The organism is Variovorax gracilis, from assembly GCF_030317115.1.
GTDB classification, from domain to species: Bacteria; Pseudomonadota; Gammaproteobacteria; order Burkholderiales; family Burkholderiaceae_C; genus Variovorax; species Variovorax gracilis.
The window spans coordinates 337,002-451,013 of record NZ_JASZYF010000001.1; the positions used below are offsets into that span (position 1 = coordinate 337,002).

General features: G+C 64.5%; 105 protein-coding genes and 2 tRNA genes (2 of these 107 running past the window's edge). 35 read left to right on the plus strand and 72 right to left on the minus strand.

The features are described 5' to 3' along the window. The 5 genes from QTH97_RS01605 to guaB form a co-directional block, all read right to left on the minus strand. Positions 1 to 1,134, minus strand: the 5' portion of a protein-coding gene (locus QTH97_RS01605; RefSeq protein WP_286566236.1) for an NAD(P)/FAD-dependent oxidoreductase. 192 nt of this gene lie to the left of the window's left edge; the window shows 1,134 of its 1,326 coding nt (coding positions 1-1,134); it begins with the start codon at positions 1,132 to 1,134; the stop codon falls past the left edge of the window. Continuing rightward, positions 1,131 to 2,126, minus strand: coding sequence for a lysylphosphatidylglycerol synthase transmembrane domain-containing protein (locus QTH97_RS01610; RefSeq protein WP_286566237.1), 996 nt, complete (start codon positions 2,124 to 2,126; stop codon positions 1,131 to 1,133). The genes QTH97_RS01605 and QTH97_RS01610 overlap by 4 nt, the downstream gene beginning before the upstream one ends. Then, complete coding sequence (locus QTH97_RS01615) at positions 2,123 to 3,130, minus strand: glycosyltransferase family 2 protein (RefSeq protein ID WP_286566239.1); 1,008 nt, start codon at positions 3,128 to 3,130, stop codon at positions 2,123 to 2,125. The genes QTH97_RS01610 and QTH97_RS01615 overlap by 4 nt, the downstream gene beginning before the upstream one ends. Before the next feature lie 403 nt (positions 3,131 to 3,533). After that, complete coding sequence (gene guaA, locus QTH97_RS01620) at positions 3,534 to 5,144, minus strand: glutamine-hydrolyzing GMP synthase (protein WP_286566241.1); 1,611 nt, start codon at positions 5,142 to 5,144, stop codon at positions 3,534 to 3,536. A gap of 141 nt (positions 5,145 to 5,285) precedes the next feature. After that, positions 5,286 to 6,755: an IMP dehydrogenase gene (guaB, locus tag QTH97_RS01625; protein ID WP_286566242.1), complete on the minus strand. Its 1,470-nt coding sequence runs from the start codon at positions 6,753 to 6,755 to the stop codon at positions 5,286 to 5,288. 171 nt (positions 6,756 to 6,926) lie between these two features. Between guaB and QTH97_RS01630 the strand changes: the two genes are divergently transcribed. Further along, positions 6,927 to 7,436, plus strand: coding sequence for a DUF4124 domain-containing protein (locus tag QTH97_RS01630; protein WP_286566243.1), 510 nt, complete (start codon positions 6,927 to 6,929; stop codon positions 7,434 to 7,436). A gap of 6 nt (positions 7,437 to 7,442) precedes the next feature. On the opposite strand, the gene QTH97_RS01635 is transcribed toward QTH97_RS01630, so the two are convergent. Beyond that, entirely contained in the window at positions 7,443 to 7,775 is a 333-nt protein-coding gene (locus tag QTH97_RS01635) for an RnfH family protein (protein ID WP_286566244.1), read from the minus strand. Continuing rightward, on the minus strand, positions 7,775 to 8,221 hold the full coding sequence (locus tag QTH97_RS01640; RefSeq protein WP_286566245.1) for a type II toxin-antitoxin system RatA family toxin: 447 nt from the start codon (positions 8,219 to 8,221) through the stop codon (positions 7,775 to 7,777). The genes QTH97_RS01635 and QTH97_RS01640 overlap by 1 nt, the downstream gene beginning before the upstream one ends. 62 nt (positions 8,222 to 8,283) lie before the next feature. Here QTH97_RS01640 and smpB point away from each other — a divergent pair, with 62 nt between their 5' ends. The 5 genes from smpB (at position 8,284) to QTH97_RS01665 (ending at position 11,128) form a co-directional block, all read left to right on the plus strand. Beyond that, positions 8,284 to 8,760, plus strand: a complete 477-nt coding sequence (gene smpB, locus QTH97_RS01645) for an SsrA-binding protein SmpB (protein WP_286566246.1) — start codon at positions 8,284 to 8,286, stop codon at positions 8,758 to 8,760. 10 nt (positions 8,761 to 8,770) lie between these two features. Further along, the gene (locus QTH97_RS01650) at positions 8,771 to 9,358 is read left to right on the plus strand and encodes an LbetaH domain-containing protein (RefSeq protein ID WP_286566247.1); all 588 of its coding nucleotides are present in this window, start codon (positions 8,771 to 8,773) and stop codon (positions 9,356 to 9,358) included. Positions 9,359 to 9,442: 84 nt separating this feature from the next. Next, positions 9,443 to 9,958: an RNA polymerase sigma factor gene (locus tag QTH97_RS01655; protein ID WP_286566248.1), complete on the plus strand. Its 516-nt coding sequence runs from the start codon at positions 9,443 to 9,445 to the stop codon at positions 9,956 to 9,958. Positions 9,959 to 9,971: 13 nt separating this feature from the next. After that, the gene (locus tag QTH97_RS01660) at positions 9,972 to 10,703 is read left to right on the plus strand and encodes an anti-sigma factor family protein (RefSeq protein WP_286566249.1); all 732 of its coding nucleotides are present in this window, start codon (positions 9,972 to 9,974) and stop codon (positions 10,701 to 10,703) included. Positions 10,704 to 10,747: 44 nt separating this feature from the next. After that, on the plus strand, positions 10,748 to 11,128 hold the full coding sequence (locus QTH97_RS01665) for a COG4315 family predicted lipoprotein (RefSeq protein ID WP_286566250.1): 381 nt from the start codon (positions 10,748 to 10,750) through the stop codon (positions 11,126 to 11,128). 81 nt (positions 11,129 to 11,209) lie between these two features. On the opposite strand, the gene QTH97_RS01670 is transcribed toward QTH97_RS01665, so the two are convergent. From QTH97_RS01670 to QTH97_RS01730, 13 genes are all read right to left on the minus strand, one after another. Next, on the minus strand, positions 11,210 to 11,635 hold the full coding sequence (locus QTH97_RS01670; RefSeq protein WP_286566251.1) for a YXWGXW repeat-containing protein: 426 nt from the start codon (positions 11,633 to 11,635) through the stop codon (positions 11,210 to 11,212). 78 nt (positions 11,636 to 11,713) lie between these two features. Then, the gene (locus tag QTH97_RS01675) at positions 11,714 to 12,634 is read right to left on the minus strand and encodes a DMT family transporter (RefSeq protein WP_286566252.1); all 921 of its coding nucleotides are present in this window, start codon (positions 12,632 to 12,634) and stop codon (positions 11,714 to 11,716) included. Continuing rightward, positions 12,634 to 14,469 (minus strand): translational GTPase TypA, encoded by a 1,836-nt coding sequence (gene typA, locus QTH97_RS01680; protein ID WP_286567064.1) that lies wholly within the window; start codon positions 14,467 to 14,469, stop codon positions 12,634 to 12,636. Before typA ends, QTH97_RS01675 begins: the two co-directional genes overlap by 1 nt. Beyond that, positions 14,466 to 15,410, minus strand: a complete 945-nt coding sequence (truB, locus tag QTH97_RS01685; protein ID WP_286566253.1) for a tRNA pseudouridine(55) synthase TruB — start codon at positions 15,408 to 15,410, stop codon at positions 14,466 to 14,468. Before truB ends, typA begins: the two co-directional genes overlap by 4 nt. A 2-nt stretch (positions 15,411 to 15,412) precedes the next feature. Then, positions 15,413 to 15,784 carry a 30S ribosome-binding factor RbfA gene (gene rbfA / locus QTH97_RS01690; RefSeq protein WP_093107543.1) on the minus strand — a complete coding sequence of 124 codons (372 nt, stop codon included), beginning with the start codon at positions 15,782 to 15,784 and terminating at the stop codon, positions 15,413 to 15,415. Between the two features lie 21 nt (positions 15,785 to 15,805). Next, complete coding sequence (gene infB / locus QTH97_RS01695; RefSeq protein ID WP_286566254.1) at positions 15,806 to 18,715, minus strand: translation initiation factor IF-2; 2,910 nt, start codon at positions 18,713 to 18,715, stop codon at positions 15,806 to 15,808. Between the two features lie 24 nt (positions 18,716 to 18,739). Next, complete coding sequence (gene nusA, locus QTH97_RS01700) at positions 18,740 to 20,224, minus strand: transcription termination factor NusA (protein WP_286566255.1); 1,485 nt, start codon at positions 20,222 to 20,224, stop codon at positions 18,740 to 18,742. Between the two features lie 17 nt (positions 20,225 to 20,241). Further along, positions 20,242 to 20,850, minus strand: a complete 609-nt coding sequence (gene rimP, locus QTH97_RS01705; RefSeq protein ID WP_286567065.1) for a ribosome maturation factor RimP — start codon at positions 20,848 to 20,850, stop codon at positions 20,242 to 20,244. 149 nt (positions 20,851 to 20,999) lie between these two features. Beyond that, positions 21,000 to 22,205, minus strand: a complete 1,206-nt coding sequence (locus tag QTH97_RS01710; RefSeq protein ID WP_286566256.1) for a YbfB/YjiJ family MFS transporter — start codon at positions 22,203 to 22,205, stop codon at positions 21,000 to 21,002. Between the two features lie 22 nt (positions 22,206 to 22,227). Continuing rightward, entirely contained in the window at positions 22,228 to 23,844 is a 1,617-nt protein-coding gene (locus QTH97_RS01715) for an ABC transporter ATP-binding protein (protein ID WP_286566257.1), read from the minus strand. Between the two features lie 16 nt (positions 23,845 to 23,860). Beyond that, positions 23,861 to 24,913 carry an ABC transporter permease gene (locus tag QTH97_RS01720; protein WP_286566258.1) on the minus strand — a complete coding sequence of 351 codons (1,053 nt, stop codon included), beginning with the start codon at positions 24,911 to 24,913 and terminating at the stop codon, positions 23,861 to 23,863. Continuing rightward, positions 24,906 to 25,934, minus strand: coding sequence for a microcin C ABC transporter permease YejB (locus tag QTH97_RS01725; protein ID WP_286566259.1), 1,029 nt, complete (start codon positions 25,932 to 25,934; stop codon positions 24,906 to 24,908). Before QTH97_RS01725 ends, QTH97_RS01720 begins: the two co-directional genes overlap by 8 nt. An 18-nt stretch (positions 25,935 to 25,952) precedes the next feature. After that, positions 25,953 to 27,752, minus strand: a complete 1,800-nt coding sequence (locus QTH97_RS01730; protein WP_286566260.1) for an extracellular solute-binding protein — start codon at positions 27,750 to 27,752, stop codon at positions 25,953 to 25,955. A gap of 37 nt (positions 27,753 to 27,789) precedes the next feature. On the opposite strand from QTH97_RS01730, the gene fabI reads away from it, so the two are divergent. Both fabI and QTH97_RS01740 read left to right on the plus strand, forming a co-directional pair. Next, positions 27,790 to 28,581, plus strand: coding sequence for an enoyl-ACP reductase FabI (fabI, locus tag QTH97_RS01735; protein WP_286566261.1), 792 nt, complete (start codon positions 27,790 to 27,792; stop codon positions 28,579 to 28,581). A 64-nt stretch (positions 28,582 to 28,645) separates the two neighbouring features. After that, the gene (locus QTH97_RS01740; protein ID WP_444813356.1) at positions 28,646 to 29,554 is read left to right on the plus strand and encodes a DNA ligase; all 909 of its coding nucleotides are present in this window, start codon (positions 28,646 to 28,648) and stop codon (positions 29,552 to 29,554) included. 15 nt (positions 29,555 to 29,569) lie between these two features. Here QTH97_RS01740 and QTH97_RS01745 read toward each other — a convergent pair whose 3' ends face one another. Continuing rightward, on the minus strand, positions 29,570 to 30,127 hold the full coding sequence (locus QTH97_RS01745; RefSeq protein WP_286566262.1) for a fasciclin domain-containing protein: 558 nt from the start codon (positions 30,125 to 30,127) through the stop codon (positions 29,570 to 29,572). A 314-nt stretch (positions 30,128 to 30,441) separates the two neighbouring features. Here QTH97_RS01745 and QTH97_RS01750 point away from each other — a divergent pair, with 314 nt between their 5' ends. After that, on the plus strand, positions 30,442 to 31,290 hold the full coding sequence (locus tag QTH97_RS01750) for an EamA family transporter (protein ID WP_286566263.1): 849 nt from the start codon (positions 30,442 to 30,444) through the stop codon (positions 31,288 to 31,290). Here QTH97_RS01750 and QTH97_RS01755 read toward each other — a convergent pair whose 3' ends face one another. Then, on the minus strand, positions 31,291 to 33,561 hold the full coding sequence (locus tag QTH97_RS01755) for an arginine/lysine/ornithine decarboxylase (protein ID WP_286566264.1): 2,271 nt from the start codon (positions 33,559 to 33,561) through the stop codon (positions 31,291 to 31,293). It lies immediately after the preceding gene. Between the two features lie 109 nt (positions 33,562 to 33,670). On the opposite strand from QTH97_RS01755, the gene QTH97_RS01760 reads away from it, so the two are divergent. The 3 genes from QTH97_RS01760 to QTH97_RS01770 all read left to right on the plus strand — a co-directional run bounded on the left by QTH97_RS01760 (position 33,671) and on the right by QTH97_RS01770 (position 35,218). Then, complete coding sequence (locus QTH97_RS01760) at positions 33,671 to 34,102, plus strand: NfeD family protein (RefSeq protein ID WP_286566265.1); 432 nt, start codon at positions 33,671 to 33,673, stop codon at positions 34,100 to 34,102. Between the two features lie 33 nt (positions 34,103 to 34,135). Then, positions 34,136 to 35,068 (plus strand): SPFH domain-containing protein, encoded by a 933-nt coding sequence (locus tag QTH97_RS01765; protein WP_286566266.1) that lies wholly within the window; start codon positions 34,136 to 34,138, stop codon positions 35,066 to 35,068. Positions 35,069 to 35,127: 59 nt separating this feature from the next. After that, positions 35,128 to 35,218, plus strand: a tRNA-Ser gene (locus QTH97_RS01770). A gap of 29 nt (positions 35,219 to 35,247) precedes the next feature. Here the strand turns inward: QTH97_RS01770 and QTH97_RS01775 are convergent. The 3 genes from QTH97_RS01775 to QTH97_RS01785 form a co-directional block, all read right to left on the minus strand. Next, positions 35,248 to 35,493 (minus strand): hypothetical protein, encoded by a 246-nt coding sequence (locus tag QTH97_RS01775; RefSeq protein ID WP_286566267.1) that lies wholly within the window; start codon positions 35,491 to 35,493, stop codon positions 35,248 to 35,250. Further along, positions 35,471 to 36,295 carry a hypothetical protein gene (locus tag QTH97_RS01780; protein WP_286566268.1) on the minus strand — a complete coding sequence of 275 codons (825 nt, stop codon included), beginning with the start codon at positions 36,293 to 36,295 and terminating at the stop codon, positions 35,471 to 35,473. Before QTH97_RS01780 ends, QTH97_RS01775 begins: the two co-directional genes overlap by 23 nt. A gap of 98 nt (positions 36,296 to 36,393) precedes the next feature. Further along, positions 36,394 to 36,723 (minus strand): XRE family transcriptional regulator, encoded by a 330-nt coding sequence (locus tag QTH97_RS01785; protein ID WP_286566269.1) that lies wholly within the window; start codon positions 36,721 to 36,723, stop codon positions 36,394 to 36,396. A 462-nt stretch (positions 36,724 to 37,185) separates the two neighbouring features. On the opposite strand from QTH97_RS01785, the gene QTH97_RS01790 reads away from it, so the two are divergent. Beyond that, positions 37,186 to 37,575 (plus strand): response regulator, encoded by a 390-nt coding sequence (locus QTH97_RS01790; RefSeq protein WP_286566270.1) that lies wholly within the window; start codon positions 37,186 to 37,188, stop codon positions 37,573 to 37,575. 61 nt (positions 37,576 to 37,636) lie between these two features. Here the strand turns inward: QTH97_RS01790 and QTH97_RS01795 are convergent, their stop codons facing one another. The 4 genes from QTH97_RS01795 to QTH97_RS01810 form a co-directional block, all read right to left on the minus strand. Then, positions 37,637 to 38,842 carry a branched-chain amino acid ABC transporter substrate-binding protein gene (locus QTH97_RS01795; RefSeq protein ID WP_286567067.1) on the minus strand — a complete coding sequence of 402 codons (1,206 nt, stop codon included), beginning with the start codon at positions 38,840 to 38,842 and terminating at the stop codon, positions 37,637 to 37,639. 125 nt (positions 38,843 to 38,967) lie between these two features. Beyond that, positions 38,968 to 39,384: a hypothetical protein gene (locus tag QTH97_RS01800; RefSeq protein WP_286566271.1), complete on the minus strand. Its 417-nt coding sequence runs from the start codon at positions 39,382 to 39,384 to the stop codon at positions 38,968 to 38,970. After that, positions 39,384 to 39,821 (minus strand): DNA polymerase III subunit chi, encoded by a 438-nt coding sequence (locus QTH97_RS01805; RefSeq protein WP_286566272.1) that lies wholly within the window; start codon positions 39,819 to 39,821, stop codon positions 39,384 to 39,386. The genes QTH97_RS01800 and QTH97_RS01805 overlap by 1 nt, the downstream gene beginning before the upstream one ends. Beyond that, positions 39,818 to 41,311 (minus strand): leucyl aminopeptidase, encoded by a 1,494-nt coding sequence (locus QTH97_RS01810; RefSeq protein ID WP_286566273.1) that lies wholly within the window; start codon positions 41,309 to 41,311, stop codon positions 39,818 to 39,820. The genes QTH97_RS01805 and QTH97_RS01810 overlap by 4 nt, the downstream gene beginning before the upstream one ends. A 21-nt stretch (positions 41,312 to 41,332) precedes the next feature. Between QTH97_RS01810 and lptF the strand changes: the two genes are divergently transcribed. The 6 genes from lptF to QTH97_RS01840 all read left to right on the plus strand — a co-directional run bounded on the left by lptF (position 41,333) and on the right by QTH97_RS01840 (position 46,353). Then, positions 41,333 to 42,442 carry an LPS export ABC transporter permease LptF gene (lptF, locus tag QTH97_RS01815; protein WP_286566274.1) on the plus strand — a complete coding sequence of 370 codons (1,110 nt, stop codon included), beginning with the start codon at positions 41,333 to 41,335 and terminating at the stop codon, positions 42,440 to 42,442. After that, entirely contained in the window at positions 42,439 to 43,545 is a 1,107-nt protein-coding gene (gene lptG, locus QTH97_RS01820; RefSeq protein WP_286566275.1) for an LPS export ABC transporter permease LptG, read from the plus strand. The genes lptF and lptG overlap by 4 nt, the downstream gene beginning before the upstream one ends. Positions 43,546 to 43,547: 2 nt before the next feature. Next, positions 43,548 to 43,913 carry a sirohydrochlorin chelatase gene (locus tag QTH97_RS01825; protein ID WP_286566276.1) on the plus strand — a complete coding sequence of 122 codons (366 nt, stop codon included), beginning with the start codon at positions 43,548 to 43,550 and terminating at the stop codon, positions 43,911 to 43,913. Positions 43,914 to 43,976: 63 nt separating this feature from the next. Then, on the plus strand, positions 43,977 to 44,918 hold the full coding sequence (locus QTH97_RS01830) for a CysB family HTH-type transcriptional regulator (protein ID WP_286566277.1): 942 nt from the start codon (positions 43,977 to 43,979) through the stop codon (positions 44,916 to 44,918). After that, positions 44,915 to 46,084: a pyridoxal phosphate-dependent aminotransferase gene (locus QTH97_RS01835; protein ID WP_286566278.1), complete on the plus strand. Its 1,170-nt coding sequence runs from the start codon at positions 44,915 to 44,917 to the stop codon at positions 46,082 to 46,084. Before QTH97_RS01830 ends, QTH97_RS01835 begins: the two co-directional genes overlap by 4 nt. Positions 46,085 to 46,194: 110 nt before the next feature. Further along, complete coding sequence (locus QTH97_RS01840; RefSeq protein ID WP_286367752.1) at positions 46,195 to 46,353, plus strand: DUF3309 family protein; 159 nt, start codon at positions 46,195 to 46,197, stop codon at positions 46,351 to 46,353. Positions 46,354 to 46,424: 71 nt separating this feature from the next. Here the strand turns inward: QTH97_RS01840 and hrpA are convergent, their stop codons facing one another. After that, on the minus strand, positions 46,425 to 50,216 hold the full coding sequence (gene hrpA, locus QTH97_RS01845) for an ATP-dependent RNA helicase HrpA (protein ID WP_444813379.1): 3,792 nt from the start codon (positions 50,214 to 50,216) through the stop codon (positions 46,425 to 46,427). A gap of 136 nt (positions 50,217 to 50,352) precedes the next feature. Between hrpA and argA the strand changes: the two genes are divergently transcribed. The 11 genes from argA to QTH97_RS01900 all read left to right on the plus strand — a co-directional run bounded on the left by argA (position 50,353) and on the right by QTH97_RS01900 (position 62,431). After that, positions 50,353 to 51,699: an amino-acid N-acetyltransferase gene (gene argA / locus QTH97_RS01850; RefSeq protein ID WP_286566280.1), complete on the plus strand. Its 1,347-nt coding sequence runs from the start codon at positions 50,353 to 50,355 to the stop codon at positions 51,697 to 51,699. A 30-nt stretch (positions 51,700 to 51,729) separates the two neighbouring features. Next, positions 51,730 to 52,131 carry a hypothetical protein gene (locus QTH97_RS01855; protein ID WP_286566281.1) on the plus strand — a complete coding sequence of 134 codons (402 nt, stop codon included), beginning with the start codon at positions 51,730 to 51,732 and terminating at the stop codon, positions 52,129 to 52,131. Positions 52,132 to 52,143: 12 nt separating this feature from the next. Then, positions 52,144 to 53,343: a succinyldiaminopimelate transaminase gene (gene dapC / locus QTH97_RS01860; protein ID WP_286566282.1), complete on the plus strand. Its 1,200-nt coding sequence runs from the start codon at positions 52,144 to 52,146 to the stop codon at positions 53,341 to 53,343. 8 nt (positions 53,344 to 53,351) lie between these two features. Beyond that, positions 53,352 to 54,176 carry a 2,3,4,5-tetrahydropyridine-2,6-dicarboxylate N-succinyltransferase gene (dapD, locus tag QTH97_RS01865; protein ID WP_286566283.1) on the plus strand — a complete coding sequence of 275 codons (825 nt, stop codon included), beginning with the start codon at positions 53,352 to 53,354 and terminating at the stop codon, positions 54,174 to 54,176. 80 nt (positions 54,177 to 54,256) lie between these two features. Then, the gene (locus QTH97_RS01870) at positions 54,257 to 55,405 is read left to right on the plus strand and encodes a PilT/PilU family type 4a pilus ATPase (RefSeq protein ID WP_286566285.1); all 1,149 of its coding nucleotides are present in this window, start codon (positions 54,257 to 54,259) and stop codon (positions 55,403 to 55,405) included. A gap of 16 nt (positions 55,406 to 55,421) precedes the next feature. Continuing rightward, positions 55,422 to 56,600, plus strand: coding sequence for a succinyl-diaminopimelate desuccinylase (dapE, locus tag QTH97_RS01875; RefSeq protein WP_286566286.1), 1,179 nt, complete (start codon positions 55,422 to 55,424; stop codon positions 56,598 to 56,600). Then, positions 56,597 to 57,457, plus strand: a complete 861-nt coding sequence (prmB, locus tag QTH97_RS01880; protein ID WP_286566287.1) for a 50S ribosomal protein L3 N(5)-glutamine methyltransferase — start codon at positions 56,597 to 56,599, stop codon at positions 57,455 to 57,457. Before dapE ends, prmB begins: the two co-directional genes overlap by 4 nt. Before the next feature lie 30 nt (positions 57,458 to 57,487). Next, positions 57,488 to 59,503: an ABC-F family ATP-binding cassette domain-containing protein gene (locus tag QTH97_RS01885; protein ID WP_286566288.1), complete on the plus strand. Its 2,016-nt coding sequence runs from the start codon at positions 57,488 to 57,490 to the stop codon at positions 59,501 to 59,503. 12 nt (positions 59,504 to 59,515) lie between these two features. Further along, complete coding sequence (locus QTH97_RS01890) at positions 59,516 to 60,088, plus strand: hypothetical protein (RefSeq protein WP_286566289.1); 573 nt, start codon at positions 59,516 to 59,518, stop codon at positions 60,086 to 60,088. A 197-nt stretch (positions 60,089 to 60,285) separates the two neighbouring features. After that, entirely contained in the window at positions 60,286 to 60,531 is a 246-nt protein-coding gene (locus tag QTH97_RS01895; RefSeq protein ID WP_286566290.1) for a hypothetical protein, read from the plus strand. A gap of 169 nt (positions 60,532 to 60,700) precedes the next feature. Continuing rightward, positions 60,701 to 62,431, plus strand: coding sequence for a tannase/feruloyl esterase family alpha/beta hydrolase (locus QTH97_RS01900; protein WP_286566291.1), 1,731 nt, complete (start codon positions 60,701 to 60,703; stop codon positions 62,429 to 62,431). Between the two features lie 37 nt (positions 62,432 to 62,468). Here the strand turns inward: QTH97_RS01900 and QTH97_RS01905 are convergent, their stop codons facing one another. The 7 genes from QTH97_RS01905 to tolB form a co-directional block, all read right to left on the minus strand. After that, positions 62,469 to 62,777, minus strand: coding sequence for a hypothetical protein (locus QTH97_RS01905; RefSeq protein WP_286566292.1), 309 nt, complete (start codon positions 62,775 to 62,777; stop codon positions 62,469 to 62,471). Positions 62,778 to 62,871: 94 nt separating this feature from the next. Then, complete coding sequence (locus QTH97_RS01910; RefSeq protein WP_286567068.1) at positions 62,872 to 64,809, minus strand: polysaccharide biosynthesis protein; 1,938 nt, start codon at positions 64,807 to 64,809, stop codon at positions 62,872 to 62,874. A gap of 1,057 nt (positions 64,810 to 65,866) precedes the next feature. Beyond that, positions 65,867 to 65,942: transfer RNA gene (locus QTH97_RS01915), tRNA-Lys, on the minus strand. 56 nt (positions 65,943 to 65,998) lie between these two features. Continuing rightward, the gene (locus QTH97_RS01920) at positions 65,999 to 66,814 is read right to left on the minus strand and encodes a tRNA threonylcarbamoyladenosine dehydratase (RefSeq protein WP_444813380.1); all 816 of its coding nucleotides are present in this window, start codon (positions 66,812 to 66,814) and stop codon (positions 65,999 to 66,001) included. Between the two features lie 10 nt (positions 66,815 to 66,824). Continuing rightward, on the minus strand, positions 66,825 to 67,574 hold the full coding sequence (gene ybgF, locus QTH97_RS01925; RefSeq protein ID WP_286566295.1) for a tol-pal system protein YbgF: 750 nt from the start codon (positions 67,572 to 67,574) through the stop codon (positions 66,825 to 66,827). A gap of 2 nt (positions 67,575 to 67,576) precedes the next feature. Beyond that, on the minus strand, positions 67,577 to 68,089 hold the full coding sequence (pal, locus tag QTH97_RS01930; RefSeq protein ID WP_286566296.1) for a peptidoglycan-associated lipoprotein Pal: 513 nt from the start codon (positions 68,087 to 68,089) through the stop codon (positions 67,577 to 67,579). Positions 68,090 to 68,109: 20 nt separating this feature from the next. Continuing rightward, on the minus strand, positions 68,110 to 69,414 hold the full coding sequence (tolB, locus tag QTH97_RS01935) for a Tol-Pal system beta propeller repeat protein TolB (protein WP_506555382.1): 1,305 nt from the start codon (positions 69,412 to 69,414) through the stop codon (positions 68,110 to 68,112). A gap of 159 nt (positions 69,415 to 69,573) precedes the next feature. Between tolB and msbA the strand changes: the two genes are divergently transcribed. Beyond that, positions 69,574 to 71,358, plus strand: a complete 1,785-nt coding sequence (msbA, locus tag QTH97_RS01940; protein ID WP_286566297.1) for a lipid A export permease/ATP-binding protein MsbA — start codon at positions 69,574 to 69,576, stop codon at positions 71,356 to 71,358. Positions 71,359 to 71,450: 92 nt separating this feature from the next. On the opposite strand, the gene rng is transcribed toward msbA, so the two are convergent. Genes rng through QTH97_RS01980 form a run of 8 tightly spaced genes read right to left on the minus strand, consistent with a single transcriptional unit; the run spans position 71,451 to position 78,286 of the window. Further along, complete coding sequence (gene rng / locus QTH97_RS01945) at positions 71,451 to 72,977, minus strand: ribonuclease G (RefSeq protein ID WP_286566298.1); 1,527 nt, start codon at positions 72,975 to 72,977, stop codon at positions 71,451 to 71,453. Positions 72,978 to 72,983: 6 nt separating this feature from the next. Beyond that, complete coding sequence (locus QTH97_RS01950; RefSeq protein ID WP_286566299.1) at positions 72,984 to 73,592, minus strand: Maf family protein; 609 nt, start codon at positions 73,590 to 73,592, stop codon at positions 72,984 to 72,986. Beyond that, the gene (rlmH, locus tag QTH97_RS01955) at positions 73,589 to 74,056 is read right to left on the minus strand and encodes a 23S rRNA (pseudouridine(1915)-N(3))-methyltransferase RlmH (RefSeq protein WP_286566300.1); all 468 of its coding nucleotides are present in this window, start codon (positions 74,054 to 74,056) and stop codon (positions 73,589 to 73,591) included. The genes QTH97_RS01950 and rlmH overlap by 4 nt, the downstream gene beginning before the upstream one ends. After that, positions 74,053 to 74,703, minus strand: coding sequence for a ribosome silencing factor (gene rsfS, locus QTH97_RS01960; RefSeq protein WP_286566301.1), 651 nt, complete (start codon positions 74,701 to 74,703; stop codon positions 74,053 to 74,055). The genes rlmH and rsfS overlap by 4 nt, the downstream gene beginning before the upstream one ends. Continuing rightward, positions 74,703 to 75,323, minus strand: coding sequence for a nicotinate (nicotinamide) nucleotide adenylyltransferase (gene nadD / locus QTH97_RS01965; RefSeq protein WP_286566302.1), 621 nt, complete (start codon positions 75,321 to 75,323; stop codon positions 74,703 to 74,705). Before nadD ends, rsfS begins: the two co-directional genes overlap by 1 nt. Next, the gene (hemF, locus tag QTH97_RS01970; protein WP_286566303.1) at positions 75,314 to 76,240 is read right to left on the minus strand and encodes an oxygen-dependent coproporphyrinogen oxidase; all 927 of its coding nucleotides are present in this window, start codon (positions 76,238 to 76,240) and stop codon (positions 75,314 to 75,316) included. The genes nadD and hemF overlap by 10 nt, the downstream gene beginning before the upstream one ends. Next, positions 76,240 to 77,535 (minus strand): phosphoribosylamine--glycine ligase, encoded by a 1,296-nt coding sequence (gene purD, locus QTH97_RS01975; protein ID WP_286566304.1) that lies wholly within the window; start codon positions 77,533 to 77,535, stop codon positions 76,240 to 76,242. Before purD ends, hemF begins: the two co-directional genes overlap by 1 nt. Positions 77,536 to 77,560: 25 nt before the next feature. Next, entirely contained in the window at positions 77,561 to 78,286 is a 726-nt protein-coding gene (locus tag QTH97_RS01980; protein WP_286566305.1) for a YebC/PmpR family DNA-binding transcriptional regulator, read from the minus strand. 290 nt (positions 78,287 to 78,576) lie between these two features. Here QTH97_RS01980 and QTH97_RS01985 point away from each other — a divergent pair, with 290 nt between their 5' ends. The 3 genes from QTH97_RS01985 to QTH97_RS01995 are packed head-to-tail and all read left to right on the plus strand — an operon-like array spanning position 78,577 to position 81,167. After that, on the plus strand, positions 78,577 to 79,608 hold the full coding sequence (locus QTH97_RS01985; protein WP_286566306.1) for a chorismate transformation FkbO/Hyg5 family protein: 1,032 nt from the start codon (positions 78,577 to 78,579) through the stop codon (positions 79,606 to 79,608). A gap of 15 nt (positions 79,609 to 79,623) precedes the next feature. After that, positions 79,624 to 80,424 (plus strand): lysophospholipid acyltransferase family protein, encoded by an 801-nt coding sequence (locus QTH97_RS01990; protein ID WP_286566307.1) that lies wholly within the window; start codon positions 79,624 to 79,626, stop codon positions 80,422 to 80,424. Then, complete coding sequence (locus QTH97_RS01995; RefSeq protein ID WP_286566308.1) at positions 80,391 to 81,167, plus strand: glycosyltransferase family 2 protein; 777 nt, start codon at positions 80,391 to 80,393, stop codon at positions 81,165 to 81,167. Before QTH97_RS01990 ends, QTH97_RS01995 begins: the two co-directional genes overlap by 34 nt. Positions 81,168 to 81,193: 26 nt before the next feature. Here the strand turns inward: QTH97_RS01995 and QTH97_RS02000 are convergent, their stop codons facing one another. The 26 genes from QTH97_RS02000 to QTH97_RS02125 all read right to left on the minus strand — a co-directional run bounded on the left by QTH97_RS02000 (position 81,194) and on the right by QTH97_RS02125 (position 111,354). Next, entirely contained in the window at positions 81,194 to 83,488 is a 2,295-nt protein-coding gene (locus tag QTH97_RS02000; protein ID WP_286566309.1) for a VanZ family protein, read from the minus strand. 192 nt (positions 83,489 to 83,680) lie between these two features. Next, entirely contained in the window at positions 83,681 to 84,865 is a 1,185-nt protein-coding gene (locus QTH97_RS02005; protein WP_286566310.1) for a DegT/DnrJ/EryC1/StrS family aminotransferase, read from the minus strand. 6 nt (positions 84,866 to 84,871) lie between these two features. Further along, positions 84,872 to 85,531 (minus strand): acetyltransferase, encoded by a 660-nt coding sequence (locus QTH97_RS02010; RefSeq protein ID WP_286566311.1) that lies wholly within the window; start codon positions 85,529 to 85,531, stop codon positions 84,872 to 84,874. Continuing rightward, positions 85,528 to 86,133, minus strand: a complete 606-nt coding sequence (locus QTH97_RS02015) for a sugar transferase (protein ID WP_286566313.1) — start codon at positions 86,131 to 86,133, stop codon at positions 85,528 to 85,530. The genes QTH97_RS02010 and QTH97_RS02015 overlap by 4 nt, the downstream gene beginning before the upstream one ends. Further along, on the minus strand, positions 86,130 to 87,236 hold the full coding sequence (locus QTH97_RS02020) for a glycosyltransferase family 4 protein (protein ID WP_286566314.1): 1,107 nt from the start codon (positions 87,234 to 87,236) through the stop codon (positions 86,130 to 86,132). The genes QTH97_RS02015 and QTH97_RS02020 overlap by 4 nt, the downstream gene beginning before the upstream one ends. A gap of 11 nt (positions 87,237 to 87,247) precedes the next feature. After that, positions 87,248 to 88,336, minus strand: coding sequence for a glycosyltransferase family 4 protein (locus QTH97_RS02025; protein WP_286567070.1), 1,089 nt, complete (start codon positions 88,334 to 88,336; stop codon positions 87,248 to 87,250). Positions 88,337 to 88,341: 5 nt separating this feature from the next. Beyond that, a complete protein-coding gene (locus QTH97_RS02030; RefSeq protein WP_286566315.1) occupies positions 88,342 to 89,265 on the minus strand; it encodes a glycosyltransferase family 2 protein in 924 nt (307 codons plus the stop codon). After that, the gene (locus QTH97_RS02035; protein WP_286566316.1) at positions 89,262 to 90,503 is read right to left on the minus strand and encodes an O-antigen ligase family protein; all 1,242 of its coding nucleotides are present in this window, start codon (positions 90,501 to 90,503) and stop codon (positions 89,262 to 89,264) included. The genes QTH97_RS02030 and QTH97_RS02035 overlap by 4 nt, the downstream gene beginning before the upstream one ends. Next, on the minus strand, positions 90,503 to 91,771 hold the full coding sequence (locus tag QTH97_RS02040; RefSeq protein WP_286566317.1) for an oligosaccharide flippase family protein: 1,269 nt from the start codon (positions 91,769 to 91,771) through the stop codon (positions 90,503 to 90,505). Before QTH97_RS02040 ends, QTH97_RS02035 begins: the two co-directional genes overlap by 1 nt. 43 nt (positions 91,772 to 91,814) lie before the next feature. Beyond that, a complete protein-coding gene (locus QTH97_RS02045; protein WP_286566318.1) occupies positions 91,815 to 92,894 on the minus strand; it encodes an NAD-dependent epimerase/dehydratase family protein in 1,080 nt (359 codons plus the stop codon). After that, a complete protein-coding gene (locus tag QTH97_RS02050; RefSeq protein ID WP_286566319.1) occupies positions 92,891 to 94,168 on the minus strand; it encodes a nucleotide sugar dehydrogenase in 1,278 nt (425 codons plus the stop codon). The genes QTH97_RS02045 and QTH97_RS02050 overlap by 4 nt, the downstream gene beginning before the upstream one ends. An 8-nt stretch (positions 94,169 to 94,176) precedes the next feature. Then, positions 94,177 to 96,408: a polysaccharide biosynthesis tyrosine autokinase gene (locus tag QTH97_RS02055; RefSeq protein WP_286566320.1), complete on the minus strand. Its 2,232-nt coding sequence runs from the start codon at positions 96,406 to 96,408 to the stop codon at positions 94,177 to 94,179. Between the two features lie 44 nt (positions 96,409 to 96,452). Then, positions 96,453 to 96,890: a low molecular weight protein-tyrosine-phosphatase gene (locus tag QTH97_RS02060; protein ID WP_286566321.1), complete on the minus strand. Its 438-nt coding sequence runs from the start codon at positions 96,888 to 96,890 to the stop codon at positions 96,453 to 96,455. Next, on the minus strand, positions 96,887 to 97,987 hold the full coding sequence (locus QTH97_RS02065) for a polysaccharide biosynthesis/export family protein (protein WP_286566322.1): 1,101 nt from the start codon (positions 97,985 to 97,987) through the stop codon (positions 96,887 to 96,889). The genes QTH97_RS02060 and QTH97_RS02065 overlap by 4 nt, the downstream gene beginning before the upstream one ends. A 101-nt stretch (positions 97,988 to 98,088) precedes the next feature. Beyond that, positions 98,089 to 100,263 (minus strand): YjbH domain-containing protein, encoded by a 2,175-nt coding sequence (locus QTH97_RS02070; protein ID WP_286566323.1) that lies wholly within the window; start codon positions 100,261 to 100,263, stop codon positions 98,089 to 98,091. A gap of 182 nt (positions 100,264 to 100,445) precedes the next feature. Then, positions 100,446 to 101,327, minus strand: coding sequence for a hypothetical protein (locus tag QTH97_RS02075; RefSeq protein ID WP_286566324.1), 882 nt, complete (start codon positions 101,325 to 101,327; stop codon positions 100,446 to 100,448). 578 nt (positions 101,328 to 101,905) lie between these two features. Continuing rightward, positions 101,906 to 102,637 carry a 3-oxoacyl-ACP reductase FabG gene (gene fabG / locus QTH97_RS02080; protein WP_286566325.1) on the minus strand — a complete coding sequence of 244 codons (732 nt, stop codon included), beginning with the start codon at positions 102,635 to 102,637 and terminating at the stop codon, positions 101,906 to 101,908. Next, on the minus strand, positions 102,634 to 103,101 hold the full coding sequence (locus QTH97_RS02085; RefSeq protein WP_286566326.1) for a hotdog family protein: 468 nt from the start codon (positions 103,099 to 103,101) through the stop codon (positions 102,634 to 102,636). The genes fabG and QTH97_RS02085 overlap by 4 nt, the downstream gene beginning before the upstream one ends. Next, on the minus strand, positions 103,098 to 103,847 hold the full coding sequence (locus tag QTH97_RS02090) for a class I SAM-dependent methyltransferase (RefSeq protein WP_286566327.1): 750 nt from the start codon (positions 103,845 to 103,847) through the stop codon (positions 103,098 to 103,100). Before QTH97_RS02090 ends, QTH97_RS02085 begins: the two co-directional genes overlap by 4 nt. Continuing rightward, positions 103,844 to 104,671, minus strand: a complete 828-nt coding sequence (locus QTH97_RS02095) for a polysaccharide deacetylase family protein (RefSeq protein ID WP_286567071.1) — start codon at positions 104,669 to 104,671, stop codon at positions 103,844 to 103,846. The genes QTH97_RS02090 and QTH97_RS02095 overlap by 4 nt, the downstream gene beginning before the upstream one ends. Positions 104,672 to 104,712: 41 nt before the next feature. Beyond that, positions 104,713 to 107,103, minus strand: coding sequence for an MMPL family transporter (locus QTH97_RS02100; protein WP_286566328.1), 2,391 nt, complete (start codon positions 107,101 to 107,103; stop codon positions 104,713 to 104,715). After that, positions 107,100 to 107,729, minus strand: coding sequence for a LolA-related protein (locus QTH97_RS02105; RefSeq protein ID WP_286566329.1), 630 nt, complete (start codon positions 107,727 to 107,729; stop codon positions 107,100 to 107,102). Before QTH97_RS02105 ends, QTH97_RS02100 begins: the two co-directional genes overlap by 4 nt. Then, entirely contained in the window at positions 107,701 to 108,687 is a 987-nt protein-coding gene (locus QTH97_RS02110; RefSeq protein ID WP_286566330.1) for a lysophospholipid acyltransferase family protein, read from the minus strand. Before QTH97_RS02110 ends, QTH97_RS02105 begins: the two co-directional genes overlap by 29 nt. Further along, positions 108,684 to 110,387 (minus strand): AMP-binding protein, encoded by a 1,704-nt coding sequence (locus tag QTH97_RS02115; RefSeq protein WP_286566331.1) that lies wholly within the window; start codon positions 110,385 to 110,387, stop codon positions 108,684 to 108,686. Before QTH97_RS02115 ends, QTH97_RS02110 begins: the two co-directional genes overlap by 4 nt. 13 nt (positions 110,388 to 110,400) lie before the next feature. Further along, positions 110,401 to 111,039 carry a COG4648 family protein gene (locus QTH97_RS02120; RefSeq protein WP_286566333.1) on the minus strand — a complete coding sequence of 213 codons (639 nt, stop codon included), beginning with the start codon at positions 111,037 to 111,039 and terminating at the stop codon, positions 110,401 to 110,403. 3 nt (positions 111,040 to 111,042) lie between these two features. After that, entirely contained in the window at positions 111,043 to 111,354 is a 312-nt protein-coding gene (locus QTH97_RS02125) for a phosphopantetheine-binding protein (RefSeq protein ID WP_286566334.1), read from the minus strand. A gap of 101 nt (positions 111,355 to 111,455) precedes the next feature. On the opposite strand from QTH97_RS02125, the gene QTH97_RS02130 reads away from it, so the two are divergent. After that, complete coding sequence (locus QTH97_RS02130) at positions 111,456 to 112,976, plus strand: helicase HerA-like domain-containing protein (RefSeq protein WP_286566335.1); 1,521 nt, start codon at positions 111,456 to 111,458, stop codon at positions 112,974 to 112,976. Between the two features lie 13 nt (positions 112,977 to 112,989). Here QTH97_RS02130 and QTH97_RS02135 read toward each other — a convergent pair whose 3' ends face one another. Further along, positions 112,990 to 114,012, minus strand: the 3' portion of a protein-coding gene (locus tag QTH97_RS02135; RefSeq protein ID WP_286566336.1) for a Glu/Leu/Phe/Val dehydrogenase dimerization domain-containing protein. 204 nt of this gene lie beyond the right edge of the window; the window shows 1,023 of its 1,227 coding nt (coding positions 205-1,227); its start codon lies off the right edge, out of view; it ends in the stop codon at positions 112,990 to 112,992.

The following is a 114,012-nucleotide window of genomic DNA, read 5'->3' on the forward strand; positions in this document are numbered from 1 at the left end:
CCAGAGGTGATGCGCCTGGATCCACTTGCGCTCCATGGCGGGGAACATGGTCTTGAGGAAGGGAAGCGCGAATTCCAGGAAGTCGTCGGCACCCATCGCGTACAGGGGCTCCGTGTGCGGCAGGTACTTCGAGAGGTAGACGATATGCTTGCCGCCGTAGGTTTCGGCCCGCTCGAAATTGGTGTGCTCGATCACGCCCACGAAGGGGAAGCTGGGGTCGTTGACGTTCAGCCAATAGGTCTTCGACAGCGGCCTGTCGAGTTCGAGCACCAGGCACACGTTGCCGATGTACTGGATGCGTTCAAGGCTCTTGATGTAGTCACCGGACGCCCAGCCGCGCACCATGTCCGCGACCAACGGCAAGGCAGGCGTGGCAATGACGCGATCAGAGGTGACTTCGCCGCGCGGCGTGGTCGCGACCCAGCGCTCGCCGAGCGGTTCGATCTTCGAGACCGGCGTATTGAGTTCGATGCGGCCGCCCAGTTCCCTCACCCGGTTGGCCAGGGCCTCGGCCAGCGCCACGAAGCCTCCCTTGAAATACGCCAGGCGTTCTTCACCGCCCTTGCCGCGGCTGCCGCCGCGCAGCTTGAGCTTGTTCCAGAACCAGACGGCCGACACCTGCTCGGCGTAAGGGCCGAATTTCCCCTTGAGCAACGGCTGCCAGACGACGCGGTAGACATTCTCTCCACCGAGCTCGCGCAGCCAGTCCTGCGCGGTCTTGTTCTCCAGCGCCTTCCAGTCCTTCACCTGGCGGGCGCGCAATGCCAGCAGGCCGAGGCGGATCCGGTCGACAAAGCTCAAGGGCTTGAAGTTCAGCAGATCCCAGGGCGTGGACAGCTTGAAGAAATTGTTCGCGTAGTAGACGCCCGTGTTGGTCGGGTTGACCTCGACGCGCTCGTTCAGGCCGAGTTCATCGATCAGCCCCATCACTTCCAGGTCGTTGGTGAACCAGTGGTGATAGAAGCGGTCCAGGTTTTCGCCGCCGACTTCGAAGGCCGCGGCCAACCCTCCCACCTCGGCTTCGGCCTCGAGAATCGTGACATCGAATCCCTTCTTGACCAGCTCATAGGCGGCCGTCAGCCCGGTAAAGCCGGCGCCGACGATCGTCACCTGCGTCGTGTGAGACAAACTCATGAGGAAACTGCTTTCAATTTCTCTTGCTGCTGATGGACTGGAAACACCAGCAAGTAAAGGCCACCCACGAGGGTCGGCGGAAGCCAGAGCAACGCATGGACGAGCAGCGCATAGGCGGTCGCAACCGCCGGGTCGTTGCCGAGCGTCGTCATCGCATGCACGGTGAAGAAATCGAAGGTGCCGATGTAGCCCGGGGTGCTGGGAATCAGCGTCGCCAGTGTCCCCACGGGCAATGCAAGCCAACCGCCCAGTGGCGCTGAAAGCGCGGGCAATGCCAGGGCGGCGAACCAGAAGACGCAACCCTCGGCCAGCCAGGCCAGCATGGACCAGAGGACCAGCTTGAGCATGGTGCCTCCCTGCGCCAGATGGTTCAGCGTGTTCAAGCTCTTGTTGATCTCGTCGAACAGCTTTTGCCCGAAACCGGGCGCGATGCGAACCACCAGGCGTCCCATGGCCAGCACGAGAGGCGTGAAGAAGCGCGGGAACAGAAGCACGAACAGGATGGCGAGTGCAGCGGCGATCAAGGCCGCGCTGCCGATTCCCGCAAAGTGCTTCGTGTCCAGGCCGAACAGCGCGACGGCCACGCCCAGGAGCACCAGCACCATCAGCAAGTCCAGCAGGCGCTCGACGAACAGCGTTGCCACGACGACACCGGAAGTCGTGCCCAGCTTGCCGTTGAATGCAAACGCGCGAATCGCATCTCCCGCCCTGAAAGGCAGCACGTTGTTGGCCGCGAAGCTCGCCAGCAACGGGCCGGCGCAACGCCGCCATGTCAAACCCGGGCTGTCGCGCTCCAGCATCGAGCGCCAGCGCTCGATCCTGCATGAATAGCCGACGGCAAAAGCCGCGACCGCAGCAGTCACCCAGGCGAAGTTGGCGCCGTCGAACGCCCGCCTGATTTCTTCAAGGCTGATCTGGCGAAGAATCAGCCAAAGAAACAGTGCCGCGAGACCGATGCCCAGCAGCAATCGCAATGACTTCTTGGCCGTCATCGATTGACAACAACAGGGCTTCGAGACATGGCCGGACCGGCCTTCTCGAACCCGAAGTATTCCTGGACCACGTACAGCGGCCTGTTCTTGATTTCGTTGTAGATGCGGCCGACGTATTCGCCAAGGACACCGACGCATATTAACTGGACGCCGCCCATGAAGAGCACCGCGATCATCAAGGCAGTCCAACCCTCCACCCACACGCTGGTGAACAGGCGCAGGACCAGCGCATAGATGATGCCGAGCAGCGAGATGGAGGCGCAGAGCATGCCGAGGGCCACCGACATCTGCAGAGGCTTCGTCGAGAAGGACAGGATGCCGTCCGTCGCAAAGCGCAGCATCTTGGTCAGGGGGTATTTGCTCTCCCCCGCGAACCGCTCGGCGCGCCGGTAGGGCAGCGCGATCTGCTTGAAGCCGACCCAGCTCACCATGCCGCGCACGAAGCGGTCGCGCTCGGGCATGGCGCGAAGCGTATCCACGACGTCGCGGCTCATCAGGCGAAAGTCGCCCGTGTCCAGCGGGATCGCCACATCGGAAAGCTGGTTGAGCAGGCGGTAGAAGCCCCGAGCCGTCGCCAGCTTGAAGGCGGACTCGCCGGGACGCTCCGTGCGGGTGCCGTAGACCACGTCGTAGCCCTCACGCCACTTGGCGATCATCTGGTGGACGACTTCGGGCGGGTCCTGGAGGTCGGCGTCGATGAGCACGACCGCGTCGCCGTTGGCGGCGTCGATGCCGGCCGTGACCGCGATCTGGTGACCGAAATTGCGCGCAAAGCCGATGAGCTTGATCCGGGGATCTTCGGCGGCAAATTCCTTCAGGCGCTCGCGTGTCCTGTCGCGGCTGCCGTCATCGACGAAGATCAGTTCGACTTCCAGATCCTGCAACTGGGCGCAGAAGGCCTTGATGCGCTTCATCGTCTCGCCGATGACCTCTTCCTCGTTGTAGCAAGGGATGACGACGGACAGCAACTGCGAGTCCCTCGGCGATTCGGAAGCTGGATCCATCGATGAGCCCTCAACACGAAACGAAGCGGAAGACCGGTGGCCGAGCTGACGGCTTCTCCTCGTCCGGTCAACAGTTTCCCGGGCGATCGTAGTCGCCCCCGGGGTCATTCGCGTGGCGTCGAAGCTGACTTTTTCCATGGCATCCGCCCCTGAGGGGTTCGTTGGAGAACGTCGTAGACCTGTTACCAGACCCTACGAATGCCAAACTCTAACACTATGTTCTTACATGTAAACACATTTCGTCAGGGTCAACCCGAACGGGATATGCCCAAGCTCTTCTTGCAAGAGCCGGGCCTGGCCGCGCGCCCCGAGATTGGCTTGGCCATCGAACGGTGCGCATCCGACGAGATAGGCCGAAGGGACAGCACGGCGCCGTTGCAAAGGCGACACGCGGCGCCCCCGCTCACTCCCACTCGATGGTCGCCGGCGGCTTGCTGCTCACGTCGTAGGTGACGCGATTGATGCCCCGCACCTCGTTGATGATGCGCCCCGAAACCTTCTTGAGCAGTGCATAGGGCAGCTCGGCCCAGTCAGCCGTCATGAAGTCGCTGGTCTGCACGGCACGCAGCGCCACGACGTAGTCGTAGGTGCGGCCATCGCCCATCACGCCGACGCTCTTGACCGGCAGGAACACTGTGAAAGCCTGGCTCGTGAGGTCGTACCAGCTCTTGCCCGTGGCCGGGTCGATGAAATTGCGCAGTTCCTCGATGAAGATGGCATCGGCGCGGCGCAGCAGGTCGGCGTAGTCCTTCTTCACCTCGCCGAGGATCCGGACGCCCAGGCCGGGGCCGGGGAACGGATGGCGATACACCATCTCGGGCGGCAGGCCGAGCGCGACACCGAGTTCGCGCACTTCGTCCTTGAACAGGTCGCGCAATGGCTCCAGCAGCTTCAGGCCCAATTGCTCGGGCAGGCCGCCGACGTTGTGGTGACTCTTGATCGTGACGGCCTTCTTGCTCTTGGCCCCCCCGGACTCGATCACGTCCGGATAGATGGTTCCCTGTGCCAGCCACTTGGCGCCCTTGGCGCCCGCGCTCGTGAGCTTGGCCGCTTCCTGCTTGAACACGGTGACGAACTCGCCGCCGATGATCTTGCGCTTGGCCTCGGGGTCGCTCACCCCGGCCAGCTTGCCGAGGAAAAGCTCGCTCGCATCGACGCGGATCACCTTGGCGTGCAGCTTGCCGACGAACATGTCCATGACCATGTCGCCTTCGTTCAAGCGCAACAGGCCGTGGTCGACGAAGACGCATGTGAGCTGGTCACCGATGGCGCGATGGATCAGCGCGGCCGCCACAGACGAATCCACTCCGCCCGAGAGGCCAAGGATCACTTCCTCGTCGCCCACTTGCTTCCGAATCGCCTCGACAGCTTCGGCGATGTGGTCGCGCATGACCCAATCAGGCCGGGCGCCGCAGATACCCAGCACGAAGCGATCGAGGATCGCCTTGCCCTGCTGCGTGTGCGTGACTTCGGGGTGGAACTGCACGGCGTAGAAATGCCGGTCCTCGTCGGCCATGCCGGCGATCGGACAGCTCTCGGTCGACGCCATGAGCTTGAAACCGGGCGGGAGCTCGGTGACCTTGTCGCCGTGGCTCATCCAGACGTTGAGCATGCCGTGCCCGTCGTCGGTGGTGAAGTCGGCAATGTCCTTGAGCAGTTCGGTGTGGCCGCGCGCACGGACGGCCGCAGAGCCGAACTCGCGCTTGTGGCCGCCTTCGACCTTGCCGCCCAATTGGTGCGCCATGGTCTGCATGCCATAGCAGATGCCCAGGACCGGCACGCCGAGTTCGAACACCGCCTGCGGCGCCTTGTCCGTCGTGTCTTCGTAGACGCTGGCGTGGCTGCCGGAAAGGATGACGCCCTTCAGGCTGCCGTCCTTCGCGTAGTCGCGAATCCAATCGTCCGTGACGTCGCAGGGATGCACCTCGCTGAGCACGTGCGCCTCGCGCACGCGTCGCGCGATGAGCTGGGTGACTTGCGAGCCGAAATCGAGAATCAGGATCTTCTGGTGCATATGAAAAAGGCGAAATGAGTGCCAAGTCCCCTGCGCGCTCCTTCGGGAAACACCGCGGACCGGCTTCGCCGGCCCGCCGGTGTTGCCCCCTGCAAGGGGGTTGGCGAAGCGACACGAAGTGCGCGCAGCCTGGGGGTGTGCTTATTCAGCGCGGTAGTTGGGCGCTTCCTTGGTGATCTGCACGTCGTGCACGTGGCTCTCGCGAATGCCGGCGGTGGTGATCTCGACGAACTCGGCCTTGTTCTTCATGTCCTCGATCGTGGCGCAGCCGCAGTAGCCCATGCTGGCACGCAAGCCGCCGGACATCTGGTAGACGATCGACACCATCGAGCCCTTGTAGGGCACGCGACCTTCGATGCCCTCAGGCACGAGCTTGTCGGCGTTGGGATTGCCGGTGCTGGATTCCTGGAAGTAGCGGTCCGCGCTGCCCTGCTGCATGGCGCCGATGGAGCCCATGCCACGGTAGCTCTTGTAGCTGCGCCCCTGGAACAGCACGATCTCGCCCGGCGCCTCTTCGGTGCCGGCGAACATGCCGCCCATCATCACGGTGCTCGCGCCCGCGGCGATGGCCTTCGCGATGTCGCCCGAGTAGCGGATGCCGCCGTCGGCGATGAGCGGAATGCCCGTGCCCTGGAGCGCCGTCGCGACGTTGTCCACCGCCATGATCTGGGGCACGCCCACGCCGGCCACGATGCGGGTGGTGCAGATGGAGCCGGGGCCGATGCCGACCTTGACCGCGTCGGCCCCCGCGTCGGCGAGTGCCCGGGCGGCGTCGCCGGTGGCGATGTTGCCGCCGATCACGTCGACCTGCGGGTAGTTCTTCTTGACCCAGCGAACGCGTTCGATCACCCCGGCGCTGTGGCCGTGGGCGGTGTCGACGACGATGGCGTCGACGCCGGCCTTCACGAGTGCTTCCACGCGCTCTTCAGTGCCCTCGCCCACACCGACGGCTGCGCCGCAACGCAGGCGGCCGCTGGCATCTCGCGCGGCATTCGGGAAGCTGGTCTGCTTGGTAATGTCCTTGACGGTGATCAGGCCCTTGAGCTCCCAGGCCTCGTTGATCACGAGCAGGCGTTCGAGCTTGTGCTTGTTGAGCAATGCCTTCGCGTCCGCCAGCGTGGTGCCGTCCGGCACGGTGATGAGCTTGTCGCGCCGCGTCATGATCTCGCTCACCGGCACGTCGTAGCGGCTTTCGAAGCGCAGGTCGCGGCCCGTGACGATGCCGACCACCTTGCCGGCGTCGCACACCGGAAATCCCGATATGCCGAGCTGATCGGACAGTGCCATCACCTGGCGCACCGTGTGCGTCGGGGTGATCACCACCGGGTCGCGCAGCACGCCGGACTCGTAGCGCTTCACCTTGGCGACTTGAGCGGCCTGTTCGGCGGCAGTGAAGTTCTTGTGCACGATGCCGATGCCGCCTTCCTGCGCGATGGCGATCGCGAGGCGCGCTTCGGTCACGGTGTCCATCGCCGCAGAGACGAGCGGCAGGTTCAGCGTGATGTTTCGGGAGAGCCGGGTGGCGAGGGAGGTGTCCTTGGGGAGGACCTGGGAGAACGCTGGCACCAGCAACACGTCGTCGAAGGTGAGCGCTTTGCCGAGAAGGCGCATGGGTGAAGCTCCAAAAGACGGATTGTAACGATGGCTCGACATCCAATCTGGCGAAGGGATTTGAGCTTTCCCGCACGCATTCGGGCTCGAACGCCCCGGAATCCCGGCAGAACGTTGCAAAAATGCCAGAGACAAAGTTGCAAAACGTAAGGCAGCGCTAAACTGCCGGCCATGAAATTCGCGCATCTGCTCGTCATCGGGTCGGTCTTCATGCTGCCGTTGGGCGCGCACGCCCAGTGGCAATGGATCGACAAGGACAACAAGAAAGTGTTCAGCGACCAGGCGCCGCCGCCCGACATCCCGGAGAAGAACATTCTTCGGAAGCCCGGGACGCCCGGCAAGCGACTGAATTTCAGCACGCCTCCCGCGCCGGCGGAAGCGGCGCCGGCACCGGAGCCCGCCGTCGGCGGCGCCAAGCCCTCAGGCGTCGACAAGGATCTCACCGAAAAAGCGAAGAAGGTCGAGGACGCCGAAAAGGCCAAGCAGGCCGCCGAGGCACAGAAGATGGCACAGGCGAAGGCCGAGAACTGCAATCGGGCGCGCCAGGGCAAGGCGACCATGGACAGCGGCATCCGGGTGGCCCGCGTCAATGGCCAGGGCGAGCGCGAGATCATGGACGACAACGCGCGTGCCGCGGAGCAACGGCGCCTGCAATCGGTGATCGACTCCGACTGCAGGTAAGGCGCTCTAGTACCCCGCCTTGCCGCCCTTGCGCCGGCGCGCAAACAATCCCGTCCCGCGCGCGCCCTGCTGCCGGAATCGCTCGCGCCTCGCGACCTTGGGATCGACGGTGAGCGCTCGGCACAACTCGACCCTGTCGAGGTCGGCAAGCACCCGATCCCATTCGACCGCGCGGCCCCACACACCCGGCACGAGAGACTGCCAGTCGAGTTGCGGAAAGCTGGCGCCGAGTCTGCTGGACATCACCGCATCTCGCGCCGTCGCACCTTCCGGCACCGACACGACCTGCTCGAACACCTCACGTTGCGCCGGCGAATACGCCACTGTGACTTGCAGCATCAGGAGGTGCCGTAGATGTGCTCGGCGCGCTTCACGAAAGCCTCGACCAGATTGGAGGCAACCTTGTCGAACACGGGCCCCACCAGCGCCTGCAGCGCGAAGTTGCTGAAGCCGTAGCTGAGGTTCAACTCGACGCGGCACGCGCGCTCGCCCTCCTCTCCCACGGGCGTGAACTTCCAGACGCCGTCAAGATTGGAGAAGGGCCCGTCCACCAGCTTCAGATGCACCTCACGGCCAGGCACGTGGGTGTTGCGGGTGGTGAAGCTCTGGTGAAAACCGCTGAAGGCGAGACCGACTTCGGCGGTCATGCCGAGTCCGTCCTGCTCGATGACTTTCGAGCGGTCACACCACGGCAGAAACTCGGGATACTTCGCTACGTCGGTGACGAGGGCGTACATCTCTTCGGCGCTGTACCAGATCAGAACGGACTTGTGGACTGTTTTCATAGAATCGGCACCGCGTGCGCGACGGATTGTATTGAAGCCATGCAGCCCTCACCTGACACACCATGGCCACAAAAAAACAAGACACCTCCTCCCGGATCGCGGACAACAAGAAAGCCGCGTACAACTACTTCTTCGAGGAGCGCTTCGAGGCGGGCATGGTGCTCGAAGGCTGGGAGGTCAAGTCGCTGCGCGAAGGCAAGGTCCAGCTGACCGACGGCTACGTCGTGATCCGCGACGGCGAGCTTTACGTGATCGGTTGCCAGATCAACCCCTTGCGCTCTGCATCGACGCATGTCAATCCCGACTCCGTGCGCACCAAGAAGCTGCTGCTGCACAAGGAGCAGATCCGCCGCCTGATCGGCAAGGTCGAGCAAAAAGGCTATACGCTCATACCGCTCAACCTCCACTGGAAGGCGGGCAAGGTCAAATGCGAGATCGCACTGGCCAAGGGCAAGGCCGAGCACGACAAGCGCGACACCATCAAGGATCGCGAAGGCAAGCGTGAAGTCGAGCGGGCCATGAAGAGTCGCAGCCGCTAAAGGACCATCGATGGCGCTCCAACCCCTCGACGCCGCGCGCGTCAATCCGCTGCAGGGCGGTCCGAGCTTTTCTCTGGGCAATCGGCTATTGCGCGCCGCGTGGAACCTGAGTTGGGCGCTGCTTGCGTCATGGACACCGCCGCAGATGCGCTTCTGGCGCCGCTTTCTCCTGAAGCTGTTCGGCGCGCAACTGGGCGAATCCAGCGACGTGCGCGGCAGTGCGCGGGTCTGGTATCCACCCCACCTGCATCTGGCCGATCGCGCGCTGCTGGCCGAACGAGTCACTTGCTACAACATGGCGCCGATTTCCCTCGGCCGTGCGGCGCTGGTGTCGCAAGGCGCGCATCTGTGCGCCGGCAGCCACGATATCTCGTCGGCTACCTTCCAACTGACCGCCGAGCCGATCGTGATCGGCGCCCAGGCGTGGATCGCGGCCGAGGCCTTCGTCGGGCCGGGCGTCGAGGTCGGCGAAGGTGCGGTGCTGGGCGCGCGCAGCGTCGCGTTCCGCTCGCTCGATCCCTGGACCGTGTATGGCGGGAATCCGGCCAAGCCGCTCAAGCGGCGAGTGCTTCGCGATGGTACGGCCGGCGGCGGTTGAAAATTTCTCGGCGTTCATGGAATAAACGCCGGTGCGCCGGCGTTGGTGCAGCAGACAACCGACATCGATGATCTGCTCCCACCCATGGACTCGCGCCTCCTCGTCGACCAAATCCCCAGCCTGCGGCGCTATGCCCGCGCGCTGACGGGCGATCGCTGGGCGGCCGACGATCTGGTGCAGGACACGCTGGAGCGCGCCTGCGGCAAGTGGCGGCTCTGGATCGCCGGGAGCGACCTCCGGGCGTGGCTTTTCACACTCATGCACAACGTGTTCGTGAGTCAGGTCCGACGCGCTCCGTCTCCGCGTCCGGTGGCCGTCGACATCGACGAGGTCGTGCTTGAACTGCGCAGTGTCGATTCGCACCGCGACCAGGCGATCGACCTGCAGCGCTGCCTGTTGCTTCTGCCCGAGGACCAGCGCGCCGTGTTGCTGCTGGTGGCACTGGAGGACCTCACCTACGCGCAAGTGGCCAAGGTGCTGGGCATTCCGGCGGGCACCGTGATGTCGCGCCTGTCACGGGCTCGTGCCCGCTTGCAGGAGCTGATGGACGGCACGCCTTCGCCCGTGACGGCTCGCACCGGCCTGCGTCGCCTCAAGTGAATCGGCCATCGCCATGAACACCCCCACACTTCCCCCCGACGATGACTCTGCCGCCTGGGAGGCCCAGCGCGACGCATTGCGGCGACTGCACCGCGAGGTGCTCGACGAACCCGTCCCGCCGGCCTTGCTGGCCGCCGCGGGCCTTGCCGACGAACAGCATGCACGACGGATCCGATGGACACGTTGGGGCGGCATGGCGGCGAGCGTCGCGCTCGCCTTTGGCGCGGGATGGCAGGCGAACACCCAATGGGCCGCATCGGGCGGCACGGCCTTGGCGCGCGCACCGGCCACGCGGGAATTCGTGCATGCAGCATCCGTGGCCCATGCAATCTATGCACCCGAAAAGCGGCATCCGGTCGAGGTCGTCGCGGCGGAGCGGCAGCATCTCGCGCAATGGCTCTCGAAGCGGCTCGACAAGCCGCTCCAGGTGCCGGACCTGTCGGCAGAAGGCTATGAACTGGTCGGCGGCCGTCTGCTGCCCGGCAGTGAAGGCGCGCGGGCACAGTTCATGTTCGAGCGCGCGGGCGGCGAGCGCATCACGCTGTACATCGGCAGCCTCGGTCCGGCAGTTGATGCGGCGCGGTCCGCAGAGACGGCCTTCCGTTTCTCGACCGATGGACCGGTGCCGAGCTTCTACTGGGTCGATCGCGGCTTTGGCTACGCGCTGACCGGAGCGCTCTCGCGCGACGCGTTGCTCGACCTCGCGACGGACGTGCACCGTCAGCTTGAAAAAAGCGCGGGATAGACTGTCCCATCCGCATTCGTTTTTCAATCAAAGGAGAATCCTTCATGAAAATCCTCAGCGCCTCGATCCTTGCCGCCGCCCTGCTCGCAGGATGCGGAAGCATGTCAACCGCGCCGGACACGCCGACGCGCACATCCGACGGCGTACTGATCGGCCCATCCGGCATGACGCTCTACACTTTCGACCGCGACGCGGCCGGTAGCGGAAAGTCGGCCTGCAACGGGCCGTGCGCGACCAACTGGCCGCCGCTGAGCGTGGCCGACAGCGCCAAGGCGATGGGCGCCTACACGATCATCGTGCGCGATGACGGCAAGAAGCAATGGGCCTACAAGGGCTGGCCGCTCTACTACTGGTCGAAGGACACCAAGGCCGGCGACAAGACGGGCGACGGCTTCAATGGCGTGTGGAAGGTGGCGCGCCCCTGAATCAGGAGGCCCGCCGGAAGGCGGGTTGAATGAGAAAGGCCGGCTTGGACGCCGGCCTTTTCGCTGGTACGCCGCAGCCGCTCAGCAACGTCCCTTCTTTGCCTGGCCCGGAGGGCAGTGATAGCCGCCGTGGTCATGGTCGTCGTCCCGGTCGTGGTGATCGCCGTGGCCGTGGTGCTTGTCCTTCTTGCGCTTGGAGGCCTTCCAGTTCGGCTCGACCCAGCGCCAGCCGCCATCGGCACGCACCCAGCGACCCGGGGCATAGATGTAGTCGGGGCGCGCAGGCTCCCAGTACCCTTGCCGCCAGTCGTAGGCGTTGTGTTGCCATTGCCAGTTCCCCGGCACCCAGACGTAGCCTGGACGCTGCGGCGGCATGACCTCGTAGCGCGGCGGCGGCGGCGCCGCCATGACAACGCCGGGGACGTTGATGTTGATCGATACCTGGGCCGTCGAGCAAAGGGGCGCGGCAAGGAAGGCGCAGGCGGCCAGTGCAATGGAAAGTCGCATCAATACATCCTCAAAAAACAAACAACGTCATGCAGGTCGGACAGGCATCAGTGAATGCCCTCACTGCTACTCAGTGACTCAGTGGGGGCTGGTCAGGGCGGCCGCCGGAGCGCGCCTTTCGCGAAGGCCCAGTAGTTCGTTGAACACCAGCGCACCGATGACGACCGCGCCGCCGATCAAGACGCTCGACTCCGGTTCCTCGCCTGCCCCGATCCAGGCCAGCGCAATGCCGAAGATCACTTCGAGCAGCGCAAGAAGCGATACCTCAGGCGCCTTCAGCACGCGCGCGCACATCACCGACAGCGCGCAGGGAATCGCCAACTGAAACAGGCCGAGGAATGCCAGCAGGCCCAGGTCGTGCGCATTCGCCTGGAAGGGCCATGCCAGTGGCAGCGTGACGAGCGTGGAGATCGCAGCGCCGATCAGAACCGCGGGAACGAGGTCGACGTCGTGACCCTTGGCATGAGCGTGCTGCACCACGGTCCAGTTGCAAGCGCCGGCCAGCGGCACGCACAGCGCGACCAGCGTGCCGAGCAGTTGCCCCTCGCCGAGTTCGGTGCCATACATCCAGCCGATGCCCAGCCCGGCCGCGACGATGGCTGCCCAGGTGCGCGGCGGCAGCTTGTGGCCGATGAAGATTCGCGCGGCCAATGCCGTCAGCAACGGACCTGCCGACATCGTGACCAGGACGTTCGCGACGCTGGTGAGTGTGAGCGCGACCATGAAGGCGGTGAACATCACGCCCCAACAGATGCCAGAAACCCACAGCTCGCGGCCGCCCTGGCGGATCTTCGCGAACACTGCCCGGCCCTGCCACAAGGGCAGGATCACCAGCAGCGACACCAGCGTGAAAAAGCTGCGCCAGAAGGTCACCTCGAAGCTGCGTGCGTGCTCCAGGTGACGCGTGACCACACCCGCCGTGGCCCACATGAGGGTCACGACGACCATCAGCCAGACCGCGCGGCCGTGAGTGAGCCCACGGCCACCCACGTGCCGCATCAGACTGCCGTCTCGCGCGATGCGCGCTTGCGCTCGTGCTCCTTCAGGAAGCGCTTGCGCAGACGCACGCTCTTGGGCGTGATCTCGACCAGTTCGTCGTCCTCGATGAACTCCACGCCGTATTCGAGCGTGAGTTCGATCGGCGGGGTGATCTTGATCGCGTCTTCCTTGCCGGACACGCGGAAATTGGTCAGCTGCTTGGTGCGAGTGGCGTTGACTACCAGGTCGTTGTCGCGGCTGTGGATGCCGACGATCATGCCTTCATACACCGGATCGTTCGCACGCACGAACATGCGGCCGCGATCGTCCAGCTTGCCCAGCGCGTAGGTGAAGATTTCACCGTCGTCCATGGAAATCAGCACGCCGTTCTTGCGGCTGCCGATCTCGCCCTTGTGCGGCTCGTAGCTGTCGAAGATGTTCGAGATCAGGCCCGAGCCGCGCGTCAAGTTCAGGAATTCGTTGGTGAAGCCGATCAGGCCCCGCGCCGGGATGCGGTACTCGAGGCGCACACGGCCACGGCCGTCCGGTTCCATGTTGACCAGTTCGCCCTTGCGCTCGCCCAAGGCCTGCATCACACCGCCCTGGTGCGCGTCCTCGATGTCGGCCGTCACCAGCTCAATGGGCTCGTGCTTCACGCCGTCGACGTCGCGGAACACCACGCGGGGCTTCGACACGGCCATCTCGTAGCCTTCGCGACGCATGTTCTCCAGCAGGATGGTCAGGTGCAGTTCGCCGCGGCCCATGACTTCGAAGATGCCTTCCTCGTCCGTTTCCTTGACGCGCAGAGCCACGTTGTGCTGGAGCTCTTTTTGCAGTCGGTCCCAGATCTGACGGCTGGTGACGAACTTGCCTTCACGGCCGGCCAGCGGGCTGGTGTTGACGCAGAAGTTCATCGTCAGGGTCGGCTCGTCGACCCTGAGCATGGGCAGCGCAACCGGGTTCACCGGATCGGTGATCGTCACACCGATGCCGACGTCGGCAATGCCGTTGATCAGCACGATCTCGCCCGGGCCGGCTTCGGTTGCCTGCACGCGTTCAAGGCCCTGGAAGGTCAGAACCTGGTTGACGCGGCCTCTGACCGCCTTGCCGTCTGGACCTTCCATCACGACGACGTCCATCATCGGCTTGATGGTGCCGGCATGGATGCGGCCGACGCCGATCCGGCCCACGAAGGTCGAGAAGTCGATGGCGGAAATCTGCAGTTGCAGCGGCGCATCAGGATCGCCTGCATGCGCCGGCACGTGCTTCAGGATGGTGTCGAACAGTGCCGACATGTCCGGGCCCCATTGCTCGCCGTGTTCGCCCTCTTCCAGCGAAGACCAGCCGTTGATGCCCGAAGCGTAGACGACCGGGAAATCCAGTTGTTCGTCCGTGGCGCCCAGCTTGTCGAACAGGTCGAAGGCGGCGTTGACCACATAGTCCGGGCGCGCGCCCGGCTTGTCGACCTTGTTCACCACCAGGATCGGCTTCAGGCCGAGGGCCAGCGCCTTCTTCGTCACGAAGCGGGTCTGCGGCATCGGGCCTTCCTGGGCGTCGATCAGCAGCACCACCCCGTCCACCATGCTGAGCGCGCGTTCCACTTCGCCACCGAAGTCCGCGTGGCCGGGAGTGTCCACGATGTTGATGTGCATGCCCTTCCACGTCACGGCGCAGTTCTTGGCCAGGATCGTGATGCCGCGCTCTTTTTCGATGGCGTTGTTGTCCATCACGGTGTCGACCACTTTCTCGTGCTCGGCGAAGGTGCCGGACTGGCGCAGCAATTGGTCGACCATCGTGGTCTTGCCATGGTCCACGTGGGCGATGATGGCGATATTGCGGATCTGGTTGGTGCTCATGGTGTCGCTTCGGTCAATAGTATTTGCTGGATTTCGATGGGGCTCAACAAGCGCCCCGGAATCAGTTCGCCGGCCTTCACGTGGGCCGTGCCGAGGAATGCGGGCGGGTCGTGGCCGAAGACGGCCACCGCAGGCGCGTCCGGCCATTTGCCGCGTCGGCGCAAGCCGGACAGGAAACGCCCGGCATCTTCGGTGTCGAGCGTGACGGGCGTGTGATCGGCCACCAACGCCTCCGTCGGCAGAAGCCGAGCGAGGCGCTCTTCCTCGTCGAGCGCCTCGAGCGCCTCCAGCGCCACGCACTGCGAAGCGTCGAAGCCGCCAGTCTCGATCCGGCGCAGCGCGGTGAGATGGGCGCCGCAACCCAGGGCTTCGCCGATGTCTTCGCCCAGCGTGCGGATGTAGGTGCCCTTGCTCACGGTCGCGCGGATTCGAATCTCGTTGCCGGAGGCGGCATCGATGGCGAGCTTGTAGATCACGACATCGCGTGGCGCGCGTTCGACTTCGACCCCTTCTCGGGCGTACTCGTACAACGCCTTGCCGTCTTTCTTCAATGCGCTGTGCATCGGGGGGATCTGGCGGATCGGACCGGTGAACTGCGCTTCCACACGCTTCAGATCAGCAGCAGTCACGGCAACGGGCCGCTCGGCGATGACTTCGCCCTCGGCGTCGCCGGTGGACGTCTTTACCCCGAGACGCGCAGTGGCCTCATAGGTCTTGTCCGCATCCAGGTGCAGTTGGCTGAATTTGGTCGCCGCCCCGAAGCACAAGGGCAACACGCCGCTCGCGAGCGGATCGAGCGTGCCGGTATGTCCGGCCTTTTCGGCGCGCAGCAACCACTTGGCCTTTTGCAGGGCCTGGTTGCTGGAGAGACCCAGCGGCTTGTCGAGCAGCAACACCCCATGCACAGGGCGCCGCTGCACCCGTGTGCGTGGCGCGTTCATCTTCAGTCGTCTTTGGAACGGGAAGCGACGGCCTGCGCGATCAGCGCATTCATGTCGGCGGCACGCTCGGTCGTGCGATCGAACTGGAAATGCAGCGTCGGGACCGTATGGATATGCAGGCGCTTGAACAGGCCGTTGCGCAGGAAGCCCGCGGCCTGATTCAGCGCTTCGGTGGTCTCGACCGGATCGCCCACGAGCAGGCTGAAGAAGACCTTCGCATGCGCGTAGTCGGGCGTGACCTCGACCGCCTGGATCGTGACCATGCCCACCCGCGGGTCCTTCAACTCGCGCGCGATCAACTCCGTCAGATCGCGCTGGATCTGATCGGCCACCTTGAAGGCGCGGTTGGGGGCTGCGGCTTTTCTCTTGGGCATGGCCAGGGTCGCTCGGTACGCTTACAGCGTCCGGGCGATCTCCTTGATCTCGAAGAACTCCAGCTGATCACCTTCCTTGATGTCGTTGTAGTTCTTGAGCTTGATACCGCACTCGAAGCCTTCGCGCACTTCGCGGACATCGTCCTTCATGCGCTTGACCGAGTCGATTTCGCCCGTGTAGATCACCACGTTGTCGCGCAGCAGGCGGAAATGCGCGCTGCGGTTGACCGAACCCGAGGTGACCATACAACCCGCGACCGTACCGATCTTGGAGGCCACGAACACGGTGCGGATCTCGGCCGAGCCGATGATCTCTTCGCGCCGCTCGGGAGCCAGCATGCCCGACATGGCGACCTTGATGTCGTCCACCGCGTCGTAAATGATGCTGTAGTAGTGCAGTTGCACGCCGTTGCTCTCGGCCAACTTGCGAGCGCCGGCATCGGCGCGCACATTGAAGCCGATCACGATGGCCTTCGATGCGATCGCGAGGTTGATGTCGCTCTCGCTGATGCCGCCGACGCCGGCGTACACCATCTGCACCTTGACCTCGTCGGTCGCCAGCTTGAGCAGGGACTGCGCCAGTGCCTCTTGCGAGCCCTGGACATCGGCCTTGATGATGATCCGCAGCGTCTGCACCTCGCCCGCCGACAAGTCGGTGAACATGTTCTGCAGATTCGCAGCCTGGGCCTTCGCCAGCTTGGTGTTGCGGAACTTGCCGGCGCGGTAGGTGGCGATCTCGCGCGCACGGCGCTCGTCGCTCATCACCATGAATTCGTCGCCGGCCTGCGGCACTTCTGTCAGACCCTGGATCTCGACCGGGATCGACGGACCCGCTGACTTGATGGTCTTGCCGTCTTCGTCGATCATGGCGCGCACACGGCCATAGGTCGAACCTGCCAGCACCACGTCGCCGGTCTTGAGCGTGCCGGACTGAACCAGCACGGTCGCGACCGGGCCGCGGCCCTTGTCGAGCTGGGCTTCGATGACCAGGCCCTTGGCGGCGGCATCCACCGGCGCCTTGAGTTCGAGCACTTCGGCCTGCAGCAGCACCTGCTCGAGCAGATCGTCGACGCCCTGGCCCGTCTTGGCCGAGACCGGCACGAACGGCACATCGCCGCCGTACTCTTCGGGCACGACTTCCTCGGCGACCAGCTCCTGCTTCACGCGATCGAGGTTGGCATCCGGCTTGTCGACCTTGTTGATGGCGACCACGATCGGCACACCCGCAGCCTTCGCGTGCTTGATGGCTTCCTTGGTCTGCGGCATGACGCCGTCGTCGGCCGCAACCACCAGGATCACGATGTCGGTGGCCTGCGCACCGCGGGCACGCATGGCGGTGAACGCCTCGTGGCCCGGGGTATCCAGGAAGGACACCATGCCGCGCTCGGTCTGGACGTGATACGCCCCGATGTGCTGCGTGATGCCGCCGGCTTCGCCCGCGGCCACCTTGGCGCGACGGATGTAGTCCAGCAGCGAGGTCTTGCCGTGGTCGACGTGACCCATGACGGTCACGACCGGTGCGCGCGGCAGGGCTTCGGCCTGTTGCGCCGACACGTCCTCGTCGGTGAACGCTTCCGGATCGTCCAGCGCTGCAACCACAGCGTTGTGGCCCATTTCCTCCACGATGATCATCGCGGTGTCCTGGTCCAGCGACTGGTTGATGGTCGCCATCTGGCCGAGCTTCATCAGTTGCTTGATGACTTCCGACGCCTTGACAGCCATCTTGTGGGCGAGTTCCGAGACCGTGATGGTTTCGGGCACGTGCACTTCGAGCACGCGAGCCTCGACCGGTGCGGCCTGCACTCGTTCTTCCTGGCCATTGCGGTCATTGCCGCGGCGGCCGCGCGGGCCTCCGCGCCAGTTGCCGCGACCGACACCGCCGCTGGCATCGCCGCGGGTCTTGATTTCCTTTTTCTTGGCCGTGTCGCCAGCCCAGCTCGACGAGAGCTTGGCCGACTTGACTTCCTTGCCCGTGCCCGGTGCTGCCGCGGCGGCACCAGGAGCGGCCGGCGCACCCGGTCGAGCGGCCGGAGCCGTCGGCTTGTGCAGCGTGCCCTTGACCCCGGCCTTGGCTTCCGGCGCGGGCTTCTCGGGCGCCTTGTGCGGCACCAGCACACGAGCCGGCGCATTCATCATGGCGCGGATGGCTTCGGCCTCGGCCAGCGCCTTGCGGCGGCGTTCGTCGAGGTCCTTCGCGCGGGCGGCTTCCTCGTCGGCGCGAGCCTTCGATTCGGCGGCGGCCTTGGCCTTGGCGTCGTCCTTGGCCTGCACAGCGGCAGCTTCCGCGGCGGCCTTGCGGTCGGTCACGGCGGGGGCTTCCTCGGCGGGTTCGGGCGCGCCTTCGGTCACGGTCGCGGCAGCAGCGGCCTCGGCAGCCTTCTTCTTGGCGGCCCTGGCTTCCTGCTCGGCCTGCTCGGCGCGTTCGGCCTTCTCGCGCTCACGCGCCTCGGCTTCTTCGCGCAGGCGACGCTTTTCGACCAGCTCTTCTTCCTGGCGGCGGATCAGTTCGGCCTGACGGCGCGCTTCTTCCTCGCGGCGGGTCAGTTCGGCTTCGTCGATCTGCGGCGCAGCCGGAGCGGCTGCAGCAGGTGCTTCTTGCGGTGCCGGCTCGGCGGCGGCCGGATGACCTTCGTCACGCTGGATGAAGGTGCGCTTCTTGCGGACCTCGACCTGGATCGTGCGCGCACGGCCAGTGGCGTCGGCCTGCTTGATCTCGCTGGTCGACTTCTTCGTCAGGGTGATCTTCTTGCGCTCGGGCTCGACCGTGCCATGGCTGGCCTTCAGGAAGCCGAGCAGACGCTGCTTGTCGGCCTCCGTGAGCGCGTCGGTCGGTGCCTGCTTGGGCACGCCGGCGCTCTTGAGCTGGTCAAGCAGGGTTTCGGGAGTCTTCTTGAGCTCGTTCGCGAACTCGGCGACAGTGGTACTGGACATATTGGTTTCGTGCCTCCATGACCATCACTCTTGGCCGGCGAACCAGTGTTCGCGGGCTTTCAAGATGAGGTTCTTGGCGTCATCGGCGCTCTGGCCGGTGATCTCGGTGAGTTCATCGACCGCAAGGTCGGCCAGGTCGTCACGGGTGTGGACACCCGCCTCGGCCAATTTGGGGATGAGGGCCGGGTCGAGCCCGCCGAGGTCGCGCAGATCCTGCGAGACGCTCTCGACGTTTTCTTCCCGGGCGATTTCCATGGTCAGCAGCGCATCCTTGGCGCGCGACCGCAGCTCGTTGATCGTGTCTTCGTCGAAGCTCTCGATCTCGAGCAGTTCGGAAATCGGCACATAGGCCACTTCTTCCAGGCTGGTGAAGCCCTCGGAAATCAGGATGTCGGCGATTTCCTCGTCGACGTCGAGCTTTTCCATGAAGAGCTTGCGGCTGGCGTCCGTCTCGGTCGCCTGCTTCTGAGCCGATTCATTGGCGTCCATGATGTTGATCTTCCAGCCGGTCAGGTCGGAGGCGAGCCTCACGTTCTGGCCGCCTCGACCGATCGCGATCGCGAGGTTCTCCTCGTCGACCACCACGTCCATGGCGTGCTTTTCCTCATCGACCACGATCGACGAGACATTGGCCGGTGCCAGCGCACCGATCACGAACTGTGCGGGGTCTTCGCTCCACAGCACGATGTCCACGCGCTCGCCGGCGAGCTCGTTGGTGACGGCATTGACGCGCGTACCGCGCACGCCGACGCAGGTGCCGATCGGGTCGACGCGCTTGTCGTGCGAGAGCACGGCGATCTTGGCGCGCGAGCCGGGGTCGCGGGCGCAACTCTTGATCTCGAGCAGGCCTTGTTCGATTTCGGGCACTTCCTGGCGGAACAGCTCGATCATGAACTCGGGTGCTGCGCGCGACAGGATGATCGGAGCGCCGCGCAGCGTCAGGTCGACTTCCATGATCATGGCCCGCACACGGTCGCCGTTGCGCAGGTTTTCCTTGGCGATCATCTCGCTGCGGCGCAGGCGTCCTTCGACACGACCGGCCTCGACGATGATGTCGCCCTTGTCCAGGCGCTTGACCGTGCCCGTAAAGATCTTCTCGCCGCGCGACATGAAGTCGTTGAGCAGCATCTCGCGCTCCGCGTCACGAATCTTCTGCAGGATGACCTGTTTGGCCGCCATCGCGCCGATACGGCCGATCGGAACCGAATCCACCGCTTCCTCGATGTATTCGTCGACCTCGATGTCGGGCATTTCTTCCTTGGCTTCGAACAGGAGGATTTCCTGGTCGGGCAGCTGCAAGCCAGCCTCATCGGGCACCACATGCCAGCGGCGGAAGGTCTCGTAGTCGCCGCTGTCACGGTCGACGGCGACGCGAATGTCCACGTCGCCCTGATAGAGCTTCTTGGTGGCTTGCGCCAGGGCAGACTCGACCGCACCGAAGACGACGTCACGTTCAACGTTCTTCTCGCGCGAGATCGCATCCACCAACATCAACATTTCGCGATTCATGCCACCACTCTCCTCGTTCAGTCCGACACCACCGTGCCAGGTTTGGGCCTGCGCCCCTTGAAATCCACTATCGGGGCGAGCCGCGCTTCGCGGAGCTCGTCCAAAGCAAAACCCAACGCCTGCAGAGGTGCAGGCGCGCGCTTCTTGCTGATCTTCTGGCCGGGCTTCGGCGCCGGCTCGTCGCTCCAGACGATCTGCCAGCCGTGCGAGCCGTCGGCCGCTGCAACACGCTCCAGCGTGCCGCGAAATTTCTTGCGATTGGCCGCCACCTGGCCGCCCGCCGCCGCGCCCATCGGGGCCTTGAGCGTGATGTCGATCACCTCGCCGGCAAAACGTTCGAAATCCTGCTCATTGCGCAACGGCCGGTCAATACCCGGGGACGACACTTCGAGCCGCTTGTAGTCGGCGCCATCCACTTCCAGCGCGAATTGCAGCTGGCGGGTCACCTTTTCGCAATCTTCGACCGTCACGAAAGGCTCCGGCGTGCCCGGCGCCACATCCAAATTGGGGCCTTTCCAGGGCAAATCAATCGTGACGCGCAGCAATCCCCCGGCCGAGCGCTCGATCTCGACCAGGTCGTAGCCCAGCCCGGCCACGGTTTGTTCCACTGTCTGCTGCAATGCCACGTGTATGTTTATGCCCTTGGTGTGCCGGATGCCGCCGCCCGCCTGCGGCATCAAGAATGCTTCGACCAATAAAAAACGGGCGGTTGGTACCCGCCCGTTTGGTCGTGAGACTCGAATTATATGCCAAATGCGTTACGAAAGTGGGGTTTCTACGCGTTTGAGATACCTTTGGTGACGCATGAACGGCGCCAGACAGCGATAAAAAGTGCCGCCCCCATTCCGAGCGCGCCGGCCGCCACCAGCAAGGGCACCGCAAACGACCCGGTGCGCTGCGCCAGCGGCGCGGCGAACAGCGGACCGAGGATCTGCCCGACCCCATAGGAGGCTGTTGCATAGCCAATGAGCCCCGCCGCCGCATTGCCGCGGAGCCGTCGTGCATCCCGCATGGCGAAAAGAGTGATGGCCGTGAACGGCATGCCCAGCAGAAGGCTGCCCAGCGCAAATCCGATGGCCGTCGGCCACGCCACCGACAACACGACGCCCAGTGCCTGCAAGGCGTACGCCGCGCCGAGCAGGAGTCGATTGTCCCAATGGAGGGGTGCCCTGGCTCCGATCAGGGCGCCCGGAACCACTGCCAAGCCGAACAAGGGCCAGAAAAGGTCCGGCCAGTTCGTGCCCGGCAACGCCTGGCGCGCAATCACAGGCAGGAAAGTCGCCGTGATGATGTAGCCAAAGCCGGCCAGGCCATAGAGCGCCACCAGCCAACGTGCATCGCTGCGCGCGGCGGCGGATTCGGCGGCCGTCGGAGCAGCGGCAGGAGCTGCCTGCGGCGCCGCGTGGGCGGCTTCCCCGTCGCTGAAGATGCGCCAGACCAGCGCGATCAGGACCAGCGACAACAACCCGAATCCGATCCACCCCGCATTCGATCCCCATCGGCCAACCGCTCCGCCCAGAAGTCCGGTGGCCGCGATGCCGATGCCCGGCCCCGTATAGATCACGCCCGCCAAGGCCGGCGCGCCGGTCTCGGCCAGGCGACGCAGACCCCAGCCGGACGCGAACACGAAAGTCCAGGCGCTCATGACCCCCGCCGCAGTGCGGAGTGCGCCCCACACGGTGAAACCGTGCAAGAGCCCCATTCCCAGCAACAGCGCGGCGGTGGCGATCAGCCCGCCGCGCACCATGCTGACCGCTTTCAGCCGGATCGACGCGCAACTCATCGCGCCGAGAAAGTAACCGAGGTAGTTGAGCGAAGCCAGGACGCCGCCCGCCTGCAGATCGAGCTTGCCCTCGTGCAGCATGATCGGGAGCATCGGCGTGAAGGCGAAGCGTCCGAGGCCCATGGCCACCGCCAGCGCAGCCATGCAGGCCAGCGCCGCGCGCCAGGCGCCGCGCCTGTCGTAACCGATCAGCGACATTCCGCTCTCTCTCCGAGTTCTTCTAATCTGCCAGCGCCGCGGCTACCAGTTTCTGGGTGTAGGGATGTTCGGGCGCGTCGAGCACCCGGTCGACGGGGCCCGATTCGAGGATGGCGCCATCTTTCATGACGATGACCTTGTGCGCCATGGCGCGAATCACCTCGACGTCGTGCGTGATCAGCAGGTAGCTCAGGCCACGTTCGCGCTGGAGGCGCTGCAGCAAGCCGAGCACCTGCTTCTGGATGGTCACATCGAGCGCGCTGGTAGGTTCGTCGAGCACCAGCAGGCCGGGATCGACGATCAGCGCACGGGCAATCGCCAGGCGCTGCCGCTGCCCGCCCGAAAACTCGTGCGGATAGCGGTCGAGCAGCGAAGGGAACTGCGCCTCGGTCAGGCCGACGTCTGCCAGCGCTTCGAGAGCCCGCGTCCAGCGGGCGGCCGGGTCCAACCCTGGCGCATGCACCGTCAAGCCTTCGCCGACGATCTGCTCGACCGTCATGCGCGGCGACAGCGAGGAGAACGGGTCCTGGAACACCACCTGCATCACCCGCCGCAGCGCACGGTCGCTGGCACCACCCGCAGCCCACTTTCGGCCACCGACCGCCAGCTCGCCCTCATGTTTCAGCAGTCCCAGTGCCGCAAGGGCCAAGGTGGATTTGCCCGAACCGGACTCGCCGACCACGCCCAGCGTTTCACCCGGCGCAATGCTGAAATCGGCGCCCTGTACCGCCACGAACTCGCCCTTGCGAAACCATCCCGTGAAGCCCGGCCGCGACACCGGATAGCTCACCCTCAGCCCTGTGGCGGCAAGCACCGGTGGCGCGTTGGCGTCGACCGCGACCGGCGCCACGTCTCGCGTCGGGCGGCTGTCGATCAGCTTTCGCGTGTAAGGGTGTTGCGGCGCATCGAACACGGTCGACACGGCCCCTTGTTCCACGATATGGCCGTTCTCCATCACCGCCACACGGTCCGCGAAGCGGCGCACGAGGTTCAGGTCATGCGTGATGAGCAGCACGGCCATGCCGTATTTGCGCTGCAGGTCGGCCAACAACTCCAGGATTTGCGCACGCACGGTGACGTCGAGCGCGGTGGTCGGCTCGTCGGCCAGCAGAAGGCGCGGTTTGCAGGCCAATGCCATCGCGATCATGGCGCGCTGTCGCTGGCCGCCGGACAGCTGGTGCGGAAACGCCCTCGCCCTGCGCGCCGGCTCCGGAATGCCGGTGTCCGCCAGCAATTGCACTGCTGCTTCGTGAGCGGCGCGCGCCGACAGGGCCTGGTGCAGTTCGAGCACCTCGGCGATCTGGTCGCCCACGGGGTAGAGCGCATTGAGCGCCGTCATCGGCTCCTGGAAGATCATCGCGATCTCCTTGCCCCGGATGTCGCGCAGCCGGGCCTCGGGCAGCGACAGCAGGTCACGCACGCCGCCGCCCTCCCCTCCGGCAAAGTTCGCGACGCCCGAGATCTCCGCGTTCTGCACCAGCCGAAGCAGGCTCAACGCCGTGACGGTCTTGCCCGAACCCGATTCGCCGACCAGCGCCAGTTTCTCGCCCTGCGCGATCTCGAAGCCGATGTCGTGCACCACCTCCTTCTCGGCGAAAGCGACGCGCAGGCCTTCGACCTTCAACAAGGTCGTGCTCATCGAGGCCTCCCATGGATCATCGGTCGGCCTTTCGAGGATCGAGCGCATCGCGCAAGGCGTCGCCCATGAAGGTCAGCAGCATCAGCGTCAGCACGAGGACGCCGAAGGTGGACAGCGAAATCCACCAGGCATCGATGTTGGCCTTGCCCTGGCTCAGCAGTTCGCCGAGCGACGGGGTTCCGGGCGGCACGCCCAGGCCCAGGAAGTCGAGCGAAGTCAGCGCGAGGATCGACGCACTCATGCGAAACGGCAGGAAGGTCACCACCGGCGTCATGCTGTTGGGGAGGATGTGCTTCCACATGATCTGCAGGTTGCCAACGCCGAGCGCCCGCGCGGCACGCACGTAGTCCATCTGGCGGTTGCGAAGGAATTCGGCGCGCACGTAGTCGGACAGCCCCATCCAGCCGAACAGGCTCAGCAGTATCAGGAGCAGCGCAACGCTCGGAGCGAACACGGCGCTGAAGATGATGAGCAGGTACAGCTCGGGCATCGAACCCCAGATTTCGATGAAACGCTGGAAGGCGAGATCGACCTTGCCCGCGAAATACCCCTGCACGGCGCCGGCCGCCACACCGAGCACGGTCCCGATGGCCGTGAGCGCAAGGCCGAACAGCACGCTCACCCGGAAGCCATAGATCAATTGCGCCAGCAGGTCGCGGCCCCGATCGTCGGTGCCGAGCCAGTTGTCCCGCGTCGGGGCCGCCGGACTCGGCGACTTGGCGAAATAGTTGAGCGTCTTCGGGCCGTACGGGTTGATCGCGTAGACGGCCCAGTTGTCGCCCTGCGTGATTCGCTCGCGGATGAAGGGATCGAGGTAGTCGGTCGGCGTCTCGAAATCGCCGCCGAAGGTCTTCTCCGAATAGTCGCGAAGAACCGGGAAATAGATCTTTCCCTCGTAGCGCATCACCAGCGGCCGGTCGGTCGAGATCACCTCGGCGAAGAGGCTCAGGACGACCATCGCGACGAACAGCACCAGGCTCCAAAAACCCAGCCGGTTGCGCTTGAAGCGCAGCCAGGCGCGGCGCCCCGGGCTGACCGATGCGGTCCGGACGGTCGGCGCCCTAGTCAAACTTCACCCTCGGGTCGACCCATACGTAGCAGAGATCGGAAATGAGCTTGGTCAGCAAGCCGATCAGCGTGAAGAGATACAACGTGCCGAGCACCACAGGGTAGTCGCGACGAATCACGCTCTCGTAACCCAGCAGGCCAAGCCCGTCCAGCGAGAACAGCGTCTCGATGAGGAGCGAGCCGGTGAAGAAGGCGCCGATGAAAGCCGCCGGCAGACCGGTGACGATCGGAATCAGCGCATTGCGGAACACATGCTTCCACAGCACCTGACGCTCGCCCAGGCCCTTGGCCCGCGCCGTCAGGACGTATTGCTTGCGGATCTCCTCCAGGAAGGCATTCTTGGTCAGCATCGACGTCACCGCGAAGCTGCCCAGCACCATGGCCGTCACCGGCAGCGTGATGTGCCACAGATAGTCGACGATCCGGGCGCCCCAGCTCAGGTCGTCCCAATTGGCCGAGGTGAGGCCGCGCAGCGGAAACCACTGCAACTGGCCGCCGAAGACGACCAGCAGCGCCACCCCCAACACGAAACCCGGAATCGCATAGCCCACGAGGATCAGCAAGGTGGTGACGAGGTCGAAGCGCGTGCCCGCCCTCACCGCCTTTGCAACCCCCAGGGGCACGGCGACCCCATAGCTGATGAAGAAGGTCCAGAGCCCGAGGCTGATCGACACGGGCAGCTTTTCGAGGATCAGCGTCCATACGTCCTTGTTCTGGAAGAAACTGCGGCCCAGGTCGAAGCGGGCGAACTGGCCCAGCATTTGCCACAGCCGCTCGTGCGCCGGCTTGTCGAAGCCATACAGCGCCTTGATTTCCGCCAGCCGCTTGGGGTCGACCCCCTGATCGCCGCGGTAGTTCGAGCCGCCCGACTCCACCCCGCCGCGTACGCCGGCCTTGGCCTCGGCCAGGTACTGCTCGACCGGTCCGCCCGGCACGAACTGGATCACCAGGAACGTCACCAGCAGCACGCCGATCAGGGTCGGGATGAAGAGCAGCAAGCGCTTGAGGATGTAGGACAGCATGGCGTCGCTTGTTGTCGGCTATCGAGCCCACCAGGTGGTCATGACCCAGTCTTCGCCCGACGCATAGGGTGGCATCGGCGCCTTGTAGGCCAGTCGCCAGGCGTTGTAGGCGATGCGGTGCACCATCAGCGTCCACTGAGGAATCAGGTAGTGGCTGTGCATGATCACCCGGTCAAGCGCCCGGCAGGCCGGCAGAAGCTCCGCCTTGGTCTCCGCGCGCACGATGTCGACGACCAATGCGTCGACGACCGGGCTGCTCACGCCCATGTAGTTGCCGGAACTCTCCGTCGTTGCCGCCTTGCTGCCGAAGATATCGGCCAGTTGCTGGCCGGGATTGTGCGTGCCGGGGAAGTTGATGGTGGTGAGGTCGAATTCGAACTTGTCCAGGCGCTGCTGGTACAGGGCGAAATCGACCGAGGCGAATTTCAGCGTGATGCCCAATTTTTCGAGATTGCGCATCCACGGCGACACGGTCCGCACGCCGCCTTCCTTGCTGTCCAGGTATTCGAGTTCCATCGGCCTGCCCTGCGCATTGCGCAGCGCGCCGTCGCGATATTCCCAACCGGCTTGCTTGAGCAGATCCTGGGCCCGGCGCAAGTTGTTGCGCAGGGAGTGCCCGGCCCCTTCGGTGGTAGGCGGCTCGTACATCGGTCCGAAAACCGCGTCAGGAACCTTCCCGCGCCAAGGCTCCAGCAGCTTGACTTCTTCCGGTGAAGGCGTGCCTTCGGCCGCGCAATCGGTGTTGCCGAACAGATCCCTCACGCGCGGATACCCGCCGTAGAACATCTGGCGGCTCATCCAGTCGAAGTCGAATGCCAGCCCCAACGCCTCCCGGACCCGCCGGTCCTGCAGTTGCGGACGCCGGCTGTTGAGCACGTAGCTCTGGAAGCCCGAGGGTAGCCGGTGCGCGAATTCGCGCTTGACCAGTTCGCCGGTATCGAAGCGCTTGCCCGTCACGCGACGTGCCCAGTCGCCAGCCGAATAGAAGCTCATCATGTCGAACTCGCCGGCCTTGAAGGCCTCGAGGCGCGCCGTGTTGTCCTTGTAGATCTTGATGGTGATGCGATCGAAGTTGTTCGTGCCACGCCGCACCGCGAGGTCGCGCGCCCAGTAGTCGGGATCACGCACGTAGGTGATGTCCTTGCCGAATCGCACCGGGCCGATCTTGTAGGGGCCACTGCCGATCGGGATGTCCATGACCACCTGGTCGAAGGGCTTGGCCTTGCCGTTCTCCATGCCCCACCGGCGGCTGAAGACCGGCAGGCCACCGACGATCAGGGGCAATTCGCGGTTCGGCTTCCGGAACTTGTAGCGAATGGTGCGCGCGTCGACCACTTCGGCGCTCTCGACCTCTTCGAGCATGGTCTTGTAGGCCGGAGACACATAGGGCCCGATGAGGGTGTCGTAGCTGTGCTTGACGTCGGCCGCCTCGACCTGCGTTCCGTCGTGGAAGCGGGCTTCGGGCCGCAACCTGAAGGTGGCGCTGAGCCGATCGGGCGACACGACCACGTCTTCGGCCAGCAGGCCGTAGCCGGAGGCCGTTTCGTCCATCGAGCCAGCCAGCAGCGAATCGAACATCAGGCTGCCCAGGTAGGCCGGCGGGGCGCCCTTGATGGTGAAGGGGTTGTACTTGTCGAAGGTGGAATAGCGCTGGTTGCTGACCAGCCGAAGCTCCCCGCCCTTCGGCGCATCGACGTTGACGTAGTCGAAGGCCTTGAAGCCCGGCGGGTACTTGAGGTCGTCCCACATCGCATAGCCATGCGCCGCCCATGCGGGAACCGCGCACACCATCAGCCAGCAGAACGAGAGAACCCGCATGCGAGAATTCTGCCCAAGATTTTCACGAGGTCGACCCATGGGCTTTCTTTCCGGCAAAAAACTTCTGATCACCGGCGTGCTGAGCAACCGCTCCATCGCCTACGGCATCGCCAAGGCGTGCCATGAACAGGGCGCCGAACTGGCGTTCAGCTATGTGGGCGAGCGCTTCAAGGACCGCATCACCGAATTCGCGGCCGACTTCGGTTCGAAGCTGGTCTTCGATTGCGACGTGGGCGACGATGCGCAGATCGACAGGCTCTTTGCCGACCTGGCTCAAACCTGGCCGAAGTTCGACGGCTTCGTCCACAGCATCGGCTTCGCCCCGCGCGAAGCGATCGCCGGCGACTTCCTCGAAGGCCTGTCGCGCGATGCGTTCAAGGTGGCGCACGACATCAGCGCCTACAGCTTCCCCGCGATGGCCAAGGCCGCCCTGCCCTACCTCAACGACAAGTCGGCACTGCTGACCCTGACCTACCTCGGCGCGATGCGGGCCCTGCCCAACTACAACACGATGGGCCTGGCCAAGGCTTCGCTCGAAGCGTCCGTGCGTTATCTGGCCGAGTCGCTCGGCCCCAAGGGCATGCGGGTCAACGGCATCAGTGCCGGGCCGATCAAGACGCTGGCGGCCAGCGGCATCAAGGGTTTCGGAAAGATCCTTTCTGCAGTTGCCGAAGTGGCGCCGATCCGCCGCAACATCACCATCGAAGAAGTGGGCAACGTCGCAGCCTTCCTCCTGAGTGACCTCGCCAGCGGCGTGACTGCCGAAATCACCTACGTCGACGGTGGCTTCAGCCATGTCGTCGGGGGCATCGCGGAGCCCGCCGCCTGACGAGGCACACATCGAATCAGCACTCCATAATTCCGGCATACCTAGAAATGCCGGGGAGTTGATCGTGAGTTTCTCTGTTCGTGCGCGCCGTGCCGCGCCCGTTGACCTGTCTCGCCGCGCGCTCGTGCTGGCCGCGCTCGGCGCTGTGTCTGCCCTGTCCGGACCTGTCGATGCATGGGCTCGAAGCAGTTCAAAGGCATCGCCACTGCTGCTGGCCGCGGTCTACCACCGCGGCATGCCGCTCGACGACCATTGGGTCAGCGAGAAATACGACGGTGTGCGCGGATACTGGGACGGCAGGCAACTCCGCACGCGCGGCGGCGAGCCCATCGTTGCGCCGACCTGGTTCACCGCCCCGCTGCCGCCCATCCCCATGGACGGCGAACTGTGGGCGGGCCGCGGTCGCTTCGCGCACACGGTGTCGACGGTGCGCAGCCAGACGCCGGTCGATGCGGCCTGGCGCGAGATCCGTTTCATGGTCTTCGACCTGCCCGCCGCGCCCGGCGACTTCACGGCGCGCCTCGCCACACTGCGCAAACTCCTGCCGGTCACGAATGCAACCTGGCTGGTCGCCGTGCCGCAGCAGCGCGCCACGACTCACGAAGCCCTGCAGGCCTTGCTCGACAAGACGGTGCGGATGGGCGGCGAAGGCCTGATGCTCCATCGCGGCGCGTCGCTCTATCGGTCCGAACGCAGTTCCGACCTGCTCAAGGTCAAGCCTTTCGAAGATGCCGATGCGCGCGTGGTCGCGCACATCGGGGGACGCGGCAAGCACGCCGGCCGCCTCGGCGCGCTGATGGTCGAGATGCCCGATGGCAAGCGCTTCAAGCTCGGCACCGGCTTCAGCGACGCCGAACGCGAGAAGCCGCCCGCGATCGGCACCTGGGTCAGCTACCGATACAACGGGACGAACCCCTCGGGCCTGCCGAGGTTCGCCCGCTTCCTGCGGGTGCGCGACGACATCGAGCCCTGAGGCGCTCGGGCCGCCTCACTTCGGCAGCAGCACCTTGTCGACCACGTGGATCACGCCGTTGGACTGGATCACGTCGGCGGTCGTCACGTGCGCGGTGTTGCCGTTCTCGTCCGTGACCATCACCTTGCCACCGCTGGCCTTGGCCGTGAGCGTGCCGCCGGCCACGGTCTTCAGCGAGGCCATGCCCTTGCCGACCATGATCTCCTTCGTCAGCGCAGCCGCATCGAGTTTGCCCGGGACCACGTGGTAGGTCAGGATGGTCGTCAGCTTCGCCTTGTTTTCCGGCTTGAGCAGCATGTCCACCGTGCCATCGGGCAAGGCCGCGAAGGCGTCATTGGTGGGCGCGAAGACCGTGAATGGACCCGGGCCCTTGAGGGTCTCGACCAGCCCGGCCGCCTTCACTGCCGCGACCAGCGTGGTGTGGTCCTTCGAATTGACTGCGTTGTCGATGATGTCCTTGGTCGGGTACATCGGCGCGCCGCCGACCATGACCTGCGCCATGGCCGAGGCCGCGCCGGCCGCCATGACGATGGCCAGCGTGACGGATGCGATGCGATGGGTGCTGCTCTTCATGAATGGCTCCTGAGGTTGGAACCGCCGCAAAAGTCGCGACGGCTGCAACCTATACGGAGCCGCGAGCGTTTTGGATTCAACGCCGGGCAATTCGCAGCGTGTACTTGTCGGCCGTGCACAATCCGCAAGGGTCACCCTCCCCATCGCCGCCACCCACCGCAAGCTGATCCATCAGCTTCGCTGGTCCGGCGGCCGAACCTCACACCCGAATCGATGACCGTCTTTCCCGCGAAACCCCGACGACCACCAAGCCAGCCGTCAACGCTGCGCTGCAGTTCTGAGTGGCCGGCCCTGTGGCATTGACCGGACCGATCGTGTTCGCAGTCCTGTGCGGCGCGCTGCTGCATGCGGGCTGGAACGCGTTGATCAAGTCCGGGCGCGACAAGGCGCTCGACACCGCGCTGATCCACAGCTTGGGCATCTTCGTGGCGGTGCCCCTGATCTTCGTTACCGGTCTGCCGGCGCCTGTCGCGTGGCCTTACATGATCGCCTCGATGGTGATCCACCTCGGCTACTACATCGCGCTGGCCGGCGCCTACAAGCACGGCGACCTGGGGCTCACCTACCCCGTCATGCGAGGCTGCGCGCCGCTGCTGGTGGCCATGGGCAGCATGGCCTTCATCGGCGAAGGCATCTCGGCGGCCGCCTGGGCAGGTGTCGCGATCATCTGCGTGGGCGTGGTCACCCTTGGCCTCTCCCGCTCGGCCTTGCACGGCGGCGATGAAGCGCGGCGGCGCAAGGCGCTCGGCTTCGCGCTGGTCAACGCCGCCATCATTGCGCTCTACACCGTGATCGACGGCCTTGGCGTTCGCGCGTCGGGGGACGCGTTCGCCTACGTGGCGGCGCTGTTCCTGTTCGACGGAATACCCTACCTCCTGCTGGTACTGTGGCGGCGGCCGGGCCAGCGCCGTGCAGCCATCACGTACATGGCGAGCCGGTGGAGGATCGCCGCGATCGGCACCTTCGCCTCGCTGGGCAGCTACGGCATCGCGCTGTGGGCGATGACCCACGCGCCCGTCGCTGTCGTCGCGGCCCTGCGCGAAACTTCGGTGCTCTTCGCCGCGCTGATCGGCACCCTCTTCCTGCGCGAGGCCTTCGGCTGGCAGCGAGCCGCCGGCACGGCGATCATCGTGGCCGGCGTGATGATCCTGCGCCTGGCCTGATCAGGCTGCGCGAACGCAATCGGCGTAGTAGCGCTTGCGGCCCGTCTCGTCGATGCGCCCCACGAGTCCGTGAATGTCGGTCTCGAATCCCGGGCACTCGGTATTGAACTCGCGCGCGAACTTCAGGTAGTCGACGATCTTCTTGTTGAAGACCTCGCCCGGAATCAGCAGCGGGATGCCCGGCGGGTACGGCGTGATGAGGCTGGTCGTAATGCGCCCTTCCAGGTGGTCGATCTCGACGCGCTCCGTCTTGCGGTGCGCGATGTGCGCGAAGGCGTCGCTCGGCTTCATTGCCGGAGTGAGATCGCTCAGGTACATCTCGGTGGTCAGCCGCGCAACATCGAAGCGCGCGTACAACTCATGGATGTGGTGGCACAGGTCGCGCAGCCCGAGGCGCTCGTACTTCGGATGCGCCTGGCAGAACTCCGGCATGATCCGCCACATCGGCTGGTTGCGCGCGTAGTCGTCCTTGAACTGCTGCAGCGCCGTCAACAGCGTGTTCCACCGGCCTTTGGTGATGCCGATCGTGAACATGATGAAGAAGCTGTAGAGCCCCGTCTTCTCGACGATCACGCCATGCTCGGCCAGGAACTTGGTGACGATGCTGGCCGGGATGCCGGTCTTCGCGAACTTGCCGTTCAGGTCCAGGCCCGGCGTCACGATGGTCGACTTGATCGGATCGAGCATGTTGAAGCCGTCGGCCAGCTTGCCGAAGCCGTGCCACTTCGCGGTGCGTGATTCGCCCTTGATGATCCAGTCGTCGGCGCGGCCGATGCCCTCGTCGACCAGCTTCTCGGGGCCCCAGACCTTGAACCACCATTCGTCCTTGCCGAACTCGTCCTCGACCTTGCGCATCGCGCGGCGGAAGTCCAGCGCTTCGAGGATGCTCTCCTCCACCAGCGCGGTGCCGCCGGGCGGCTCCATCATCGCGGCCGCGACGTCGCAGCTCGCGATGATCGCGTACTGCGGGCTCGTCGACGAGTGCATCAGGTAGGCCTCGTTGAACAGGTCGCGGTCCAGCGCCCGGTTCTGCGAGTCCTGCACCAGCACGTGGCTCGCCTGGCTGATGCCGGCCAGGAGCTTGTGGGTCGACTGCGTGGCGAACACGAGCGATTCCTTCGGCCGCACACGGCGCTTGCCCATTGCATGGTAGGCGCCATAGAACGGGTGGAAGGCGGCGTGCGGCAGCCACGCTTCGTCGAAGTGCAGCGTGTCGACGTAGCCGTCGAGCATGTTCTTGATGGTCTCGGTGTTGTAGATCACGCCGTCGTAGGTTGACTGCGTGAGCGTCATCACGCGCGGCTTGACCTTGTTCGCGTCGACATGCGAGAGCAGCGGGTTGGCGGCGATCTTGGCCTTGATCGCCGCCGGCTCGAACTCGCTCTTCGGGATCGGGCCGATGATGCCGAAGTGGTTGCGCGTCGGTTTCATGAACACCGGAATCGCGCCTGTCATGATGATCGCGTGCAGGATCGACTTGTGGCAGTTGCGGTCAACCACCACCACGTCGTCCGGCGCCACCGTGTGATGCCACACCATCTTGTTGCTGGTGCTGGTGCCGTTGGTTACGAAGAAGCAGTGGTCGGCGTTGAAGATGCGCGCCGCATTGCGTTCGCTCGCCGCGACCGGCCCGGTGTGGTCCAGCAGCTGGCCCAGTTCCTCCACCGCATTGCAGACGTCGGCGCGCAGCATGTTCTCGCCGAAGAACTGGTGAAACATCTGGCCGACGGGGCTCTTCAGGAAGGCCACGCCCCCGGAGTGCCCCGGGCAGTGCCATGAATACGAACCGTCTTCCGCATAGTCGATCAGCGCCTTGAAGAACGGCGGCTGCACGCCTTCGAGGTAGCTCTTGGCCTCGCGGATGATGTGGCGCGCCACGAACTCCGGCGTGTCCTCGAACATGTGGATGAAGCCGTGCAGCTCGCGCAGGATGTCGTTCGGGATGTGGCGCGACGTCTTGGTTTCGCCGTAGATGTAGATCGGCACATCGGCGTTCTTGCGGCGAACTTCTCCGATGAAATTGCGCAGGCTCAGCACAGCCGGGTCGAGGTCAGGGCCGACCGAGAACTCCTCGTCGTCGATCGACAGGATGAAGGCGCTGGCGCGGCTCTGCTGCTGCGCGAACTGGCTCAGGTCGCCATAGCTGGTGACGCCCAGCACCTCGAAGCCTTCGCTCTCGAAAGCCTGCGCGAGCGCGCGGATACCGAGCCCCGACGTGTTCTCGGAACGAAAGTCCTCGTCGATGATGACGATGGGAAAGCGAAATTTCATGTGCGGGGCTCCCGACTGGCAAATAGGCGCGAAGTGTACGGAATTCAGATGAAGGCGCTGGTCAGCTTTGACACAATCCCTTCAACCTACAACAAAGAGAGGAATCGACATGGCGAGTTCCACCATCTGGTGGTTGATAGCAGGGGCCGCCGTCGTGGCCGAACTGCTGTCCGGAACGGGCACGGTCTACCTGCTGCTGATGAGCGCCGGCTTCGCTGCGGCGGCATTGTCGGCGCACGCAGGCGCCGCGCTCGGCACCCAGTTGATCGTGGCGGCGGTCGTGAGCCTCGGGGCGGTGATCGGCTGGCATGCAATCCGCCGCAAGCGCCCGCCCGAACCGCCGACGGGCGCCAATCGCGACGTCAACCTCGATATCGGCGAAAGAGTCCACGTCGACGCCTGGAACGCCGATGGCACCGCCACCGTCCGCTACCGTGGCGCGCAATGGACTGTCGTGGCTCGCGACGGGAGCATGTTGACAACGGGCGAGCACAAGGTCGCCGAGGTGATCGGCAGCCGCCTCGTCGTCGAAAAGATCTGAATCAGAAACCACAAGAAGGCAGGAAAGCAACCCATGGAATTCGCAGTCGTCCCCCTCGTCATCCTGGTGATCGCCGTGATCGTCATTACCCAGTCGATCAAGTTCGTGCCGCAGCAGAACGCCTGGGTGCGCGAACGCCTCGGCAAGTACCACGGCACCATGACACCCGGGCCCAACTTCCTGATCCCCTTCATCGACCGCGTGGCGTACAAGCACAGCCTGAAGGAAATCCCGCTGGACGTGCCGAGCCAGGTCTGCATCACCCGCGACAACACGCAGCTGCAGGTGGACGGCATCCTCTACTTCCAGGTCACCGACCCGATGCGGGCGAGCTACGGCTCGTCGAACTACATCGTGGCCGTGACCCAGCTGGCCCAGACGTCGCTTCGCAGCGTGATCGGCAAGCTCGAACTGGACAAGACCTTCGAGGAGCGCGACATCATCAATTCCCAGATCGTCTCCGCAATCGACGAGGCGGCGCTCAACTGGGGCGTGAAGGTGCTGCGCTACGAGATCAAGGACCTGACGCCGCCGAACGAAATCCTCCACGCGATGCAGCGGCAGATCACGGCCGAACGCGAAAAGCGCGCACTAATCGCCGCATCAGAAGGCCGTCGCCAGGAACAGATCAACATCGCCACTGGTGAGCGCGAGGCCTTCATCGCACGCTCAGAAGGCGAAAAGCAGGCGCAGATCAACAATGCGCAGGGCGAGGCGGCCGCCATCACCGCCGTGGCCGAAGCGACCGCGGGCGCCATCGAACGCATCGCCGCCGCGATCCGGCAGCCGGGCGGCGAGCAGGCCGTGCAACTCAAGGTGGCCGAGCGCGCGGTCGATGCCTACGGCAAGGTCGCGGCAGACGCAACGACCACGCTGATCGTGCCGAGCAACATGAACGAAACCGCCGCCCTGATCGCTTCAGCCATGCGGATGGTGCAGGCCGGCAAGACGTCCGTCTCAGCTTGATCGCTTTCGACGCAGACGCCCGGGGAAACGGTTTCCGCCACTGCTACAATCGTGGGCTCGGAGCGGTGGATGAGCGGTTTAAGTCGCACGCCTGGAAAGCGTGTGAGGGTTAATAGCCCTCCGCGGGTTCGAATCCCGCCTGCTCCGCCAGATGGCCCTTACGGGCCATTTTTTTTCGTTCAAGCTGACCCAAACCGCCCTGCCCAGTAGGTCATCTCGCCGGCGTACAGCTTGGACAGCATGGCTCGGCTGCTGGCATGAATGTCGTCGATGATCGCCATCATCACGGCCAGCGCATAACCTCTTGCCGTACACGTCCCCCAGTGCGAAGCAGCGATCACGCTGTCCAGTGCGAACAGAGCCTGGCAGACCGACAGGAATTCACGGTCTAGCCACTGGCGATCAGCTTTGGGCCATTGCCACAAGACTCCTGCCTGAACCAACAGGCTGCGATGCCGCAGGTGCCGAAACCGGTTGTGTGGTGCCAGATCGCTTGAGAATCGAAAGCTGGCCGCCATTGGACAGAGTGATGTAGTTCTCTCTCGACTTGACGACAAGAGGCATGGCGGTTTTTCCGGGCCCGAGCGGATAGAGCCTGTTCGTGGACTTGGCGTACGTAAACATTACGGCGGCACCATCGGCCACGACTTCAAACTTGTTCTCAACAAAGTTGTAGCAGGTACCGTCATCGGGAGCGGAGGTTCCTGCCGCCAAAAAGGCACCGTTGAGAACCGAGAACGTACCGTCTGCGTTGATCTGCACTTTCCCCGTTGGTTGCATCGCACAAGTACCGGAGGCAGAGCCATCCGACGTGTTGCCGGGCAGATTCACGATGTCCCAAACCCCTACGAGGGTCTTGGAGAGGTTGACGGCAATCTCCTTGTCGAGCGCGTCTTGCAGGTTGCTTGCGGACAGGCCGTTGGAGGCGTTTTCGAGCGATACGTTGGATGCAAGCACTTTCACGTTGTCCGGCAACTGGCTGGCCTGCACACGGATAAAACCGTCCTTGCCGGCGGCGACTTGCGTGCCGGACTTCAACACGATGTTGGATGCCTTGACGGTGCCGTTTGAGTTGCCGCTGGCCGTCCCGCTCGATGAGCCGCCTGCCACTGCTTGTTCGCCCGAGCCACCGCCACCTCCGCATCCGACGAGAAGCATGGAGACCGCAAACGCGACGGAAACGGACGACCCCAGTGCGGCGGTGAACGTGCGATGGACCTTGGACATTTGGGGTTTCCTTGAAAGCGGGCGACATCACCCACGCATACACTCAGCTGCGGTGCATGCGTCGACGTCTGTCGTGGTGCCCCAGTGGGGCTCAAGCCTCAGGAGGCTTCGTTGCGCTGGCGATAGCGCGATTCGGGCCGGGGCGGTGGCTCGGCGTCCATGTTCCAGCGCGCACCGAAGCTCGCCATGTACGCCACGATGCGCTCGACCTCTTCATCGCTGAGCACCTGGAATGCCGCCATGAAGAACGCTCGCGTCACGCTGATCTCGCGCGGGGTCTGTCCGCCCGTGTGCTTTCGCCACTGCTCCGGCTGCACTGCGAACAGACGCGCCATCTCATAGGCCGTGAGGCCAAACTGCTCCTTGAGCACTTGGAGGTCTTTCGGCGTTGGCGCGCGGTACTCGGTGACCGGAGGCGTGATTCGCATGGTTTTCGCCCGGCTGTCGCTGGAGCCCGTCACTTGGCCCTTGCAGCGGGGAATGCCTGATTCATCGGTTACGTCCTTGAAGGGTTGAGGGCGCTGCGCTACGCTGCACCACAGCATGAATCTTACCGACCTTTTAGGTCGCCAACTGAATAGTTGAGCGGAAAGGTCCGTGAACCAATGCGCGGTTCGAGCAGATTCAAGTCGCGGGGCGACAGGGCCACTGACAATGCTGCGCCTTGCCCGGTGCGAAGATGGGTTTCGCCGCAATTCACGAGAGACTCGGCAGTGTCCACCTGCATCAGGAACGTCTTGAAAGCCCCGCTCGTCGGGGCTTTCTTGTTGACATCCTTTTCGACCGCGCGGAACTTCGTCTGCTTTCTCCTACGTGACGGCGCGGCCGAAGCGCATGGATTTCCGCGCGTAAGGCGCTAGCCTTGCGGACTTGCACTGGCAGGAATTCGCATGGCCCTCTTCACATTCCTTGTCGAAGACAACAGGACCATCCGAGACAATTTGATCCCCGCACTGGAGGACTTGGCCGACGCCACGGTCGTGGGCCTCGCCGAAACCGAGTCTGAAGCGGTCGCCTGGCTCAACTCCCGTCCCGACGATTGGCAACTCCTCGTCGTGGACCTGTTTCTCAAGGAAGGCTCGGGACTGGGTGTGCTTCGCAACTGCATGAACCGCCCGGCTTCGAAGCGCGCCGTCGTACTCAGCAACTACATCAATGCCGACATCCGGGCACGGTGCATGGCGCTGGGTGCGGACGCGGTGTTCGACAAATCGAGGGAGCTCGAAGCCTTCTTCGACTATTGCAACGACGGCAAGCGCGCGCATCCACGAACACGGTAGCGGTTTCAGCGCGACCATGAAAAAAGGGCCCGAAGGCCCTTTTCCGTTTTCAGCGTGAAGCTCAGCGCACCACGGCGATTTGCGTACGCGCACCATTCTTGTAGGTGTACAGCGTCAGCGCACCGTTCTTGATGTCGCCCTTTTCGTCGAACGCGATCGGACCGGTCAGGCCCTTGTATTCGACCTTGCTGACTTCAGGGAGGTACTTCTCGGGATCCGACGAACCAGCCTTCTGCATCGCGGCAGCCAGCACTTGCACGGCGTCGTAGACGTACGGTGCATAGATCTGGACTTCAACGCCGTTCTTTTCCTTGAACTTGGTCTTCCAGGCATCCAGCGGAGCCTTGAAGTCACCGTCCACGCCACCGGCTTCAGCGCACACCACCATGTCTTCGCCGATCGCATCGCCAGCCAGCTTGGCCAGTTCGCCGGTGCACAGGCCATCGCCGCCCATGAACTTGACGTTCATGCCGAGCTGCTTGACCTGCTTGAGCATCGGGCCACCGACGGCGTCCATGCCGCCGAAGAACAGCACGTCGGGCTTGGCACCCTTCAGCTTGGTCAGGATGGCGTTGAAGTCGGTCGACTTGTCGGTCGTGAATTCGTGGCCGACGATGGTGCCGCCGGCGGCCTTGGCGGCCTTCTCGAATTCTTCGGCAACGCCTTGGCCGTAAGCGGTGCGGTCGTCGATCACGGCAATGTTCTTGCCCTTGAGCGTTTCGACTGCGTACTTGCCCAGCGTGCCGCCGAGTTGCGTGTCGTCGGCCACCACGCGGAACGTGGTCTTGAAGCCCTGGCGCGTGTACTTGGGGTTGGTTGCCGACGGCGAGATCTGCGGGATGCCAGCGTCGCTGTAGAGCTTGGAGGCAGGGATCGTGGTGCCGGAATTCAGGTGACCCACAACGCCATTGACCTTGCTGTCGACCAGCTTCTGGGCGACCGCGGTGCCTTGCTTCGGATCGGCTGCGTCGTCTTCGGCGAGCAGTTCGAACTTGGCAACTTTGTCGCCGATCTTGATGCCCTTTGCATTGAGGTCTTCGATGGCCATGCGTGCGCCGAACTCGTTGTCCTTGCCGAGGTGGGCGATGGCGCCGCTGGTCGGTGCAACGTGACCGATCTTCACGACGAGCGCTTCAGCCGGAGGTGCTGCCGGTGCGGGCGCCGCTGCAGTCGGTGCGGAAGCAGCGGGTGCAGCTGCTTCTTCCTTCTTGCCACAGGCCACAAGCGCGAGAGCAGCCAGTGCGACCGCAGTCCATTTCAATTGCATGGGAAACCTCCAGAACATTGATAAATAGAGAGTTGAAAACCGGTCTTTCGATCCAGGCACGAAGACTGAGCAAATATCGCGCCGCGGATGCGCAGCGCCCTCGCGCATTCGACCCGGCGCGCAGTTTAGCCCAAGGATTGCGGGCCGAAAGCTGGCGTAGACCCTGTGTTGTCGGAAAGCTCTCGGGCCAAAGCTTCGCTCACCAGCGCACGCAAAACCGCTTCGATTTCGGCGCGTAGACCGGGGATCATCCTGTCGAGATGTTGCTGAACGGCGGCTGACACCGCATCGCTCACGCGCTCCTCGAGCGACAGGTCGACACGCTGCAGAACGCGGTGCAGCAATTGCTCTTCGAGCCGGAAAGCATCGGTTTCCGAAAGCTTGGCCTGGGGGGTCAGCGCAACCGCGTGCGAGGGCTCGATCACTGCGGGCGCCGGCGCCGGCGAAGGTGCCGGCGCTTCAACGGCGGGCGCTCCTTCAGGCGGCAGTTCGAGCACCGTCGTCAGGGTCGGCACGAAGCGTGGCGGGGTGCGCTGCGTCATCAGCTTGCACTCCCGCCATAGGGGTGGGTGCGAATGGCATACCCACGGTCCTTGTAGTGCCGCCAGCGCGTGCGGCCCGCGAGCTTGTCGGCGTCGTCGCTGCTGACGATGTCGATCAGCCGCTCGAAGCGCTCGAACCTCGCGGGCAGTTCGGCACCGAGATTCACGAGGATGGGCCGATCAGGCAGCGAGGCCTCGCCGCTTTCGGCAAGCACAACCGGCGATCGCGCCACGACGTGAGCGTCGTCATGGATGCGGCAGTGCGGGATGAACTCGGTCGGCATCAAGGTCCACAGCGATTGGTCGACAGCGTCCAGCGTGGCGGCGTCGGCGACCACCACCAGACGCGCGCCGTGCGCGGCGACCGCCTTGCGAAGCAGCCGGCAGGCGTAGCCCACCTTGTCCGGCATGTTGTAGTGGCCGTCGATTTCAGTCACGCCGCCGACCGGGTCTTTCTGGCCTTGCGCGCGGGCGACTTCGCATCGCTCTTCCGGCTCTGGCCCAGCAGGTAGTTCAGCAGCAGGCCCACGGGCCGGCCGGTGGAGCCCTTGCTCGCGCCGCTCTTCCACGCGGTGCCTGCGATGTCCAAGTGCGCCCACGGAAAATCGCTCGTGAAGCGCTGCAGGAACTTGGCGGCGGTGATCGCACCGCCCGCGCGCCCGGCGATGTTGGCGACGTCGGCGAAGTTGCTCTTCAGTCCCTCTGCGTAATCGTCGTCCAGGGGCAGGCGCCAGCAGCGATCCTGCGACTCCTCACCGGCGGCGGCCAGCGCGCCGGCAAGGGCGTCGTCGCCCGAGAACAGACCGCTGCGCACGCCGCCCAGCGCCACAACGCAGGCGCCGGTGAGCGTCGCGATGTCGATCACGGCCGTGGGCGCGAAACGCTTGGCGTAAGTGAGCGCGTCGCACAGGATCAGGCGCCCTTCCGCGTCGGTGTTGAGCACCTCGATGGTCTGCCCGCTCATGCTGGTCACGACGTCGCCAGGCTTGACGGCGTGGCCGTCGTTCATGTTCTCGCAGGAAGGCACCAGGCCGATCACGTTGATGGCCGGCTGGATGTCGCCGAGCGCGCGAAACACGCCCAGCACGCTTGCCGCGCCGCACATGTCGAACTTCATCTCGTCCATTTCGGCGGCGGGCTTGAGCGAAACGCCTCCGGTGTCGAAAGTGATGCCCTTGCCGACCAGCACGACCGGCGCCTGGTCCTTGGGCGCGCCGTGGTAACGCAGCACGATGAAGCGCAGCGGCTCGGCCGACCCCTGTGCGACCGCAGAGAAGGCGCCCATGCCGAGCTTGGCGACTTCCTTGGGGCCGAGCACCTCGCACTTGATGTTCGGCAGTCCGGCCAGTTCCTTCGCCGCATCGGCCAGCAACGTGGGAGTGCAATGGTTGCCGGGACGGTTGCCCCATTCCTTTGCCAGTTCGATGCCCGCGACGGTCGCGGTGGCTTCATCGAAAGCCTGCCGCAGCGGCCCTGCATCCGCCACGCCGATGCTCAGGTGACGAATCGTCCGCGCCTCGGCTTTCGACTTGGTGGTGGTGTAGACATAGCTGGCGTCGGCCGCCGCGATCACCGCACCGCCGACCCCGGCCGCGTCCGCAGCCTGCGCGAACACGATGGTCACGCGCTTGGGATTCGAGCCCTTCGCCGCGTTGACGGCCGCGATCACGGTAGAGCGGACCGACGAGGGGCTGCCATCCCCCACCGACGCCAGCACCACGCGCGGCGCGCTCACGCCGGCCGGCCGATACACGGCGAGCAGTTTGCCGGCCTTGTCGGGCAGATCGGCAGACTTGCGGGCGTCGGCGATCAGTGTGGAGAGCGCATCCTTGGAGGTGCTGGATCCGGACGCCACGAGCACGATGAGCACATCGCATTTTTCCGTGGCAGCCTGGGCGATGGAGAGGGTCTTGAGTTGAAAGTCCATAATCCTTTTTTTCCCTCGACGATGTTATTCCATTCCTCTATACGCAAGGAGCTGTCGCGCAGCTTCGGGGCCACGCTGGTGGTTCTGGTCACCATCGTGATGACCATGATGCTGATCCGCACGCTCGGACTGGCGGCCAAGGGCAGCGTGAACCCCTCCGAGGTCTTCCTCGTGATGACCTATACCGTGCTCGGCTACATGCCGACCATCCTGGGCCTGTGCCTGTTCATCGCGATCGTCGGCACGCTCTCGCGCATGTACCGCGACAGCGAGATGGTGATCTGGTTCTCCGCGGGACGAGGACTGGCCGAGTTCCTGCGGCCCCTCTACCAGTTCGCATGGCCGATCCTGCTGCTCATCGCCGTGCTGGCGCTGGTCGGCTGGCCCTGGGCCAACTCGCAGACCCAGGGCATGCGCCAACGCTATGAACGCCGCAGCGACATCGAAAGAGTTGCGCCGGGCGAGTTTCGCGAGTCGTCCGGGCGCCTGCGCGTCTTCTTCATCGACAAGGACGCACCCGACAGCGCCACGGCGAACAACGTCTTCATTTCCTCCATCGAACGCAACCTGCAGATCATCACGTCCGCACGCAGCGGCCGGATGGAGGACATCGATGGCGTCCGCTTCCTGCTGCTGAACAACGGGCAGCGCCTGGAGCGACCGCTCACGCCGGACGCCATCAAGATCAGCGAATTCGAGACTTACGGCGCCAAGGTCGGCGGTCGCCTGAACAGTTCGCCGGACGCCGCCCCGGTGCGCACCCGCACCACGCTGACGCTGCTGCGCGACCCCACCATGGCCAATCGGGGCGAGTTGGCATGGCGCATCGGCATGCTGTTCGCCGCGGTCAATTTCGTCCTGCTGGCGTTGACGCTATCGAGTGTGAACCCGCGCGTCGGACGCAGCGGCAACCTGCTCTTCGCGCTGTTCGCCTTCGTCATCTACTACAACGTGCTCAACCTGGGTCAGAACTGGATCGGCTCCGGCCGCTTCAGCATGGGCGGCTTCATGCTGGCCCTGCATGGCGGCGCGCTGCTCATCGGCCTGCTCTGGCTGGCCAAACGACACTACAACTGGGGCCGCCCATCGCGCCGTTCCGGTTCCCCTCCCGCAACGACACCGCACGCGTGAAAACAATCCGTCGCCTGATCTATGTCGAGGTGGTGAAGGCGGTCGCCTTCGTTGCCCTCGGCTTCCTGAGCCTGTTCTTCTTCTTCGACTTCGTCGACGAACTGCAATCGATCGGCCGCCCCGAAAGTCTCGGCTACGGCGCCGGGCAGGCCCTGATCTACGTGACGCTCCTGATCCCCAGCCACCTCTACGAGTTGCTGCCGATCGCGGTGCTGATCGGCACCATCTTCGTGATGGCGAGACTCGCGCAAAGTTCGGAATACACGATCTTGCGCACCAGCGGTCTCGGCCCCTGGCGCGCATTGCGCACGCTGCTGTTGCTGGGCCTCGCCTTCGTGGTGCTCACCTTTGCCATTGGCGACTACATCGCGCCAGCCTCCGACCGGACGGCACAATTGCTCAAGGCACGCTTCCAGAACGTCTATTCCTTCGTCGGAAACACGGGAGCGTGGCTGAAGGAAAAGCAAGGCGAAAACTCCTACGCCGTCAACGTGGCCACCATGTCGCGCAATGGCATGCTGAAGGATCCGCGCATCCTGGAGTTCGGGCCGAACGGCTTCATCATGTCGCAGGTGTCCGCCGCCTCCGCACACACGGACGACGGCCATTGGACGCTGGTCGACGTGGAGCGCCAGGAGTACGACACGCGCGGCCCCGGCGAACCACGCATCGTCACGACCAAGATCCCCATGCTGGAGTGGCCGACCTCGCTGACCACCGAAATGGTGTCGGTCGCCCTGCTACGCCCGGACCGCATGCGCACGCTCGACCTGTTCGACTACATCCGCCACCTCGAGGCCAACGGCCAGACGGCCCAGCGCTATGAGATCGAGTTCTGGCGCAAGGTGTTCTATCCGTTGTCCTGCCTGGTGATGGTCGTGCTCGCGCTGCCCTTTGCCTACCTGCATTTCCGGCAGGCCGGCATCACCACCTATGTCTTCGGCGGCGTGATGATCGGCATCAGCTTCTTCCTGCTGAACAACGTCTTCGGCTACCTGGGCAACCTCGGCAACTGGTGGCCATGGATGACAGCGGCCGCGCCGGGCCTGATCTATTCAGTCATGTCGCTGGCCGCTTTCAGTTGGCTGGTGCTGCGGCGCTAGCCATGGCCTCGCAGGGCATCGTCCTTTTTGCGCACGGATCGCGCGACGAACGCTGGCGGGCCCCGGTGGAGGCCGTTGCTCGCCGGGTCGCGGAACTGGATCCGTCCGCCCGGGTCGCATGCGCCTATCTCGAACTGATCGAGCCCGATTTGCGCACGGCTGCCGCTCGGCTCGTCGAAGCTGGCGTGGATGCGGTCCGGGTCATCCCGCTTTTCCTCGGGATGGGCAAGCACGTGCGCGAGGACCTGCCTCGCCTGTTGGAAGACTTGCGCGCCTTGCATCCGGCGGTGTCGTTTTCGCTGAAATCTGCGGTGGGCGAGGAGCCCGACGTGATTGAATTGCTCGCTAGAAAGGCGTTGGATTCCTGAATTTCCGGTGATTTTCATAGACTCCGAAGGCATAATGAATGCCGAATTAAGACGGAATTTGTTATGAATCTTCACCAGTTCAAGTTTGTCCAGGAGGCGGTTCGGCGCAACCTGAACCTGACGGAAGCAGCCAAGGCGCTGCACACCTCGCAGCCGGGGGTCTCCAAGGCGATCATCGAACTCGAGGAAGAACTGGGCGTGGAAATCTTCGCCCGGCATGGCAAGCGCCTCAAGCGCGTGACCGAACCCGGCCAGCACGTGCTCGCCAGCATCGAGCTGATCATGCGCGAGGTCGGCAACCTGAAGCGGATCGGCGAACAGTTCAGCGCCCAGGACAGCGGCACGCTCTCCATCGCCACCACCCACACCCAGGCGCGCTACGTGCTGCCGGTGCCCGTGGCCAAGCTGCGCGAGGCTTACCCGAAGGTGAATGTCAGCCTGCACCAGGGCTCTCCCGATCAGGTCGCGCGCATGGTCATCGACGAAATCGCCGAGATCGGCATCGCCACCGAATCGCTCGCCGACTACGCCGAGCTCGTGACCATGCCCTGCTACGAGTGGCAGCATGTCCTGGTGCTGCCCAAGGGCCACCCGCTCGCCGACAAGGAACGCATCTCGCTGGAAGACCTGGCGCACGAGCCGATCATCACCTACCACCCCTCCTTCACCGGCCGCACGCGCATCGACCATGCCTTCGCGCAAAAGAAGCTCACGCCCCGGATCGCGCTGGAGGCCATCGATTCCGACGTCATCAAGACCTATGTGCGGCTCGGGCTCGGCGTCGGCATCGTGGCCGAGATGGCGGTGCGCGACGACTCCAACGCAGATCTGGTCGTGCGCCCGATGGGGCACATCTTCGGCGTCAACATCGCGCGCGTGGCGTTCAAGCGCAGCGCCTACCTGCGCAACTTCGTCTTCAAATTCGCCGAGCTGCTTTCGGAGCGGCTCGATCGCAACCTGATCGCCAAGGCATTGAGCGGTCACAACCAGGACTACGAATTGTGAGCACCGCGATCGCCGCCCGTACACCCGACGTCAAGACCAAGCTGCCCGCCGTCGGCACGACCATCTTCACCGTCATGTCGGCGCTGGCCGCCGAGAAGAACGCGGTGAACCTCGGCCAGGGCTTTCCGGACTTCGGTTGCGACCCGAAGCTGCTGCAGGCCGTCACCGACGCGATGGCGGCCGGCCACAACCAGTATCCGCCGATGCCCGGCATCCTTCCGTTGCGCGAGGCGATCGCCTCGAAGATCGCAACGCTGTACGGGCACAGCTATGACGCGCAGAGCGAAATCACCGTCACGGCCGGCGCCACGCAGGCGATCATCACCGCGATCCTCGCCGTGGTGCGTCCGGGTGACGAAGTCATCGTGCTGGAGCCCTGCTACGACAGCTACGTGCCCAACATCGACCTGGCCGGCGGCACTGTGGTGCGCGTACCGCTGACGCCCGGCACCTTCCGTCCCGACTTCGGCAAGATCGCGGCGGCGATCACGCCGCGCACGCGCGCGATCATCGTCAACACGCCCCACAACCCGAGCGCCACGGTGTGGACCGAAGCCGAGATGCGCCAGCTCGAAGAACTGCTGGCACCCACCGACGTGCTGGTGATCAGCGACGAGGTCTACGAGCACATGGTCTACACCGGCGCGCGCCACGAAAGCGCCGCGCGCTTCCCCGGCCTGGCCGCGCGGAGCTTCATCGTGAGCAGCTTCGGCAAGACCTACCACGTGACCGGCTGGAAGGTCGGCTACGTGGCTGCGCCCGCAGCGCTCACCGCCGAGTTCCGCAAGGTGCACCAGTTCAACGTGTTCACCGTCAACACGCCGATGCAGCATGCGCTCGCGAGCTACATGGCCGACCCGGCGCCCTACCTCGAACTGCCTGCCTTCTATCAGCGCAAGCGCGACTTGTTCGCGGCAGGCCTCGCAAAGACACGGCTCAAGCTCCTGCCGAGCGGTGGCACCTACTTCCAGTGCGTCGACATCAGCGACATCAGCGACCTGGGCGAGTCGGATTTCTGCCAATGGCTGACGAGCGAGATCGGCGTCGCGGCCATCCCGTTGTCAGCCTTCTACGGCGACGGATTCGACCAGCGCGTAGTGCGCTTCTGCTTCGCCAAGAAGGACGAAACGCTGCAATCGGCCATCGAGCGGCTGGCGCGGCTCTGACACGAATGGTAGGAGAGTCCTGACCGCCGGAGGGCGCCCCTTCCGGCGATGGATTCGACCCCCAGCCCTGACCATGGACTCCTCAAAACATTCCGCCCTAGGAGAAGTCCATGTCTCTCTCGTTGATTCTGCTGATCGTCCTCATTCTGCTGCTGGTGGGTGCACTGCCGAGCTGGGGCTACAGCCGCGGCTGGGGCTATGGGCCAAGCGGCGGGCTGGGCCTGGTGCTGCTGGTCGTGATCGTGTTGCTCCTCATGGGGCGCATATAAGGCCCACGCGCTTCACATTCACTGGAAAAGCCCGCTTCAGCGGGCTTTTTTTTCGTCTGCCGCCGGGCTTCTCAGCTTTCGAGCTGTACCCAGAGCTTATCGAGCCGCTTCACGCTGACCGGCTGCGGCGTGCGCAGTTCCTGCGCGAAGAAGCTCACGCGCAACTCTTCGAGCAACCAGCGAAATTCGCTCATCCGCTCGTCCGTCGCGCCCTTGCGTTCAGCCAGCAATCGCCAGTAGCGCTGCTCCTGCGGTCGAAGCTCGGCCAGTCGCTGCGCATCCCGCGCCGGATCGCCGCGGAGCTTGTCGAGCCTCAGCGTGATCGCCTTGAGATAGCGCGCGAAATGCTGGAGCCGCGGCCACGGCGTGTCGGCGATGAAGCGCTTGCCCATCAACCGCTGCAACTGCTGCGCGGCGTCTGCCGTGGCCGTGGGCTGCACCTTCGTGTCCTTGATCTTGCGCGCCGCCTGCGTGTACTCGGTGAGGATCACACCGGCCAGCCGGGCGACCTCGTTCGCGATCAGCGTGAGCCGGCCGCGGCCCTCTTCCACGCGGCGCTTGAAACCCGCCTCGTCGGTCGGTAGCGGCTCCTGCAGAAAGGCGCGTTCCAACGCAACGTCAATGATCTGCGCCCGAATCTCTTCGGCGGTGCCGAGCGGCATGTACGCCACGGCCATCTTCTGCAGGTCGGGGATGTTCTTCTCGAGGTACTTGAGGGCGTCCTTCAGTTGCAGCGCGAAGAGTCGCCGCAGGCCGCTCCGGTGCTTCGCGGCTGCAACGGCCGGCTCGTCGAAGACCTCGATCGTGACCGCGTCGCCGCCATCCAGCAGCGCCGGGAATCCGATCAGCGACTGCGCGCCGCGCCGGACTTCCATCAACTCCGGGAGTTCGCCAAAGGTCCAGGCGGTATAGCGCTGGCCCGCCGGCAATGACGGGGTCTCGGGCGAATCCGGCGCGGACTTTTCCGATGACAGCGCTGCTGCACCTGGAGATCCGCCGGCCGCAGGCTTCGCGGACGCCTTGACGTTGAGCCCCGCCAGAGCCTGGAAAGCACCGCGCGCCTGCGCGCCCAGTTCCGCCTTCAAGGCGCCCAGGTTGCGCCCCATGCCGAGTTGGCGGCCGTGTTCGTCCACCACGCGCAGGTTCATGAAGAGATGCGGCGGCAGCATGTCGAGCTTGAAGTCGGCGCGCTTCACGTCGAGGCTGGTCTGGTCGCGCACGCGCTTGAGCAAGGCGTCGGTGAGCGAACCGTGGCCGAAGACTTCCGGCGCCGCGAGCATCTCGCTCAGGCGCGCGGCCGATTCCGGCAGGGGCACCAATCGGGCCCGCGGCTTCTGCGGCAGGCTCTTGAGCAGGGCCTGCACCTTGTCCTTCAACATGCCGGTCACCAGCCATTCGCAGCGCTCCTCGCTGACCTGGTTCAGCACGAAGAGCGGCACGGTCACAGTCAGCCCGTCCTTCGCGTCGCCCGGCTCGTGCAGGTAAGTGGCAGCGCAATCGACACCGCCCAGGCGCAGGGTCGGCGGGAACGATTGCGTCGTAATGCCGGCCGCCTGGTGCCGCATCAGTTCGTCGCGTGTCAGGTACAGCAGGCGCGGCTGCGCCTTCGACTGCTGGCGGTACCAGTTCTCGAAGGTGATGCCGCTCGCGACATCCGGCGGCAACTGGGCGTCGTAGAAGGCGTAGATCAGTTCGTCATCGACCAGAACGTCCTGACGCCGCGACTTGTGCTCCAGGCCCTCCACCTCGCGTACCAGCTTGCGATTGGCCGCGAGGAAAGGCAGCTTGCTCTCCCATTGGCCGCCGACGAGCGCTTCGCGAATGAAGATCTCGCGCGCTGCGACCGGGTCGACCTTGCTGAAGTCGACGCGCCGCCCGCTGTACACCACGAGCCCGTAGAGGGTCGCCCGTTCCAGCGCCGCGACCTGGGCACCCTTCTTCTCCCAATGCGGATCGAGCAACTGCTTCTTGAGCAGATGCCCGGCGACCTGTTCGAGCCACTGCGGCTCGATGTTCGCGATGCCGCGCCCGAACAGACGCGTGGTTTCGACCAGTTCGGCACAGACGATCCAGCGTCCCGGCTTCTTCTTCAGGTGCGCGCCCGGATGCCGGTAGAACTTGATGCCGCGCGCACCGAGGTAGGCCTCGTCGTCCTCGAGCTTCCAGCCGACGTTGCCGAGCAGGCCCGAGAGCATGGAGAGGTGCAGGGGCTCGTAGCCGGCGGGCTCGGTGTTGATGCGCCACTTGTGCTCGGTGACGACGGTCAGCAATTGCGAGTGGATGTCGCGCCATTCGCGCACGCGCCGGACGTTGATGAAGTTCTGGCGCAGCAGCTGTTCGTACTGGCGGTTGCTGAGCTTGTGAGTAGGGGTCGTGCCCCCACCGCGTGCCTCGATGATCCATTTCCAAAGCCGCAAGTACCCGCTGAACTCGCTCTTCTCGTCATCGAACTTCGAATGCGCCTGGTCCGCCTGCTGCTGCGCCTCCATGGGGCGATCGCGAACATCCTGGACCGACAAGGCACTGGCGATCACCAGCACCTCTTCGAGGGCACCGCGCGTGCGGGCCTCCAGGATCATCCGGCCGACGCGCGGATCGAGCGGCAGCCGGGACAGTTCGACGCCCGTCGGCGTGAGCTCGTTCGCGTCGTCCACCGCACCGAGTTCGTTGAGCAGTTGGTACCCGTCGGCGATCGCACGCCGCTGCGGCGCTTCAAGAAACGGAAAGCGCTCGACGTCACCCAGGTGCAGAGACTTCATCCGCAGGATCACGCCTGCGAGCGACGAACGCAGGATTTCCGGATCGGTGAAGCGCGGCCGGCCTTCGAAGTCCTTCTCGTCGTAGAGCCGGATGCAGATACCGTTGGCCACCCGGCCGCAACGGCCCGCGCGCTGGTTGGCCGCCGCCTGGCTGATCGGCTCGACCAGCAGCTGCTCGACCTTGCTGCGGAAGCTGTAGCGCTTGACCCGCGCGGTGCCGGCGTCGATCACATAGCGGATGCCCGGTACCGTCAGCGAGGTTTCGGCGACGTTGGTGGCCAGCACGATGCGGCGGCCGGTGTGGCCGTCGAAGATTCGGTCCTGCTCGGCCTGGGAGAGGCGGGCGAACAGCGGCAGCACCTCGGCGCTGCGCATCAGCGGCTGATGGCTCAGGTGCTTGCGCAGATGGTCGGCCGCCTCGCGGATCTCGCGCTCGCCGGGTAGGAAGACCAGGATGTCGCCCGCGTTGTGCGGATCGCGCCAGAGTTCGTCCACGCCGTCGGCGATGGCGTCATTGAGGTCGTAGTCGCGCGATTCCTCGAAAGGCCTGTAGCGCTGCTCCACCGGGAAGGTCCGCCCCGACACCATGATCGTCGGCGCGGGCCCCTTCGCCGAGGCGAAATGCTGCGCAAAGCGATCCGCATCGATGGTCGCCGAGGTCACGATCACCTTCAGATCCGGCCGGCGCGGCAGGATCTCGCGCAGGTAGCCCAGCAGGAAGTCGATGTTCAGCGAGCGCTCGTGCGCTTCGTCGATGATGAGCGTGTCGTACGCCTTGAGGAGCGGATCGGTCTGCGTCTCCGCCAACAGGATGCCGTCGGTCATCAGCTTGACCGACGCGTCGCGCGACAGCCGATCCTGGAAACGCACCTTGTAGCCAACCACATCGCCCAGCGGCGTCTTCAGCTCCTCGGCGATGCGCTTGGCGACCGACGACGCCGCAATGCGGCGCGGCTGGGTATGGCCGATCAGCCGGCCCTTGCCCGGCGAGGCGTTGAGCTTGCCTCGCCCCAGCGCCAGAGCGATCTTGGGCAACTGCGTGGTCTTGCCCGACCCGGTCTCGCCACAGACGATCACGACCTGGTTCGCCGCGATGGCGGCCATGATTTCGTCGCGCCGGGCCGACACCGGCAGGGATTCGGGGAACTCGATTCGAAGTGGAGGCGAAGACAAGGCGGGCAGTTCGGGGAAAATCGCCGATTATCTTGCGCCCGGCCCTTCCGCCTCCCCTACCCCGCCAATGTCCACCGTCTTCAACTTCACCTTCGTCCCCTGGTTTCGCTCGGTGGCACCCTACATCCACATGCATCGCGGCAAGACCTTCGTGGTCGCGATGGCCGGCGAGGCGATCGCGGCCGGCAAGCTGCAGAACATCGCCCAGGACCTGGCCCTGATCCAGAGCATGGGCGTCAAGGTGGTGCTGGTGCACGGCTTCCGCCCCCAGGTCAACGAGCAGTTGCGCGCCAAGGGCCACGAGGCAAGGTACTCCCACGGCATGCGCATCACCGACGAGGTGGCGCTGGACTGCGCGCAGGAGGCCGCCGGCCAGCTGCGCTACGAGATCGAGGCCGCCTTCAGCCAGGGCCTGCCGAACACGCCGATGGCCGGCTCCACGATCCGCGTCATCTCGGGCAACTTCATCACTGCGCGGCCGGTCGGTGTGGTCGACGGCGTCGACTTCCAGCATTCGGGACTGGTGCGCAAGGTCGATGCGGCTGGCATCCGGCGCGCGCTGGATTTCGGCGCAATGGTGCTGATGTCCCCCTTCGGCTTCTCGCCCACCGGCGAGGCCTTCAACCTGACGATGGAAGAGGTTGCGACCAGCGTGGCGATCTCGATCCAGGCCGACAAGCTGATCTTCCTGTCCGAGATTCCCGGGATTCCGCTGGACACCAGCTTGCCGGTCAGCGAGGACAACCCGATCGACACCGAATTGCCGCTCGACACGGCGAAGAAGCTTCTGGAGTCGCTCTCGCCTCCGCAGCGGCCGACGGACACTGCCTTCTACCTGCAGCATTGCGTGAAGGCCTGCGAGGCAGGCGTGGAGCGCAACCACATCCTGCCTTTCAGCGTGGACGGCTCGCTGTTGCTGGAGGTGTACGTGCACGACGGCATCGGCACCATGGTGATCGACGAGAAGCTCGAATCGCTGCGCGAAGCGACGGCGGACGACATCGGCGGCATCCTGCAGCTCATCGAGCCCTTCGAGCGAGACGGCACGCTGGTGAAGCGCAGCCGCACCGAGATCGAGCGCGACGTCGGCCAGTACACGGTGATCGAGCACGACGGCGTGATTTTCGGCTGTGCGGCGCTCTACCCCTACCCCGAAGCCAAGACGGCGGAGATGGCGGCGCTGACCGTGTCGCCCCAGTCGCAGGCGCAGGGCGACGGCGAACGCATCCTCAAGCGGATCGAACAACGGGCCAAGGCCCAGGGCCTGGAAAGCATCTTCGTGCTGACGACGCGCACCATGCACTGGTTCCTGAAGCGGGGTTTCCAGCAGGTCAACCCTGACTGGCTGCCCGAGGCCCGAAAGCGCAAGTACAACTGGGACCGCAAGAGCCAGGTGCTGGTCAAGAAGCTCTGAATTGCGGCGCACATCACCGAGGAGAACGCGATGTTTCCATGGCTCTGGTTCTGGTCCCCGACCTTGCACTTTCCGTTCAGCGGCAGCGTGGCGCAGCAGATCGAGCCGGATACGAGCTGGTTCTTCGCGGGAATTCCCCCCTGGGCGGGCAACGGCGAGCTGGAAAAGAAGGCCTTCGACGTTGCCAGCTACGGGCGGCAAATTGGCTGGATCACGGAAGTGCTGCTGGCCGACAAGCAATACAAGTCGGTCACCCCGGCTCAGGGTGCCGATTCCCTCGACAAGCTTCAGAAGGCCTACGACAAGATCGAGGCCGCCAAGAAGCAAAGCCGCGCCGAGATCGCCGATGCAGCGGCCTCGGCGCTCGCCAGGCTGCGGGAAGCCGATCCCGACGCCTATGACCGCCTGCTGGCGCTCGCGGCCAGGCCCTGATAATCCAGGCCCATGAATCCCCTGCTCGCCAAACTGCAGCCTTACCCGTTCGAGCGGCTGCGCCAACTCTTCGCGGGCGTCACGCCGAACCCCGAATTCGCCCCCATCAGCCTGGGCATCGGCGAACCCAAGCACCCCACGCCGGCGTTCATCAAGGAAACCCTGTCCAACAGCCTCGGCGCGCTCGCCGTGTATCCGGCGACGGCTGGCGAACTCAAGCTGCGCGAGTCGTTCACGGGCTGGCTGCAGCGTCGATACGACCTGGCGCTGGACCCGGCCACGCAGGTGCTGCCGGTCAACGGGTCGCGCGAGGCCCTGTTTGCGCTGGCGCAGACGGTGATCGATTCCAGCAAATCGCCGGCGCCCGTGGTGCTGTCGCCCAATCCCTTCTATCAAATCTACGAAGGCGCGGCCTTCTTGTCGGGCGCGGAGCCCTACTACGTGCCCAGCGTGGCGGCGCGCAACTTTGCCGTCGACTGGGACAGCGTGCCCGCCGAGGTCTGGGCACGCACCCAGCTCGTCTTCGTCTGCTCGCCGGGCAACCCGACCGGGGCCGTCATGCCGCTGGACGAGTGGCAGAAGCTCTTCGCGCTGTCGGATCGCCACGGCTTCGTGATTGCGGCCGACGAGTGCTACAGCGAGATCTATTTCCGCGACGAACCGCCGCTCGGCGGACTCGAGGCCGCGGCGAAACTGGGCCGCAGCGATTTCCGCAACCTCATCGCCCTCACCTCGCTGTCCAAGCGCAGCAACGTACCCGGACTGCGCAGCGGCTTCGTGGCTGGCGATTCGGCCATCATCAAGTCTTTCCTGCTCTATCGCACCTATCACGGCAGCGCCATGAGCGGCACGGTGGCCGCAGCCAGCATCGCGGCATGGAACGACGAGACCCACGTGATCGAGAACCGCGCCCAGTACCGCGCCAAGTTCGCCGCCGTCACGCCCTTGCTCGAATCCGTGCTCGACGTTCGCCTGCCGGACGCCAGCTTCTACCTCTGGGCCGGCGTCCCGGCCTCGTGGAAAGGCGACGACCAGGGCTTCGCCCGTGCGCTCTACGCTCAATACAATGTGACGGTGCTGCCCGGCAGTTACCTCGCCCGCGACGTAGCCGGCGCCAATCCGGGCCGCGGGCGCATCCGAATGGCGCTGGTCGCCGACACGGCCGAATGCACCGAGGCCGCGCAACGCATCGTGAACTTCATCCAGAACTGAGTTTTTCCATGACCCAACAACTCCAGCAGACCATCGACGCCGCGTGGGAAGACCGCGCCAACATTTCCGCCACCAGCGCTCCGAAGGAAGTCCGCGATGCCGTCGATCACGTCATCGCCGAACTCAACAACGGCCACCTGCGCGTCGCCACCCGTGAGAGCGTGGGCCAGTGGACCGTGCATCAGTGGATCAAGAAGGCCGTGCTGCTGTCGTTTCGCCTCAAGGACAACGAGCAGATGCAGGCCGGCTCGCTGGGCTTCTACGACAAGGTACCGACCAAGTTCTCGCACCTGTCGGCCGGCGAGCTGAAGGAAGCCGGCGTGCGCATCGTGCCGCCGGCCGTGGCGCGCCGCGGCAGCTACATCGCCAAGGGCGCGATCCTGATGCCCTCCTACGTGAACATCGGCGCCTATGTCGGCGAAGGCACCATGGTCGACACCTGGGCTACGGTCGGTTCCTGCGCCCAGATCGGCGCCAACGTGCACCTCTCGGGCGGCGTCGGCATCGGCGGCGTCCTGGAGCCGCTGCAGGCCGGCCCGACCATCATCGAGGACAACTGCTTCATCGGCGCCCGCTCCGAAGTGGTCGAAGGCGTGGTGATCGAGGAAAACTCCGTGTTGTCGATGGGCGTCTACATCGGCCAGAGCACGCCGATCTACGACCGCACGACCGGCGAAGTCAGCTACGGCCGCGTGCCGTCGGGCTCGGTCGTCATCAGCGGCACGCTGCCCAAGGACAACGGCAAGTACAGCCTGTACGCTGCCATCATCGTGAAGCGTGTCGACGCGCAAACCCGCGCCAAGACCTCGCTCAACGATCTGCTGCGCGACTGAGAGCCCAAGAGGAAGCCGGCCGCCTGAGGGGGCGGCACGGTGGCCGTGTTTCACAACCACAACGCTGAGGAGAAATGCCGATGAACACGATGGAGCGAATTCTTCGCCTGATGGCCGAACGCAAGGCTTCCGACATCTATCTATCGGCGAACTCCCCGGCGCTGATTCGCATCAACGGCAACTGCATGCCGATCAATGGCCAGGTGCTGCCGCCGGAGGCGCCCCTGAGCCTGCTTTCGGAGGTGGTGCATGAGAGCCGAATCGCCGAGTTGGAACGCACGGGCGAACTCAACATGGCGATCGGCCTCGACGGCGCAGGCAACTTCCGCATCAGCGCCATGCGGCAGCGCGGCAGCTATGCCGTCGTGGTGCGGCACATCGCCTCGGTCATCCCGTCCTTCGAGGACTTGAACCTGCCCGAGATCCTCAAGACGCTCGTGATGGAAAAGCGCGGGCTCATCCTGATGGTCGGGTCCACCGGTGCCGGCAAGAGCACGACGCTGGCCTCGATGCTCGACTACCGCAACGAGAACGCGACCGGCCACATCCTGACGGTCGAGGAACCGATCGAGTTCACCTTCACCAACAAGAAGTCGATGGTGAATCAGCGCGATGTGGGCAGCGACACGCAATCGCTCCAGATCGCGTTGAAGAACGCGCTGCGCCAGGCGCCCGACGTGATCCAGATCGGCGAAATCCGTGATCGCGAAACCATGACCGCCGCGATCGCCTACGCGCAATCGGGCCACCTCTGCGTGGCCACGCTGCACGCCAACAACAGCTACCGGGCGCTGAACCGCATCCTGAGTTTCTACCCGGTGGAAGTGCGCCCCACCCTGTTGGGCGACCTCGGCGGTGCCCTGCGCGCCATCGTCGCGCAGCGCTTGCTGCGCACGCCCAACGGCGCCCGCGTCCCGGCGCTCGAAGTGCTGCTGAACACGGCGCTGGTCGCCGAGCACATCGGCAAGGGCGACTTTTCGGCCGTCAAGGAAGCCATGGAACAGTCCATGGCCGAAGGGTCACAGACCTTCGAGGAAGACATCGCCCGCCTGATCACCGAAAATCTGGTCACCCGCGAGGAAGGCTTGGCCCAGGCCGACTCGCCGACCAACCTGATGTGGCGCCTGCAGAACCGCAAGGCGCCGCAAACCCGCAGCGAAGAACGCTCCCTCCTCGACCAGGTCGAGGAACCCACCTTCACGGACATCACGCTCGACGTGCGTCTGTGATCCATTTGTCATCTCGATGTCCCGAACGCTCCAGCTTGCCGAACAACTGATCTCCCGCCCCTCGGTCACCCCCGACGATGCGGGGTGCCAGGAGATCCTCGGCGAACGGCTGGCGCGGCTCGGATTCCGGCTCGAGAGCATCGAAAGCGGCCCGGCCGACTTCCGGGTGACCAATCTGTGGGCAGTCCGGCCCGGCGCCGCCCCGATCGGCGCAAGCCGGACGATGGCTTTTGCGGGTCACACCGACGTCGTGCCCACCGGGCCGGTCGAACACTGGACCAGCCACCCCTTCACGCCCACCCACCGCGACGGCAAGCTCTACGGCCGCGGTGCCTGCGACATGAAGACCTCGCTCGCGGCCTTCGTCGTCGCGATCGAAGAATTCCTGGCCGCGAAGCCGGATCCACGCCTCACCCTCGCCCTGCTGCTTACCAGCGACGAGGAAGGCCCCGGCGTGGACGGCACGGTCGTGGTCTGCAACACGCTGGCTGCGCGCGGCGAACGTATCGACTACTGCATCGTCGGCGAACCGACGGCCGTCGAGCGCTGCGGCGACATGATCAAGAATGGCCGGCGCGGCACCATGAGCGGCAAGCTGACCGTCAAGGGCGCGCAGGGCCACATCGCCTATCCGCACCTGGCGAAGAATCCCGTGCATTCGCTCGCGCCAGCGCTGGCCGAGCTGGTCGCGATCAACGCGGCAGGCGGCTGGGATGCGGGCAACGACCACTTCCAGCCGACAAGCTGGCAAGTCAGCAACATCCACGCGGGGACCGGCGCGAGCAACGTCATCCCGGGTACCGCGGTGGTCGACTTCAACTTCCGTTTTTCGACCGAATCGACACCGGAGTCGCTGCAGCAACGCGTGCACGCCGTGCTCGACAGCCATGGTGTCGACTACACGCTGGCGTGGACCGTCGGCGGATTGCCCTTCCTCACGAAGCCGGGCGAACTGGTCGAAGCGGTGCAGCAGTCCATCCGCGACGAAACCGGCATCGAGACCGAGTTGTCGACCAGCGGCGGCACGAGCGACGCCCGGTTCATCGCGAAGATCTGCAAGCAGGTGGTCGAACTGGGTCCCGTGAACGCCAGCATCCACAAGATCGACGAGCACATCGCGGTCGCCGAGATCGAGCCGCTCAAGAACATCTATCGCCGCACGCTGGACAGGCTCGAAGCGCTGCTCTTCGTATGAGCACCGTCATTGAACTGATCGAGGCCGGCGCCAAGCAGCTGGCCGACGCGGGTGTTGCGTTCGGCCACGGTACGGACAACGCCTTCGACGAGGCCGTGTGGCTCGTGCTCTGGCGCCTCGGCCTGCCACGCGATGAACTGGACGAAGTCGCCGACCGCCCGGTGTCGCCGGCGGACGCTGCGCGCATCAGCCAGCTCTTCGCCCAGCGCATCGAGACGCGCAAACCCGCCGCCTACCTGACCAAGGAAGCCTGGCTGCAAGGCGTGCCCTTTTACGTCGACGAGCGCGCCATCGTCCCGCGCAGCTTCATTGCGGAACTGCTGGCCGACGGCAGCATCGATCCCTGGCTGGGCGAACACACGCGCCGCGTGCTGGACCTGTGCACCGGCAACGGCAGCCTCGCGGTGCTGGCGGCGATGACCTACCCGGACATCGCAGTCGATGCGGCGGACCTGTCGACCGCGGCGCTCGAAATCGCGGCCATCAACGTGACGCGGCATGAGCTCGACGACCGCGTTACGCTGCTCGAATCCGATGGCCTCGCCAGCGTGCGCGGCCCCTACGACCTCATCCTTTGCAATCCGCCGTACGTCAATGCGCAGAGCATGACCACGCTTCCCGCCGAGTACCGCGCGGAGCCCGAACTGGCCTTGGCCGGCGGCAGCGACGGCATGGATTTCATCCGCCGGCTTCTCGCCGAAGCGCCCGCCTGCATGAGCGATTCCGCCGTGCTGGTGCTTGAAATCGGCAACGAGCGCGCCCACTTCGAGGCCGCCTTTCCGCAGCTCGAAGTGGTGTGGCTCGCCACCAGCGCAGGCGAAGACCAGGTACTGCTGGTCACCCGCGATTCCCTCTGAAGAAATGCCCGCCAGCGCGCGGGCAATGAAATGATCACTCTCAAGAACGTCATCCTGCGCCGCAGCGCCAAAGTGCTGCTCGACGGCGCCAGCGTCACCATCAATCCCGGCGAGAAGGTCGGCCTGGTGGGACGCAACGGCGCGGGCAAGTCCACGCTGTTCGCGCTTTTCAACGGCACGCTGCATGAAGACGGCGGCGACTTCTCGCTGCCGAAGCAATGGCGCATGGCGCAGGTCGCGCAGAACATGCCGGAAACCGACGAACCGGCGACCGAATTCGTGGTGGGCGGCGACACACGGCTGGTCGAACTGCGCGAGGCCCTCGCCCTCGCGGAGGCGGGCCACGAAGCCGACCCCGACGACCATGAAATGGGCATGGCCCTCGCCCATGCCTACACCGACCTGGCCGATGCCGGCGAGCACGATGCCGTGCCGCGCGCGCAGTCGCTGATCCTCGGCCTGGGCTTCAAGGCCCACGAACTCGACCAGCCCGTCAACAGCTTCTCCGGCGGCTGGCGGATGCGGCTGCAGCTCGCGCGTGCGCTGATGTGCCCGAGCGACCTGCTGCTGCTCGACGAACCGACCAACCACCTGGACCTGGACGCCCTCGTCTGGCTCGAATCCTGGCTGCAGAAGTACGCCGGCACGATGATCGTGATCAGCCATGACCGCGAATTCCTCGATGCTGTGACCGACGTCACCCTGCACATCGATCACGCCAAACTCACGCGCTACGGCGGCAACTACAGCGCCTTCGAGACACTGCGCGCCCAGCAGATGGAGCTTCAGCAGGCGGCGTTCGCCAAGCAGCAGGACAAGATCGCCCACCTGCAGAAGTTCATCGACCGCTTCAAGGCAAAGGCCAGCAAGGCCAAGCAGGCGCAGAGCCGTGTCAAGGCGCTGGAACGCATGGAAAAGGTCGCGCCCCTGCTGGCCGAGGCAGACTTCAGCTTCGAGTTCAAGGAGCCGGGGAATATCCCGAACCCGATGCTGTCGATCAGCGATGCCAGTTTCGGTTATCGCATGGAAGACGAGCCGCCCAAGACCATCCTGCGCGGGGTCAACCGCTCTGTGCTGGCCGGCCAGCGCATCGGGATCCTGGGCGCCAACGGCCAGGGCAAGTCGACGCTGGTCAAGACCATAGCCCGCGAAATGGGCGCGCTGGCCGGGACGGTCACCGAAGGCAAGGGCCTCAACATCGGCTACTTTGCACAGCAGGAACTCGACGTGCTGCGTCCGCAGGACACCCCGCTTGAACACATGGTCCGCATGGCGCGCGAACTGGGCTCCGCCGCCAAGGAGCGTACGGGCGAGCAGGACCTGCGCGGCTACCTGGGCAGCTTCAACTTCAGCGGCGACATGGTGAAGCAGCCTGTCGGCACCATGAGCGGCGGCGAGAAAGCCCGCCTGGTTCTGGCGATGATGGTCTGGCAGCGCCCCAACCTGCTGCTGCTCGACGAGCCCACCAATCACCTGGACCTGGCCACGCGCGAGGCGCTCGCGGTCGCGCTCAACGAATTCGAAGGCACTCTGATGCTGGTGAGCCACGACCGCGCACTGTTGCGCTCCGTGTGCGACGAGTTCTGGCTGGTCGGCCGCGGCGTGGTCGGCGATTTCGACGGCGATCTGGACGACTACCAGCGCTACCTGCTCGACGAGGCCAAGCGCCTGCGGGAGGAGGCCAAGATCGCCACGCGCGACGCGGCCACCGCGGCTGCGGAGGAAGCGGCACCGCCCCCGGTCGCCAGCGCACCGGCACCGGAGGCCGCGCCGCAGGGCAAGAACCAGCGCAAGCAGGATGCCCAGGATCGCCAGCAGCGCAGCGAACAGGCCAAGCCGATCAAGCGGGAACTCGCGCAGATCGATCAACGCCTCGCCGCCGCCACGACCGAGAAGGCCTCGCTCGAAGAGCGGCTGGCGCAACCCCTGGCTGCCGCGGACATCGCCGAAGCGGGCAAGCGCCTGAAGACGCTGAATGACGAAATTGCCCAGCTCGAAGAGCGCTGGCTGGCCTTGTCCGACAAACTCGAGTCGCTCGCCGCCTGATAATTCAGCGGCATGCCCTCCGCCATCGAACTCGCCCAAGGCGATCCGGAACTCATCGCGGCCATTCGGCGCAGCCGGCGTCTACTCGGCCGGAAGGCGCTGATGGCTGCTGCGGTCGGCGCCGTGCCGATCCCTGGAATCGACTGGGCGGCCGATGCGGCGCTGCTGGCGCGGGTGATTCCGCAGATCAGCACGGAATTCGGGCTTTCTGTGACGCAAGTCGACCGCCTGGCACCCTCCGAGCGAGAGCGCATCCGCAAGGCGGCGGCGACGGTGGGCGCTTTGCTGGTCGGTCGTCTGGTGACGCGCGAACTGCTGATCGGGCTGGCCCGCCACGCCGGGGTCAAGCTGACGGCCAAGCAAGCCACCAAATACGTGCCGATCGTCGGCCAGGCGGTCTCCGCCACACTGAGCTACGCTGCGATGCGCGCGCTGGGCGAACTGCATATCAAGGACTGCGTGCAAGTGGCGCGGACCCTGCGGCACCTGCTGCCGCCGGCGTCGGGCGGTGAGCGTCGGGTGGAGTTGGCGGCGCAGCGGCCATCTCGGATTGGCGGGGTGTGGAATCGTCTCAGGCTGCGCTGACGGCCGGAAGCCTTGAATCCCGAACATATCCATGATGCGCTGTTGGACTACCACGACACGCGAAGAATGTCTATCGGCCGGAAGGTGGATAATGGACATACTCACGCAAATCAGCGAAGCTGGGGTGAGTCCCTACAGTTGAAGGTACGGATCGAACTAAGGTCCACTCCGCACGACAGAATCCGGAGGAGCGGAAGATGAACGAGACAGACTTGGCAGCGTCGGTAGATCGGCTGATGGCCCGCGTCGACTATTACCTGCACTGCGAGTTGGATGAAGAGTACGACCACGATCGACCGGACACCGCGCGCCGATTGCTGGAAGCGGCATTGCGCCAGGAATTGGTCCGCGCAAGTGCCGTGGGTATTGTCTCCGCCATTGCAGAATCCCCCCATCCTGTACTCGACGACGCCGAACATTTGGGCCGCGCCCGAAGCGCATAGGAAGCAGAAAAGGCCGCATCAGCGGCCTTTTTTTTTGGCCCTCTCGCCCAGGAATTCCGCTTCCTGGCTCGGGTTTGCACTAACCATCCTCGTTTCCACAAGAACCTATATTGGTTATCTTCAATAACCGTATTGACCCTGCCAAGGGCCAGTTCAGCAGGAGACAACCATGGTGCAAATCAAGTTGCCGGCCCTTCGGCCGACGATGCTGATGATCAGTACAGCGGCCGTGCTCGCGGCGTGCGGCGGCGGGGGTGGAGGCAGCGGCTTCTTGCTACCCCAGGCAACGACCCAGGCACAGCCTGGCAAGCTGCTGTATTGCGACGAACTTGCAGCCCGGGCCGCCCAGGCCGGCACCGTCTACACCTCCGTGACGTCCGTGGCAGCCGGAGCGCTGACAGTCACCGGCGCCAGCACACAGGTGCCTGCACATTGCCTCGTCAAAGGGAAGATGAATGAGCGCACCAGTTCCGTCGACGGTCAAACCTACGCGATCGGCTTCGAGATGCGCTTGCCGGTCGACTGGAACGGCCGGTTCTTCTACCAGGCCAACGGCGGACTCGACGGCAGCGTCGTGACGGCCACGGGCGGCGTCGGCGGTGGCGGGCCGCTCTCCACCGCGCTGCACATGGGTTTCGCGGTGATCAGCTCCGATGCCGGTCACGCTGCACCGACGCCCAGCTTCGGCATCGATCCCCAAGCTCGGGTGGACTACGGCTACAACGCCGTGGCGCAACTCACGCCAATGGCCAAGAACCTGATCACCAAGGCGTATGGCCGCGGCCCCGATCGCTCGTACCTTGGCGGTTGCTCCAACGGCGGCCGGCATGCCATGGTGGCGGCCTCGCGCTACGCGGATCAGTACGACGGGTTCCTCGCCGGCGACCCGGGCTTCAACCTCCCGAAGGCCGCCGTCGCGCAACTCTACGGAGTGCAGCAATACGCCACCGTCACGACAGGCCTGACTGCGCAAGGCAAACCCGATCTGCAAACGGCGTTCGCACAGGCCGAGCTGAACACGGTCGCCAAAGCCGTGGTGGCGCGCTGCGACGCACTCGACGGCCTGGCCGACGGCATCGTCTCGGATGTTCCGAAATGCCGCACGACATTCAACCTGGCCACGGATGTCCCCTCCTGCTCGGGTGCGCGAGACGGGACCTGCCTGACCACCCCCCAAAAGACCGCGCTGTCGAACGTCTTCGCCGGCGCCCGGAACAGCGCCGGCACCGCGATCTACAGCACCTTCCCATTCGATGCGGGCATCAACGGCACCAACTGGCGCCAATGGAAGTTCGCCAACTCCCAGGTACTGGACACGGGCGCGGTGGGTTTCGTGTTCAGCACGCCCCCCATGGGCCCGAGCAGGCCTTCCGGCATCGACTTCGCGCTGGCCTTCAACATGGACACCGACGCGCCGACCATCTTCGCAACCAGCGGTGTCTACGCCGAGTCGTCCATGTCGTTCATGACCCCTCCGAATCCGACGCAGCTCAAGACGCTGCGCGACCGCGGCAGCAAGCTGCTGGTCTACCACGGCACCAGCGACCCGGTGTTTTCCTCCGACGACACCACCAACTGGTATGACGGCCTGCGCGCCAACAGCGGCGGCGATGCGTCCGCCTTCGCTCGTTACTTCCCCGTGCCTGGCATGAACCATTGCGCCGGCGGACCGGCAACGGATCAGTTCGACATGCTTTCGCCACTCATCGCATGGGTCGAGCAAGGCAAGGCGCCAGATTCTGTGAAGGCAACAGCCCGCGGCGCAGGCGCCAATGTGGTCAACACCGAAATACCCGCGAGCTGGTCTGCCAGCCGGACGCGTCCCCTGTGCCCCTACCCCAAGGTTGCGACCTACTCCGGCGGCAATCCCGAAGACGCGGCGAGCTTCGCCTGCAAGTAGCGACGGCGCGTGGCGGAGCCGGACCGGAGGGCGTGCCTCACGACCTCCCGGCGCCGCCGCGCTTCCTGGCCGAGCCGTCCCCCCAAGCCATCGAGATCAAGCCGAAGATCAACAACCAGACCGCGCCGGAAAACACCGCGCCGCCCCAGTGCGTGCCGGTGTCGCAGCTCAGGTCCAGGAACTTCGAAAGGGTGGAGCTTCTATCGACGGCCAGCGTCGCGAACCGCGCAGGCAGGTAGTAGAGAAACTGCAGCCACTCCAACAAGTCGCTGACGGAGATTCGACCATCCCTGTTGGAGTCGACGACGATCTCGAGCCTCTGGCATTGATCAGCGAATATGACCATCCTTCAATCTCCGTAAGGGCTTTCGCTGGATCATCCCACGCAAAGAAAAGAGGCGCCGCTTTGGCGCCTCTCGTTGCATCAACTCGCTCGAATGTCAGGCAGCAGCCAGGGCCTCAGGCATGCGCTCTGCCACGCGCTCCATGTGGACCCAGTCGACCAACTCGCTGCTCGGGTTGTAGCCGCGCACCGCCTGTTGCAACAAGTCACTGACGGATTCCAGGTCGTTCGCTTCGACTGCAGTCGTCAGCGCCTTCAGTATCACACTCAGTTCAGGCCAATGCAGAAAATCCTCGTGCGCCTTCATGATGCGGGGATGATTCGTCGGCAAAGGGTTGTCGCCGATCAGCAGTTCTTCGTAGAGTTTCTCTGCCGGACGCAGGCCCGTAACCTCGATCGCAATATCGCCCTCGGGATTGTCGGCATCGCGCACGGTCATGCCTGAAAGCTCGACCATGCGACGCGCCAGGTCGCGGATCTTCACCGGCGCGCCCATGTCCAGCACGAACACGTCACCCCCGCTGCCCATGGCCCCGGCCTGAAGCACCAGTTGCGCCGCCTCGGGAATGGTCATGAAGTAGCGCGTGATCTCCAGGTGCGTCAGCGTGATCGGCCCGCCTCGCTTGATCTGCTGGCGGAACAGCGGTACCACCGAGCCGGAGGAGCCCAGCACGTTGCCGAAACGCACCATGCTGAATCGAGTCGCATCGGGCTTGTCCTCGACTTCCCGGGCTAGCGCCTGCAATACCATCTCGGCCAATCGCTTGCTCGCGCCCATGATGTTGGTAGGACGCACCGCCTTGTCCGTGCTGACCAACACGAAGTCGCTCACGCCTTGCTCTGCTGCCACGCGCGCGGTGACCCAGGTGCCGATCGCGTTGTTCTTCACCCCTTCGGTCGCGTTGTGCTCGACCAGCGGCACGTGCTTGTAGGCAGCCGCATGGTCGAGCGTCGCCGGGCGCCAGGCCCGCATGATTTCGCGCATTCGCCTTTCGTCGCGGACGGAAGCGAGCAGCGGCACCACGCGAACCTCGGGGCCGGCATGGTTCGCCAACTGACCCAGCAGTTCGGAGTGAATCGAATACAGCGCGAACTCGTTGCTTTCCACCAGCAACAGCGTCGCGGGTCGCGTGCGCACAATCTGCCGGCACAACTCGCTGCCGATCGAGCCGCCCGCGCCGGTGACCAGCACCACCTTGCCGAGCACGTTCTTGCTCAGCAGGATGTCGTTCGGAGGCACCGCGTCACGGCCCAGCAAGTCTTCGATGTCGAGTTCGCGCAAATCGCCGGTCTGGACACGGCCCTGGGCCAGATCGGCCAGACTGGGCAGCGTGCGCACCGCCACGCGCAACCGCAGCAACACATCGAGGATCTCGTTGCGCCGCTTGCGCGAGACCGAGGGCAATGCCAGGAGGATGGTACCGACCTCGAGCGAGCGGACTCGATCCACCAGGTCGTCGGAACTGAAGACCGGCAGTCCGCCAACCACGCCGCCATGCAAGCGGGAATCGTCGTCCAGGAAGCCGACGACGCGCATGTCCCCATTGCTCGAAACCGCCTGGGACAACTGCTGTCCGGCCGAACCTGCTCCGTAGATCAGGACGTTCGGAAGGCCGTCAATGGGCATCCACTTGCGGTAGCCGCCCCCCAGCCAATGGCCGACGAACGCGCGCGAAGTGCCAACTGCCACCATGAGCAAGAGCGGCTGGATCACGCCGAGCGTGCGCGGAACGCCTTCGATCCCGATCAGCGTGAACACCATGCCAAACGACAAGGCGTAGAGGACCGAGGCATGCCACACCGCGACGAGTGCGCTTCCGTTGCCATAGCGATAGACGGTCCGATAGAGGCCGAACACCGCGAATAGCGGCAAGGCGATAAGAACCGAACCAACCAATGCCCACCACGCGGCGCCGGACGGCACCACCCATGCGCCGACGCTGAGCGACAGCGCGATCCCGACGGTGAGCACACAGAAGCAGACGTCGACCGCCAACGCCAGCAGGCGCTTGGCAAAGCGCGGAAGCCCCAGCATCGGCGGAGCAAATCGTTCGAGCAAGCTCCAGCCGAAAGCCCAGGCGACAAGGCGACCGATTGCCACCCCGGCGGCGTCGGCGCCGAGATCGCCCCATTCGGCCATGCGCAAGGATGTGAACGCTTGCAGTACTTCGATCAATGCACCATAGGCCAGGAGACCGCCAAGGACTGCGACGCCACGGCCGGGGTAGGCACTGAGGCCCACCAGCGCGAGCGCCGCAAACGCCAGCATGTGGTTGATCTTGTCCCCCTGGGGGATTAGCAACTGCAATGGCGAGACCGGAGTCATCGCAAGCGCCAGCACAGCCACACCGCAGATCCAGAAGCCGACACGAGCGAATCGCTGCCGGGCAAGTCGGGCCATCATCTGCGGTCAGTGGTTTGTGCAGATTTGGCTGCGACCCGTCGCGTCGAGCCGCACGGCCTCTCTTCGGCCGTTCTTTTTGTTGTTGAACGCATGAAATCGAGAATAGGACGAAGTTGCTCAGGCGCACTAGAGGCACCGTCCCGCTTCAATAACCGATACGCCCCGACTCACGGTTGAAAATTCTTATCGCCACATCGATAAGCCCATCAAGCTTGCCATGTCCAGCACTTGCCCACCCAGGTCTTGGTAGCGCGAAACCTGGCAAGGGCCAATTCCATTGGCGATCCTGCGGCTCCAAAGGCGCAGTCAACCATTTCGGCCGGACGTGGCGTTGACCTTGTAGTAGGCATACACGGCCTGCCCCTCGTGCACTGATGCCGAACCGGAGATCTCCGCCATGTTTACACGCAAGCGAACCACGTAGAGTTGGCGAGGCTCGCCGCTGGCGGCGCTCACGTCGCCCGCCTCGTTAGAGTTCTCTAATTTAGTTCTGGCAAGCTACGTCAGCGGTGAATTGCTGCGAATCGCACGAAATGACAAGGGGAAAGAGAATTTCCTTTTTCACATTTCACAATAGACGGCTTTTGAACTCCGTGAGCCATGGACAACGGCGAGCCGTCATGCGCATCGGAGCAAGAAAAAAGCCCGCTGTCTTTCGACAGCGGGCTTTTGCGATTCAACGGTGAAGTGGTAGGACGTACTGGATTCGAACCAGTGACCAACGGATTAAAAGTCCGCTGCTCTACCAACTGAGCTAACGTCCCAATACCAAATTTCGTAGACTGATCTTCGCCGGCATCAGATCCGGCAAAGCCCGAGATTATAGCGTGGCTTTTTGGGCAATCCTGTCGAGAATCCACCCCGCGGCACATTGTCCGAAGGTGGCTGTCACGCTGACCACCGACCCGTAGCCGTGGCAGTTGAGCGAGCCGTCACCCTCCACTGCGCATGAAGCATCTGGCGGCGCCACGCTTTCGCGGCTGAACACGCAGTTCACACCGATCTTGCGGCCCTCGCGCGGAGCTCCGTGCTCCTTGCGCAGCCGCTGGCGAAGCTGCGCGAGCAAAGGATCGTGCGTGACCAACGCAAGTTCATCGATGTCGACCTTGTGTGCTTGGCGCTTGCCGCCCGCTGCGCCGACCGTGATGAAGCCGGCGCCGGCATCGCGTGCCCACGCAGCCATCGCCACCTTGGCCTTGACCTGATCGCACGCGTCGATGACTCCGGCAACAGGGCCGTTCGTTGCTTGCGCCGCGGCGAGCAGTTGCAGCCAATTGTCCGGCTCCACGAACTCGTCGAGCGCGAGCACCTTGCAGGCCGAGTTGATCTGCGCAATGCGGTCGCGCATCGCCTCGACCTTGGCTTGGCCGACGGTGGCGTCCAGCGCATGAATCTGCCGGTTGATGTTGGACTCGGCAATGTGGTCGAGGTCGACCAATGTCAACCGTCCCACTCCGCTGCGCGCCAACGCCTCGACGGCCCACGAGCCAACGCCGCCGATTCCGACGACGAGCACGTGCGCATCTCGAATGGCCGCCGCTCCCGCAACACCGTAGAGACGCTCGAGCCCGCCGAAGCGACGGGCCAGATCGGCGTCGTCCGTCGGGGCGACGGGAGAAACAGTGCTCGACAAGATGCGGCCGATGTCAGCGGAGTCGCGAGAGGCGCTCGCGCCCTGCCTGCGCAGCTTCGGACTGCGGATAGGCCTTGGTCAGGTCTTCCAGCGTACGGCGCGCCGCACGCGTGTCCTTCAGCTCGATCTGGCAGTTGGCGATGGACAACACAGCTTCGGGCGCCTTCGCATGATCAGGCGCCAGCGACAGCATGGACCTGAAGTTGGCGATGGCCTCGTTGTAGTTGCGCGTCGCGTACTGCGCGTTGCCGAGCCAGAACAGCGCGGACGCGTTGTAGCCGCTCTGCGGGTAGCGCTTGACGAACTCGGCGAACGCCGTCTGTGCCTGCGCGAATTGACCGGCCCTGAAGATGCCCAGAGCCGCATCGAAGTCGGCCTTCTCGCGCGGATCAGCATTAAATTCTCGACCATCGACGGCCACCTTCGAGGGCTCGTTCTTCTTGAGCCGGTCGTCGACTTCCGTCTGGCGCTGCTGCATTTCGGTCAGCGTGCGCGTGAGCTGTTCGTTCTGCCCGGTCATGCGCGCCAGATCGCCACGCATCTGCTCGATCTGGTTCTGCAGATCGAGCAGGCTGCGGCGCAGTTGCGCGTTCTCGTCGTTCTGGCGTTGCTCGCTCTGCAGGCGCATGGCTTCAACGCGTTGACGCAGGTCGAGGATGGCGCGTCTCGCCTCGTCGTCCTCGAACAGCGCAGCCTGCGCGCCAAGAGAGGCGCACAGCAAGGCGGCTGCGAGGGCTGCCCCCCGCAAGAAAGCACCGCGCATGATCAACGGTAGGTGATTTCAGCGCGGCGGTTTTGCGCCCAGGCGTCCTCGCCCGAGCCTTGGGCGGCCGGCTTTTCCTTGCCGAAGCTCACGGCTTCGATCTGGCCATCGGAAACGCCCAGCAGCACCAGCGAACGACGCACGGCTTCAGAACGCTTCTGGCCCAGCGCCAGGTTGTATTCGCGGCCGCCGCGTTCGTCGGTGTGCCCTTCGATGGAGATGCGACGATTCGGGTTGGCCTTGAGGAAGCGCGCATGGCCGTCGATGAGTTGTTGGAACTCAGGCTTGACCGTGTAGCTGTCGAAGTCGAAGTAGATGATTCGTGCCACGCCGACCGGTCCCTGCGCGGTCTGCGCATTCGGGTCGATGCTGACCGGTGCCACGCCACTGGCAGCGCCACCCGAACCTTGGCCCGCGTTGCGGTCGACCACCGGCGTGTCGTTGAGCTTCGTGCCCGACGAGCAACCGGCGATCAGCGCCACGATGGCCAACGAATAAATCGTACGTTTCAACATTTTCGAACTCCTCAAGTTAATCATTGCTTTTGAAACGGACCCCAGTCCGGTTCGCGTATGTCTCCGGCCTGTCCCGCCAGGCGGGCCTTTATTTTTCCGTCGAGCGTCGTGGTCATCAGCGCTTCGCGGCCCTGCAGCCGGGTTGCGTAGACGATCAGCTTGCTGTTCGGGGCGAAACTTGGGCGCTCATCGGCAGTCGTGTCGGTGATTGCCTGCACGTTGCCCGTCGCCAGTTCCATCACGTGGAGTTTGAATCCGCCCCCCACTCGCGAGATGTAGGCCAACCACCGACCATCGCCGCTGATTGCCGGAGAAATGTTGTAGGTACCGCTGAAAGTCACCCGTGTCGGGTTGCCGCCATTGGCGCCCATCTTGTAGATCTGCGGCGCACCGCCGCGGTCGCTCACGAAGTAGATGGAACTGCCGTCCGCAGAGTACGTCGGCTCGGTGTCGATGCTGCTGCTCTGAGTGAGGCGTCGCGGCTCGCCGCCGCTCGAAGGGATCGTGAAGATCTGCGAGCCGCCATCGCGACTGAGCGTGACAGCCAACGTTCCGCCATCGGGCGCCCAGGCCGGTGCGCTGTTGTTGCCCTTGAAGTTGGCCACCAGGCGCCGCTGGCCGCTTGCCACGTTGTGCACGTACACCACCGGCTTGCGCGACTCGAAGGACACGTAGGCCAATTGCGTGCCGCTCGGCGACCATCGTGGGGAAATGATCGGCTCCGGACTTGCGAGCGCAGCCTGGGCGTTTTCGCCGTCGGCATCGGCCACCCAGAGCGTGTGGCGGGTTCCGCCCTTGGTGATATAGGCGATGCGAGTGGAAAAGATGCCTTTCTCGCCGGTCAACTTCTCGTAGACGTAGTCAGCGATCCGGTGGGCGGCAAGTCGCAGGTCCGCCTGCGGCACGGTGTAGCTCTCGCCGCCGAGATCCTGGCCGCGCACGACGTCCCACAGACGGAAACGCACATCGAAGCGGCCGTCGGCCAGCCGGTTGACGCTGCCCACGACGAGCGAGTCGGCAGTGCGCTGGCGCCACAGGGTCAGGTCGGGACGGGACGTTTCATCCAGCGACTGACCCGAAGCATCGACGCCACGGAACTGCCCGCTGCGCTCGAGGTCGGCCTGGACGATCGCGGAAATCTTCTGGGGCGATCCCGCCTCGCCCTTGAACGGGGCGAGCGCGATCGGCAACTGCGTCAAGCCAACGCCCGACACCTCGACCCTGAACTGGGCGAAAGCGGGGAGCACTGGGGAGGCGGCAAGGGCCGCAATCAGGGAGCGGCGACCGAAGAACGATGAAGAAGGGGCGGGGGGAAAGTCTTGCAACGGCTTTTTCATGCAGTTCGGAGAAGGTTCCGAGGATTAAGTTTCTTCTGTCTCGGACGGAAACAGCCGACATGGTACACATTGCGATGGTCACGGCGTCACAAAACGTGTATGAATCGCCCCGGTCCTACACATGACGCGCCCGTAGAATGCGCCGCCATGCAGCCCTCCCCCGCCGCCGAAGTAGCGCGCCCCCCGTTGACGCGACGACTCGCGCGCCTGATGACCTGGTTTGGTGGCTCCCGCCGCTGGTGGGCTCTCGGATTCTTCACCGCCCTCATTGCCGCCCTGACCGAGCCGCTGATGCCTGCGCTCGTCAAGCCGCTTCTCGATCGCGGCTTCACGCGCGGGCAGCTCGCACTCTGGATCGTGCCGGTGGCGATGATCCTGCTCTTCGCTGTGCGGGGGCTCGCACAGTTCATTTCGCAATATGCACTCGCGCGGATTGCCAACGAGGGCATGCAGCGGCTTCGTCGCATGCTGTTCCAAAAACTTCTCGCAGCCGAACTGGCCCTCTTCTCGCGGCAGTCGGCCAGCACGCTGTCGAACACGGTCGTGTATGAAGTGCAGACCGGCGGCATGCTGCTGGTTCAAGCCTTGCTGGGACTTTCGCGCGACGGCTTGACGCTGTTCGCGCTGCTGTTCTATCTGCTCTACCTGAACTGGAAGCTCACGCTGATCGTTGGCGTGCTGGTGCCTGGCGTCGGCTGGATCATGAAGGTGCTGTCCAAGCGGCTCTACCACCTGACCCGGCTCGGCCAGCTCGCCACCGACGAACTCGCCTACGTGGTCGAAGAGAACGTGCTGGCGCACCGCGTGGTGCGCCTGCACAACGCCGAGGCAAGCCAGACCGATCGCTTCGAGCGACTGAGCCACAGCCTCAACCGGCTCGCGGTCAAATCGACCATCGCATCGGCCGCGATGACGCCACTCACGCAGTTGCTGGCCGCTGTCGCGTTGTCGGTGGTGGTGGTGATTGCGCTCTGGCAGAGCAACGAACAGGGCCTGACCGTCGGCGGCTTCGTCGCCTACATCGCGGCGATGCTGATGTTGATCGCGCCGATCCGCCGGCTCGCGGACATGGCCAACCCGATCACGCGGGGACTTGCGGCGCTGGAGCGCGGGCTCGAACTCGTCGACAACGTCGGCGCCGAGCCCCAGGGCCGCTACGAGGCGCAGCGCGCCGAAGGCCACATCGAGCTACGCAAGGTGCGCGTCAATTACCGCGGCGAGGATGAGGCACGCGCGCTCGACGACGTCAACCTCACGATCGAGCCCGGCGAAACCGTGGCCTTCGTCGGGCCGTCCGGGTCGGGCAAGACCACCCTGGTCAACTTGCTCCCGCGCTTCGTGCTGCCGAGCGGGGGCGAAGTGCTGCTGGATGGCCACGACATCGGCCAATGGCAACTCAAGAGCCTGCGCGCGCAGTTCGCGATGGTGAGCCAGGACGTCGTGATGCTCAACGACACCCTGGCCGCCAACGTGGCGCTCGGTGCGGAAATCGACCGCGAGCGCGTCAACGAATGCGTCGCGGCCGCCAACCTCACGGTCCATGTCGACAGCCTGCCGCAGGGCATCGACACCGTGCTCGGCCACAACGCGACCCAGCTCTCGGGCGGCCAGCGGCAGCGCCTCGCGATCGCGCGAGCCCTGTACAAGAACGCCCCGATCCTGCTGCTCGACGAAGCGACCTCGGCGCTGGACACCGAATCCGAACGATCGGTGCAGGAGGCCCTTCAGCGACTGATGCAAGGCCGCACGACCTTGATCGTCGCGCATCGCCTCTCGACGATTCAGCACGCGGATCGCATCGTCGTGATGGACCATGGCCGTATTGCCGAACAAGGCAGCCACGCCCAATTGATGGCGTTCGATGGGCTGTACGCGCGCCTGCAGAACCTCGCCGTACGAGGCGCGCAGCCCGGCCAAGACCCCACGCTGTAGCCACCCAACGGTCCAACTGCGTGAGGGCGGGCGGCCCGCCCCCGGCAGGGGGTAGGCGCAGCGACACGACGTGCGCGAAGCCTGGGGGCGAGCTAGAGAAGCACGATGTCGTACTGGCCCTGCCCCATGGCGGGCTCGGCCTGCAGCGAGATCGGCTTGCCGATGAAATCGCTCAGGCCGGCAAGGTGCTGGCTCTCTTCGTCGAGAAACAGCTCGATCACCTGAGGCGACGACACGATGCGGAACTCGCGCGGCGTGAACTGGCGCGCCTCGCGGAGGATCTCGCGCAGCACGTCGTAGGCCACGCTGCGCGCGGTTTTCACGATGCCCTGCCCCCCGCACGCCACGCAAGGCTCGCAGAGCATGTGCGCCAGCGATTCGCGCGTACGCTTGCGGGTCATCTCGACCAGTCCCAACTGCGAGAAGCCCCCCGCCGTGGTCTTGACGCGATCGCGCGCGAGCTGCTTGCGAAACTCCGCCAGCACCTGCTCGCGGTGCTCGTCGCGTGCCATGTCGATGAAGTCGACGATGATGATCCCGCCCAGGTTGCGCAGCCGCAGCTGCCGCGCAATGGCCTGCGCGGCCTCCAGGTTGGTTTTGAAGATCGTGTCGTCGAAATTGCGAGCGCCGACGAAGCCGCCGGTGTTCACGTCGACCGTGGTCAGCGCCTCGGTCTGGTCCACCACCAGGTAGCCGCCCGACTTCAAGTCGACACGGCGGCCCAGCGCCTTGGCGATCTCCTCGTCGATCGAATACAGGTCGAAGATGGGCCGCTCGCCCTTGTAGAGCTGCAGCTTGCCGGCCGCCTGGGGCATGAATTCGAGCCCGAACTTGAGCAGCGAATCGAACTGCTCGCGCGAATCGATCCGGATGGTCTGCGTGTCCTCGACGGTCATGTCGCGCAGCACGCGCTGCAGCAGGCTCAAATCCTGGTGCAGGAGCGACATGGGCGGCATGCGCGACGAGAGCTCGCGAATGCGCGACCACATCTTGCGCAGGTAGGCGATGTCCTCGGCCAGCTCGGCGTCGCTCGAATCCTCGCCGTTGGTGCGCAGGATGAATCCGCCCGTGTTGGCCGGCACCACGCCGCCGCTATCGGCCGCAGCGGCGGCTTCGATCAGCACCTGCATGCGCGTACGCAGTGCATCGCGCAGATCGGGCGGAATCTTCTGCGACACGCCCACATGGTTGTCCTGCGGCAGGAAGACGAGCAGCCGCCCCGCGATGCTGATCTGCGTCGACAGGCGCGCGCCCTTGCTGCCGATCGGGTCCTTAATCACCTGCACCAGCAGCGACTGACCCTCGAACACCTGCTTCTCGATCGGAACGATCGCGCCACCATTGCGATGGTCGCGCTCCGGGGCGGGAGCGCTCGGCCGCGAACCGGGCGTGAATGGGGCCACGATGTCGGCGACGTGCAGGAAAGCCGTGCGGTCGAGCCCGATGTCGATGAAGGCCGACTGCATCCCGGGGAGAACGCGAGACACCTTCCCGAGGTAGATGTTGCCGACCAGCCCGCGCTCCAGCGTGCGCTCCACGTGCAGCTCCTGCACGGCGCCGTGCTCGACGAGCGCCACGCGGGTCTCCTGCGGGGACCAGTTGATCAGGATGTCTTGCATCTGTTTTTAAAGCCTGAAACCCGCCAGCCGCAGCAACTGGGCGGTCTCGAACATCGGGAGACCCATGATGCCCGAATGCGAGCCGCTGATGTGTTCGATGAACGCCGCGGCCCGTCCCTGGATGGCGTACGCGCCGGCCTTGCCGAGCGGCTCGCCGCTGGCGACGTAGTGGGCGATCTGGTGTTTCTCGACCTGGGCAAAGCGCACGTGCGAGACATTGAGTGCCGCGTGGCGCTGCGGGCCGTTCTGAAGCGCGATGGCGGTCATCACGCGGTGCGTGCGGCCGGAGAGCATGTCGAGCATCCGCTCGGCATCGCGGTCGTCCTCCGGCTTGCCCAGGATGGTGCGGCCGATGGCGACGGTAGTGTCTGCGCAAAGGATGGGCGCCGGGGGCAAGCCCAGCCGCCCGTGCCTTGCCACGGCCGCGTCGAGCTTGAGCGCGGTGACCCGCTGAACGTAGGCCGTCGGCGACTCCCCCGGCACCACGGCCTCCAGCGACTCCGCGTCCTCATCGGGCGCAGCCAGCAACAGTTCGTGCCGAACGCCGAGCTGGCCCAGCAATTGGGCGCGGCGCGGACTCTGCGACGCCAGGTAGATGAACTCTGCGCTGCTCATTCGCGGTGATAGGGGTGTCCGGCGTTGACCGACCACGCGCGATACAACTGCTCCACCAGCAGCACCCGCGCCATCGCATGCGGCAGGGTCAGGTCGGAGAGCCGGATGCGTTCGTGAGCCGCCGCCTTGAATGCGGGATCCAGGCCGTCGGGGCCGCCGATCACCAACGCAACGTCATCGCCCTCCCCTTGCCACGCTTGCAGCCGCGCCGCAAGCGCCTTGGTGGTGAGTGCGGTTCCGCGCTCGTCGAGGGCGACGATGCGCATGCCTTTCGCGATGGCGCCCTCGATCCGCTCGCGCTCGGCAGCGTACAGCGTTTCGAGCGTCTTGGAGCCGCGCGGCTCCGTCTTGACGGCGCGGAGTTCGAGCTTGAGTTCGGGCGGAAAGCGCTTGGCGTAGTCGTCCCAGGCGGTCTGCGCCCAGTCGGGCATGCGCTGCCCGACTGCGACCACCAGCAGCCTCATGACCTTGCGGAAGCAGTCTTGCGCGCGACCTTCTTGGCAGCAGGTGCCTTCTTCGCTGCGGCCTTCTTGGCGGGCGCCTTGTTCACGACCACGGTCTTTGCCGGCTTGGTTGCCGCCTTCTTGGCTGCGGTCTTCTTGGCGGCCGGCTTCTGCTGCTTGGCCGCCTGCTCCGCGGCACGGATCGCCGACTTCGCGGCGCTGGAACGGCGCAGGGATGTGCTGTTCCTTGCAGCGGCGGGCACCTTTTCTTCCGAGGCTTTGGCGATGGTGGGCTTCGTCGCACCGAGCTTGGTGCGCACCGGCTTGTCGCCCCAGATCTCTTCGAGGTGGTAGTACTGGCGAATGGCCGGCTGCATGATGTGCGCCACCGCGGCGCCACAGTCAACGATGATCCACTCGCCGTTGGCCTCGCCCTCCACCCTGGGCTTGTTGAATCCTGCCTCGCGCACCGCATCCCGCACGCTGGCGGCCAGCGCCTTGGTCTGGCGGTTGGACGTGCCCGAGGCAACGATCACACGCTCGAACAAGGGGGAGAGATGCTCGGTGTCGAAAACCTGTATGTCCTGCGCCTTGACGTCCTCGAGGCCATCGATGATGGCTCTCTGGAGTTTCTGGGTGTCTTTCTTGGCGGCGGCTTCAGTGGTCATCAGGCGGATCGGTAGAGGTGGTGTTGTTCAATATAGCGTGCAACCGCCGCCGGAACCAGACCGCGAAGGTCCTCGCCACGCGCGGCGCGCGCCCGGATGTCGGTCGCGCTGGTGTCCATCGGCTGGAGTTCGAGCTCTTCGAATCGCGCGCCGGAAGGCACGGATGGCAAGGTCCTGGGATCGAATGGACCTGCAGAGCCCGTGGATGCTGCACGAAATGCTACGGAAATTATAGCGGTCGAGAGAATCTCCTCCCAACCGTGCCAGCGCGGCAGCGACGACGCCTGGTCCGCCCCCATGATCAGCACCAGTTGCGCCGCTGGCTGCTCCTGCTGCAGTTCGCGCAGGGTGTCGAGCGTGTAGGTGGGGCCTGGGCGCGCGATTTCGCGCGCATCCACCACCGTGCTTGCAAGTCCTTCGAAAGCCAGCCGTGCCATCGCGAGCCGATCTTCGGCCGCACTCAGGGTGCGATCCTTGTGCCATGCCTGTCCGGTCGGAAAGATGCGCAGTTGCGCCAGATCGAGTTGCGCCAGCGCCGCCTGGGCCAGCGCCACGTGCGCGTTGTGAGGCGGATCGAAAGCGCCGCCGAACACACCCACGCGCGGCTTGTTCAGAGCCATTCGCGCCGCACGATGAAATCGCTGTACAGCGCTGCCTCCGCGGTGCCGGGCTCGGGCTCCTTGCGGTAGGCCCAACTGGCGAGCGGCGGCATGGACAGCAGGATCGACTCGGTGCGCCCGCCGGACTGCAGCCCGAAGTGCGTGCCGCGGTCCCACACCAGGTTGAATTCGACATAGCGCCCGCGCCGGTAGAGCTGGAACCCGCGCTCGCGTTCGCCGTACGCGGTGTCGCGACGCCGCTCCACGATCGGCAGGTACGCCGGCAGGAAGGCATCGCCTACCGAACGCAGCATGGCAAAGCTCTGCTCGAAGCCGAGCTCGGAAAAGTCGTCGAAGAAGATGCCGCCCACGCCGCGCTGCTCGTTGCGATGCTTGAGCACGAAATACTCATCGCACCACTGCTTGAAGCGCGGATATTTATCCTCGCCGAATGGTGCCAGCGCATCGCGGCAGCTTCGATGGAAATGCACCGCGTCTTCCTCGAAGCCGTAGTACGGCGTGAGATCCATGCCGCCGCCGAACCAGCACACCGGCTCCGCGTCCTGCGGCAGGGCCGCCAGCATCCGTACGTTCATGTGGACGGTCGGCACGTAGGGATTGCGCGGATGAAACACCAGCGAAACGCCCATGGCCTCGAAAGGCGCTCCAGAAAGTTCAGGCCGGTGCTGCGTCGCCGAAGGCGGCAGCTTGGGTCCGCGCACTTGAGAAAAGCCGCAGCCGGCGCGCTCGAACAGCGTGCCGCCTTCAAGAATGCACGTCAGCCCGCTGCCCTGCAGGGGCTCGCCGGGCTCCTTGCGCCACTCGTCGCGAACGCACCGGCTGCCGTCCGCCGCCTCGATGGCTTCGACAATGCGCTGCTGCAGGCCTCGCAGGTAGTCGCCGACTTCTTCCGGCCTGGTGCCAGGCAGGCTCTGCATCAGGCTTGCGGACCGCGCGCGTGGACTGCGCGGTGCCCGATGTCCTTGCGGTATTGCACACCGTCGAACTGGATGCGCGCCGCGACGGCGTAGGCGCGCTGCTGCGCCTGCTTGACGCTGTCGGCCAGCACGGTCACGCAGAGGACGCGCCCGCCGCTGGTCTTGAGTTCGCCGCCTTCGAGCGTCGTGCCCGCGTGGAAGACCACGGCATCGGGCGCTTCCGGTGGGATGCCGACGATGCGGTCGCCCTTGCGCGGGTCGAGCGGATAACCATGCGCCGCCATCACCACGCCGAGCGCGACGCGGCGGTCCCAGTCGAGTTCGACCTGGTCGAGCGTGCCGTCGGTCGCGTGCCAGAACACCTCGAACAGGTCGGACTTGAGGCGCAGCATGATCGGCTGCGTCTCGGGATCGCCCATGCGGCAGTTGAATTCGAGCGTCTTCGGGTGGCCTGCCGAGTCGATCATGAGGCCGGCGTACAGGAAGCCCGTGTAGGGAATCCCGTCCTTTTCCATGCCTCGGATCGTCGGCAGGATGATTTCGCGCATGGCGCGCGCGTGCACCTCGGCCGTGACGACCGGCGCCGGCGAATAGGCTCCCATGCCGCCGGTATTCGGACCTTCGTCGCCGTCGAGCAGGCGCTTGTGGTCCTGGCTGGTGGCCAGCGCGGTCACGTTCACGCCATCGCACAGCACGATGAAGCTGGCTTCCTCGCCCTGCAGGAATTCCTCGATCACGACGCGCGCGCCGCCCTCGTTGTGGGACACGCCGAACTTGTTGTCCAGCAGCATGAAGTCGATCGCCTCGTGCGCCTCTGCGAGCGTGGTCGCGACGACGACGCCTTTGCCGGCGGCCAGGCCATCGGCCTTGATCACGATCGGCGCGCCCTTGGCATCGACGTACGCGTGGGCTGCCGCCGCATCGGTGAAGGCCTCGTATTCGGCCGTCGGGATGTTGTGGCGCTTCATGAAGGCCTTCGAGAAGGCCTTGGAGCTTTCCAGTTGGGCCGCAGCCTTCGTCGGTCCGAAGATGCGCAGCCCATGGGCGCGAAACTCGTCGACCACCCCGGCCGCGAGCGGCGCCTCGGGGCCGACCACGGTCAGTGCGATCTTTTCCTTCTGGGCCCAGGCGCGCAGCGCGGCGGGCTCCGCGATGTCGACGCACTCGTAGCGCGTGTCCGAGCGCGTGCCGCCATTGCCCGGTGCCACGTACACCCTGGCGACCCGATCAGACTGCGCCAGCCGCCAAGCCAGGGCGTGCTCGCGGCCGCCTCCCCCAATGACCAGTACCTTCATTCGCAGGCTTTCGTTCGCGCTTCCGTCATTCGGACAGCGCAGCGTTGTGATAGACGTCCTGCACGTCGTCGAGGTCTTCCAGGACGTCGAGCAGCTTTTGCATCCGGGTGGCGTCCTCGCCGGCCAGGTCGATGGTGTTTTCGGCCCGCATCGTGACTTCGGCCACCTCGGGCTTCAGCCCCGCCGCCTCGAGGGCGTTCTTGACGGCCTCGAAGTCGGCGACCGCGGTGAGCACCTCGATCGCGCCGTCGTCGTCGGTCAGGACGTCCTCGGCACCGGCGTCCAGCGCCACTTCCATCACCTTGTCTTCGCTGGTGCCCGGCGCGAACACGAACTGTCCGCAATGCTTGAACTGGAAGGCCACCGAACCTTCGGTGCCCATGTTGCCGCCATGCTTGGAGAACGCATGGCGCACCTCGGCGACGGTGCGCACGCGGTTGTCGGTCATGGTGTCGACGATGATGGCCGCTCCGCCGATGCCGTAGCCCTCGTAGCGGATTTCCTCGTAGTTGACGCCCTCGAGGTTGCCGGTGGCCTTGTCGATGTTGCGCTTGACGGTATCGGCCGGCAGATTGACCGCCTTGGCCTTCTCGACCGCCAGTCGCAGCCGCGGATTGGCGCCGAGGTCGCCGCCACCGGTGCGGGCGGCGACCATGATTTCACGGATGGCGCGAGTCCAGAGTTTTCCGCGTTTCTCGTCCTGGCGGCCCTTCCGGTGCTGAATATTCGCCCATTTGCTATGTCCGGCCATGGCTCTGTTTCTCGCAGTCTTGTGTTTTCCAAAAGCAAGCAGCGAGTTTACTGTCCGGCGCGCACAACGACCGGGTTCGTCTGACAGGAGCGCAGGGGCCTTTTTGGGATAATCCGACGCTGATGCGCCACGAACGTGCGCCTCGGGCGTCTCCAGATCAATCCCGCAATGCGCATGAATATTTCCACAACAGTACTTGAATTTTTCTCGCCCCCTTCCGAGGCGTACGACGTGCGCGTGATCGGTGGCAGCCTCGCCCCGCTTTCGGGCGAAAACATCGTCGAGGCCAAGTGACCGCGCGCGTTCCTTTCGGGGCGCCGCCCCTGCGCGTCGAGCGCCTGTCCCTGACCGAAAGCCTGGCGATCGCGGCCACGGGCCAGTCGCCCTTCGGAGCGCTGGGCTACGGCACGCCCGATGACCTCTCTTGGATGCCCACCGTGAATGCACGGGTGCTGTCCGACGCCGGTGCGATGGCCGACGTGTGGCACGCCAGCGAGCACATCGAGTCCGGCACCACCGGCGTTGTTCGCTGGCGCTGCGACGGGCACTGGATGCTCGGCGCCATCGATCTCGACGAATCGGTCGAGAAGCAAGGGCTTGCCGCACTTGCCCAGCGGGCGTATCGCGATCTCTTCGCTTCGCTGGAGCAGACCGGCTGCGCGCACCTCTTGCGCGTATGGAACTACCTGCCTCAGATCAACGGTGACGGGGGCGGACTCGAACGCTACCGGCAGTTCAACCTCGGACGGCAAGAAGCTTTCGTCGAAGCGGACCAGGCGGCGTTCGAAGGCGCCCCAGCCGCTTGCGCCCTGGGGATTCACCAAGGGGCGCTGTGCATTCGTTTCCTGGCAGGGCGCGTCGCGCCGCTGCCGATCGAAAACCCTCGGCAGGTCTCGGCCTACCGCTATCCCCCGGCCTACGGACCGCGTGCGCCGACCTTCTCGCGCGCTGCGCTCGCGGAGTTGGGGGGGGGCGACGTGGCGCTCTTCATCTCGGGCACGGCGAGCATCGTCGGGCACGCGACGGTGCATGTGGGCGAGGTGATCACGCAGACGCAGGAAACGCTTCGCAACCTGCAGGCGGTGATCGCGGCGGCCAACGAACGCACCACTGCGCGCTTCGACGTGGCCAGACTGGATTGCGTGGTCTACGTCCGCCATGTCGCCGATGCGCCGCTGGTGCGCCAGGTGCTCGAAGAGGCGTTGGGCCCTGCAGCCCACACGGTGAGCCACGCGGTCTACCTCGAAGCGGACATCTGCCGCCAGGACCTGCTGGTGGAGATCGAAGCCCACGCCGTCGCCGGCGGCGCATTGCATGCCTGAGAGCGCGAGCGCCCGATGATGAACCAGCCGCCTCATCCGGGGCTCTCCGTGCTCTTCGCACTGCCCCTCTACGCTTTGCTGGTGCTGCTGGGGACGATTTCGCTCGTCTGGAACCTGATCGCGATGCTGCTCTATCCGGTGTTGCCGGTCGAGACGGGGCGCAAGCTGGGCCGCAGCGTGATTGCGCGGGCCTACCGCTTCTTCTGGGCGGCCGCTTCCGCCAGCGGGATGATGCGCATCGACGCGAGTTGCCTCGATGCATTGCGCGACGAGCGTGGCGTGATCTTCGTCGCCAACCATCCGACGATGCTCGATGCGCTGATGCTGGTGGCGCGCCTGCCGCGCAGCGCCTGCATCATGAAGGCGGACTTGATGCGGAACATCTTCCTCGGTGCGGGCGCACGGCTGGCGCGCTACATTCGCAACGACTCGGCCCGCACGATGGTGCGACTCGCGGTCGACGATCTGAAGAACGGCGGCCAACTGGTGATCTTCCCCGAGGGCACCCGGACCGTGACGCCGCCGCTGAACGCCTTTCGACCGGGCGTGACGCTGATCGCCAAGCTGTCGCAGGCGCCGATCCAGACGGTTTTCATCGACACCGATTCACCCTACCTCGCCAAGGGCTGGCCGCTGTGGCGCGTGCCGCCCTTCCCGATCGTCTTCACGCTGAGGCTGGGTCAGCGCTTTGCGCCGACCCAGGACAGTGACGCGCTGCTGCGGCAGATAGAACAATACTTCCGCCAATCCATGGAACAGCGCGCCCCCGACGCGCAGCCCGCATGCCAGACGTCTCGCGCACCCACCTTGTCCTGATTCCCAGCTACAACACGGGCGAACGCCTGTTCTCTACAGTCAGCGCGGCGCGAGCGCAATGGAGTCCTGTGTGGGTGGTGGTGGACGGCAGCACGGACGGCACGGGGGAGCGGCTTCAGCAGATGGCCGCATCGGACCCGGGTCTTCGTGTCTGGGTACTGCCTGAAAACCAGGGCAAGGGCGCAGCCGTGCTGCACGGTCTTCGTGCGGCGCGAGAGGCGGGCTTCACGCATGCACTCACGATGGATTCCGACGGGCAGCATCCGGCGGACCTGATCCCGGCTTTCATGCAAGCGTCGCAGGCCCGGCCCAAGGCCATGGTGCTCGGCCGCCCCGTGTTCGATGCCAGCGCGCCGATGTTGCGAGTCCGAGGCCGGCGCGTCTCGAACGGTTGGACCCAGCTCGAAACGCTGTTCGCGGGCATCGGCGATTCGCTCTACGGATTCCGCGTATATCCGGTCATGGACCTTATCGCCGTCATGCAACGGCAACCATGGATGCGCCGCTTTGACTTCGATACGGAAGCCGTGGTTCGTCTCGCATGGCGCGGTGTCAAGCCGATCAACATCGATGCGCCGGTGAAGTACCTCACGGCTGAAGAAGGCGGGGTTTCGCATTTCCGCTACGTGCGCGACAACCTGCTCCTGACCTGGATGCATGCGCGGCTGATGGTGGAGTTCGCGTTGCGGCTGCCCGGGCTGTTGCTGCGCAAGATGCGAGGGGCGCCCCCGTTTCAGCGCTGAACGTCGGTCCCACCCGCTGCGGCTCGTCAGGCGGCCGCGGCCTCAGCCCTTTGCGCCAGGTGCACCCAGTCGACGAGTTCACCTTCAGGGCGGTATCCGAGAACCACTTGTTGCAGCAGTTCGCGAATCAACTGGACATCGTTCGACTCCAGCGCAGCCGTGAGAGCCTCCAGGCGCAAGGCCAGTTCGCCCCAAGGCAGGAAGTCCTCGTGCGCTTTCATGATGCGCGGGTGATGGGTCGGCAAAGGGTTGTCGCCGATGAGCAGTTCTTCGTAGAGCTTCTCGCCAGGGCGCAGCCCGGTCACGCGGATCTCGATGTCACCTTCAGGGTTCGCTGCGTCGCACACCGTGCGGCCCGAGAGTTCCACCATGCGGCGCGCGAGATCGATGATCTTCACCGGCTCGCCCATGTCGAGCACGAACACGTCGCCGCCACTCGCCATCGCGCCAGCCTGGATGACAAGTTGCGCGGCTTCCGGAATGGTCATGAAGTAGCGCGTCACCTCGGCGTGCGTCAGCGTGATCGGCCCGCCCTGCTTGATCTGCTGGCGGAACAGCGGCACCACCGAGCCTGAAGACCCCAACACGTTGCCGAAGCGCACCATGCAGAAGCGCGTGCCACCTGGTTTCCTGGCTGCCTCTCCCGCCAAGGCCTGCAAGACCATCTCGGCCAGGCGCTTGCTGGTTCCCATGACGTTGGTTGGCCGTACAGCCTTGTCGGTGCTGACGAGCACGAAATCGCTTACGCCCAGCTCGGCCGCCACCCGCGCGGTGACCCACGTACCGAGCACGTTGTTCTTCACGCCCTCGGCCGCGTTGTGTTCAACCAGAGGCACATGCTTGTAGGCCGCCGCGTGGTACACGGTGTGCGGACGCCATGCCACCATGACCTCGCGCATGCGCCGCTCGTCGCGCACCGATGCCAGCAGCGGAACGATCCGCACGGTGGACAGGTCCGAATCGGCCAATTGATGCAGCAGTTCGCCGTGGAGGGCGTACAGGGCAAATTCGCTTCGCTCGACCAACAAGAGGGTGTGCGGCATCGCCCGGACGATCTGGCGGCACAACTCGCTGCCGATGGAGCCACCGGCCCCCGTCACCAGCACTACCTTGCCGCAAATGTTCTTGCCCAGCAGGATCTGGTTGGGCGGCACCGCATCGCGGCCCAGCAAGTCTTCGATCTCCAGCTCGCGCAAGTCGCTGGTTTGCACGCGGCCATGGGCCAGATCCATCAGGCCCGGCAAGGTGCGCACCGCAACATGCAGCTTGAGCAGCGAGTCCAGGATCTCGTTGCGGCGCTTGCGCGGTGCCGAAGGAATCGCCAGCAGGATCATGCTGACCTCCAGCGAGCGCACCCGGTCCTCGAGGACAGTCGGACTGTAGATGGGCAAACCGCGGACAGTCCCGCCGTGCAGCCGACGGTCATCGTCGAGGAACCCGATTACCTGCAAGTCGGGGTTGCGCGACAGGGCCAACGACAGTTGCTGTCCGGCCGAGCCTGCGCCGTAGATCAGGACCTTGGGAAGCGTGCTGCGCGAGACCAGACTGCGGTAAGTGCCGCCCAGCCAAAAACGCGCAAGGGCTCGCGCCGCTCCGACCGCAACCAGCAGCAACGGCGGCTGGATCATTCCGACCGTACGCGGCACGCCGTCCACTCCGACGAGCGTGAACACCACGCCATACAAGACGCCATAGATCACCGACGCGTGCCATACCGCAGTCAGCGCCGCGCCGCCGCCATAGCGAAAGATGGCGCGATACAAGCCGAACACGACGAATACTGGCAATGCGATCACCAGTGCGCCGGCAACAGCCCACCAATACGCGCCCGACAGCGTCACCCAGCCTTCCAGCCGCAACGACAGCGCCAGCCACACTGTGAAGACGCAAAGGCAAGCATCGACCCCGAGCGCAACAACGCGCTTCGCGGTGCGCGGCAGCGCGAGCACGGGACGAACGGACCGCTGGAGCGGCCGCCAATCCAGCGCCCAACCTGCAACAAAGGCGACCACCAGTCCGACGCCGTCGGCCAACCAATCGCCCCATTCGGCAAGCCTCTGGGGCGTGAAAGACTGAAGCACCTCGATCAGGCCCCCGTAGGCGAACAGGCCCGCGAGTACCACCAGAATGCGCTCGCGATACGCCGCGCGCCCCAGCAGCCCGAGGATCGCGAAGGTAATCACGTGATTGCTCTTGTCCCAACCCGTGGTCGGCATCTGCGGGGGCAATACGGGCATCAGCGCCAGGACCAGCGCCGTCAATGCGGCGACCCAGAAACCCAGCCGGGCGAACTTTGCCCTGGCCAATGCTGCTGCAGTCATTGTTCTTCTCTCTTCAAGGACTGCACGCAATTCTTGTTGTTGTTGCTGCTGTTCACGATCACTGACCGCCCCGATTCACTCGGCCGCTCGGAAAAATACATGATTGATCATAGAACAAAATGATACTTTTGACACATTTAGACTCAATCAGTCCGAAGGCTTTGCTGGCACTGGACGCTAAGGAATGCGGCATCACGCGCTTGCTTGCTCAAGGACCCGCCCGATCACTTCGCAGGACCTGTCGAGTTCGACCGATGTGAGCGTCGGATGCACCAGGAACATCAGGCTGGTATCGCCCAAGCGACGAGCGACAGGAAGCCGCTCCGACGGCCGCCAGCCCGTGTCGTCGAACGCCTTTTCGAGGTACACCTCCGAGCACGAGCCCTGATAGCAAGGCACGCCGCCGGCATTGATGGATTCGACGATGCGATCGCGACTCCAGCCCTCGGCCAGTCGATCCGGCTGCACGTAGACGTAGCACTTGTAGTGGGCGTGTGCGGCTCCGCCTTCATGCCGCGCGAAGTGCGGAACACGCACCGCCGCATGCAGCCGACACGCAGCCCAGACAGCTTCGGCATTCTTCGTTCGCGCCTCGGTCCAACCGGCCATACGCTGCAGCTGAATGCGACCGATGGTGGCCTGCATCTCCAGCATCCGCCAGTTGGTGCCGAAGCTCTCGTGCAGCCAGCGAAATCCCGGCGGGTGCTCACGCTCGTGCACCGCCTCCCAGCTCTTGCCGTGATCCTTGAACGACCACATGGCCGACCATAGAGCACGATCGTTGGTCGTGACCATGCCGCCCTCGCCGCCTGTGGTCATGATCTTGTCCTGGCAGAAGCTCCATGCGCCCACATGGCCGATCGAACCCACGCTGCGGCCCTTGTAGCGTGCGCCATGGGCCTGGGCGCAGTCCTCGATCACCTTGAAGCCGTGGGCGTCGGCCAGCGCCATGATGCCGTCCATGTCGCAGGGCCAGCCTGCGAGGTGGACGCAGATCACGGCCTTGGTTCGCGGCGTCAGCACGCGTGCGATGGTGGCGGCCGAGAGATTGCCGCTGTCTTCCTCGACGTCCGCGAAGACAGGCGTGGCACCGGCATTGACTACACAGGAAGTGCTCGCGATGAAGGTACGGGGGGTGACAACGACTTCATCCCCCGGCCCGATACCAAGAGCCTTCAACGCGATATCGAGCGCGAGCGTGCCGTTGGCGAGCGCCACGGCGTACTCCGTGCCGGCCCAGGCGGCGAACTCCTTTTCGAAGGCGCGGGATTCCTGGCCGGTCCAGTAATTGACTTTGTTCGTGAGGAGCGTTTGCTGGACCGCAATGGCTTCTTCGGCCGAGAAACTGGGCCAGGGGGAGAACGACGTATTCAACACAACGGATCAACCTTTGAGAAATGGCTTTGCGGGGTTGCCGACCACCGTGACGCCGGGGGGCACATCGCGCGTGACTACGGCACCCATGCCAACCACGGCGCCTCGGCCTATGACCAGGGGCTTACCTGGTTTGCCTTGCTTGATGACTGCGCCAGTGCCGATGTAGGCATGGTCTTCAATGACCACATTGCCGTTGCACTTGACGCCTGGCGCGAAGGTGACGAAGTCGCCGATCACGCAGTCATGGGCCACATAGCTATAGATGTTGGCGTGAAAGTGCCGGCCGATGCGGATGTTGGACGTGAGCGTCACGAAGGGACTCAGCACCGCGCCCTCACCAAGCACGACGTCATCCATTGCCACCACATTGCCAGCAGTCACCGTCCATGGCTGGACCCCATCTGCGGCACAGCGCAAAGTCAACTTCTCACGTACAGCGCTGTTTGCAATGGCGAGTACTGCGTGGCGCGTACCAGCCTCTGCCTGAACAAACTCCGCGTAGCTCAACACGGGATGACCGTTAACCGACCTTGCTTCAAGACGGTCGTCCACAAACACCAATTGTGTTGAAGACATGCCGTGTCGGTGCAACTGCTCTCGCGCCAGAGGCATCACTTCGCGGCCGTACCCGCTGGCTCCATAGACGGCATAAAGAGAGAGAGTCATTGTTTGTCACGGACTTGAGTGCCAATGAATCGTGGCATCGTGGCCTCGCCCACTGCGCTGATGCCATCGCGCACGAGCACTTTGCGCACCGTGAGCCAGAGGATCTTGATGTCAAGCCGGAGAGATTGATGGTCCACGTACCATACGTCGAGGTTGAATTTTTGTTCCCAACTCAACGCGTTGCGGCCATTGACTTGTGCCCAGCCGGTGATGCCGGGGCGCACCTCGTGACGACGGGCCTGCTCGGGTGAGTACAACGGCAAGTACTCCATCAACAACGGACGGGGACCAACCAGGCTCATGTCGCCCTTGAGAACGTTCCACAACTCAGGCAGTTCATCCAAGCTACTGGCGCGAAGAACGCGGCCGAAATGAGTGAGGCGATCCGCATCTGGCAACAGGCGGCCGTCGGATTCGCGTGCGTCCGTCATGGTGCGCAGCTTGATCATCTGGAAAGGGCGGCCGCGGCGGCCCGGCCGGGTCTGCCGGAAGAATGCGGGACTTCCGAGCCTCCGGCGAACGAGCCAGACAAGACATAAGAGCGGCAATGCCAACAACGTCAGCGCCAGCGAAGCAAGAAGAACATCGAACGAGCGTTTCATGCGATTCCCATTTTTCGAAGCATCTCCGCGTTCACCTTGTGAACGTCGTACTTCTCTTCGGCCATCTGACGCCCGCGCTGCCCCATTTTGTTGATCAGTTCAGGGCTCTCGACAAACCGGAGCATCGCCTTTTCAAGTGCGTCCACGCATTGAACGGGCACGAGATAGCCGTTGTCCCCGTTGACTACGGTTTCGCGACATCCAGGCGCGTCGGTGGTGATCACGGCACGCCCCATAGCCATGGCCTCGAGAACCGTGCGGGGTGTTCCCTCCCGGTACGAAGGCAGTACGAACACTGAGCAATTTGCAATGGCCGGACGAACATCACTCAAGCGCCCCAGAAAATGAATCGTGCCCTCAGAGGTCCATTGATCCAACTCGGCCTGGGCGATGGCGCTAGGGTTTTCGTCGATCCATCCGACCAAGTCGAACTGCACGCTAGGATGCTTCTTGCGAACGAGTCGCGCGGCGTGTGCATACTCGCGAACTCCCTTGTCTCGAAGGAGTCGAGCGATCAGCACGAAGCGCACAGTCCCGGTCGGAATCTCGGCAGGCGAGAACTGCGCTACATCCACCCCCGAGCCGTTGACCACAACAGTCTTCGCCTGCTGCTGAATCATGGACGTGTTGAGGAACAGTGCCTGGTCATCGGGGTTCTGAAAGAATGTCACGTCAACATTCGCCAATGCAAGCGCATAGAGGCGCCTGACCAGCGACTGCAACCCGGCGCGCTTTGCGTCTGCCTGGAATGCATAGCCGAGGCCAGTTATAAGCGCGAAGCGTTTCGGAACCCGAGCAAGCCAGGCGGCCAACGACCCGTAGATCACAGGTTTGATCGTGTAGCCGAGCACAAAGTCCGGTCGAACGCGCAGCATCAGCGCGAACAACGACCCTAGCGACTTCAGGTCAGCCACGGGACTCGTCCCTGTCCGCTGCATCTGGACCTCATGGACCTTCAAACCCTTGTCTTCCAACGTCTCCCTGATGGCACTGCCTCGAGACAGCGCTGGCGCTGCAACGTGCACCTCCAGTCCTTTCGCCTGCAATGCGGCGATCAGCGGCGCTCGAAAGCCCAGCAAAGAGTCGGCATAGCTCGCGATCACTAGGAACCTGCTCACTTGGCACCTACTTGTCGCAACAAGCTGGCCAGTCGAGGCGCAGTGACCTGAATACAGAACTCTTCTTCAACCTTTCGACGGCCCGCTTGGCCGAGCGTGCGCCTCAGGGCGGGCGCGGACAGCAGCGACTCAAGCGCTGCCAGCCACTCCTCTGACGACTTCGCCAAGAATCCGCAATCTCGGCCGACAATCGAGGTATTGACTCCGACTGGCGACGCAACAACGGGAAGGCCGCAGGCCATGTACTGAATCAGTTTGTAGGCGCACTTGCCCCGCTCCCACGGAGAGTCCTCCAGCGGCATGACGCCTACGTCGCAGGCAATGATGTCTTCCACTTCCGTCTCCTCGGACCAGGGCAGCACCTCAACATCAACGCCAGGCAGGTCAACGTCGCCACCGCCAATCACTCGCAGCGCGAATGGACGACGTGCCGCCAACGCTTGCAGAGGTTCGCGAATCAACTGCAGATAGCGAACAGTCGAGGGCGAACCGATCCAAACGATTCGAACTCTTTCGTCGACTGAAGCGTTGACTTGACCATCGTTGTCCAACATATCGGTCGGACGCGGGTAGCGCGCCAGATCTATCGTGGTGGGAAGCACCTCCACCCACGGTGCGCCAGCGTCCTCGGCGCGTTGCGCTAGATAGCTGTTTCCACCTATGACCAACGCGGCGCCCGCCATGAGACCGTCCAGCCGCTTTCCAAAGACATGCCGCACCACACGACTTCGATGACAGTCGTAGTTGTGAAAGATGGCGTCGTCGTAGTCGAGCACGTAGGGCACGCCGCGCAGCAAGACTCGCTCCAGCCAGAGTGGCATCCACGGCATGGCCTCCTTCTCGATCCAGACGGCGTCGAAACTTCCCCGCCGAAACATCACAATCACACGGCGACCATAGGAGCGCAACATGGCGCCCAATCCATAGCCGCCACGCCGGTACCGGTTCTGCAGGACTTCATCTGGTATGAGGGCAAGCGCGGTGACCTTGATCGCTGCTCGCTGCAGCCAAGGAACGTATTGCCAGGAACGCATGCGCGAAGAAGCGCCCAGCCGTCCATACTTGGTCAGGACCAAGAGATTCACTTGCTTCAACGTGTCACGCCCCTGAATGCCCATTGAGGCAGCCAGCGCCACAGGAGGACGTAAGCGGCCCAAGTTTCAATCAGGCTTGACAATGAGCGCCGAGTCATCGCGAGCGCAGAGCGCGACAGCGGTTCAAAGAGCAACGTCACAAGTAACACAAATGCAGCGCCGAGCCACGAAAAGTGCTTAAACGAGTACAACAAGCGGCTGCGCAAAGAATAGAACAAACGTAGCGCTTTGATTTGGCGCGACGTCCCCCCCCCTGCATGGAAGGCGTTAGCGCTTGCCAGATAGACGCTGCGCCAGCCGAGCCGATAAGAGCGCCGGGAGAAATCAACGTCTTCTAGGTAGACGAAGTATTGCTCATCAAAACCACTCAGCGCTTCGAAAAGTTTGCGCCGAACTAAGAAGAAGGCTCCGATTACATGATTTACTTCCCGCGTATTCGCATGGTCCCATTCGGACATGATGTTTCCGACTGCGGGGAACCAACGATCGAGGCCAATGGCATGAGAGCAGAAGCCGCGAACAGACGGAAAGCGCGCGCAACTGCGTGTCACTTCGCCATCCCCGTCAATCAATTGCACGCCGCAAATCCCAATTTGCGTGTTGCTCGGATCTCGCATGAATGCCATCACCTCGCGAAGAGTACCCGCATGAAGCGCGGCGTCTGGATTTAAGAATAGCAAAAACTCGGCTTCCCCACGAGACGCGCCCAAATTGCAAGCCCTTCCAAATCCTGAATTCTCCCCCGAGCGAACGAGAACAACGTCCTGAATTCTCTCAATACACTCCTCGGAGCCATCGGTCGAGTCATTGTCTACGACCGTCACACTAGACACGGTTTTTTCGCCGAATTCCCGAATAGACTCAACGCATTGAAGCAGTTGCCCCCCTGCATTCCAATTTACCACCACAACATCAATCACCGAGCCACCTCTGACGCAATATTTCCACTCCTACAACCGACCAATGCAAGGGGAATAAAAATAACCCACATGAAGTCAAACTTGCCCAAATACGGGTTTGTCGCATTTGCAATTAGAAACGAAATAAGCCCGGAAAGCACACAAAACGAAAAGTCATTTCTACCAGAATATATTACAAAGCGACGGAGACCAAGTACAATAAAGCAAAGGCCGGACGCGTAAAGCGAGAATCCTATAAGCCCATACTGAAAGGCAAATGCCATATATGAAAGCTCGTATGCCCACGGTTGATCGATGGATCGCGAGTAACTTGCAGCAGCGCCGGCACCGAGGCCAAAAAATGGCGAATCCTTTAGGCCTCCCCACAGTGCTTCAAATTGGAGACGCCGCTCGACGTTGCTCGCATTTTCGGAAAAATCAAAGACTGAGAACAGCTGCTCTACGTAAAAGCCTGCGCGATCGCTATAGAAGAGCCAAATGAAGACCAGCGGAGCTACGGTCAGAATAATTAAACGCAAACGTGCAAAATTAACTAAGCCCACATGAATTCGTCTTGACCCGTACGTCAGGAAATAAGCAAGCAGAGGCCCCAACACAACCGACATCAATAATGCTCGACGCCCCGACAACACTCCAACGGCAAACAAAAGGAAGACTAGCGCAGCGTTACACAACGTGACGCGGGAGTATCCAAATGCGGTCGCAGCAAAAAAAAATGGAATCAAAAATAGTAACGACGAGACGTTTGGAAGCGTGAATTTGAAATATTCCTCAGCGTCATCAACCACCGCATTGTCGCCAAACACCTCTTGCATCACTGGAGCAATACCTCCCCCATCCAAGAACGATGAAGAAACGATGTACATCAAATTGAGTAGCACCAAGATCCAGGCAGAAAATTTGAGCACTCCATACAACGAATGTTCATTGTCTTTCTCATAACAAAATGCCAAAACTGGAAACAGCAACGGGTAAACAAACATCACACTGAGCACAGGAACGGCGCCAGGATTTCCAGACGCCACGCCGTACAAAGACCAAGCAAGACCCAATATTGGATAGCCAATCCAAAAAATTCCAATGTCTGAACGAATTGTCGCGCCGCGACTAACAAGCAGATGGACAGCGGAAAGAAGTGCAATAAGGAACGCGACCGCTTTCGCTTGTACGAAGACGGTCGGAAAGACAATTGACCCGACCAGCAACGACGCAACGGAAATCTCGAAGATGCGACGCATTACTTGATTCGTTTAGCCAACAAAGCGAGCGCAAGTGCATCAACGGCCATGCGCCCAACCCAAGCCCAAGCAGCGCCGAGAATTCCCATTTCTGCCACCAGTGGAAGCAGTACCGCCAGAAAGGCCGGTAGTTCCAACGCATGCAGCTTCGCGGTCACGTCCGCTCGCCCCTTGGCGTGCAGCAACGCGTAAAACATGGCACCGATCGCATTGGCGAAAACGCCAAGACAAAGCACTTGACCGACTGCAATGGACTCTGCATTCAGACTGCTCCCGATCCAGAGCGGCAAGACCACGGGCAACAAGGCGGCCAAGGCCAAACACACCACGAGCATGAGTCCCATCACCCGCCTCAGCCACTTGTCGAAGTACGCGCGCCATTGGTCCGGCGCTTCCTGCATGATCTTGCTCAGTCCCGGAAACATCACTGAGGACACCGCCCCGACAAGAATGAGGCTCTGAACAACAACCTCATAGGGCAGGACATAGGCCGAAACTGCGGCAGCCGACACCGTGGATGCAATGACGAAGCGATCGGCTTGTACCAACATCGGACTGATGATGCTGCTCACCGTCACCCACCTTCCAAAGGCGAAGAGCGAACGAGCAACATTTCGCGAATAGCCGGCGTGTCCGCGGGTTTCGGGTTCCGCTTGCAGGCACCTCAATGCAAGCCACCGATAAACGAACAACGCCATAAGGCGGCTGACAACCAAGGACGCCACCAACCACGGCAGTTGCGTTGTGAACAAGGACACCACATAGGGCCCGCCAAAATTCACCACGCCCAAGGTAGCCCGCACGATGCTGACGCCCCTGAAGTTGAGGAATGCCTCATTCAGGCCGCGATAGGTCGCACTCATGGCTTGGGCGGGCAAGGCCACGGCCAGGAGGATCATGGAAATCAGAATCTCATGGGGTGAGGTGTCGGCCACGCGAATCCATTTGTAGCCGCCCGCCAGGGCGATCAGCGCGATGAGCGCCCCCCCGACAAGTCCCGTGCCTAGCGTGAGGCGTCCAGCTGTCATCAGAACGTCCGGTATGGCCGAGAGCTTCCTCTCCCCCCGGAAACGAGCAACCATCTGCGTCAAGGCGCGCCCCAGTCCAAGGTCCATCGCCCCCGCATAACCAATCAGACCCCAGGCCAGAGCGAGCAAACCGAAGCGCTCGTGCCCCAGCGTCGCGATCAAGGACGGCACTGTGAGTGCCGCCACTCCCAAGGGCAGACTTAGTCCTCCCAGGTTCCACGCTACATGAGAGAGCCGCATCAGTCGGCACCCATGCCGCCGAACGCGCTCGTCGCCGAAATACTCATTCGATCAACCAGTCCTGATGGGAGGCGTACCAAGCCACGGCGGCAGGTATTCCTTCGGCAAGCGTGTGGGTCGGCTTGTACCCCAACAAGCGACGCGCCTTGTCAATGTCAGCTTGGCTGTGTCGCACGTCACCGGCGCGAAAATCTCTGTACACCGGCTGCACATCGGCCGGAACTCCATGCGCGAGCAAGGAGTTACGCAACAAGTCAAAGAGACGATTCAGCGTCGTGCGCCCGCTCACCGCAACGTTGTAGACCTGATTCTTGGCGTCGATTTCGACCGTGGTGGCCGCCAGAAGATTCGCCTGAACGGCGTTGTCGATGTAGCAAAAGTCGCGACTGGTTTCTCCATCGCCGTTGATGAAAACAGGCTCTCCCTTCAACAGAGAACCAGCCCATTTGGGTATGACAGCAGCGTAAGCACCATTGGGGTTCTGCCGCCTGCCGAACGCATTGAAATAGCGCAGGCCAATGGCATGGAGACCGTAGCTTCCGGCGAACACGTCCGCATAGAGTTCGTTGACATACTTCGTCACCGCGTACGGACTCAATGGCTTGCCGATTCGATCTTCGACCTTCGGCAGGGCCGGGTGGTCGCCATACGTGCTGCTACTTGCCGCGTAGGTAAAGCTGCTTACCTTCGCATCGCGTGCCGCCACCAACATGTTCAAGTGGCCACCAATGTTCACGGCGTTGGACGTGATCGGGTCTGCCAGGCTTCTGGGCACACTTCCAAGCGCGGCTTGATGCAGCACGAACTCGACCCCTTCGCACGCCTGCCGGCAGTCATCCAAATTGCGGATGTCGCCCTGCATGAAAGTGAAGTTCTTCCATTGCTCGGGCGTCACCAAGGATTGCACCTCGTCCAGATTGCGCTGGTACCCGGTAGCAAAGTTGTCCAAACCCACTATGCGCTGATTTAGTGTCAGAAGCGTCTCCAGCAAGTTGCTGCCGATGAAACCGGCGACGCCCGTCACCAGCCAAGTGTGTTGCTCGCTCTTCAGGCTAGCTTGAAGGCGCTCATAAGCAGACGGCTGCGCGACGACGTCCGCAAACTTTGGATTCTCGATATTCATAGCCGCGCGTCCGCTGCGCCCGCAAGAAGCACGCTCTTGACGTCATAAACCACCGCGCCGGGAACGCCCAATGCCTTCACCCCTTGCTCGCCCAAGGCCACAAACTCCCGGTGAGCCACCGCAAGCACAATGGCTGCGTACTGGCCGGGTTCGGGTGGATTCGCCAAGCAGTGCAGCCCGTACTCGTGCTCCGCTTCGGCCAGATCGACCCACGGGTCGTACACGTCCACCTGAGCGTTGTAAGCGCCCAAAGATCGAACGATGTCCACCACCTTGGTATTGCGTACGTCCGGGCAGTTCTCCTTGAAGGTCAGGCCCAGCACCAGCACCTTGCTGCCTAGCACGGGCAAGCTCTTTCGCAGCATCAGCTTGATGACCTCGTCGGCCACGTGACTGGCCATCGAATCGTTGATGCGCCGGCCCGCCAAGATCACCTGGGGGTGATAGCCGACCTCTTCCGCCTTGTGCGTCAGGTAGTAGGGGTCGACACCGATGCAGTGCCCTCCCACCAGACCCGGCCTGAAGGGAAGAAAATTCCATTTGGTGCCAGCAGCTTGCAGCACTTCCAGTGTGTCGATGCCGAGCTTGCGGAAGATCAGGCTCAGTTCATTCATCAGCGCGATGTTCAAGTCACGCTGCGTGTTCTCAATCACCTTGGCAGCCTCGGCCACCTTGATGCTACTGGCCTTGTGGGTGCCGGCGGTGATGATCGACGCATACAGCGTATCCACCGCGTCCGCCACGTCCGGTGTACTACCGCTGGTCACCTTCTTGATCATCGGCAGCCGATGCTCCTTGTCACCCGGATTGATGCGCTCCGGGCTGTAGCCGCAGAAGAAATCCTCGTTGAATCGAAGTCCCGAATGCTGCTCCAGCACTGGCACGCACACCTCTTCCGTCGCACCGGGATATACGGTCGATTCGTAGATCACCACGGCACCACGCGACAATGCCTTGCCCACGGTCTCGCTCGCCTTCACCAGCAGCGACATGTCAGGCCGATTGGCCGTGTCGATTGGTGTTGGCACCGTGACGATATAGGCGCCGCAGCCCACAAGCTCCTGCGGATTACTGCTGAAGCGCAACTCGCCCGCGTCCTTCAACTCCTTTGGACTCACTTCCAAGGTCGAGTCTCGACCTGCCTGCAGTTCGGCAACACGCGCCGGGTTGATGTCAAAACCAAGGACGTTTCGGCGCTTGCCAAACTCCACCGCCAACGGCAGCCCGACGTAGCCCAGGCCAATGATGGCGATCGTTCCAGTATTGAGATTCATTTGTTGTTCTAATACTTGTAGTTCGTGTACCGATAGCCGCCGTACTTGTAGCCAATGCCATAGCCATAGCGTCGCTTGGACATGTTCAGGCCGTTGAAGATGACGCCCTTTGGCTTCACACCCGTATCGAGCAGGCGCTTGGCCGATTCCTGCAATTCGCCGAGGCTGGTTACCTCCGCACGCGCCACGAGGAACACCGCACCGGCGAGCGGCGCAAGGATGGCGGTGTCGGATGCCGCCAGCACAGGGGGCGTGTCGATGATGATCAGGTCGTAGTGCTGCGCCGCCTCCTGCACCAGGCTTGGGCTCGCAGGCGTCATCAGCAATTCGGCCGGGTTCGGCGGCAGGATCCCGGTGGAAAGAAAGTCCACGTTGGGCGCCACTTCCCGATGCACCGCATCGGCAAAGCTGATGCTTCCGCTCACCACTTCACTCATGCCCCGTTCGCGCGGAAGGCCGAAGTACTGGTTCAGGTGCCCCTTGCGCAGGTCGGCGTCGATCAGCAGCACCTTCTTGTTGGCGGCCCCAAGCACCGCGGCAAGATTCACGCTGGTGAACGACTTGCCGATGCCGGGCGTCGGGCCGGTGATCAGGATGACGTTGTTGGCTGCGTCCAGCATCGCGAACTGCAACGCCGTACGCAAACTGCGAAGGCTTTCGACCGCCGGCTCCTGTGGAGCCGCCACCGCCAGTACATGGCTGCCCGGCACTTTCTTGCTCACTTCCTGTGCCTGCCGCACTTGCGCATCGGAATGCGGAATGCTGGCAAACACATGGAGACCTGCGCGTTGCTCGATGTCGGCCGGGTCCTTGAGTCCGGGGCGCAAGCTGTTGCGCAGGAATGCCAATGCAAGGCCCAACAACAAGCCCAGCACGGCAGCCAGCGCAACCACCAATGCGCGCTGCGGCTTCACGGGCTTCTTGGGAACGGCCGCCACATCGACGATGCGCACGTTCCCGACCTTGCCTTCCTTCACCAGGCGCAGTTGCTGCGACGAGTTGAGCAGGCTGACGTAGAGCTCGTTGTTGACCTTGACGTCGCGCGTCAGGCTCAACAATTCCTGCTCGATGTCGGGCAGCGTCTTGACGCGGGTGTTCAGTCCACCCAATTCGGCATTGATGCTGGCTACCTGCGCATCTAGTGCCTTGATGCTGTGGTGCTCGGGCGTGTACAGAGCGCGCAGTTCCTTGCGCTTTTGCTGAAGTTCGAGCAGGCTCGTCTGGAGCTTGACGGATTGCTCCAGCACCAGCTTGCCCTCGGTTCCGAGGTCGAACGTGCTGTTGCGGTTGCGAAACTTGTTGAACTTCGATTCAGACGCTTCCATCTGCTCCCGCAGTTCCGGCAGGAAGGAACCCAGGAAGCTCAGCGACTTCTCCGCCTCGGCGGCCTTGCGTTCGATGTTCTGGCGCACATAGAGGGAGCCGATTTCGTTGAGCACGCGCGCGATACCCCTGGCGTCGTCCCCCTCGAGCGTGGCTCGAATCACGCCCGATTGCTTTCCCTCTTCCGAGATCTTCAGGTCCTTCTGCAGATCCTCGGTCACATCCAGCGGCAGGAAGCGAGTCAGGTAGAACTCCGCGCCCGCCTTGCCCACGGCTTCGACAATCAGAAGACTCCCCTTCTCGCCATCCACCGCATAGGCCAGCGGCTGGCCTATGCGCCCCTGCCCCACGACGTCGCTGTCGGGAGACAGCAGTTCATAGCCCTGATCGACAAGGCGTACGCGAAAGCGGTTGCCTTCCAGAGCCTCGGGCACTTGGAAGGCCGCGACCTTCAACGATTCGTTGCCACTCACGAAACCACCCCAGCCGAAGATGCCCGGATTCGACGGCCCCTTCGCACGCTTCGCGAGCCACCGGCCCAGCACCGGCAAGTACTTCGGCGTGACTTCCACGTCGAGGTGCAGGTTCGCCACTGCCTGACCCACGACCAGGCGCGAACGCAGGATCTGCATTTCAGCCGAAGCCGGCGAACGGATATCGAAGAGACCCGATGCCTGGCCCAGCATGTTGCCCGCCACGTCTCCCTTGCTGTCCTCCACCTGCACCATCGTGTTGGCCTGGTAGATCGGCGTGCTGATCAGCGCATAGGCCAGCCCGACCAAGGTCGCAAAGACCATGACCGAGGCAATGAGCCAGCGGTTGTCGAGCACCACATCGATCAGTTCGAGCAGGTTGATTTCGTCTCCGGCGCCGGCTTGGCCTTGCGTGCCGGGCGGAATAGGCTGTGGGGGATTCATTCGCGGAAAGCTTGGAAAAACGGTGATGGAATTCAGTGCGCGAGTCAGCACAGCAGCCGGATGCGCGGCACCCAGGCGGTAACGCCACGAGCGATGTCGGCGTAGGCTGCGTCAAATGCAGCCTTGGGCCGGCGGTGGGGGTCGGCGATGTCGAACTTGTCGAGTTCGCCCAGCCGGAACGCCTTGCCGCGCACCAGCGGAAACCGCTGTTCGAGTTCGGTCTTGTGGCCCTGCTCCATCACCAGGATCAGATCGGCGGCCTGGCACATCCAGTTGGTGATCTGCTGGGCGCGGTGGGCCGAGAGGTCGAGCCCATGGGCGGCCGCCACTTCGATCGACAGCGGGTCGGCAGGGTCGCCCACCAGCGCGCCCAGGCCTGCCGACCAGACCTTCATCTGCGGGAACTCGCGAGCCAGCAAGGCTTCGCCGATGGGGCTGCGGCAAATGTTGCCGATGCACACGACGAGGATGTTCTGCATCACTTGTAGATCGAGTTGCCGACGTTCATGACCTGCGCACTCGGCAGGATCATGCTGATGACGCGGTTCCAGCGCACGAGTGCGGCAGGGTCCACGTACACGACGTCACGCGGCTTGAGCTCGAAGCCCTCAGCCAGCGCGTACGCCACTGGCGACTTGGCATCGAGGTGGTAGATCTCGGGAGTGCCGTCGGCGCGAGAGCGCACCACGTAGATCTGGCGAGGCTCGCCTGTGGTGGTGCTCACGCCACCGGCCTCGCCGAGCGCTTCGTTGAGCGTGAGGCGTCCGTTGCGCAGCGGCTGCGCAACAGGCCGCGTCACTTCGCCCAAGACGTAGACCTTGGCGTCGTCACGGCTGTACACGCGTACGAGGTCGCCGCTGCCGAGAAGGATGTTCGCGGGGTTGATGCCGAGCGTCGTAAGCTGCTGCATGTTGACGACGGAGGTAACGCCATCACGCGAGATGGAAACCATCGAGCGGTCGGCATCCGCGGCGAAGCCGCCGGCGCGGTTGATGGCCTCGGGCAGCGTCATCGGAATGTCGTTGACCGCCTGCAGGCCGGGCGTACGCACCGCGCCATCGACGTAGACCCGGCCGTTGCGGTAGGACTGGATCCGCACCGTGAGCTTCGGCGCTTCGAAGAACTTCGAGAGGGCCTTGGTCAAGCGGTCACGCACCTCGTACTCGGTGAGCCCGCCGACCTTGAAGCTGCCGACATAGGGGAACTGGATCAGGCCTTCCGCGCTGACGTTGTAGCCATTGCTCACGGGCGAGCCGCTGGTGGCGTCGGTCGTGAGAGATCCCGCCGGCGCCAGCACGAGATCCGGGTGATCCCACACGACGATGTTCAGGATGTCGCCGGAGCCGATGCGATAGGGCTGGGCTACGCCGTACAGACGCTTGACGTCCTCTCCGACGTCGGTCGCCTGCGCGGCGCGCTGACGGCGAATCAGCTCGGGCGTGATCTTCTGCAGCGCGCCCGGCGGGGCCGCGTCCGCAGGGGCATCCATGGCCGTTGCGGAAGTGCGCGCATCGTCGTTCGGCGCCGTCTCGTCGAAGCTCATGCCGGGCGCAAAGGCGCAACCGGCAACCAGCGTCACTGCGGATGCCAGTGCCGACCACCGGGCGATCGGACGCAGCGAGCGCAGCAAGGAAGAATGTGAAGGGAGATGACTCGAGGTATCCATGATTCTGTGGCGGCCTACTGGCGCGCGGCGCTGCGAACGCGGCGCATGTTGTCTTCGAAATAGACCAGGCCTGCGCGGTCCGAATTGAAGGTGCGGTCCAGCGCCGACGCGGTCGAGGACACACCTTGGTTGGTGGTGATGTAGTTGCTGCTTTCCTGGATCACGGTCTCGACGCCGTACGACCAGCGTGGCGAGCCGGTCACCTGGATGTGGTGCGTGGGGTTCATGTCCTTGCGTGGCGTGAGCGGGATCGAGATCTCGATCCCGGCAAAGGAGCGCGCCTGGCGCTCCCAGTCGAACTTGGTTCGCCGCACGTAGAGACTCACCGCGACGTCGTGAAACCACTGCTTGATGCCGAGCCTGACGCCGCGGTCGTTGTAGAGAAACTGACCCGCCGTCGCTTCGAAGTACGTGTGCGTCGGCGTGTAGGCATAGCGGTAGTTCGCCAGCAGCGAGCGCGAGTGGATCGGAAGGAAGCGGTCGTAGTCGATCGTGCGCTCGAAGCGCCCGGCTTCCACGCTGAACCGGTTCCGGCCGTCGCCTGGCTCCCAGCGCAATTCGCCGAAGGCACCGCGGTAGTTGCTGTCGAAGCGGCCGGCCGCGACGTGGGCGGTGAGGGCATCGAGTCCCCATCGCGCCGCCGTCTCGCTATCGGCCTGCCCCATCAGGCGTTCGAGCGGAACGCGCGCGAACTGGTGCAGGAGTACGCGGTCGGTCGAGTTGACGATGCGGCTGGTGCCAAACACCTCGCCATCGCGGAAGTCCTGCGATTCAGCGACCGGCGCAACGTGGCTGACCTCGGCGTAGCCTCCCTTCCACAGGGGCTGCTGCACGGTGGCACGCACGCCTACCGAGTAGTCAAACACGCCGTACTCTGTGGCGAGCGTGCTGCGCACGACGGGCTGCAGCATCAGCCGCGTCGTGGCCCAACTCTGGGCAGAGCCCTGGACCACCCAGGCGGCCTCATCGAGCGTGGCGTCCAGCGCCGTGGTGCCGGGCGTGTAGAGCCGCGCTGCCGTGCATGCGGGCGTCTCCATCGCAACCCACTGCGCGAGGCAGTCTGTGCGGCCACGTGCGCCGACGATGGAAATTTGCCGTTGGGTCAGCACCAGGCGGTAGCCGACACGGGCCTCCCCCAACTGGCGCGCAATCACGCCCAGCGCGACGCCCAGGCCATCGGCGCTGTTGACGTTGTAGGTGGCGTTGTTGACTCGAACGGCGACCGCGCCGTCAGGCAAACGGCCGACGGAAATGTCTTCGAAACCCTTGGCGCTCAGTGCCTTGGCGAGTGCGCGCAATTGCGCGTCGGTGATTCGAGCGGTCTGCTCCACCACGGCCGCGGCAGGTGTCGGATCTGCGAGGGGCGCCGAGATGGGCTGAAGGGGCGCAGATGCGGGCAGTCCCGCGGTCGAAAACTCGGTCGCGGAGCTGCTCCGCGGCGCGGGCCCGACCATGGCCCCGGGGAGGCCCCTGGACATCGGCGCCGATTCGGACGGCCGATGGGTGGACACCTTGTAGAGCGGCACCGTGAGGCCGACGCTCCACCAGTTGCGTGCGGTACGCCCGTCGCCCGTCAATCGCACATTCGCGCCCAGATGGGCGGACCATCCGGCAGGAAGCCATTCGGCAGGCGCGAAGACTCGCGCACCGGCCCATGCACTGCCGTCGACGTATTCGACATGGCCCTGCAGCCAGGACAAGGGCCTATACATCGCGCTTGCGAAAGGGCCATCCATCGGCGGTGCGGACGCACGGTTGAAGCGGTCGTCAAGACGACGGGCATAGCCCAGGCTCAGGTCAAGCTGGCGATCCGGGCTGTATGTCAGGACACCGTAGGCGGACCGGAAATAGGTGGCCGCGCCGCCCAGGTCAGTCGCCCCGACCGCGGCGTACCAGCGGCCGGCTCGGTCGAGCGGAACGCCGGCCTTGAAGTTGAAGGACAGGTCGCGTACGCCACAAGGCTCGGTGTAGCAATGGGTATTCAGCGTGCTGGCGGCTATGCGGCCGGAAACCTCGAGGTTCGGCAGAAGCCCGAAACCCGCCACGAAGTTGTGGCCGCTCGTACCGTAGCGGCTGTTGGCAGGGGCACCGGGTACTTGGTCGTCGTAGGCCAGTGCCGTCGTCCCCCAACGCAGGAGGCGCGCGGTCGGCGTGACGGACAACCCGGAGTAGCCCGCAGAATTCAACACAGCCTCTTGCTGCGCGAGAGCAGACTGCGTCGCCAAGGCCAGCAGGGCCATACCAGCGCCTACTTTGTGAACGCGTCCCATCGGAATCAAAAACCTGTAAGTTGCCGAGAGCCTGGCCCAACAGACCGAAGGGCAGCCTGCGCTGCCCTTCGATTGGGGAGGCTCACAAGGAGCGCCGTGTATCAGCCGCCCGTAGCGCCGGTGCCGCCGGTTGCGCCACTGCCCGGGACAGGCAGTGCATCGCCCTTGGCCTTGGCGGCGGCCAGCACGGCGGCCTTCACCGATCCGTCGGCCTCTTGCATCACCGAAGCGGTGTTGTCGAGCACCTTGTCCAGATCGGAGCCGATCGCGAAGGTGGCGGAATCAAAGTTCTGCGAACGCGCGGCGCTGAGGATCGCTTCAGCATCGGCATCACTTTTGCCCGAGGCCACGAGTTGCGCCTTGACGACGTCAAGCGCGGCCGCACGATAGGTGGCCACTGCGCTGGCAGAGGACACATTGTTGGCGAAGGTCGCATCGGCGGCGATCTTCGAGATGAACTGCTCCACGCTCAGGGAGCCATTGCCGCTCACCGACGCTGCGAGCACGACTTCCGTCATGGTGTCCGTGAGCGGCGTGAAGTTGACCACCGAGCCGGAGAAAAGAATGCCACGGTAGCTGATGGCGCCGGACTTCGCGGTACCGATACAGGGATAGGTCAGCGCAGCCTGGTTGGTCGTGTAGGCACCGTTTCCGTTGGTGGTGGCAGCGAGCGTGGCGACGTTGGCGCAGGTCAATGCGACCGTTGCGCCCGCAAGGGCCGCACCCTTGGCACCCGTGCCCGTGACCTGAATGCTGGTCCCCGCGCCGTTGCCGCCGCTTTGCGGGAAGCTTCCCCCACCACCGCCACCGCCGCCGCAGGCGGCGAGAGATGCGAGTGCGACGGCATACACAAAAAACTTAGCTCCATCCAGTTTCATGATTCTTTTCATTTGAGGTTTTGAGGCAGGTGCGCCTGCAGGAGGGTTTGGAAAGCGACACAGGCGAAGTGCGTCGAGTTGAATTCGGATGAACACGTTCAGCAAACGTTTCATTTCCAATAACAACTATTTCCGGACGTTAGTCTAACAGCGACCAGTCAGGTTCATCCCTCAGGGCAAGACCTCTTCCAACAACCAAAGATCACGAAGTAGCACTCGGATCGATCAAACATGGCGACTGTTGGAAGATTTTGACGATACTTAACGACTCGTCAACCAGGAGGCTGGTCAATGACAACGCATTGAGTGTAGTCAGATTCGAGCGTGCGCATGAAAAAATACCGCCCTGTTACACGCTCAAACCACACAAAACGGGCATCGTTAATTAAAAAGTACTACTCGTCAATAAAAAAGAGTGAAAACTTTTCAACTCATTTTCTTCAATAACTATCGAGCCAAAGCTGCCTAGCAGTTTCAGATTAATCCGATTTCAATCGAAACTAAATTGGCAATTTTCACCAATAGGAAGTCAGATTCTTGAGGCGGCCGAATTGATGTTTCCGACCCTTGGCCGTTTTGCGCGCAAGACTTCCCCCTGCGCGCTCGCCTCAGCGGACGCACGTCAGTGCACCGGGGTTCTCGCTGCCGCGTGCGCGGCACAGCGATTCGGTGGCCTGATCGCCTTAGATCATTCCACCGTTGATCGAGATCACCTGTCCGGTGATGTAGGCCGCTTCATCGCTCGCCAGAAAGCCGGCAAGCGCCGCCACCTCTTCCGGCTTGCCGGCGCGCTTGACCGGCACCATCTGGTTGATCATCGCCGCGTCGAACACGCCATCGGCCATCGGCGAAGCAATGATGCCCGGCGCGATCGCATTGACCGTCACGCCGCGCGCCGCCACTTCGAGCGACAACGCCTTGGTTGCACTGTTGAGCGCGCCCTTGGCCGCGGCGTAGTTGACCTGCCCGCGATTGCCCGTCAGCGAGGCCACCGACGAGATGTTCAGAATGCGACCCCAGCGCGTGCGCAGCATCGGGAGCAGCAGCGGCTGGGTCACACGGAAGAACCCATTGAGCGAGACGTCGATCACCTTGTGCCACTGCTCGGGCTGCATGCCCGGAAGCACCGCGTCGTCATGCACGCCGGCGTTGTTCACGATGACCTGCACAGGACCGCCTTCGAGGATGCGCTCGCAGGCGATGCGCGAGGCCTCGTCGCTGCGCAGGTCGAACACCACGCACTCGGCCTTGCCGCCGGCAGCGGTGATCGTCGCCGCCAACTGCTCTACGGATTCCGGCCGGGAGTTGGCGTGCAGCAGCACCGTGGCGCCATCGCGCGCGAGGCGTTGTGCAATGGCCGCGCCCAGTGCGCCGCTCGCGCCGGTGATCAGTGCGCGTTTTCCTGTGAGACTCATGAGGATGCTTCCATGGCAAGCGGCGTGTTCAGGACGACCACCGCACGGCCTTCGGCCAGCGGCCGACCGTGCGCGTCCTTGACCGCGAATTCGTAAAGGATCTGGCTGACGTCGCCGGAGATGCGCTGGGCGTGCACGTGCAAGAGGCCCGCAATGTCGTCGATGTGTTCGACCGCCAGGCGCACGTTGCGCGCACTCGCCAGAAAGCCCGCCGAGGGTTCGCTGCCCTCGGCCGCGAGCAATCCGCCATGCAGCGCCATCGCCTGCGCGGCGTACTCGATCAGATTCGGCGAAAGCAAGCCGCTCGCGGTACGCAGCGGATTGTCGGCATGCGCGTGCGTACCGGTCGTGCAGTGAATGGCATTTGCGTCCCACGACTCCAGCCGCTCCAGCAGGCACATCGTGCCGCTGTGCGGAATGCGCCGGGCAATGCCGGCCTGATCGAGCGTCTGTGGCGCAGTCATTCAATATCCTTCAGATCGGCTACCAGCAACACGTTGGCGAAGGGCGTGCCTTCGCTCATCGGAATGCTGTGCGCCGAGAAACCCAGGCGCTCCAACAGCGCCATCCAATCCTTGAGCGGGCGACCCCATGTCGGCGACACGCGGTGGCCGCGAATGCGCGTCACGGTGCGGTCGACCCACTGGCTGATCGCAAAGCCACGGCGACTGTCCGCATCGCCGACGCGCAGGAGCAACCGACCTCCGGGCTGCAGCGCATCGCGCACGCGGCGCAGCACGCCCTCCTGCGCATTCAGGTCGACGTAGTGCAGCACGTCCAGGATCACAACGAGATCGCTGGCCGGCAGTTCGACGGTGCACATGTCCGCGCAGACGAATCGCGGTTCGGGCTGCAGATGCCCCACTGACGCCTCGGCGCGTGCAACGTCCTTCGGCATGAGTTCGATGCCCGTATAACGCGCCGTTGCCGAGGTGCGCGGCCAGGTCGAGGGCCATTCGCCCGCTTGGGCCTGCATGGCATTCATGGCCGACAACAGGCTCATGAACAGTCCCTGACCACAGCCGATGTCCACGACCCGGCCGCGGCGCTGGCCGATCAGGCCGCGTTCGATGAGCCCGCGAAAAACCGGATCGCGCCCCAGCTTGCCACGCGCAAAGTGCCATGCGAACTTGCCGGCCTTCCTGTATGGCGCGGTCGCGCGCTCGTGCAAGCGACGCCACGCGGCGTCCGTCGAGATCTGTGCACTCATGCCGCCAGGGCGTCCGGCAAGGTCACCGCCCGCAGGCCCTCGGCACGGATGCGCGCCAGCAGCGGCGGCAGCACGTCCAGCACCACGGCGCGTCCGGCGGCCGTGCGCGCGGCATTGCCGTCGTGCAGCAGGAGGATGTCGCCCGCCTGCAGTTCGTCGGTCAGGCGCGCGAGCACGGTGTCCGCATTGCCTTCGCGCGTGTCGTAGCCTCGACGCGTCCAACTCACCAGCGACAGGCCCAGCCTGTGAAGCACCGGCCCCAGGAACGGATTGCGCAAGCCGGCGGGTGCGCGGAAGCAAGTCGCGCGGTGGCCGATGACGTCCTGCAGCACCTGCTGCGCGCGCGAGATCTCTGCGGCGAAGCCGCGTGGGCCCAGAAACGAAAAGTTGTGGCGATGCCGCGCCGTGTGGTTCTGGATGCTGTGGCCGCGCGCCACGATCTCGCGGGCCAGCGCCGGGTATTCGAGTACTCGCTCGGCGATGCAGAAGAAGGTTGCGCGCTGGCCGTGCGCATCGAGCAGGGCCAGCACCTGCGGCGTGACTTCCGGGTCCGGACCATCGTCGATCGTGATCGCGATTTCGCGCCGTGCCACCGCCGCCTGCGGCAGTCGCGTGACATTGGGGCCCAGCAGGCTGCTGCGGGGCGTCAGGCCCGCGGCGGTGATCAGCGCGTGGTTCAGCACGATCCCGCCAATGGCCCAGGGTGCCGCGCCGGGCACCAGCATGGCGGCGCCGCCGGCCAGAAGATGCCAGCCGACGCTGGCGCGAATCATCGGCGGCCAGGGCCAGGAGGGAGAAGCGGAGACGGGAGCGATGGTCTGCATGGAGGAAGTGAGCGTAACGCGCGGCGGGGTGGATTTTCCCATCAGCGGCGGTTCGAGGCCATGGGCGCCACGGCACGCGCGAAGGCGGCCGACAACAGCAACGCCAGCAAGGCGCCGGGCGCTACCACGCGGCCGATCGACGACAGCGCCGGAATATTGGAGATGGCGATCAATCCAAAGGAGACGACCGTGGTCAGATTCGCCAGCATCAGCGAGGCCAGCGTGTCCTCGTCGGCGCGCCCGGTTTCGCGCAACTGGTCGAAGAACAGCGCGTAGTTCGATCCCACCGCGACAATCAGCAGCAGGCCCACCAGATGCAGGATGCCCAGCGGCACCTGGAGCGCCGCCATGCCCCCCAGCGTGAGCACGACCGCCACCACCAGTGGCTGGCACACGGCAAGCAGCCGGCGGCCCGAGCGCAGGTAGATGGCAAGCAGCACGACCACCGCGAGCGCGCCCACCATGACCTGGACGAAGGCTTCGTGCAGGTAGCGCCGGTACAGGCTGGAAAGCTCCTGCCCCACATTGACGACCTGCACATCGGGCAGACCGTCGAGCGCGATCGCCAGGCGCGCTGCATCGAAACTCGCGCCCGGGTGCAGGGAGATCAACGTCGACCACCCGCCCGCCTGCCGTTCGAACATCAGGGCGCTGACCACGGCGTCGAGCGGCCCGCCCTGCAGATCGGCGCGCTGGATCATGGGCTGTCCCTTGGCAGTCTCGACGCCTGCGATGAAGGGTTCCAGGCGCGTCGCCGGCAGCGGCAGCCCCCGGGTCGCTTCGGCCAGCCGGGTGCGCAGCGTTTTCGCATCGGGCAGGCTCGCGATGCGCGCCGCCTGTGCAGCCTCGCTGGGCAGCACGCGGGTGACGGATTCGAAGCCGGCCAGATCGCCCTTGTCCACGAGTGTTTCAAGGCGTGCGCCTGCGGCTTCGGTGTTGCGCAAGGCAGACTGCACGTCCGCGCCATGAACCACGACCAGCGTGCCGCCATCGCTGGCGCCGATGTCCTCGCGCAGTTCCGCATCGAGTCGCTGCGCGGCCTTGGGCACCGGGCTCATGGCGCCAAGATCGGCGCGCCACAGATGGCCGCCCTGCCACAGGACCAGCGCCAGGGCCGCGGCGCCGAGCACCACGAAGACGTAGCGCAAACGCGGCAGCGCCCGCACCAGGATGCCGGCGACCTGTGCCATCTGACGCCGCATGCCCATGCCCGTCGCTCCGTCCGGCGCCAGCACGGGCAGCACGTAGCGCGCGACGAGCGCCGCGGCGATGAGCCCGGCGAGCGAGAAGACGCCGAGCTGCGCGAGCCCCGGGAAACCCGAGAACACCAGCGCGGCAAAGCCGCAGACCGACGTCAGCAGCCCCAGCCTCACCGTGGGCCAATGGATGTCACGCCAGCGCTGCCAGCCGGTGCCCGGCACGGCGGCGCCCCGCGCCTGTATCAGGTAGTAGATGGCGTAGTCGACGGTCTCGCCGATGAGGGTGCTGCCGAAGCCCATGGTCAGGCCGTGCACCTGGCCGAAAACGAGGCTCACCGTCGCGGTGCCTGCGACCACGCCGGTGGCGACCGGCAGAAGCGCAAGCACCAGCGCGCGCGGCGACGCGAAGGCCAGCAGCAGCAGCGCGCCCATGACGATCCCGCCGACGACGGCAAGGTGGATCGCCTCGCTCTTGATCTGGTCGCGGCTCTGCACCGAGAAGACGGGCGCGCCGGTCATCTGCAGTTGCGGGCCGGCGCCCGCCAGGTCACGCGTGGCGGCGTCGAACGCGCCCTGCACGCGTCCGATGGCCTTGGCGATGGCGTCGAGGTCGCTGCCCGGCGCGTGCGTCGTCGCCAGGATCAGCGCGCGCGGAGCGGTGCGCGACACCCACACGCCCTCCTCGCTGCGCGGCGAACTCGCCGGGATCAACCCTTCGGCGATGCGTTGCGTCTCGCCCGTCGGGTCGCGCTCCAGCAGCGGTTTGAGCGCGTTGCCGGCCGGCGTCCCAAGCATCGACAGGCTGTCGACGATCGCGTCGCGCAGGCCTTCCATCGTGAAGCGTTCGGGCGTCACGGCAGGCGAGAGCTGGTAGCGGTGGTCGAACACCCACGTGCCCGTCTCCTTCCACTCGCTGGTGTCGCCGTTCTGGACCTGGTCGAACAGCTTGCTCTCGCGCATCGCGGATGCCAAGGCGCGAGAAACGGAAGCACGCTGCGCCGCATCCTTGCCGCCTTCGATGCCGATGAAGATCGTGCGCGACGCGATGCCGCTCTGCAATTGCTCGATCAGCACCCGCTGCCGCGCATCCGGGCTGGCCGGCAGGAAGGCCGAGAGATCCGCGCTGAAATGCGTGCGTGCGATCAGCACGATGCCGGCGAGCAGCAGCGCCAGCCAGACTCCCAGCGCCAACGCCGCGCGGCGGCGGTCGAATGCGGGAGCAGCGGACGTCACGGCGCGGAACGCGCGGGCGTCCGTGCGGAGCCGGCGGCGGCGCGTTCGGGCGTGATGTTCATCACCGAGCGGTCGCCACCAATGAACTCCATCTCGATGCCAAGCACTTCACCGCCACGCCCGCTCAGGCGCATGGTGCGCACCTGGGCGGCGAGGCGTTCGTCGACCGGTTGCAGGTCGAGCGTCCAGCCGCCGCTGGAACCCGCAAGCGTGCTGCGGAAGTAGCGCTGCAAGCCTTGGGAATTGCCGCTCAGCGTGCCGCGCATGGCTTCGACCATGCCGAGCAGTTCGGGCATGCTGTCCAACTGCAGGGTGCGGGTACGTCCGCCGCGAGACAGGGTCAGCGTGTTGCCTTCCACGCTCATCGTTTCGGCTCGCGGCGCGAGGGTGCGGCGCACGAGCTTGTCGGGTGCGGTGAAGCTGAGCACGCCGCTGGCTTCGAGCGGCCCCTCCAGCCCGCGCACGAAACGCTGTTCGGTGAACCGCGCCTCGCCGCTCTTCTGCTGTGCGAGCAGGCCCATCAATTCGGGCAGGTCGAACGCCCACGCGGACGATGCCGACAGAGCCAGGGCAGCCAGGAGCGCCCTGCACCAGCGGTCAAACCGAATCTTCGAGCCAGAAATCATGGAAATTGAACCAGTTGTACGGATAGGCGCGGCACAGCGCCTCGAGCCGGGCCACGTAGCTTTCGAGCGCGGCACGGATGCGCCGTTCCCGCTCGACGGGGTCGCTCACCCTTTCGCTGAAGTCCGCCAACGGCTCGAACAGCACATCGTAGCGGGCGCTGCCCGCATAGAGTCCGGCCATGAAGAACACCTTGCGGCGCAGCAAGGCCGCCAGCCGGAACGGCCCGTCATTGAAGAGCGCCGGCTTGCCGAGAAAGGACACTTCGATGCTGCTGCCGCGTTGCTGCCCCGCTTCTTCCGGCCCTGCCAGGGTGCGGTCCGCCAGCAGGCCCGCCAGCCCGCCCGAATCGAGCCAATCGCGCAGGTCGAGCATGGAATGCGGACGGCCCAGCGCGATGATGTGCGGCCGCAGGCCAGGCAGGCTGATGGCGTCGAGTACGGCATTGATCTGCTGCGCGTTGTCCTGGTACATCAGCATCGCCGCGCGCAGGCGTTCGGGCGTGGGGCTGCGATTCGTGGCCGCGCCCACCGCCTCGAAGCTGCCGACGTGCGCGCCCAGCATGAAGGCGCCCCGCCCCGCGTCGGTTTCGGCTTCGACCGGCTCGTTGCCGTAGACGCGGATGTCGAACAGGTCCATGCGCCCGCGCAGGAAGTAGATGCGGTCCAGCACTGTCGAGGCGAACGCATGCAGCAGGCGGTAGCCGTCGCTCCACCCGGCCTGCGGCCCGATGACACGGAACAGGTAGCGCTTGATGTGCCGCCGCGGCGTGGGCGAGAACAGCAGGAAGTAGAGCGCGATCGGGTGCAGGATCAGGCGCGTCAACGGCCGGCCGCATTGGATGGCGATCCAGCAGATCACGCGCAGTGCCAGCATGTTGCTGCGTTCCGGCGCGCGCGACCACTCGGCCTGGCGTGATTTCGAGTCGCTGGCGTCGGGCTGCCGCCGGTCAGCGTTCATGGCTGCGCGTCGGCGCCGGGTGTCCAGCGCCCGCTGACCGCGATGACGTCGCCGCAGCGGACCTCGAAGCGCAGTCCCCGCGCTGCGCCGGTTTCGGGGATGAGGTCGATCCGCAGCGTGCTGCCCGGCCGCACCGGCGCCAGGAACTTGGCTGCGGCCAGTGTCGGATGGGGCCCCATGCGCGCGGCGAGCGCAGGAACGCTGCGCACGGCTTCGAGCACTTCGGACACCAGCAGCGCGCCGGGCATGAGCGGCTGGCCCGGGAAATGGCCCGCGAACGCGGGATGGTCCGCCGGCACCTCGCGCGTCAGTTGCACCGGTGTGCTGTCCGACGCAAGGTGCGCGAGCGCGAATTCGCGCAGCGAGCGGACGGTGAGCTTTCCCGTGCCTTCGCGCGGAAACGCAGTCACGTGCACTACGCGGCGCGGCACGAAGACCGCTTCCACCCGCTCGCGCAGCGCCGTGATGATCGTGTGTGCGTCGAGCGTCGGCGCCACGACGAAGGCCACCGGGCGCACCACACCGTCGGCCACCTCGTCCGGCAGCCAGAAGGCGCCGTCCTCGATGCCCGGAATGCTGTTGAGGTGATGGTTGAGATAGCCCAGCGAGCTGCGCCGACCCGCTACGTGGATCAGGTCATTGGCGCGGCCCAGCAGGCGGAAGTGGCGATCGTCGACCAGTTCCAGCACGTCGGCCATCGGCGTGGGTTCGGGGATGAAGTCGCCTTCGAAGACAAAGCGCTCGGCGCCGGCATCGTCGTGTTCCGCATGCACCCGGATCTCGCCGAAGGTCTCCCAGACCTCGCTCTGCGTTGGACGGCGGGTCGCGACCTGGCCGGATTCGGTGCTGCCGTAGATCTCGATCAATGCGCCGCCCATGGCCTGCTCGGCCTGGGCCGCCAATTGGGGCGATAGCGGTGCGGTCGCCGAGAGGATCAGGTCCACCGGCGGAAGCTCGATCCCGGACAGCAGGAGCGTCTTCAGGTGGAACGGCGTCGTCACCAGCGCACGCGGTTGCGGCACGGACGCCAGCGCCTGCGCGACGTCGGCGGGAAAGAACGGCCGGCCGCTGTCGAACGCCGCTCCGCCCAGCAAGGCCAGCAACGCGGAAGACTCCAGTCCATAACTGTGCTGCACCGGCACTGTCGCCACCAGCGTCAGCCCTGCAAGCGATGGGCGCCCGAGCAGGCTGGACAGCCGTCCGACCGCTGCCACGACGTCGCCCACCAGCGTTCCCCAGGTCTTGGCATGGGGCTGCGGCGCGCCGGTCGAGCCCGAGGTCAGCAGGCTCACGGCGTGCATGTCGCGATCGATCCTGGGCACGGCCGGATCGGATTCGCCGGCCGCGGCGGGCCGGTTTTCGACCAGCACGCGCGGCAGGCCGGGCGTCTCGACGTGCACGTCGTCGGTCACCGCAAAGGCGGGATCGCCGATTTCGTGCAGCCCGGCCAGCGTGTCCGGTCGCGCATCCGGTGGCAACAGGCTCGTTTCGCCACGCATCAGCGCGGCTGCAAGGCTCACGGCAAAGGCGTATCGGTCGACGCAAAGGTTCACGACCGGGCCGCCCGCATGCAATTCAGGTGCGAAACGCGCGACATCGGCAAGGAACTGGCGCCCGCTCACCGGCACGCCGGCGCGCCATGCCAGGGGTTGGTCCAGATCGCGATCGGCGAGCAGAGGCAGGGAGGGTTTGGAACTCACCGTGATGTCCGGTTCAATGTCGCGCGGTGCGATCGACCGGCGCGCTGTAGAAGGCGCGCACCGCATCGACCAGGCGGGTGCGCTCGAATTCGGGATGCAGCCGATAGCGCACCAGGTACTCGCCGACGAAGATCACGCCGATCATGGCCGGCGTCAGCAGGTTCGCAAGCACCGACCAGGCGGCGAACGAGAAGTACGCATAAACCACCACCGAGGCCACCGCCATGGCCGCAAAGTAGAGCGCCCAGACGAAGGTGACTTGCGAGGTGTAGATGAGCATGGCCGGCGACAGCGGATGCACGCGCTCGGCGAACTGGCCGATGAGCGACAGTCGGCCACCACGCAGCGACCCGCCGAACCAACCGCACAGCAAGACGTTGATGCCCACGTGCTGGAACATGTAGAGCCGGTTCGGATCGCCCGCCTCGCCACGCAGCACGAGCGCGAACAGCAGCACGCCCAGCACGCCCGCGAGCGCCAGGCCCCAGTTGCCGAAGCGGCTACCGGCAATGCCCAGCGCAGTGAGCCACAAAGGCCCGAGCAGCACGGCCAAGGCCCACGGCTCCGCCGCGTGATACAGCATCATCCAGTGGGAACCACAGGCATAGGCCACCCCCGCAAGCAGCAGGAGCGCCATGCGCCATCGGGACATGGATCAGGAAGCGCCGCGATTCTGCGCGACGTGGGCCGCAAGACTGCGTAGCGACGAGAAGATCTGCTGGTTGCGCTCGTCATCGGAGCGCAACTGGAACCCGTACTTGCGGGAGACCTCGAGCGCCACTTCCAGGATGTCGATCGAATCGAGTCCGAGCCCTTCGCCATAGAGAGGCGCAGTTGGCACGATGTCGGACGGCGCGACCTCCAGGTTGAGCGATTCGACCAGAAGGACGGCCAATTCATTCTCGAGGGGTGACTGTCCGGACGCGTCGCCAGCGGCGGGAATGGGGGAATGGGCTGTCAATGACAAAAGAAAACTCCGGGAACGTGGTGTGAACTATCGCATGGGGTCGGAATTATAGAAGGCGGCCTTCGCTAGACTGGCTTCCCTGCCAACGAACGGAAACACCCATGGCCGACCCTCTTCTCATCGCGCGCCACGACACCGCCGAATGCAACCTGCTGCCAGGCCTTGCCAATCGCCACGGCCTGATCACCGGCGCAACAGGCACCGGCAAGACCGTCACGCTGCAAACCATCGCCGAAAAGCTCTCGAACATCGGCGTGCCGGTGTTCATGGCGGACGTCAAGGGCGACCTGACCGGCGTCAGCCAGAAAGGCAGCATCGGCACCAAGATGGCCGCCACGCTCAAGGACCGCGGCCTCGACCAGCCCGAGTCCATTGCCTGTCCCGTCACGCTGTGGGACGTTTTCGGCGAACAGGGCCACCCCGTGCGGGCCACGGTCTCCGACATGGGTCCGCTGCTGCTGGGCCGCATGCTCAACCTGAACGAAACCCAGGCCGGCGTACTGAACCTGGTGTTCAAGATCGCGGACGACAACGGTCTCCTGCTGCTCGACCTCAAGGACCTGCGCGCGATGCTGCAGCACGTCGGCGAGAACGCCAGCCAGTTCACGACCGAGTACGGCAACGTCAGCGCTGCCAGCGTGGGCGCCATCCAGCGCGGCCTGCTCCAGATCGAGGGCCAGGGCGGCGACAAGTTCTTCGGCGAACCGATGCTCAACATCGCCGACTTCATGCAGACCGAGGGCGGCAAGGGTGTGATCAACATCCTGACGGCCGACAAGCTGATGAACTCGCCGCGTCTCTACGCGACCTTCCTGCTGTGGCTGCTGTCGGAGCTGTTCGAGCAACTCCCCGAGATCGGCGATCCGGAGCAGCCCAAGCTGGTTTTCTTCTTCGACGAGGCGCACTTGCTCTTCAACGAGGCCCCCAAGGCGCTGGTGGAGCGCATCGAGCTGGTGGTGCGGCTGGTGCGCTCCAAGGGCGTCGGCGTCTTCTTCGTCACCCAGAATCCGCTGGACATCCCGGATTCGGTGCTCGCCCAGCTCGGCAACAGGGTGCAACACGCGCTGAGGGCTTTCACGCCTCGGGACCAGAAGGCAGTCAAGGCGACCGCGACCACGATGCGGCAGAAGCCGGGCCTGGATATCGAGGCCGCCATCACCGAACTCGCTGTTGGCGAGGCGCTGGTGAGCTTTCTCGACGAAAAGGGGCGCCCGTCCGTCACGGAACGGGTGTTCGTGCTCCCGCCTGGCAGCCAGATCGGCCCGATCACGCCGGCACAGCGGCAGGCGCTGATCGCGAATTCGCTGGTGGCCGGCGTGTACGAGAAATCGGTGGACCGCGAGTCGGCCTACGAAAAGCTCAAGGGCCGGGCCGAAACGGCGCCGGACGCACCCGTCGCCGCCGGAAAGCCGGGCACGGGCACGGCCGCGCCCCAGGAGTCCGGCGGCATGATGGGCAGTCTCAACGAAATCCTTTTCGGTTCCACCGGCCCGCGCGGCGGCAAGCGCGACGGACTGGCACAGACGATGGCCAAGTCCGCCGTCCGCACCATGGGCACCACGGTGGGCAAGGAAATCCTCCGGGGCGTGCTCGGCGGCATCTTCGGCTCCAAGAAGCGCTAGCGGCCCCCGACGTTCAGACAAGCTCCGTCAGCGCGTTCTCGAACGCCGTGCGCGCAATGCCGGTCCGCGCGCTGGAGCGCGCATGGCAACGCTCCAGCGCAGCGGCCACCGTCGCCGAGACATCGCTGAAGATGGCCGCATCGGAAATCTCGGCGTTGTCCTGCATCAGGAACGCGAAGGCGCGCGCCATGCCGCAATTGGCGATGAAATCCGGGATGACCGCGACCTGAGAATCCGCCTTCTCGTAGATCGGTCCATAGAAAATCTCGCGATCTGCAAACGGCACGTTGGCGCCGCTGGACACGACTTCGAGGCCGCCCTTGACCAGCGCTTCGACCTGCGCCTGCGTCACGAGCCGCGATCCCGCGCAAGGCAGGAAGACTTCGGCGCCCGCGCTCCAGACCAGGCTGTCGATTTCATCGAATCGAAGCATGTACTTGGCCGAAAGCTGGTTGCCCCGCTTCTCGAGGAAGAGTTGGCGAACCTGCTCGAGACTGAAGCCATCCGGATTCAGCAACCCGCCCTCGCGGTCGATGATGCCAACCACCTTCGCACCGGCCTGCGCCAGGTAGTACGCGGCGGCCGAGCCGACATTGCCCCAGCCCTGCACGATGACGCGCTTGCCCGCAACCTGCCCGCCATAGAGCCGGTAGTAGTGCAGCACCGATTCCGCCACCCCCCAGCCGGTGATCAGGTCGGCCACCACATACTTGCGCGAGATGTCCGGCGAGTACGCCCGATCCTCGACGACCTTGGCCACGCCCATGCGAAGCTGGCCGACCTTCTGGATGCGCTCGCTGTCGCTCGGCGCAAAGTGCCCGTTGACCACACCTTCCTGCGGATGCCACAGGCCGTAGCTCTCCGTGATCGGAATCACCTCATGCACCTCGTCGATGTTCAGATCGCCGCCGGTGCCGTAGTAGCTCTTGAGCAGAGGCGTAACCGCCTTGTACCAGCGCCGCAGCACGTCGTTCTTGCGCGGGTCGGCCGGATCGAAGTCGATGCCCGACTTGGCGCCGCCGATGGCCGGGCCCGA

Bases quoted from the DNA above. Each gene is read 5' to 3' on its own strand.
- truB (WP_286566253.1), bottom strand. From the start codon at position 15,410: ATGAACGCGCCACGCACACGGGTGCAGCGGCGCCCTGTGCATGGGGTG.
- QTH97_RS01780 (WP_286566268.1), bottom strand. From the start codon at position 36,295: ATGTCCAAGGTCCATCGCACGTTCACCGCCGCACTGGGGTCGTCCGTT.
- QTH97_RS02120 (WP_286566333.1), bottom strand. From the start codon at position 111,039: ATGTCCCGATGGCGCATGGCGCTCCTGCTGCTTGCGGGGGTGGCCTAT.
- hemF (WP_286566303.1), bottom strand. From the start codon at position 76,240: ATGCAGAGCCTGCCTGGCACCAGGCCGGAAGAAGTCGGCGACTACCTG.
- argA (WP_286566280.1), top strand. From the start codon at position 50,353: ATGTCCACCGTCTTCAACTTCACCTTCGTCCCCTGGTTTCGCTCGGTG.
- QTH97_RS02015 (WP_286566313.1), bottom strand. From the start codon at position 86,133: ATGAAACGCTCGTTCGATGTTCTTCTTGCTTCGCTGGCGCTGACGTTG.
- QTH97_RS01615 (WP_286566239.1), bottom strand. From the start codon at position 3,130: ATGGATCCAGCTTCCGAATCGCCGAGGGACTCGCAGTTGCTGTCCGTC.
- QTH97_RS01655 (WP_286566248.1), top strand. From the start codon at position 9,443: ATGGACTCGCGCCTCCTCGTCGACCAAATCCCCAGCCTGCGGCGCTAT.
- QTH97_RS01630 (WP_286566243.1), top strand. From the start codon at position 6,927: ATGAAATTCGCGCATCTGCTCGTCATCGGGTCGGTCTTCATGCTGCCG.
- QTH97_RS01855 (WP_286566281.1), top strand. From the start codon at position 51,730: ATGTTTCCATGGCTCTGGTTCTGGTCCCCGACCTTGCACTTTCCGTTC.
- QTH97_RS01785 (WP_286566269.1), bottom strand. From the start codon at position 36,723: ATGCGAATCACGCCTCCGGTCACCGAGTACCGCGCGCCAACGCCGAAA.
- lptF (WP_286566274.1), top strand. From the start codon at position 41,333: ATGTTATTCCATTCCTCTATACGCAAGGAGCTGTCGCGCAGCTTCGGG.
- fabI (WP_286566261.1), top strand. From the start codon at position 27,790: ATGGGCTTTCTTTCCGGCAAAAAACTTCTGATCACCGGCGTGCTGAGC.
- QTH97_RS01995 (WP_286566308.1), top strand. From the start codon at position 80,391: ATGCCAGACGTCTCGCGCACCCACCTTGTCCTGATTCCCAGCTACAAC.
- guaA (WP_286566241.1), bottom strand. From the start codon at position 5,144: ATGCACCAGAAGATCCTGATTCTCGATTTCGGCTCGCAAGTCACCCAG.
- QTH97_RS02040 (WP_286566317.1), bottom strand. From the start codon at position 91,771: ATGCGGCTCTCTCATGTAGCGTGGAACCTGGGAGGACTAAGTCTGCCC.
- rsfS (WP_286566301.1), bottom strand. From the start codon at position 74,703: ATGACCACTGAAGCCGCCGCCAAGAAAGACACCCAGAAACTCCAGAGA.
- QTH97_RS02105 (WP_286566329.1), bottom strand. From the start codon at position 107,729: ATGATTTCTGGCTCGAAGATTCGGTTTGACCGCTGGTGCAGGGCGCTC.
- QTH97_RS01870 (WP_286566285.1), top strand. From the start codon at position 54,257: ATGAACACGATGGAGCGAATTCTTCGCCTGATGGCCGAACGCAAGGCT.
- QTH97_RS01710 (WP_286566256.1), bottom strand. From the start codon at position 22,205: ATGTCGCTGATCGGTTACGACAGGCGCGGCGCCTGGCGCGCGGCGCTG.
- smpB (WP_286566246.1), top strand. From the start codon at position 8,284: ATGGCCACAAAAAAACAAGACACCTCCTCCCGGATCGCGGACAACAAG.
- QTH97_RS01905 (WP_286566292.1), bottom strand. From the start codon at position 62,777: ATGGTCATATTCGCTGATCAATGCCAGAGGCTCGAGATCGTCGTCGAC.
- dapE (WP_286566286.1), top strand. From the start codon at position 55,422: ATGTCCCGAACGCTCCAGCTTGCCGAACAACTGATCTCCCGCCCCTCG.
- guaB (WP_286566242.1), bottom strand. From the start codon at position 6,755: ATGCGCCTTCTCGGCAAAGCGCTCACCTTCGACGACGTGTTGCTGGTG.
- QTH97_RS01840 (WP_286367752.1), top strand. From the start codon at position 46,195: ATGTCTCTCTCGTTGATTCTGCTGATCGTCCTCATTCTGCTGCTGGTG.
- infB (WP_286566254.1), bottom strand. From the start codon at position 18,715: ATGTCCAGTACCACTGTCGCCGAGTTCGCGAACGAGCTCAAGAAGACT.
- QTH97_RS01715 (WP_286566257.1), bottom strand. From the start codon at position 23,844: ATGAGCACGACCTTGTTGAAGGTCGAAGGCCTGCGCGTCGCTTTCGCC.
- QTH97_RS01635 (WP_286566244.1), bottom strand. From the start codon at position 7,775: ATGCTGCAAGTCACAGTGGCGTATTCGCCGGCGCAACGTGAGGTGTTC.
- QTH97_RS01660 (WP_286566249.1), top strand. From the start codon at position 9,972: ATGAACACCCCCACACTTCCCCCCGACGATGACTCTGCCGCCTGGGAG.
- QTH97_RS01730 (WP_286566260.1), bottom strand. From the start codon at position 27,752: ATGCGGGTTCTCTCGTTCTGCTGGCTGATGGTGTGCGCGGTTCCCGCA.
- QTH97_RS01830 (WP_286566277.1), top strand. From the start codon at position 43,977: ATGAATCTTCACCAGTTCAAGTTTGTCCAGGAGGCGGTTCGGCGCAAC.
- QTH97_RS01725 (WP_286566259.1), bottom strand. From the start codon at position 25,934: ATGCTGTCCTACATCCTCAAGCGCTTGCTGCTCTTCATCCCGACCCTG.
- prmB (WP_286566287.1), top strand. From the start codon at position 56,597: ATGAGCACCGTCATTGAACTGATCGAGGCCGGCGCCAAGCAGCTGGCC.
- QTH97_RS01755 (WP_286566264.1), bottom strand. From the start codon at position 33,561: ATGAAATTTCGCTTTCCCATCGTCATCATCGACGAGGACTTTCGTTCC.
- fabG (WP_286566325.1), bottom strand. From the start codon at position 102,637: ATGAGTCTCACAGGAAAACGCGCACTGATCACCGGCGCGAGCGGCGCA.
- QTH97_RS01665 (WP_286566250.1), top strand. From the start codon at position 10,748: ATGAAAATCCTCAGCGCCTCGATCCTTGCCGCCGCCCTGCTCGCAGGA.
- QTH97_RS01765 (WP_286566266.1), top strand. From the start codon at position 34,136: ATGGAATTCGCAGTCGTCCCCCTCGTCATCCTGGTGATCGCCGTGATC.
- hrpA (WP_444813379.1), bottom strand. From the start codon at position 50,216: ATGGCCGCCATCGCGGCGAACCAGGTCGTGATCGTCTGTGGCGAGACC.
- QTH97_RS02055 (WP_286566320.1), bottom strand. From the start codon at position 96,408: ATGAATCCCCCACAGCCTATTCCGCCCGGCACGCAAGGCCAAGCCGGC.
- QTH97_RS01790 (WP_286566270.1), top strand. From the start codon at position 37,186: ATGGCCCTCTTCACATTCCTTGTCGAAGACAACAGGACCATCCGAGAC.
- purD (WP_286566304.1), bottom strand. From the start codon at position 77,535: ATGAAGGTACTGGTCATTGGGGGAGGCGGCCGCGAGCACGCCCTGGCT.
- QTH97_RS02010 (WP_286566311.1), bottom strand. From the start codon at position 85,531: ATGACTCTCTCTCTTTATGCCGTCTATGGAGCCAGCGGGTACGGCCGC.
- QTH97_RS02035 (WP_286566316.1), bottom strand. From the start codon at position 90,503: ATGCGTCGCATCTTCGAGATTTCCGTTGCGTCGTTGCTGGTCGGGTCA.
- rbfA (WP_093107543.1), bottom strand. From the start codon at position 15,784: ATGCCCAAGAGAAAAGCCGCAGCCCCCAACCGCGCCTTCAAGGTGGCC.
- QTH97_RS01825 (WP_286566276.1), top strand. From the start codon at position 43,548: ATGGCCTCGCAGGGCATCGTCCTTTTTGCGCACGGATCGCGCGACGAA.
- QTH97_RS02130 (WP_286566335.1), top strand. From the start codon at position 111,456: ATGGCCGACCCTCTTCTCATCGCGCGCCACGACACCGCCGAATGCAAC.
- QTH97_RS01885 (WP_286566288.1), top strand. From the start codon at position 57,488: ATGATCACTCTCAAGAACGTCATCCTGCGCCGCAGCGCCAAAGTGCTG.
- QTH97_RS01650 (WP_286566247.1), top strand. From the start codon at position 8,771: ATGGCGCTCCAACCCCTCGACGCCGCGCGCGTCAATCCGCTGCAGGGC.
- QTH97_RS01800 (WP_286566271.1), bottom strand. From the start codon at position 39,384: ATGACGCAGCGCACCCCGCCACGCTTCGTGCCGACCCTGACGACGGTG.
- rng (WP_286566298.1), bottom strand. From the start codon at position 72,977: ATGCAAGACATCCTGATCAACTGGTCCCCGCAGGAGACCCGCGTGGCG.
- QTH97_RS01895 (WP_286566290.1), top strand. From the start codon at position 60,286: ATGAACGAGACAGACTTGGCAGCGTCGGTAGATCGGCTGATGGCCCGC.
- QTH97_RS01980 (WP_286566305.1), bottom strand. From the start codon at position 78,286: ATGGCCGGACATAGCAAATGGGCGAATATTCAGCACCGGAAGGGCCGC.
- QTH97_RS01640 (WP_286566245.1), bottom strand. From the start codon at position 8,221: ATGAAAACAGTCCACAAGTCCGTTCTGATCTGGTACAGCGCCGAAGAG.
- QTH97_RS02090 (WP_286566327.1), bottom strand. From the start codon at position 103,847: ATGAGTGCACAGATCTCGACGGACGCCGCGTGGCGTCGCTTGCACGAG.
- QTH97_RS02045 (WP_286566318.1), bottom strand. From the start codon at position 92,894: ATGAATATCGAGAATCCAAAGTTTGCGGACGTCGTCGCGCAGCCGTCT.
- dapD (WP_286566283.1), top strand. From the start codon at position 53,352: ATGACCCAACAACTCCAGCAGACCATCGACGCCGCGTGGGAAGACCGC.
- ybgF (WP_286566295.1), bottom strand. From the start codon at position 67,574: ATGCGCGGTGCTTTCTTGCGGGGGGCAGCCCTCGCAGCCGCCTTGCTG.
- typA (WP_286567064.1), bottom strand. From the start codon at position 14,469: ATGAGCACCAACCAGATCCGCAATATCGCCATCATCGCCCACGTGGAC.
- msbA (WP_286566297.1), top strand. From the start codon at position 69,574: ATGCAGCCCTCCCCCGCCGCCGAAGTAGCGCGCCCCCCGTTGACGCGA.
- nusA (WP_286566255.1), bottom strand. From the start codon at position 20,224: ATGAATCGCGAAATGTTGATGTTGGTGGATGCGATCTCGCGCGAGAAG.
- QTH97_RS01950 (WP_286566299.1), bottom strand. From the start codon at position 73,592: ATGAGCAGCGCAGAGTTCATCTACCTGGCGTCGCAGAGTCCGCGCCGC.
- QTH97_RS01745 (WP_286566262.1), bottom strand. From the start codon at position 30,127: ATGAAGAGCAGCACCCATCGCATCGCATCCGTCACGCTGGCCATCGTC.
- QTH97_RS02050 (WP_286566319.1), bottom strand. From the start codon at position 94,168: ATGAATCTCAATACTGGAACGATCGCCATCATTGGCCTGGGCTACGTC.
- dapC (WP_286566282.1), top strand. From the start codon at position 52,144: ATGAATCCCCTGCTCGCCAAACTGCAGCCTTACCCGTTCGAGCGGCTG.
- QTH97_RS02110 (WP_286566330.1), bottom strand. From the start codon at position 108,687: ATGAACGCTGACCGGCGGCAGCCCGACGCCAGCGACTCGAAATCACGC.
- QTH97_RS01670 (WP_286566251.1), bottom strand. From the start codon at position 11,635: ATGCGACTTTCCATTGCACTGGCCGCCTGCGCCTTCCTTGCCGCGCCC.
- rlmH (WP_286566300.1), bottom strand. From the start codon at position 74,056: ATGAGGCTGCTGGTGGTCGCAGTCGGGCAGCGCATGCCCGACTGGGCG.
- QTH97_RS02000 (WP_286566309.1), bottom strand. From the start codon at position 83,488: ATGACTGCAGCAGCATTGGCCAGGGCAAAGTTCGCCCGGCTGGGTTTC.
- QTH97_RS01610 (WP_286566237.1), bottom strand. From the start codon at position 2,126: ATGACGGCCAAGAAGTCATTGCGATTGCTGCTGGGCATCGGTCTCGCG.
- QTH97_RS01795 (WP_286567067.1), bottom strand. From the start codon at position 38,842: ATGCAATTGAAATGGACTGCGGTCGCACTGGCTGCTCTCGCGCTTGTG.
- QTH97_RS01760 (WP_286566265.1), top strand. From the start codon at position 33,671: ATGGCGAGTTCCACCATCTGGTGGTTGATAGCAGGGGCCGCCGTCGTG.
- QTH97_RS01900 (WP_286566291.1), top strand. From the start codon at position 60,701: ATGGTGCAAATCAAGTTGCCGGCCCTTCGGCCGACGATGCTGATGATC.
- pal (WP_286566296.1), bottom strand. From the start codon at position 68,089: ATGTTGAAACGTACGATTTATTCGTTGGCCATCGTGGCGCTGATCGCC.
- QTH97_RS01890 (WP_286566289.1), top strand. From the start codon at position 59,516: ATGCCCTCCGCCATCGAACTCGCCCAAGGCGATCCGGAACTCATCGCG.
- QTH97_RS01910 (WP_286567068.1), bottom strand. From the start codon at position 64,809: ATGCTGGGGCTTCCGCGCTTTGCCAAGCGCCTGCTGGCGTTGGCGGTC.
- QTH97_RS01810 (WP_286566273.1), bottom strand. From the start codon at position 41,311: ATGGACTTTCAACTCAAGACCCTCTCCATCGCCCAGGCTGCCACGGAA.
- QTH97_RS01990 (WP_286566307.1), top strand. From the start codon at position 79,624: ATGATGAACCAGCCGCCTCATCCGGGGCTCTCCGTGCTCTTCGCACTG.
- nadD (WP_286566302.1), bottom strand. From the start codon at position 75,323: ATGGCTCTGAACAAGCCGCGCGTGGGTGTGTTCGGCGGCGCTTTCGAT.
- QTH97_RS02085 (WP_286566326.1), bottom strand. From the start codon at position 103,101: ATGACTGCGCCACAGACGCTCGATCAGGCCGGCATTGCCCGGCGCATT.
- QTH97_RS02095 (WP_286567071.1), bottom strand. From the start codon at position 104,671: ATGCAGACCATCGCTCCCGTCTCCGCTTCTCCCTCCTGGCCCTGGCCG.
- QTH97_RS01675 (WP_286566252.1), bottom strand. From the start codon at position 12,634: ATGCGGCACGTGGGTGGCCGTGGGCTCACTCACGGCCGCGCGGTCTGG.